Here is a 114,956-nt window from a genome sequence, read left to right as displayed (position 1 = left end):
CCGGTAAAACCCGAGTGCTGGTGCACCGTATCGCCTGGTTGATCCAGGTCGAGAACGCGTCCCCGCATTCCATCCTGTCGGTGACCTTCACCAACAAGGCGGCTGCCGAGATGCGTCATCGCATCGAGCAGTTGATGGGCATCAGCCCGGCCGGCATGTGGGTGGGCACGTTCCACGGCCTGGCGCACCGCCTGTTGCGGGCGCATTGGCAGGAAGCGGGGCTGAGCCAGACCTTCCAGATTCTCGACAGCGACGACCAGCAACGCCTGGTCAAGCGCGTGATCCGCGAGCTGGGCCTGGACGAACAACGCTGGCCGGCGCGCCAGGCGCAGTGGTTTATCAACGGCCAGAAAGACGAAGGCCTGCGCCCGCAACATATCCAGGCCAGCGGCGACCTGTTCCTAGCCACCATGCGCAGCATTTATGAAGCCTACGAGGCTGCTTGCGTGCGCGCCGGCGTCATCGACTTCTCCGAACTGCTGTTGCGTGCCCTCGACCTGTGGCGCGACAACCCCGGTTTGCTGGCCCATTACCAGAAACGCTTCCGCCACATTTTGGTGGACGAGTTCCAGGACACCAACGCCGTGCAGTACGCCTGGTTGCGCCTGCTGGCCAAAGGCGGCGACAGCCTGATGGTGGTGGGCGATGACGACCAGTCGATCTACGGCTGGCGCGGTGCGAAAATCGAGAACATCTACCAGTATTCCGAAGACTTCCCGGACGCGGTGACCATCCGCCTGGAGCAGAATTACCGCTCCACCGCCGGGATCCTCAAGGCGGCCAACGCCTTGATCGCCAACAACACCGGGCGCCTGGGCAAAGAGCTGTGGACCGACGGCGGCGAAGGCGAAGCGATCAACCTGTACGCGGCGTTCAATGAGCACGATGAAGCGCGCTACGTGGTGGAAACCATCGAAAGCGCACTGAAGACTGGCCTGGCCCGCAGCGATATCGCGATTCTGTACCGTTCCAACGCCCAATCGCGGGTGCTGGAAGAAGCCTTGCTGCGCGAGCGCATCCCGTACCGCATCTACGGCGGCCAGCGCTTCTTTGAACGTGCCGAAATCAAGAACGCCATGGCCTACCTGCGCTTGCTGGAAGGCCGTGGTAACGATGCGGCGCTGGAGCGGGTGATCAATATCCCGGCGCGCGGCATTGGCGAGAAAACCGTCGAAGCGATCCGCGACCATGCGCGCCATGCCGATGTGTCGATGTGGGAAGCCATGCGCTTGCTGATCGCCAACAAAGGCCTGACTGGCCGTGCTGCCGGGGCGTTGGGGGTGTTCGTCGAGCTGATCGAGAACCTGGCGGCCAAGTGCGCAGAGATGCCGCTACACCTGATGACTCAGACTGTTATCGAGCAGTCCGGGCTGATCGCCTATCACGAAGCGGAAAAAGGCGAGAAAGGCCAGGCTCGGGTAGAAAACCTTGAGGAGCTGGTCAGCGCCGCACGTGCGTTCGAAAACACCGATGACGACGAAGAGCTGACGCCGCTCGCCGCCTTCCTGGGCCACGCCTCGCTGGAAGCCGGCGATACCCAGGCCGATGAGCATGAAGACAGCATCCAGCTGATGACCTTGCACAGCGCCAAGGGCCTGGAATTCCCTTACGTGTTCCTGGTGGGCATGGAAGAAGGCCTGTTCCCTCACAAGATGAGCCTGGAAGAACCTGGCCGTCTTGAAGAAGAACGCCGCCTGGCCTACGTGGGCATTACCCGGGCGATGCAAAACCTGGTGATGACCTACGCCGAGACCCGACGCCTGTACGGCAGCGAAACCTACAATAAGGTGTCGCGCTTCGTACGTGAGGTGCCAAAGGGACTGATCCAGGAAGTGCGCTTGTCCAACAGCGTCAGCCGCCCGTTCGGCGGTGGCCAGCAACAGAACTCCAGCAGCATGTTTGCCGGCTCCGAAATACCGGAAACCCCGTTCAGCCTGGGCCAGCAGGTCAAACATGCGATCTTCGGCGAAGGCGTCATCCTCAACTTCGAAGGCGCCGGCGCACAGGCCCGGGTACAGGTGAACTTCGCCGAGGGCAGCAAGTGGCTGATGATGGGTTACGCCAAGCTCGAAGCGGTCTGAACCCCATTCCTGTAGGAGCGAGCTTGCTCGCGAAGAACGCCCAGACAACGCGTTCATCCAGAATGCCCGCGTAATCGTTGACGATTTTCGCGAGCAAGCTCGCTCCTACAGGAAGATACGGCTGCGCCCTTGTATTTCACGCGTGCGGGCCAATATCTGTAATTAGTCCTACAGACCCTTCGGATTTGATCTTACGCAAAAGCCCGAAACATTATGCCGCTAGCCACTGCCACGACACCTGTGCAACATGGCGCGCGTGCAATCCACAAATGGGAATTCCCTATATGAAACGTTTTCTTAGCATCGCCATGGCGTTGTGCATCGGCCTGACGATGAGCCTCGACGCCAACGCCAAACGCTTCGGTGGCGGCAAAAGCTCGGGCGCGGCACCGACTCACCAGACCAGCCAAATGGCTCCATCCGCCGGTGCGGGCGGTGCTGCGGCGACTGCAGGCGCAGCCGGTGCCGCTGGCGCTGCTGCCAAGGCCGGCGGTGCTTCGCGCTGGCTGGGCCCACTGGCTGGCATCGCCGCCGGTGGCCTGCTGGCGTCCATGTTCATGGGCGACGGCTTCCAGGGCATGCAGATCTTCGACATCCTGATCATGGGCGTCATCGCCTTTTTGGTCTTCCGCTTTATCGCCGCCCGTCGCCGCAAGCAGCAGGAGCACCTGGCTCCAGCCGGCGCGCCGATGCAGCGTGAAGCGTTCGAACAAAAGCCTGCAATGGGTTCGATCTTCGGTGGTTCGGCAGCCCCTGCCGCCCGTCCGGTGATCAACGCACCGGCCTGGTTCAACGAAGAGCGTTTCGTCGAAGCGGCCCGCAGCCACTTCCAGTCCCTGCAACAGCACTGGGACGCCAACGAAATGGACAAGATCTCCGAGTTCGTGACCCCGCAACTGCTGGAGTTCCTCAAGCGCGAACGTGCCGAGATCGGTGACGCCTTCCAGTCGACCTACATCGACGACCTGCGCGTACAGCTCGACGGCGTGGATGATCGCGCCGACAAGACCATCGCCACCCTGACCTTCAGCGGTGTGTCGAAGTCCTCGCGTTTCGACCAGGGCGAAGTGTTCAGCGAAAGCTGGAACATGGAACGCGCCCAGGGCGACGACCAGCCATGGCTGGTCGCCGGTATCCGCCAGAACGGCTAATACCTGCGCGGTTGAGCAAGCGGTAACAAAAACCCCGGACATGTCCGGGGTTTTCTATTTCACGGTTGCACTTATAGCGAGCTACTGTATAAAACGCCCCTATAAACCGCGCCATCTAGCAAGAGGATCCCGGCCGTGGAAGAAATCATCGAACAACTGCGTGAAGCCAACGAACCGGTCCCGGTTCCTTTGGAGCTACCTGACGAAGACCAACTGGTGGAAATCGAAGAACAACTGTTCATCGACATCCCCTTTGTCTTCCGCGAATTCCTGCTGACCGTCAGTGACGTGGTCTATGGCAGCCTGGAGCCAGTGACCGTCACCGACCCGCAGTCCCACACCTACCTGCCGGACGTTGCCGCCAACGCCTGGGATGCCGGTGTGGATCGCAGCCTGATCCCAATCTGCCAGGACGGCGATGACTACTACTGCGTCGAAGAAGACGGCACCGTGGTGTTGTGGTCTGCCGAAGAAGAACTCGTCCAGGAAGAAACCTGGGAATCGGTGTGGCACTGGGCGCGGGACGTCTGGCTGGAAAGCTGAGTCCCTTGTAGGAGCCGAGCTTGCTCGCGAGAAATCTGAGGGCGCCGCTGGGTGTCAGGTTTCCCGCGTTATCGTTAACGATCTTCGCGAGCAAGCTCGCTCCTACGGTGTGTCCTTGTGGTTATCCAGCGTCTCCAGCAACGCAACCTGCATCCGCGTATGCACACGGATAAACCAGCGCCAGAGCACTGCAGCCACCGCCGCCGTGACCACGGCAATCAGCACCAGCAACTTGTTGGTCGGCAGAATACTGGCCGACAAGGCTGCCAATAGCAAAAAGATCACCAGCAGCGACAAGATGGGGATCAGCTCGGCAATCACCCGTCGCACACGCTGGGTATGCCGCCCGGCCATTTCCGGCTTCACGCTCATCTCCGCCAGCAGCATCGACAACGCCTTGAGCTTGCGATACGCCGCAATCAGGAACGGCAACGACACCAGCAGCGCCCCGCCCCAGATCAACGCCTTCTGCCAACTCTGATCGCTGACCCAGCCCTGCAGATACCCACCGATGCGCTCCGCGAAAAAGCTGCCGGCAAAGAAGATCGCGATCACCAACGCCAGGTTTACCCCGACCTGCAGGATGATCTTGCGGATCATCGCGGCCAACATTGCCCCCTCGCCCTGAGGCTGAATGCTGCGCAGCCATTCGCCATACATGCCGAACACCCGGCTCATACGCTTGGGCATCACCGCCGCGATCTTCAACGACAGTGGGTCCGCGCCACGGATCAGGTAGGGCGTGAGCAGCGTGGTGATCGCCGAAACGGCCACCGCCACGGGGTACAGAAAGTCGCTGGTGACCTGTAGCGTCATCCCCAACGCCGCGATGATGAAAGAAAACTCGCCAATTTGTGACAGCCCCATACCGACCCGCAGCGAGGTGCGGCCATCGTTGCCGGCGATAAACGCGCCCAGCCCGCAAGACAGCATCTTGCCCACCACCACGGCCACAGTGATCACTGCAATGGGCCAGGCGTATTGCAGCAGGATCTGCGGGTCGATCATCAAGCCAATCGCCACGAAGAAAATTGCGCTGAACATGTCGCGAACGGGTTCGATCAGGCGCTCGATCTTAATCAACTGGCGGGATTCAGCCATGATTGCGCCGATCAGAAAGGCCCCGAGTACCATGCTGTACTCCAACTTCACCACCAGCAGGCAGAAGCCGAAACACAGGCCCAACACGGTGATCAGCAGCATCTCGTTGCTTTCGAACCTGGCCACATAGGCCAGCAGGCGCGGCACCAGCAAAATACCAATCACCAGGGCGACGATCATGAACAGCGAGAGCTTGCCGACCGTGGCGAACACCTCGCCGGAGCTGACCGTGCCACTCACGGCAATGCTCGACAGCAAGGCAATGATGCCGATACCCAGGATGTCCTCGACAATCAGCACACCGAAAATCAGCTGGGCGAACCGCTGGTCTTTCATCTTCAAGTCGTTGAGGGCCTTGACGATAATGGTGGTCGAGGAGATTGCCAGGATCGCGCCGAGGAACAGCGAGTCCATGGTGCTCCAGTCGAACCAGCGACCGATCTCGTAGCCGATCCAGATCATCAGCACGATTTCCAGGAACGCCGCGATAAACGCCGTGGCCCCGACTTTGAATAGCTTGCGCAGGCTGAATTCCAGGCCCAGGCAGAACATCAGGAAGATCACCCCCAGCTCCGCCAGGGTCTTGATCGTGTCTTCATCGTGGATCAGGCCAAACGGCGGGGTGTGGGGGCCGATAATGAAGCCGGCGACGATGTAGCCCAACACCACCGGCTGCTTGAAGCGGTGAAACAGGATGGTGACCACCCCTGCCACCAGCATGATCACGGCCAAGTCCTGGATAAAGCTGATGGCGTGCATGGCGAGGGGCTCCTTGAGGGTGCCGGCACTTTTCCCACTTCCGGCCGCGCCTTTGTAGGGTCGGAAAAGTCTGCCTTGATCGTAAGAAAAGCCCTGAGAAGGGCTTTTGAAGGGTAACACCGCGACTTCTGCTGGAAAGCCGGTGCAATATATGGAAACAGATCGCTGCGCGCGTGACGGCAAGCCGCCTGACGGCGTCCCGTTAGGGATGGCGCTGCAAAGACCTTGAGTACCCGCAGAGGTGCCTTCCCCCCAACCAATGCCTACAACCCGTGAGTGTGCTATGGAACCCGGAAACGCCCAGCTGTCGATGACGGTACTGATGACCCCTGACATGGCCAACTTCTCTGGCAATGTGCACGGCGGCACGCTGCTCAAGTACCTCGACGAAGTGGCCTACGCCTGCGCCAGCCGTTATGCCGGTCGTTATGTGGTCACGTTGTCGGTAGACCAGGTGATCTTTCGCGAGCCGATCCATGTCGGTGAACTGGTGACCTTCCTGGCGTCAGTCAACTACACCGGCAATACGTCGATGGAAGTGGGCATCAAGGTGGTGACCGAGAACATCCGTGAACGCTCGGTGCGCCATACCAACAGCTGCTTCTTCACCATGGTGGCCGTGGACGACCAGCGCAAACCTGCCGCTGTACCACCGTTGCAGCCGCAGAACAGCGAAGACAAGCGCCGCTTTGTGCAGGCCCAGCAGCGTCGGCAGATTCGCCAGGAATTGGAAAAGCGCTACCGGGAAATCAAAGCCGACGCGCCGTAAACTCCAAGCGGCGAATCAACTCAAAAAAATGTGGGAGCGGGCTTGCCCGCGATAGCAGTGGTTCAGTCGACATCGCTTTGACTGAGATACCGCCATCGCGGGCAAGCCCGCTCCCACATTGGGTTCTGGGCGCTTACAGACTGATCGGTGTGGCTTCGAAGCGCACACGCGGATGGGCAATACGGTCCTGGGCCCGCACCAGTTCCAGTTCATAACTGGCGCAGGCCTGGGTTTCCAGCAGCACTTCATGCACGGCCGCGGCGGTGAATTCAAAGGCAGCCACCAGGCTATCACCCAACAGTACCCGCGCCAGGAACAGCCCGGACGTCAGGTCGCCGACGCCCACTGGCTGACGCGGAAACGCCAGCAGTGGCCGGCGTAAGTGCCAGCTGCCATCAGCCGTCACCAACAGCATTTCAAAGCCTTCTGGCAGTTTGCCTGGGTAATCCAGGTGCTTGACCAGCACCGCTTTGGGCCCGCGCGCCAGCAAGGCCTTGGCCATCGCCAGGCAATCGAACAGCGATTGCGGCTTGCGCCCGGCAAAACTGTCCAGCTCCAGTTGGTTGGGGCACAGGAAATCCGCCATGGCGGCGGCTTCATCCAAGAGGAAATCGCTGACCTCCTGCGGCACGATGCAACCCTTTTCCGGGTGGCCCATCACCGGGTCGCACAGGTACAGCGCCTTGGGGTTGATCGCCTTGATGCGCGCCACACCGCTGAGGATGGCGCGGCCCTGGTCTGCACTGCCCAGGTATCCGGACAGCACCGCATCACAGTTGCCCAGCTCGCCGATCGCGGCAATGCCCTCCACCAATGCAGGAATTTGCTGCGGCGCCAACACTTCGCCCGCCCACTGTCCATACTGTGTGTGGTTGGAGAACTGCACCGTGTTGAGCGGCCAGACGTTCACCCCGACCCGCTGCATGGGGAACACGGCGGCGCTGTTTCCGGCGTGGCCGAAGACCACATGAGACTGGATCGCAAGCAGGTGAGGTGTACGTTTCATGCGGGAGATTTCCGTAAAACCGTTGAATTTCTGGCCGAGCAGTATGCGACTAAACGCAGCCTGTACGACAGACCGGCGACACAGTTAAGCTGCGCTCACTTTGTTGGAGTTCATGGAATGCTGACCCTGGGAAACATCTTCGTCTTGATGCTGCTGGCAACCGGCGCCGCCTGGGTTTGGCACAACCACGGCCTGCGTGAACGGGCGCTGGCGCGGGTCAAGCAGCATTGCGCCAAGCTTGATATCGAGCTGCTCGACGGTGCCGTGGCACTTAAACGCATCGGCTTCGTGAAGGATGCCAATGGCCGCCGACGCTTGGCGCGTATCTATAATTTCGAGTTCACCGTGACCGGCGAAACCCGGCACGCCGGGGTCATCACCCAATTTGGCGCCCACAGTGCGCAGATCGAACTGGCGCCCTACCCGTTCGAAACCAAGGAGCCGCTGCCCAGCGCCGAGATCATCGAATTGAGCCAGTGGCGCCAGGACCACGCCAGCAAGAAACATCAGTAACGGCAGGCTGCCAGGGCGCTCTGCATGGCGGCCACGTCCTGTGGTTTGCTGAAGATCAATTCAACACGTGAATCGCGCCGCCATGCGCTGAGTTGCCAGTGCAGTGGAGTGTTATCCACAGCGTTGGCGGACACCCAACCCTCAACGCCGTGGATAACCAATTTGGCACGGCGCCAGTCGAGACTCGATAGCCAGCGCTGCAAACGGCTGACATCGAATCGCTGGCTTGGGTGCCAACGCCAGCCAATGCTCCAGCCGCCCTCCTGGCTCTGGCTCAGACAAATCGGCAGCCCAGGGTCGCTCCAGATCGCCGGCATTTGCCCCACCGCATCAGGCACCGCAAAGTTATCCACAGCGCTTTGGGCCTGCGCTTTCAAACCGGGCAACAGGTTGAGTGGCAATTGCGCCTGGCGTGTCCAATGGAGCGGGCAATCGGGTAATTGCGCTTCAATCGTCTGACGTTGCGTAGCAGTCAGCGTCTCGTCCTTGTTCAGCACCAGCAGGCCGGCACTGGCCAACGCCTCCTGCTGTGCCTGGGGCAACGGCCTGCCCGCCGCCAACGCCTGGGCATCGAGTACCAGCACACAAGGCTGCACGGCCAGCACGTTTTGCCATGGCGCCTGCCGCAGTTGCTTGAGCAGTTGCGCCGGATGGCCCAGGCCTGAGGGCTCGATAAACAGCCGATCCGGCTTGGCCTTACGCAACAGGCGGCCCAACCCTACCTGGAAGGGTGCACCGTTCACACAGCACAAACAGCCGCCCGCCACCTCGCCCAAGGCGATACCGTCATCGTCTTGTGTGAGTAGGGCTGCGTCCAGGCCGATCTGGCCGAACTCGTTGATCAGCACCGCCCAGCGCTCGTTGGCCGGGCGCTGGGCAAGCAGGTGCTTGATCAAGCTGGTCTTGCCGGCGCCCAAGGGCCCAGCGATCACATGGGTAGGAATGTTCTGCAGCATAAGAGGCATGGTTCAGGCCGTTTAGAGCGTTTGATCCTACGCGGTTATGCCAGCCAATCCAGCGTCAGGATCAACCGTCGCTCATCGGCCTTGAGCGCCGGCGAGCGGTGGATCAAGCCATGCCCTTCGTTGCCGTGCCATTTGGTGCCTTTGAGCAGCGCCACTTCACCGCAGTGGATCTGCTCGATACGCTCAGTGGGCTCGGCATCCGCCTGGCTCAATGTGCGCCGGTCCATGAGGCCTTCGCGCAACCATTGGCTGCCGATACCGGCGTAGGTGGTGATCAGCCGAACCGGCACGTGATCGACGTGAAAGCGCGGGCACATGGCTTTGTCCAACAGCCGTAAACGCACGCCGATGCGCTTGGCACCGAGCAGGCAAGCGAAGGCACTGACCAGCCACGACACATCGGCGACAAACCCGTCGTAACCTTCAAGATCACAACAACTGGAGGCCAAACCCTGCAAGTTCGGCACCGCGTCTTCGTTGCTCAACTCGATCACCAAGGATTCGGCCAGTGGCTCATCGAGCGCCACCAGCAAAGCGCCAAACTCGGCGATATGCAGGGGCAGTTGGCGCTGCCAGATCGCCAGGTTGACGCCATCATTGAGGATGTCGGACAGCGCCAGCGGCGTTTCTCCGAAGCTTTGGCGGATGACTGGGCGCAGGGGAATCACCGGGGCCAGCATCAGGCTACCTGCTCATACCAAGGGCCAAAGGGGTCGGGCATCTGGCGCCAACCTTCGACACCCAGGGCCATTTCTTCATCGTTGAGCAAGCAGGCGTCCAGCTCGGCACGCATCTGGGCAAAGTCGATGTTTTGCCCGATAAACACCAGCTCCTGACGGCAGTCGCCGGTGCTCAACTGCCAGTTAGCCATGATTGCCGCCACGCTTTCCTCGTCCTGCGGCCACTGGCTTTTCGGCACAAAGCGCCACCAACGCCCGGCAAACCCATGACGCATCAAGCCACCCGCCTGGGACCAACTGCCCGCATCCTGATGTTTGCTCGCCAACCAGAAGAAACCCTTGGAGCGCAACAGCTTGCCGTTGACCCAGGGGCGGTCGATAAAGTCGAAAAACCGCTGTGGATGGAAGGGCCGGCGCGCACGGTAAGCGGTGGACGCAATGCCGTATTCTTCGGTTTCCGGCACATGCTCACCGCGCAATTCCTGCAACCAGCCCGGTGCCTGGGCGGCGCGTTCGAAGTCGAAACGGCCAGTGTTGAGGATCTTGTTCAGCGGCACTTCGCCCATGACCATCGGGATGATTTCCGCCTGGGCGTTGAGGCGTTCGAGAATGGCCATCAGTTCTTCGCGCTCGCGGCTGCTGATCAGGTCGATCTTGCTGATGAGGATGACGTCGGCGAATTCGATCTGTTCGATCAACAGGTCGGTGATGGAGCGTTCATCCTCTTCACCGAGGGTTTCGCCCCGTGAAGCCAGGCTTTCGGCAGCCTGGTAGTCGAGCAGGAAATTCATACCGTCGACCACCGTGACCATGGTGTCCAGGCGTGCAATGTCGGCCAGGCTTTGCTCGTTTTCATCGCGAAAAGTGAAGGTTTCGGCCACGGGCAAAGGTTCGGAAATACCGGTGGATTCGATCAGCAGGTAATCGAAACGACCTTCCTTGGCGAGTTTTCCCACTTCTTCAAGCAAGTCTTCACGCAAGGTGCAGCAGATGCAGCCGTTGCTCATTTCCACCAGTTTTTCTTCCGAACGATTGAGCGTGACATCACGCTGCACCTCGCTGCCGTCGATGTTGATTTCGCTCATGTCGTTGACGATCACCGCCACCCGCAGGTTGTCGCGGTTGCGTAGGACATAGTTGAGCAGCGTACTTTTACCGGCGCCGAGAAAGCCGGACAACACGGTCACAGGGAGACGATTGGGCATCAGGTATTCCTCATCAAGGTTGGCCGGTCAAACTGCCCGTTTATGGCGTTCGCGCAGCTCTTCACGTTCTTTGGCTTCGATACACAAGGTGGCGGTGGGACGCAGCAGCAGGCGTGGCAGGCCGATGGGTTCGCCGGTTTCACGGCACCAGCCGTATTCGCCACGGGCCAGCAGCTCCAGGGCGTCGTCGATCTTGTCCAACAGCTTCTTTTCACGCTCCAGCAGGCGCAGTTGCCATTGGCGTTGCTCTTCGGCACTGCCGATGTCCGCCAGGTCGCTGTTGGTTTCCTGCTCGCGCAGTGCCTGGAACTGCGCGTCGATACGGGCTTGCAGGTCATCGCGCTGAGCCAGCAACAGCTCGCGGAAGAAGCGTTGTTGGGCCTCATTCATATAGTCGGCCGCTGGTTGGGCCAACAAATCTTGTTCGGTCATGGGAAACGGTTCGCGGGTCGGGCTGTGCTTTTATGTTATAGTATAACAATACAAATAAGCCAATCCCTCTTGCTCGCCGCGACGAAGGGCGCAATGCTGGGTCACCTTCTTATGCTGAGAAACCCGATGAGATATCTGCTGTGCGCCCTGCTATTGGCAGCGGCCGGGCCTGCCTGCGCCCAGGCCCCCAGCCTGGTTGCCAAGTGCACACGCAGCGCCACCCTGCTGGCCTGTGTAGACCCGTTGGGCAATGCCTATAGCGTGGCAACCGTCGGCAGCACTACGTATCTGCGCGGTTTCGAAGTGATCGGCAAACGCTATTGGGCGCAGACCAACAGCCGGTATGGGCAACTGACGTTCTTTACCGGGTTGGCATCGGATGGCGAGGCGTGGGTCGGCTACACGCGGCGCGTGGGCTGGACCACCATCAACCGCTTTTCCAGCTCAGGAGGCGCCAGCGCCAAGTTCACCTGCAGCCGAATGACCGGCTGTTAGGCCTGGCTGTTTTTCTGCGCCTGCACCCAGGCCATGTAGCTGTTCATGGGTGGGTTCTTCTGGAAGTAACGGTTGAGGCCTTCGAAAAGGCCATCCGCCACCGCCTGTTGATGGCGCGCCGTCACCAGCCGCTGGGCGTCGCGAGCGTTGGAGATGAAGCCCGTCTCCACCAAAATCGAGGGTACGTCCGGTGACTTGAGCACGGCGAACCCGGCCTGCTCCACACGTTTCTGATGCAGGCTGGTGATGTTTTGCAGGCTGCCCAATACCGAGTTGCCCAGTTGCAGGCTGGAGGCGATGGTCGCGTTCATCGACATGTCGAGAATCACCCCGGCCAACATCGGGTCCTTGTCCTTCAGATTGAGCAAGGTGGTAGCGCCCAGCAAGTCGGCGCCATTTTCGCGCTGGGCCATGAAACGCGCTGTGGCCGAGGTGGCGCCGCCTTCAGACAACGCATACACCGAGGCGCCCGACGCAGTCAGCCGTGGCGCGGCGTCGGCATGTACCGAGATAAACATATCGGCCTTGTGCTGGCGGGCGATATCCACGCGCTTGCGCAGCGGCACGAAGAAGTCGTCGTTGCGCACCAGTTTTACGTCAAAACCCTTTTCGCGTTTCAGGCGTTTAGCCAGCAACTGGGCAATCGACAGCACCACATCTTTTTCGCGCTGGCCCTTGGAGCCGATGGCGCCGGGGTCTTTGCCGCCATGGCCGGGGTCGACCACCACGATGATGTCGCGCTTGGGATGCGCCTTGTCTACCGGCGCCACCAAGGGTGCCGGCTCAGCGGCGATTTGCCTGGGCGCACGGGTCGCGTTGGTCAAGTCCAGCACCAGGCGATGGCCTTGGCCATCCTGGGGCGGCAGCACGAAACTGTTGAGCTGCATGGGCTCGACCAGGTCCAGCACGATGCGCGTATCGCTCTTGCCGAAATGCCCGGAACGGATCGAGGTAATCCCACTGTTCTTCAACGCCAATTGGGAAAAGTCGCCGCTGAGCCCGGCGCCACTCAAGTCGATGATCAATCGGTCTGGTGAGGTCAGGGAAAAGGTCTTGTATTGCACCGGGCCGCTGAGGTCGAACACCAGGCGCAGCTTATCGTCCGAGCGCCACAGGCGTGCATTGCGAATCTGCGTGGCGTAAGCCCCCAAAGGCAAGGTGAACAGGGGGCTGACCAGCAGCAGGTTGAGGAGCTGACGTCTGTGCATGACATATACCGCAGATAAAGGAGCGTCCCTACTCGATATGACTGAACAAAGGCTGGAGCAGAAAATTCATCGTAGCTCGTATTGTTATACTATAACATGTCGAATTATTTCCAACGATGGACCTGCTTATGAATGCGCTGACTCTGCCGGACATTGCCGCGCAGGCTTCACGCCAAGCCTTGCCACTCGACTGGGTGGGGATGTGCGGCATCGCCTTGCCGATCCTGATTGACGGTCAACACATGGCCGCCACCGCTGACGCGGGCGTAAGCCTGGACGACGGCACGGCCCGTGGCATTCATATGTCACGCCTGTATCTGGCCCTGGAAATGCTTGATCAACAGCCGCTGACACCTGCACTGCTGCGTAATGTACTGCAGCGTTTTCTCGACACACATGAAGGTTTATCTAAGAACGCTTACCTGCGCATCCATACCCAGTTGCTGCTTAAACGCCCTGCACTGGTCAGCCCATTAGCTGGCTGGAAGACCTACCCGGTGAGCATCGAAGCACGTCTAGAAAACCAGATGTTCCACGTGGAACTAAAAATTGACGTTACTTACTCCTCAACCTGCCCTTGCTCCGCCGCCCTCGCCAGACAGTTGATTCAGCAGCAATTTGTCGATGATTTCGCCAACACACCGTTACAGCACGAAGCGGTGCTGGCCTGGCTCGGCAGCGCTAACGGCATCGTCGCCACACCCCATAGCCAACGCAGCAGCGCGCAGTTGCACGTTCATCTGCAAGGTACTGACCTGCCGATAGTCGACTTGATCAACGCTGCCGAAGCCGCGCTCGGCACCGCCGTACAAACCGCGGTGAAACGCGCAGACGAACAAGCCTTCGCCTTGGCCAACGGGCAGAACCTGATGTTCTGCGAAGACGCCGCTCGCCGCCTGAACCTCGCCTTGAAACGCTCGGATGCCATCAACGCCTTCCACCTCAAAGTGATCCACGCCGAAAGCCTGCACGCGCACGATGCCGTGGCTGAAAGCCGCTGGACGAGAGCTTCTGCATGATCACCTGCAACGTGTTGCGCTGGGGTGCCCCTGGGCAACCGCTCACCCCGGCATTGGATTTGACCCTGAAAAAAGGCAGCCTCACCGGCATCATCGGCGCCAACGGCACGGGCAAGAGCAGCCTGCTCAAAGTCATCGCCGGCCTGCAAAAGCCTTTGACGGGAAAGGTCATCGTGGATGTTCCACGCCGTGGCGGCCTGGCCTTCCTGCCCCAGCAGCAACACTTGGACCGCCAGTTTCCTATCAGCCTGCAAGAACTGGTGGCTGCAGGTTTTTGGGGCACCCAACACACCGCTCAACAACGCAGCCAACGCCTGCAAGCGGTACTGGAAGACTGGTGTCTGATTGGCCTGGAACACCGCCCCTTGATGGCACTGTCCGGCGGCGAATTGCAGCGCGCCCTGCTGGCACGCATGAGCCTGGCCGATGCACCTGTCCTGCTGCTCGATGAACCTCATGCAGCCCTCGACGAGGATGGCCAGGCGCTGTGCTGGAAACACATCCATGCCTGGCACAGCGAAGGCCGCACCCTGGTGATCGTCTGCCATGACCTGGCCTCCGTGCGCCACCACACCCAGCACGTACTGCAGATCAAAAACACCGGCTGCGTATTCGGCCCCAGCAAAGAGCTGATCCGCCCGCAACCGCAGATGCAGGTGGCCTGAATGCACTTCACTGCGCACTTGTGGCTGCCGTTTCATGAATTTGTTTTTATGCGCCGCGCACTCATCGGCGGTTTGGTACTGGCCTGCAGCACGGCGCCGCTGGGGGTGTTTCTGATCCTGCGGCGCATGAGCCTGATCGGTGATGCGGTAGCCCACGGCATCCTGCCCGGCGCCGCCCTGGGCTTCTGGTTCGCCGGGCTAAGCCTGCCCGCGCTGACCCTCGGCGGCCTGGGTGCGGGCCTGAGCATGGCCGGCCTGGCCGCGTGGATCACCCGCCGCACCGGGCTGCGTGAAGACGCCAGCCTCGCGGCCATCTACCCCATCTCTCTTGCCGCCGGCGTACTGATCCTGGGCCTTGCCGGCAAGCGCCTGGACCTGCTGCACCTGCTGTTCGGCTCCGCCCTGGCCGTGGATCACACCACCCTGACCGGCATGCTCTGGGTCTCGGGTTTCAGCCTGATCGCCATGGCGCTGATCTACAAACCGCTACTGCTGGACACCCTCGACCCGCTGTTCCTGCAAACGGTCAGCCGCCTCGGCCCCCTCGCCCATGGCGTGTTCCTGACCCTGGTGGTGCTGAACCTGGTGATTGGCTTCCAGGCCATCGGCGCGCTGATGGTGGTCGGCTTGATGATGTTGCCGGCCATCGCCTCACGCTTCTGGAGCCGACGCTTGCCGGTGTTGATCGCAGTATCGGCGCTGCTGGGCTGCCTGTCGGTGTGGTTGGGTTTGCTGCTGTCGTTCTACTACTCACTGCCCAGCGGCCCGGCCATCGTGCTGGTGGCGGGCGCTGGGTATTTGTTGTCCGTGGTATTCGGTCCGGTGCACGGTTTGTTGCGCCGCCCGCCTTTGCTCACATCCCAATGAGGTGTTTTCCCATGCGCGCTCTACTCGTGCTGTTCAGTCTGCTGCTGCCGCTGTCGATGGCTCACGCGGCAGACAAACTCCAAGTGGTCACCAGCTTCAGTATTCTCGATGACATCACCCACCAGATCGGTGGCGAGCATATCCAGATCAGTAACATGGTCGGCCCGGACGCCGATGCCCATACCTATGAACCCACGCCGGATGACGCCAAGGCACTGCTCAAGGCCAAGGTCATCATCAAGAACGGCCTGGGTTTCGAGCCGTGGCTGGACCGCCTGGTCACCAGCACCGAAACCAAAGCAACGGTGGTCACCGCCAGCAAAGGCGTGATTTCCCACACCATGGACGAGGATGGCGAAACCATTCCCGACCCGCACGCCTGGCACAACCTGGCCAATGCCGAGATCTATGTGAGCAACATCACCAAGGCCCTGGTGGCCGCCGACCCGGCCAACAAGACCGCCTACCTGCGCAACAGCCAGGCCTACCTCAAGCAAATCCATAGCCTGCTGGACGAGGCCAAGGCCAAGTTCGGCGCACTGCCACCGGGTAACCGCCGCATCGTCACCTCCCATGACGCTTTCGGTTACCTGGGCCAGGCCTATGGCATCCAGTTCCTCGCGCCCCAGGGCTTGTCCACCGAACGTGACCCTTCGGCCGCTGAAGTTGCCGCGCTGATCACCCAGATTCGCAAGGACAAGGTCAAAGCCGTGTTCATGGAAAACATCAAGGACTCGCGCCTGCTCAAGCAGATCGCTGACGAAAGCGGCGCACAGATCGGCGGCACGCTGTATTCCGACGCTCTCGCCACAGAAGGCCCGGCCAGCACCTTTATCGGGCTGTTCGAATACAACCTCAACACCCTGTGCGCCGCACTGAGCCAGCCATGATCCGCAAAAATCCTTCCGGCGACCTGCCGGTGATTGCAGAGTCGGCCTACGTCGATAAAACCGCGATCATCTGCGGCAAAGTCATCATCGGCGAGAACGTGTTCGTGGGCCCTTACGCCGTGATCCGCGCCGACGAAGTCGATGCCAGCGGCGCCATGGACCCGATCACCATCGGCGCCAATTCCAACATTCAGGACGGCGTGGTCATCCACTCCAAGTCCGGCGCAGCGGTGACCATCGGTGAATTCACCTCCATCGCCCACCGTTCCATCGTCCACGGCCCCTGCACGGTGGGCGACCGTGTGTTTATTGGCTTCAACAGCGTGCTGTTCAATTGCGCCGTGGGCGATGGATGCGTGGTGCGCCACAACTCAGTGGTGGACGGCCGCGACCTGCCCGCCGCCTTCTACGTGCCCTCCACCACGCGTATCGGCCCCAACACCGATTTATCGCAGTTCCCGCCGGTGAGTGTCAGCGCCTCGGAGTTTTCCGAAGACGTGGCACGCACCAACGTCGACCTGGTACGCGGCTACAAAGCCCTGCAAAACGAGTTCTGAACCATGAGCCGCCTGCTGATCCGCAACGCCCGCCTGGTCAACGAAGGCCAGGTATTCGACGCCGACGTACTGATCGCCAATGGCCGTATCGAGAAGATTGCCGCCAGCATTCAAGGCACTAACGAACCAGTGGAAATCGATGCCAACGGCCAGTGGCTACTGCCAGGGATGATCGACGACCAAGTGCATTTTCGCGAACCCGGCGCGCCGGAAAAAGGCAGCTTCTACAGCGAATCCCGCGCGGCGGTGGCCGGTGGCATCACCAGCTTCATGGACATGCCCAACACCAGCCCGGCCACCCTGAACCTGGAAGCCCTGGCCGATAAAAAGCGCCGTGCCGCACTGCACTCAGTGGCCAACTACGGCTTTCACTTTGGCGTGAGCAACGACAACCTCGACACCGTCGCGGCCCTTGACCCCCGTGAAGTGGCTGGGGTCAAAGTGTTCATGGGCGCCTCCACCGGCAATATGCTGGTGGACGACCCACGCATTCTGGAGCGCCTGTTTGCCGAGGTGCCAACCATCCTGCTCGCTCACTGCGAACACACGCCCAGCATCCTGGCAAACGAGCAGCGCCTGCGCGAACGCTTCGGCGAGCATATTCCCGCCGTGGCTCATCCGCTGATCCGCGATGCCGAGGCCTGTTATCGCTCGTCATCGTTCGCCGTGGAATTGGCCAAACGCCATGGCACGCGCCTGCATGTGTTGCACCTGACCAGCGCTCGCGAACTCGCGCTGTTCGAAGACAAGCCTCTGGCCGACAAGCACATCACCGCCGAAGTCTGCGTGCACCACCTGCTGTTCGATGACCGCGATTACCACCGCCTTGGCCATCAGATCAAATGCAACCCGGCGATCAAGACCCGCGCCGACCGCGACGCTTTGCGCGTGGCGTTATTGAGTCACCGTCTGGATGTGATTGGCACCGACCATGCGCCACATACCTGGGCGCAAAAACAGTTGGCCTATCGGCAAGCACCCTCAGGCTTGCCCCTGGTGCAGCATGCCCTGCCGGCGTTGCTGGAGTTGGTGGCCGACGGGCATTTGCCCCTCACCACATTGGTCGCCAAGACCAGCCACCGCGTGGCCGACCTGTTCGCCATTGCTGATCGCGGCTACGTGCGTGAAGGCTATTGGGCCGACCTGGTACTGATCAAACCGGAGCCTGCCGGCAAGCCGGTCAGCAGCCAACCCATCCTCGCCCGCTGCGGCTGGACACCCTTTGCAGAACGCAGCTTTCGTCACAGCGTAAGTACAACATTGGTCAGCGGCCACCTGGCCTGGCACAACGGCCAGGTGGTCAACAGTTGCCAGGGCTTGCCCCTGCAGTTTGGGCGTTAAGCGCGAGGTTTGACCGAACCGCAATCGTTGCCCAGCCACTGGGCGTGGCTGTCGAGGCTACCCTTCTGCTGGATGCCGGTGGCATTGAAGGTACCGTTGACGCTGGTGGTGAATTCTTTCTGGCTCTGGAACGTTGCCACACCAGTGCCCTGGGCTTTCGGACAACTGAAGCGGAACTTCCACTGGTTGCCGCTCTTGTCGGTGACTTCCTGTTTGCAGCCCGATTGGGGGTCGGTCAGCGGGATCGAGTCGGAGGCCACCTGAGCCGGGGTCAGGCACACCTGCACGCCCTTACCGGCCATGTTGATGCCTTGCTTTTCGAGCATGGCGCGCTGTTCCGGGGTCATCTGTTGCTTGAGCTGACCGAGGATCAGCGACAAGTCCGGCAGGTCCTGGTTATCGACTTTCATATTGCTGGTGGTCAATTCCCACAAGCCCGGCGCCAGCATCTGCGCCTGCGCCGCCACAGGCAGCGACAAACCAACAACCATGGCCAAACCAAACAGACGAGCATTCATCGGGTAACTCCTGGGTAATTGTGGGCGTTAGACGTCGCAAAGCAGCCAGTGTTGCATGGCAAATAAAATAGCGACATTCACAGCCGTTCATGGTCTGTTACGCACTGGACTGCCCGGAGTTACGACGTTCATGGATTTCTTTGGCCCGCACCTGCTCGCCTACGTCATTGCCACGCTGCACTTTCTGGGAACGCTCGCCGCGATCCACGCAGTACTGACCGTGCGCACCGCGCAAGGCTCGATCGCCTGGGCGCTGTCACTGATGTTCATGCCCTACCTGACGCTGATCCCCTACCTGATTTTTGGCCGCAGCACCTTCGACGCGTACATCCAGGCCCGTCGCCAGGCTAACCAGGAAATGCACACGGCCATCACCGAGTTGAACTGGCGCCCGTGGGTGGAGGAAGCGCTCGCAGCACGCAACTCCAGCGCCTATGCCTCTTTGCGGGCCATGCCCAAGCTGGGCCGTATGCCGTGCCTGGCCAATAATGAAGTGCGCCTGTTGATCAATGGTGACGCCACTTTCGGCGCGATCTTCGAGGCTATCCGTCACGCAAAGACCGCCGTGCTGTTCCAGTTTTTCATCATTCACGATGACGAACTGGGTCGCCAGTTGCAGGCCCTGTTGAAGGAAAAAGCCGCCCAAGGCGTGGCCATTTACGTGCTGTACGACCGCATCGGCAGCCACGCCCTGCCCCATCGTTACGTGCAGGCTCTGCGTGACGTTGGCGTGCAGGTCAAGGCGTTCGCCACCCGCAGTGGCTGGCTCAATCGTTTCCAGGTCAACTTCCGTAACCATCGCAAGATCGTGGTGGTGGACGGCATCACCGGGTTTGTCGGTGGGCACAACGTAGGCGATGAATACCTGGGTAAAAAACCGCCGCTGGCGCCATGGCGCGATACCCATGTGCAAGTCACCGGGCCAGTGGTGGCGTGCCTGCAGGAGTCGTTTGCCGAGGACTGGTTCTGGGCGGCACGGGAACTCCCGCCGCTGATCCTGCCGGATGCCTACCCCGAGGACGGCGTGCTCTGCCAGTTACTCGCCAGCGGCCCGGCGGACCCTTATGAAACCTGCTCGCTGTTTTTCGTCGAGGCCATCCATGCCGCGACCGAGCGCGTGTGGATCACCAGCCCGTACTTCATCCCCGACGAGGCAGTATTTGCCGCCCTGCGCTTGGCGGTGTTACGCGGGGTCGATGTGCGCCTGCTGCTGCCGTCACGGCCCGACCATCGCATCGTGTATGCCGCATCCAGCCTGTACGCCAACGAAGCGGTGCGAGCGGGCGTGCGGGTGTTTCGCTACACCCCGGGCTTTTTGCATCAGAAGGTGGTGTTGGTGGACAGCGAAATCAGCGCCATTGGCAGCGCCAACATGGACAACCGTTCGTTCCGGCTGAATTTTGAAGTGATGCTGCTGACGGTGGATGAAGCCTTCGCCAGCCAGGTTGAACAGATGCTGCTGGACGACTTTGCCCTGGCCCATGAAGTCAGCCAGGAAGAAAGCCGCGAGACCCGTCGCCTGCAGCAACTGGGCATGCGCGTGGCGCGCTTGATCTCACCCATCCTCTAACCGCCAACACAAAACCAATAATGTAGGAGCGAGCTTGCTCGCGAAAAACTCCCAGGCGCCGCGTTCATTCAGCAAGCACGCGTTATCGTTGACGTTTTTCGCGAGCAAGCTCGCTCCTACAGTTTTGAGCGTGATCAGCGGTAAAGGTCTTCCCGCGTCCACGGCAGTTCATGCCCGCCATCGGCATGGGGTTTGACTGCCAGTATCTGGTGCAGGTTGATCCAGCCACGGGCAAACGCGTAAGCGCAACCGGCCAGGTACAGCCGCCAGATGCGTAGCGCCTGCTCAGGCACCATCTTCGCCGCCGCTTCCAGGTTGTCTTCCAGGCGCTCGCTCCAATGGTCCAACGTGCGGGCGTAATGCATACGCAGGCTTTCGACATCGACCACTTCCAGCCCTGCTTCACTGATCTGGGCGGTCATCATCGCCAGGTGCGGAAGTTCACCGTTGGGGAACACGTAGCGCTCGATAAACTCGCCGGCGCCACGGCCCACGGGGCGGCCGTCGGTGTGCTTGGCGGTGATGCCATGGTTCATCACCAGGCCACCTTCACGCACCGCGCCGAACAAGGTCTGGCAGTATTGCGCCAGGTTGGCGTGGCCGACGTGTTCGAACATGCCCACGCTCACCACTTTGTCAAAACGGCCGTCCTGGGGCAGGTCGCGGTAGTCGAGTAATTGCAGGTCGACCTGGTCTTCCAGCCCTTCGGCTTTCACCCGCTCCTTGGCCAGCGCCAGTTGTTCTTTGCTCAAGGTGATGCCGAACACCTTGACCCCGAACTCCCGCGCCGCATAGCGCGCCAGCCCGCCCCAGCCACAGCCCACATCCAGCAGATACTCACCCGGCTGCAGCCGCAACTTGCGGCACAGGTGGCGGAATTTGTCTTGTTGGGCCTGGTCGATCGACTCGCTGCCGGTTTCGAAATAACCGCAGGAATACGCCATGTCCTGGTCCAGCCATAGCTGGTAGAACTCGTTGGACAGGTCGTAATGGTAGGAAATGGAAGCGGCGTCGGTGGCCTTGTCGTGAATCGAGCGCACCGGACGACTCTCCTCGTCGTCCTCGACCAAAGCGTGACTCAACTCGTCACATACCCTGATCACTTCGGTGATGGAGCCTTCCAGCTCCAGTTTTCCCTCAACGAAGGCTTCGCCCAGCGAGTCGAGCGTTGGATGGGTCAGCCTGGATACAACCGTGGGGTCCTTGACCACGATGGTGACGCTGGGCTCAGGGCCCAAGTTGAATTCATGGCCGTCCCAGAGTCGAAGACGCAGCGGTAGCTGAAGATTCTGTAAGGCCGGTGGAAGTTGCGCGAGCATGAGTAATCCCCCCTTGCTTCAGACGTCTGCTGTGAGGGTAGACCATGCCAAACAAAGTAGGAAGCTATCGAATCAATAGCCCCCCTTCTATGGCGCTCGGCGCTCGAGCAAACCCTCCTGGACCCACTGTTTCAGCCAAGTGGCCGCTTGCAGCGACGCCCCCTCTGAATAAGTGACCGCCAGCTCAGTACACAGTTCTGAAAAATTCCACCCCAGGGTCACCATGCCCGACAGCGCACAGGCTTCAGCGGCTTCCAGGCTGCGGTAGTGGCAGCGGTTCTGGTTGCGCCACACCAGGCAGATTTGCGCCGGGTCCAGCGCCTGGCTGCCTGGGAAGTCTGATTCATCCTTACTGGCTCGCCAGATTGCCACTGTGTTGAAACGGCAAAGCAGCTGCTGTACCGAAGGCGCCAGCGCAACCTGCAAGGTGGGCCAATCTTCAGGCGCCAGGTGCGCCATGTCATTCAAGGTCAGCGGCTCCCCTTCGGGTGCGTCAAACGCCAAGGTGAACGCCCACTCCAGGCGTGCCAACTCAGCCAAAGGCGCACTTTGCGCAGCCATCAGATGCTCCACGATAAACATCGCAAAGCGCTCGCCCAACCAGCGCACGCTGTAATGGGCCGAGGGATAACGGCGGATGTAGGCCTCGGTCAGTGAGCAAAACGCCTCATCTCCCAGCCAATACCAGATGGCACCGAAGTCATGGCGCAGCACCTCCTGCAGGCGTGACAGGTAAGCGTTGTGGTAAATCGCAAGGCCAGTGTCCACATCCAACGTCGGCCCTCCCAGCAAGGTGGCGGCAAAGCCGCTGTTGGCCGCGGGGGCTTCGGATAATAGATGCTGTTCAAACGCCAACTGCCAGTCGATCAGGCGCATAACGCTCTCCGGGCCAAGGCGCTGGCCCCCAGTTCACGGGCTTTGTTCAACTCGGTGAGCAACTCTTCAAAAGGCGGAAAATGGTCATCGCGTTCCAGCAAGGTCGACACTGGGCCCAGATGTTCGAGGGTTTGCTGGTAAAGCGCCCACACCGGGTCGCACACGGGATGGTCATGGGTATCGACCACATAGTCGCCATAGTCCATATGCCCCGCCAAATGCAGCTGGCGAATGCTTTCGGGTGGCAGGTTGCGAATGAAGGTCCAGGCATCAAAACCATGGTTACGTGCGCTGACGTAGACATTGTTGACGTCCAGCAGCAACTGGCAGCCGCTCAGGTGGGCCAAGGCGTTGAGGAACTCCCACTCGGTGAACTCATCCGCCTTGGAACGCACATAGCTGGAGACGTTTTCCAGCACCAGGGGGCGCTGCAACACGTCCTGCACCTGACGTACACGGCCGGCCACGTGATAAAGGCTTTCTTCGGTGTAAGGCAGGGGCAGCAAATCGTGTAGCTGATGCGCACTACCGCGGCTCCAGCACAGGTGATCGGAAATCCACGCCGGCTGAATGCGCTCTGCGAGCTGTTTGATGTGGTTCAGGTAATCGGTATCTAGGGCATGCGGCCCGCCGATGGACAACGACACACCGTGCATCACCAAGGGGTAACGCTCGGCTATCGCATCCAGGTAGTACAAGGCCTTGCCGCCCTGTACCAAGTAATTTTCGGAGATCACTTCGAACCAATCCACGGCCGGCGACTGTTCAAGGATCTGCTGGTAGTACTCACTGCGCAAACCCAGGCCGTAACCCAGACTTGGAAGGGACGCGGACATGTCTCACTCCTGGGCAAAGTGTCCGCAGCGGTGGCAGGCAGCCGCCGCGGTTGCACTCGTGTGCCGGTTACTCGCCGACTTTACCGCCAGCGGCGTCGCAGGCCGACTTGGTCATGGCCTTGAAGCCCTGGCCTTTGCACGCGCCCTGGCCCTTGCACGCGTGGTCCTTGGTTTTGCAGTCGTTCATGCCTTTGCAGGAGGTCACGCCGTAGCAGTGCACGGTGGCGTCTGCGGCTTGTACCTGAGTGGCCACACCAGCAAACAGAGAAGCGGCGGCCATTGCGAGGGCGGCACCAGCAGCAGCGGATTTAATGCTCATTGTTGTATTCCTCATGATCAGTAGTGGAGCCGGTCTGAACGGATTGTTCAGTCTCGACACAGCACTAGAGTGAGGTCCCCTATCGGCGTTACAGCCGTAAGCAAATATTTTTGAAATTATTCATCGAGCTTCAACAGCGGCTCCTGGAAGCGCAGCAAACGCCCGGCATTACCCAATACCAGCAAGGTACTGAGGTTGTGCAGCACCGCCGCGATCATCGCGCCCGCCGCCCCCAACCAGCCGAATGCGGCGAACACCACAATGGCCAGCGTCCACCCCAAGCCAATGATCACGTTGACCTGCAACGTCTGCCGGCACTGGCGACTCAAGCGCACGCAGGTACCCAGGCGGCGCAAATCGCTGCCGATCAACACCACGTCCGCCGAGGCCAGGGCGATGTCCGCACCGCCCGCGCCCATGGCCACGCCGACCACGCCGGCCTTGAGCGCCAGAGAGTCGTTGATGCCATCGCCCACCACCATTGGCCTGAAGCCACTGCTGATTTCCCCCAGCACGCGGTTGAGCTTGTCTTCCGGCAGCGCTTGGGCTTCGACATCACTGATGCCCACGTCCAGCGCCAGGCTGTCGGCCACGCTTTGGCGGTCGCCGGTCAGCAGCAGTTGGCGGCCCAGGCCCAAGTCACGCAATTCTTGCAGGGCCTGGCGTGCCTCGGGCTTGACGCTATCAGCCAACAGCATCCAGGCGAGGAACTTGCCGTTCAACGCTAACCCGGCAATCGGGCCATCGTGGGTGGGCACGTCGGTGGTGACGATGCCCAACTGTTCAAACAACTCCGGCCGTCCCAGCGCCGCTTCGCCCTGCTCGGTCTGGGCGACCACGCCCAGGCCCTGACGCTCGCGGATGTCGCTAAGCACCAGCATCTGCTCCTGGCTCGCCAACTCCGCCAACGCTCGGCTGACCGGGTGACTGCTTGCCGAACCGAGGCTGGCCGCCAGGTTCAGCAGCTTTTGGCGATCCGGGGCGGTGGTCTCGATGGACTGCAAGCGCAGGGTGCCAAAGGTCAGCGTGCCGGTCTTGTCGACCACCAGTGAAGTCAGGTCGGCCAGCTCTTCCAGGAACGCCGAGCTGCGAATCAGGATGCCATGGCGCGCCGCCACGGCGATCCCGGCAATCGCCGTGGCCGGTGCCGACAACACCAAGGCACAGGGGCACGCCGCTACCAGCACCGCGAGCATCGCCTGGGCGTCATTGGTGACAAACCAGGTGACGGCCGCCAGCAGCAACACCAGCACCATGTAGCTGCCGGCATAGCGCTCCAGCAGCCGGGTGATCGGCGGCTTGGAGCGCTCGGCGTTCTGCATCAGCGCAATGACTTTGCCCAACGTCGATTCGTTACCGGTGCGCGTGACCTCAAGGCGCAGCAGGCCATCGAGGTTGATCGCTCCACCAAACACCTGCACCCCCACGCTGGCTTCCAACGGCACCGACTCGCCGGTGATCGGCGCCGTGTCCAGGCTCGCCTGGCCGGACAACACCACGCCATCGGCCGGCACGCGGTCGCCGGCCCGCACTTCGACGATATCGCCGGTGTTCAAGGTGCCGTTATCCACTTCGGTGATGCTGCCGTCTGCCTGCACCAGGCGGGCATGGCTGCGGGTGAGTTTGCCCAAGGCATGGATCGCTTCCTGGGAACCAATCACGCTGCGTTCTTCCAGCACATGGCCGAAGATCATGATGATCGGTAGCAACGCGGCGGTGAGCAGATCGCCCGTGGCCCAAGCGCCGAGCATGGCCAGGGCGATCAATTGGTCGGTGATGCCGTGCAGGCTCGGAAAGCGCAGGCTGTACCAGGCTGAACGCATCACCGGCACCGCCACCAACAGCGAAGCCACGCCCAGCAGCAGCTGGCTGACGCCGCTCTGGTCCGGCGCGAGCCAGCGCCACACCAGGCCCAGCACGAGCAAGCCCAGGGCGAGCATCGCCAAGGTCAATTGCCGGGCAGCGCTGCGCTGTTCGGCGGAGGTCAGCATGGGTGCGCTCATTGTTCGGCTCCCTGGATGATCAAGCGGGAGTCGTCTTTGGGATCGACGGTGGTCACGGAACCGGCCTGGCCGAGAATCTTCGGCAGGCGTTCGCGGTACAGGCGCAACAGCAAACCGGGGTCTTTGACCTGGGCCAGGCTGGCAACGGTAGCGGTTTGCGCCTGGGCATTGGCCAAGCGCTCGCTGGCCTGGGCATGGGCGACTTGCACTTGGCGGTCAGCCTCCTGGTTGGCGGTCTGGGTGAGTTTTTCCGCTTCAGTGCGGGCGTTGGCCACGGCTTTATCGGCTTGCTGGCTGGCGGTCAGTACGGCGTTGAAGGCATTCACCGCAGGCCCAGGCAGGCTCGATTGCACATCGACGCGGGTGGCTTCGATACCCAGCCCCAAGCCGCTGGCCGCCAACTCCGCCAGGCGTTTGTTAATGCCTTGCACCAGGTCGCCGCGCAGCCGCTCACGGCGTTCGGCGGCGCCATTGTCGCTGCCGATCAGTTCCGGACGCGCTACCAGGATGGTGTCCAGATCCCGCGCAGCGGTAAGAGCCACTGCGCTGCGTGTCACCAGACGATCCAGCGCCGGCAGTACGTGGTCGCCTTGCAACACAAAGGCGTAGGGCTCGGTCACCTTGTAGAACACCCGCACGTCCAGTTGAACCACCCCGGCATCACCGGTCAGCAGGTAGCCGGAACCGGCCAGGGCATCGCTCAACGGCGTGGCGAAACTGGCCACACGATCGGCCTGCAACGCCGCATCGGAACGCAGCAGGCTTTCCACCCGGCGTTCGATCACTCGGTCGGCCGCTGGCAGCAGGACGACTTGTTCGATGGGTTGCGGCCAAGCCAGCAACAATCCGGCGTTCTGAATGCGATCGAGGGCGCCGAAATGCAGGACCACGGCGCGATTCTGCGGGTCGATCTGGCGCACATTGGAAAAGGCCCAGGCCAACGCTGCCAACACGGTGACCGCGTAGAGTGCCAGGAACGTCAGGCGCCCGGCCTGGATCCAAGGGCTGTCCGGGCTGTCAGGCTCGCTCATGGCTGCAGGTCCTTGGGCCCGTCCACCAGGGCGCGGAACGGCGCGGCGTCGGTGCGCAGGATGATCTTGGTCCCCGGCGTGACCACCGTGCCCAAGGTATCCAGCGAGCGCAGCAAGTTGTACAGCTGCGGATTGCCTGCGTAGGCACGGCCATAAATCTGCGCGGCTTCAACCCGCGACTGCGCTTCGATGTCAGCGGCTTTCACGGTGGCATCGGCCTGCATGATGCGCGCATCACGCTCGGCAGCGGAGCGGATCTGCGCCGCTTCGCGCTTGCCCACGGCAGTGCGTTCGGTGGCGATGGTTTCACGCTCGGCGCGCATGCGGTCAACCGTGGCGGTGAGGGTCACCGACGGCAACGTCAAGCGCTCGATGCCGACCTGCGCCACGCGCACGCCATAAGTGGTGAGCAATTGTTGATCAATCTGCTGGCGCAACTGCGCTTCAAAATCGGCGATGCGCACTTGGTTGGCGTCGGTATTGATCAAGCTGGACAGGTCAAAGCTGGCTGCTGTGGTTTCCAACGCCGAGCCGACGAAGGTACGAATCTGCCGCGCCGCCTCATCGGGCTGGTTCTGCACCGCGCGCATAAAGCGCTGCACGTTGTCGGCATCGCCCTGCACCTGCCACGCCACGTAGGCCTGCACGATAATCCGCAGGCCATCGCGGGTGCCCACATCCTGTAAACCGCTGGACGTGGTGCGCAGGCGCAGGTCCACCGGGATCGCCGCTTCGAACGGTGCCGGCCAGCGCCAACCCAGGCCCGGTTCCAGCAACACACGCGCAGGGTTGCCGAAGCGGGTAATCACCGTGGCCTCGCCGGAACGCACTTGCACCAGGCTCGCCGCTGCCACGGCAAACAGCACCAGCAACACCGCCCACGCCATGCGGCGCCAGGGAAAAGGCCCGGCCGCCTGCTCATCGCCGTGATGGTGGTGATGGTGGCCGTGATGGTGGTGATGACCGTGATCATGATCGTGGGAATGAGCGCTCAACAGACAGACTCCTTATTGAACGGCTTTGCGCGGCGCCGACGGGTCGGCGGGCAAGGTGAAAGAACGCAGATCGATCGTCGGCGCGCTGTCGCCGCCCAAACGATGATCCAGAATAAGCAGCTTGGCCTGGGCCAGGCCCTGGCTCAGTTGGCCCAGGTACTGTTCCAGCACGAAGGCTTGGCCCGCAGCGGCGTAGGCCTTTTGTTCGGCGGCAAAGCGCAGGTTTGCTGCTTGGGCGCCAGCGTTCACTTCGCGGGCGCTGGCCTGGGCCTGATCGCGGGCAGTGCTGGCTTGAAGCAGCGCCTGGTTGGTCTGTTCGCTGGCGGCACCGCGTTCACGGGCGATCAGCGCCTGGGCGCCGATCTGCGCGGCTTGCACACCGTGGTAAGCGTTAGCGGCACCGGCCGGCGGATGGATCGCCTCGACCACCGTGGCAAGGATTTCCACACCGCTGTCGAGGGTTTGCAGGTCGGCTTGCACGCTGCGGCCAATCTCGTCGGCGAGGCTGGTGCGCTCTTCCCCGAGCAATTCATCCAGGGTGCGCGAGGCAAAATCGTGCACCAGGATGCGGCTGGCGGTGCTGCGGATCAGGGTCGGGATATCCGCGCTGTTGTAGGTGGCAGCAAGCGCAGCCTGATCGGTGAGGCCGATGCGGTAGACAAAGCGCACGTCCATATTGACGATCTGGAAGCCCTGCTTGTCGCCGCTGCTGCTGGCAATGACCTGGGATTTGTCATTCACATGGCTGGCGTCCCACAGGCGGTTGGCGATCAACGGCGCCGGGCCTTCCGCGGCAGCCATCTGCGGTGTGGCGGCGTCACTGACGCTGGTCGCCAGCTCATGCACCACGCCGTTTTCAACATTCAGTACGCGGCCCAAAGGCCAGGGCAAACCCGCATGCAGGCCTGGGCCGAACACCTCGACCGGTTTACCAAAGCGCTCATAAATCCCACGGCCTTGCAGGGGCACTTCATGCACACCGGTCAGCGCCCAACCTACCGCCAGCACCACCAGCAGCACCGGGAAAAACGCCCGGCGCATGTAGGTAAAGGCCCAGATCTGACGCAGGTCGATGCCAAAACGGTTGTGCAGTTCATGCTGCAACGCCAGCAAGGGCTGCGGCGGCCAACGCAGCAGGCCGGCGATAAAACTCTGCGCCATCAGGCGCGGTTCGAGGCGCGGCTGGCGCGGGCTGAACAGCGAGAGCACGCCCCTGAGCAGGAACTCCAACGCCACCAACGCCGGCAACAGCCCCATGAGAGTGGCCAGGCGCAACGGCCAGACCGACTCTGCACTGGCAAACAGCAGGCAGATCGCGCTGAGCACCAGGCAGATAATTGCCATCCGGCTCAACTGCGCCAACTGTGAGGCTTCCGGCCATTGGGCGGCAGTTTCCTGGGCCAGGCGGCGTTCGAATACCAGCAGGCCAAACGCCAGGGCCAATGCGAGCGCTGCGCCAATACTTGCCGATTGCCCGATGGCGGCAGCGGGCAAGCCCAGGTTCCAGAACTGCAGGATGCTGACCAGCGCCAACAGCGACCAGCCGCCCAACCACAGCACCGGCGCGCCAATCTGCGCCAACAGGCCATTGCCGAATCGGTTGATCAGGCCCTTGTGCCAAGAAATGGCCTCGCTGTCAGGTTCGATCAACTCGCCGCTTGGCGCCTCCAGCGCCTGGGCGCGCCAATCTGCCACCCACCAGGCCGACTGCAACCCGGCCACCAGCAGCAGCAAGGCCGAGGCGCAGTTGATCAATACCACCGGCCAGATCGACAGGGGTGCAAACAACGCTACGAACAGCGCCAATATCCAACCACTGAGGGCCAGGGTCGTCAGGCCGATACCGGCTTGGCGCAATCGACGGGCGTGGAACAGCCCCTGCTGAAAACGCGCGAGGCCTTCAACCGAAGCCCCGTCAGCCTCTAGATCCACTTGCATCTGCTCAACGCCCACTTGTACACAATTCGTTACGATATAACACGAAGCGTGAAATTTTTGTTCGAACCCCCGGTGAAAACAGGCGTGCCTTCCGTAGGAGCGAGCTTGCTCGCGAAAAACGTCAACGATAACGCGGGCTTCCTGAATAAACGCGGCGCCTGTGAGTTTTTCGCGAGCAAGCTCGCTCCTACATTGGCCCCTCGTTGTGCTGAGAATGTGACTAACCCCCTATAAACACGAGCCATCACTGGTGTCGGCTGCGATTAGTCGGCACACTTCAGAACAGTTTTTCGCGGGTTCACGGACAAGGAAGCGCCACCCCCCATGATTTCCATCTACCAACTCAAACCGCGTTTTCAAAACCTGCTGCGCCCTCTCGTGCAGCGCCTCTATGACAACGGCACCACCGCCAACCAGATCACCGTGCTGGCCGGGGTTGTTTCCGTGCTGGTGGGGCTGTTGATCGCGGGCTTTGCCCAACACCTCTGGCTGTTTGCGCTGATCCCGCTGTGGATGATTGTGCGCATGGCCCTCAATGCCATCGACGGCATGCTCGCCCGGGAATTCGGCCAGCAGTCGCGCCTCGGTGCTTATCTCAATGAACTGTGCGATGTGATCGCCGACAGTGCGCTGATCCTGCCCTTTGCCTTGATCCCCGAGGTGAGCCTGGCGCCGGTGTTGCTGGTGACGCTGCTGGCGGTATTCAGCGAATACGCCGGGGTGCTGGGGCCGATGGTGGGCGCGTCGCGTCGTTATGACGGGCCCATGGGCAAGAGTGATCGGGCGTTCGTACTCGGGGTGCTGGCCACTGGCGTGGCGCTGGGCTGGCTCGGCGCCGGTTGGGTTGAGGCAGTGATGTGGCTGGTGGCCGCCCTGCTCGCCTACACCTTGGTCAACCGGGTGCGTCAGGGCCTCAAAGAACAACAATCTCTCCCTTCTGCATAAGGATTTTGCGATGCGCGAACAGCAACAGCACACCTTCAGTACCCATGATGGCGTCGAGCTTTTCTACCGGCACTGGCCGGCCCCGGCAGGCGCCGGGCCGCGCAAGGCGATCCTGTTGTTCCATCGCGGCCATGAGCACTCGGGGCGTATTGCCCACCTGGTGGATGAACTGGGCCTGCCTGAATTCGACTTCTTCGCCTGGGACGCCCGTGGCCACGGCCAGTCCCCCGGCGAGCGCGGCGACAGCCCCAGCTTTGCCACCAGCGCCCGCGACGTGCAGACGTTCTGTGACCACATCAATGCCACTTACGGCATCGAAGAGGAAGACATCGCCGTCATCGCCCAAAGCGTCGGCGCGGTGATCGCGGCCACCTGGGTTCATGACTACGCACCGAAAATCCGCGCCCTGGTGCTCGCCTCGCCTGCCTTCAAGGTCAAGCTGTACGTGCCCTTCGCCCGCCCCGGCCTGGCACTGATGCGCAAGTTTCGTGGCAACTTTTTCGTCAACAGCTACGTCAAGGCCAAGTTCCTCAGCCATGACCCGGAACGCGTGGCGTCCTACGACAACGATCCACTGATCACCAAGGCCATTTCGGTGAATGTGCTGCTGGGCCTGTACGAAGCAGCCGACCGGGTTGTCGCCGACGCCCAGGCGATCCAGGTGCCGACCCAACTGCTTATCTCCGGCTCCGACTTTGTGGTGCACCGTAAACCCCAGCAGCAGTTTTTCGACCGCCTCGGCAGCCTGAAAAAAGAGCTGCATATCCTCCCCGGCTTTTTCCACGACACCCTCGGCGAACGTGATCGCGCCGTGGCCGTGAACAGCGCCAAACGCTTTATCCTGCAGAACTTTACCCACCCGCTGGACCGCGCCAGCCTGCTGGACGCCGACAAACTCGGCGCCACCTGCGCCGAGTCCGAATCCCTGGCCGCGCCGCTGCCGCGCAATTCCCTGCGCGACCTGTACTGGCGCATGACCCGCGCCAGCATGGGCTTGGGTAAGAACCTGTCGGACGGGGTGAAGCTGGGCTTCGATACCGGTTTCGACTCCGGCAGCACGCTCGACTACGTGTATCGCAATAAGCCTACCGGTAAGGGCGGGCTGGGGCGGATGATCGACACCAATTACCTCAACTCCATTGGCTGGCGCGGTATTCGCCAGCGCAAGCTGAACGTCGAGGAATTGCTGCGCCTGGCCATGGCCAAGCTGCGTGATGACCAACGCGAAGTGCGCATTGTCGACATCGCCGCCGGCCACGGCCGCTACATCCTGGAAGCCTTGCAAGGCGTATCGCCGCTGCCGGAATCGATCCTGCTGCGCGACTACAGCGACATCAACGTGCGCGACGGTGGCGCGCTGATTCGCGAGAAGGGCCTGGGGGACATCGCCCAGTTCGTCAAAGGCGATGCGTTCGACCGCGCTGACCTGGCTGCCCTGAACCCCAAGCCGACACTGGCCGTGGTGTCCGGCCTGTACGAATTGTTTGCCGACAACGCCATGGTCGGCGGCTCGCTGGCGGGCCTGGCCGAAGCTGTGGAGCCAGGTGGTTACCTGGTCTACACCGGCCAACCGTGGCACCCGCAGTTGGAGCTGATTGCCCGCGCGCTCACCAGCCACCGCCAGGGCCAGGCCTGGGTGATGCGCCGGCGCAGCCAGGCGGAAATGGACCAACTCGTCGAAGCGGCGGGCTTTCGCAAGGTCACCCAGCGCGTGGATGAGTGGGGCATTTTCACCGTGTCCCTGGCACAGAAGATCTGAACATGCGCGAACCCGGTTTATTGAAACCTGCGGTGCTCTGGCTGCTGCTCTTGGCACCGCTGTTTTTCAGCACCTACGGCTTTGCCACCTGGGTCACCAGCCAGCGCAGTGACGTCGGCACGCTGGTGTTCGGCTGGGAAAGCCACATGCCGTTCTGGGCCTGGACCATCGTGCCCTACTGGTCCATCGACCTGCTTTACGGCTTCTCGTTGCTGCTGCCCAACACGCGCCATGAGCTCAAGCAGCATGCGCTGCGCCTGCTGAGTGCGCAGGTGATTGCCGTGAGTTGCTTTCTGATCTGGCCCCTGCGCTTCACGTTTGAGCGGCCGGAACTGGACGGCGTGTTCGGTTGGTTGTTCGCGGTGCTGGCCGGTTTTGACAAGCCTTTCAACCAGGCGCCTTCGCTGCATATCGCCCTGCTGGTGATTCTGTGGGTGATGTACCAGCAGCACACTCAAGGATTCTGGCGCTGGGTGGTGCATGGCTGGTTCGCGCTGATCGGCGTTTCGGTGCTGACCACTTATCAACATCACTTTATCGACTTACCCACAGGCGCCCTCGCGGGATGGCTGTGCGTGTGGTTATGGCCTGTAGCGCATCCCAGCCCATTATTGAACGCGCGATTGACGCGGAACTCCCAGCGTCGGCGGCTGGGAATGCGCTATGGGTTGGGTGCCTTGGTCCTGGCGGCGCTGGCCTGGGTACTCGGCGGCGTGTGGCTATGGCTACTATGGCCAGCGGTTTCCTTGGGGTTGATTACGGCCAATTACCTTGTATTGGGCGCACCAGGCTTTCAAAAACGCGGGGATGGCAAACTTACGCCTGCCGCACGCTGGTTGTATGCACCTTATCGGGCGGGCGCCTGGATCAATTCGCGGCTGTGGACACGCAAACATCCACAGCCGGACCTGATTGTGGATAACGTCTGGCTTGGGCGCATTCCTACAACCGGTGAACAGCGCTCATTCGCGAGCATCGTCGACTTATGCGCCGAACTGCCGATGGATCCACAAGGCCGTGCTTACGTCTGCGTGCCCGTGCTGGACCTGATCGCCCCAACCCCCGATGAATGCCTGAACGCCGCCCACGCCATTGAACGCCTGCAAGCGAGCGGCCCGCTGTTGGTGTGCTGTGCCCTCGGTTACTCACGCAGCGCCACCGCCGTCGCCGCCTGGCTGTTGAACACGGGGCGCGCCGCCACGGTTGAGCAAGCGCTGGCTATTATTCGTACAGCGCGGGCCGATGTGGTCCTGCACCCCGCACACCGTCAAGCGTTGGAGGGTTTGCCAAATGCCTGCTGATATGGAACTTCAGGTCGTCGCCAGCCTGTTGCGCCGTGGCCGATCACTGGATCAGTTATCCACAGGGCTGACGCTGCTCGGTGTGCTGTTCGGCCTCGCCCAATTGTTGCTGGCCAGTATTTCCACCATTTGCTTGCTGTTGGCCCTGTGGATGATTGTGCTGGGGCTGTTGCAAAAGTATTGGGCGCTGCGGGTGGCCTTCGACGCCGACTTGTTCGCCCTGCTGGCTCGCGACGTTACCCGCACGCCAGACCTGGACCAGGCCCTGCAGACGCTTGGCCTGCAATCGCCCAAACGAGCCGGTCGCCCCTGGACTGAACGCCGCCGTGGCGCCCTCAAACTGTTGCGTAAACAAGCCTGGCTGCTGGGCGCGCAAGCGCTGCTGACCCTGGGCGTCATCCTCGCCAGCCCTTGGCTACCTTTCGCCGGATAAGGAATTCCCATGTTCGAACCCGTGGTCGCCACGCTGATTACCTCCATGGCCCGCACCGTCACCGGCGCCCGCAGCCTGTGGCTGGGGTGCGCGCCGGTACCGGTGCAGCGTATCTACTTTGCCAACCACAGCAGCCACGGCGACTTCGTGCTGGTATGGGCATCGCTGCCGCAGAACCTGCGCAAATTCACGCGCCCAGTGGCCGGCAGTGATTACTGGAACAAGAGTGCGCTGCGCCGCTACATCATCAATCGAGTGTTCAATGGCGTGCTGATCGACCGTGAGCGCAAGGACCCTGTGGATAACCCTCTGCAGCCCATGCTTGCGGCGTTGGAGGGCGGCGATTCGCTGATCATTTTCCCCGAAGGCACGCGCAATCTGGAGGATGGCTTGCTGCCGTTCAAAAGCGGCTTGTATCACTTGGCAAAGAGTTACCCACAGGCCGAGCTGGTCCCCGTGTGGATAGCCAACCTGAACCGGGTCATGCCCAAGGGTCGCGTATTGCCACTGCCCTTGTTATGCACCACCAGCTTCGGTGCGCCCCTGCAACTGGAAGAAGGCGAAGACAAAGCCGCCTTCCTTGCCCGCAGCCGCGACGCCCTGCTCGCCCTTGCCCCGGAGCATTCCTGAGATGGATAGCCAAACCCTGATGTTATTTGGCGGCATCGGCGCGATCCTGGTGATCGCCTCGCTGATCGGCCTGATCCTCAAGCTGCGCACCCGCGGCAACCCGAATGCCGTGATCGACAACCTCAACGCCCGCATAAACGCCTGGTGGGTAATGGTGGTAGTCATCGGCATCGCCTTCTGGCTCGGCACCGGCGCGGTGATCCTGTTGTTCTACGCGGTGTCGTTCTACGCCCTGCGCGAGTTTCTTACCCTCACGCCCACTCGACGCAGCGACTACCCGGCCCTGGTGGCCGCGTTTTACCTGGCCCTGCCGTTGCAATACCTGCTGATCTACGCCGACTGGTATGGGCTGTTCTCGATCTTCATCCCGGTGTACGTGTTCCTGCTGCTACCGATCCTCGCCTCTCTGGGCGGCGACAGTACGCACTTCCTGGAGCGTGCATCGAAGGTGCAATGGGGTTTGATGATCGCCGTGTTCTGCGTGTCCTTCGTCCCGGCGCTGCTGACATTGGACATACCGGGTTACGAAGGCCGTAACCTGCTGCTGATCGCCTATCTGGTGATCGTGGTGCAACTGTCGGACGTGCTGCAGTACGTGTGCGGCAAGCTGTTCGGCAAACACAAGATCGCGCCCAACCTGTCGCCGTCGAAAACCGTGGAAGGGTTTGTGGGCGGGATCCTGTTGTCGTCGCTGATCGGCGCAGCGCTGTGGTGGACCACACCGTTCAATCCCTGGCAGTCATTCTTGATCGCGCTGCTGATCAACTTGCTGGGGTTTGCCGGCGGGATCGTGATGTCGGCGATCAAGCGCGACCGCGGCGTGAAAGACTGGGGGCACATGATCGAAGGGCATGGCGGGATGCTGGATCGGCTGGACTCGGTGTGCTTCGCGGCACCGATCTTCTTTCACCTCGTACGCTACTGGTGGACCTGAGCCACCCCTTTCACAAACCCGATGGAGATCAAAATGTGGGAGCTGGCTTGCCTGCGAAAGCGGTGGGGCAGTAACAGATGCAGCGACTGACACGCCGCCTTCGCGGGCAAGCCCGCTCCCACAGGGGATCTGCGCTTACCTGAAATAGGCATCCTTGAATTGAGCGAATCCAAAACGAAAAAAGGGGCTGTTGAAAACAGCCCCTTTTGGGTACGTCAGTAAGGCTTACTCCACCGTCACCGACTTCGCCAGGTTACGCGGCTGGTCCACGTCGGTGCCCTTGAGCACGGCGACGTAGTACGACAGCAATTGCAGCGGGATGGTGTAAAGGATCGGCGACAGGGTGTCGTGGATGTGCGGCATGTTGATGACGTGGGTGCCTTCACCGTTGGTCATGCCAGCCTTTTCATCGGCGAAGACGATCAGTTGGCCGCCACGGGCGCGCACTTCCTGCAGGTTGGATTTGAGCTTCTCCAGCAGTTCGTTGTTCGGCGCCACGGTGACCACTGGCATGTCGTCATCCACCAGGGCCAACGGGCCGTGCTTCAGCTCACCGGCCGGGTAGGCTTCGGCGTGGATGTACGAGATTTCCTTGAGTTTCAGCGAGCCTTCCATCGCCACCGGGTACTGCGCACCACGGCCGAGGAACAGGGTGTGGTTTTTGTCGGCGAACAGTTCGGCGACTTTTTCCACCGTGCTGTCCATGGCCAAGGCTTCGCCCAGGCGGGTCGGCAGGCGGCGCAGTTCTTCCACCAGGGTGGCTTCGACACCTTCGGCGAGGGTGCCGCGCACTTGGCCCAGGGACAGGGTCAGCAGCAACAGGCCCACCAGTTGGGTGGTGAAGGCTTTGGTGGAGGCTACGCCGATTTCACGACCGGCCTGGGTCAGCAGGGTCAGGTCGGATTCACGCACCAGGGAGCTGATGCTGACGTTGCAGATGGCCAGGCTGCCGAGGAAGCCCAGTTCCTTGGCATTGCGCAGGGCGGCCAGGGTGTCGGCGGTTTCGCCGGATTGGGAGATGGTCACGAACAGGGTGTCGGGTTGCACCACCACTTTGCGGTAGCGGAACTCGCTGGCGACTTCGACCTGGCACGGGATGCCGGCCAGTTCTTCCAACCAGTAACGCGCCACCATACCAGCGTGGTAGCTGGTGCCACAGGCGACGATCTGCACATTGCGCACTTTGGCGAACAGTTCGGCGGCTTGCGGGCCGAAAGCGTTCACCAATACTTGGTTCTGGCTCAGGCGACCTTCCAGGGTGCGCTGTACCACGGACGGCTGCTCGTGGATTTCCTTGAGCATGAAGTGGCGGAACTCGCCTTTGTCGGCGGCTTCGGCACCGTCGCGGTACTGTACGGCTTCGCGCTCGACGGACTGACCATTCACGTCCCAGATCTGCACGCTTTCACGGCGGATGTCGGCGATATCGCCTTCTTCCAGGTACATGAAGCGGTCGGTCACCTGGCGCAGGGCCAGTTGATCGGAGGCGAGGAAGTTCTCACCCAGGCCCAGGCCGATCACCAGCGGGCTGCCGCTGCGGGCTGCCACGACGCGGTCAGGCTGGCTGGCGCTGATCACGGCCAAGCCGTAGGCACCGTGCAGCTCTTTGACCGTGGCCTTGAGGGCGGTGGTCAGGTCGCTGTGGTCCTTGAGCTTGTGGTTGAGCAGGTGGGCGATCACTTCGGTGTCGGTGTCCGAGGTGAAGACGTAGCCCAGGCCCTTGAGCTGTTCGCGCAGCACTTCGTGGTTTTCGATGATGCCGTTGTGCACCACCGCCAGGTCGCCGGAGAAGTGCGGGTGAGCGTTACGCTCGCACGGTGCACCGTGGGTGGCCCAACGGGTGTGGGCGATCCCTAAGCGCCCTACCAGCGGCTCACCGGCCAGGGCCTGGTCCAACTCGCTGACCTTGCCCGGGCGGCGCATGCGCTCCAGCTTGCCGGCGTTGGTGAAGACGGCCACACCGGCGCTGTCGTAGCCGCGGTATTCAAGGCGCTTAAGGCCTTCGATCAGGATGGCAGTAACGTTACGTTCGGCGACTGCGCCAACAATTCCACACATGGTGCTTCTCCTAGATGATTGCCGCGCATATCAGCGTAATGCCGCGGGCTTGGATCTGGTCGCGGGCCTCAAGCGGCAGGCGATCATCGGTAATAAGGGTATGGACGCTGCTCCAGGGCAGCTCCAGGTTGGGAATCTTGCGGCCGATCTTGTCGGATTCGACCATCACCACCACTTCACGGGCGACCTCGGCCATCACACGGCTCAAACCCAGCAGCTCGTTGAAGGTGGTGGTGCCGCGCTGCAGATCAATGCCGTCGGCACCGATGAACAATTGATCAAAGTCGTAGGAACGCAGCACCTGCTCGGCGACCTGGCCCTGGAACGAGTCCGAATGCGGGTCCCAGGTACCACCGGTCATCAACAGCACCGGTTCATGTTCCAGTTCGCTCAAGGCGCGGGCTACGTTCAGGGAGTTGGTCATCACCACCAGGCCCGGTTGATGGCCCAGTTCGGGAATCATCGCGGCGGTGGTGCTGCCGCTGTCGATGATGATGCGCGCATGTTCACGCAAACGCTGCACGGCCGCACGGGCGATGGCGCGCTTGTAGGCCGAGATCGGCTGGGCAGCGTCGCCCACCAGTTCTTGGGGCATGGTGATTGCGCCACCGTAGCGACGCAGGAGCAGGCCGTTACTTTCGAGGGCGGCAAGGTCCTTGCGGATGGTCACTTCCGAAGTTTCGAAATGTTTGGCCAATTCGTCCACGCTGACTTCGCCCTGTTCGTTGAGCAAGGTCAGGATGTTGTGGCGTCGTTGGGGGGTGTTTCGTTTCGACATGGTAGTGATAAGTTTCGTTTCGAAAGATAACGAAGGCAATCAAAACCTATTAGCGAAAGATCGTCAAGCGGGGCATGGAATATTTTTAAGTCACCACAAATCAATTGTGGGAGCAGGCAAGCCAGCTCCCACAGGAGTGCGCCCCAATCTATCGAATTGTGGCTAACTCAGCTCTTTTTGATTTTGACCGGGCGTTTCCAGCCGTCGATGTTGCGTTGGCGAGCGCGGGCAACGGCCAGTTGGGACTTATCCACATCCTGGTTGATGGTTGAGCCCGCTGCGGTGTTGGAACCATCGCCGATGGTCACCGGAGCAACCAGCGAGTTATTGGAGCCGATGAACACGTCTTCACCAATGGTGGTCTGGTACTTGTTGGCACCGTCATAGTTGCAGGTGATGGTGCCGGCACCGATGTTGGTGCGGGCGCCGATGACGGCATCGCCCAGGTAAGTCAGGTGGCCGACTTTGGCGCCTTCGCCGAGCTGAGCGTTCTTCAGTTCGACAAAGTTACCCACATGGGCCTTGGCCCCCAGCTCACTACCCGGACGCAAGCGCGCAAACGGCCCGGCATCGCTGCCCTCGCCCATCACCGCACCGTCGATATGGCTGTTGGCCTTGACCACCACGCCTTTGCGCAAGGTGCTGTCCTTGATCACGCAGTTCGGGCCGATGACTACGCCGTCTTCAATGATCACGCGGCCTTCGAGGATCACATTGATATCGATCAGGATGTCGCGGCCCACCGTGACTTCACCACGTACATCGAAACGCGCGGGGTCTCGCAGGGTCACGCCCTGGGCCATCAGGCGCAGGCCTTCGCGCAGTTGATAATGGCGCTCCAGCTCTGCCAGTTGCTTGCGGTCGTTGGCGCCCTGCACTTCCATCGGGTGGTGGGGCTGCTCGGTGGCGACCAACAGGCCATCGCTGACGGCCATCTCGATGACGTCGGTGAGGTAGTACTCACCCTGGGCGTTGTTGTTGGACAGGCGGCTCATCCAGTCGGCGAGCTTGTTGGCAGGCACTGCGAGAATGCCGGTGTTGCCTTCAGTAATCGCGCGCTGGGCTTCGCTGGCATCTTTGTGCTCGACGATCGCGGCGACCTTGCCATCGGCGTTGCGCACAATGCGGCCGTAGCCCGTAGGGTCATCCAGCTCAACGGTGAGCAGGCCCATCTGGCCAGGCACCACGTGCTTGAGCAGGCGTTGCAGGGTTTCCACTTCAATCAGCGGGACATCGCCGTAGAGGATCAATACCGTGTCCGCGGTGATGAAAGGCACAGCCTGCGCGGTCGCGTGGCCGGTGCCCAGTTGCTTGTCTTGTAATACGAAATTCAGATCGTCCGCGGCGAGGCGCTCGCGAACCAGGTCTGCACCATGGCCGATCACCACATGAATACGCTGTGGGTCCAACTGCCGGGCGCTGTGGATAACATGACCCAGCATGGAGTTGCCCGCAACCGGGTGCAGTACCTTGGGCAGGGCAGAACGCATGCGGGTGCCCTGGCCTGCGGCGAGAATGACGATTTCAAGAGACATGAATGGCTACCAATCCTGGGCGGTCCGGGTTCAGACCAAAGAAGTGTTTTGCAAAAAAAGAAAAAGGGTAGCCGAGGCTACCCTTTTTAATCAATCACGCATCAAGCAAAACGGCGTGGCCGCTTACTTCTTGCGGATCTGCTGGAGAGTACGCAGCTGGGCTGCGGCCTCGGCCAGACGGACTGCAGCAGCGCTGTAGTCGAAGTCTGCGCCTTTTTCGTTCAGCGCCTTCTCGGCAGCCTTGACGGCTTCCTGAGCGGAGGCTTCATCCAGGTCGCCAGCACGTTGCACGGTGTCGGCAAGTACCTTGACCATGTTCGGCTGAACCTCGAGGAAACCACCGGAGATGTAAAACACCTCACGTTCCCCGCCTTGCTTGGTCAGAGTGATCGGACCTGGCTTCAAGCTTGTGATCAGCGGGGCGTGCCCCATGGCGATACCAAGATCACCCAGGTCACCGTGCGCTGTTACAAACTCGACCAGACCGGAGAAAATTTCCCCTTCCGCGCTGACGATATCGCAATGGACTGTCATAGCCATCTGATTGCCTCAACCTGATGAGCGCCCGTTTCCGGGCGCCAGGATTACAGTTTCTTGGCTTTCTCGATCGCTTCTTCGATGCCGCCGACCATGTAGAACGCTTGTTCTGGCAGGTGGTCGTAGTCACCGTTGAGGATGCCTTTGAAGCCAGCAATGGTGTCTTTCAGGGAAACGTATTTACCCGAGGCACCGGTGAAGACTTCAGCCACGAAGAACGGCTGCGACAAGAAACGCTGGATCTTACGAGCACGGTTTACCAACTGCTTGTCGGCTTCCGACAGCTCGTCCATACCCAGGATCGCAATGATGTCCTTCAGTTCTTTGTAACGCTGCAGCACGTACTGAACGCCGCGAGCGGTGTCGTAGTGCTCCTGGCCGATCACGTTCGGGTCCAGCTGGCGCGAAGTCGAGTCCAGTGGATCGACCGCTGGGTAGATACCCAGGGAAGCGATGTCACGGGACAGAACGACGGTGGCGTCCAAGTGGGCGAAGGTGGTGGCTGGCGACGGGTCGGTCAAGTCATCCGCAGGTACGTATACCGCTTGGATCGAGGTGATCGAACCTTCCTTGGTCGAAGTGATACGTTCTTGCAGAACGCCCATCTCTTCAGCCAGGGTCGGCTGGTAACCTACTGCCGAAGGCATACGGCCCAGCAGTGCGGATACTTCAGTACCGGCCAGGGTGTAACGGTAGATGTTGTCGACGAACAGCAGAACGTCGTTACCTTCGTCACGGAACTTCTCGGCCATGGTCAGGCCAGTCAGGGCTACGCGCAGACGGTTTCCCGGCGGCTCGTTCATCTGACCGTAAACCAGTGCCACTTTGTCCAGAACGTTGGAGTCCTTCATCTCGTGGTAGAAGTCGTTACCCTCACGAGTACGCTCACCCACACCTGCGAACACGGAATAACCGCTGTGCTCGATGGCGATGTTACGGATCAGTTCCATCATGTTTACGGTCTTGCCTACACCGGCACCACCGAACAGACCGACTTTACCGCCCTTGGCGAACGGGCAAACCAGGTCGATAACCTTGATGCCGGTTTCCAGCAGGTCGTTGCCGCCCGCTTGTTCTGCGAACGAAGGTGCTGCGCGGTGAATGCCCCAGCGCTCTTCGGTGGCAATCGGGCCAGCTTCGTCGATCGGGTTGCCCAGTACGTCCATGATCCGGCCCAGGGTCGCTTTACCGACCGGTACGGAGATGGCAGCGCCAGTGTCGACAACGTCCAGACCGCGCTTCAAGCCTTCGGTGGAACCCATCGCAATGGTACGAACTACGCCGTCGCCCAGCTGCTGCTGGACTTCCAGGGTAGTTTCCGCGCCTTGTACTTTCAGCGCGTTGTAGATGCTCGGTACGCTGTCGCGTGGAAATTCCACGTCGATAACGGCGCCGATGATTTGAACGATACGTCCGCTACTCATAGCTGGATCCTCTGAATATTTGAACCGTTAAACCGCGGCAGCGCCGCCGACGATTTCCGAGATCTCTTGGGTGATCGCAGCCTGACGCGCCTTGTTGTAGATCAGCTGCAAATCGCTGATCAGATCACCGGCGTTATCGGTAGCGTTTTTCATCGCGATCATCCGCGCCGCTTGTTCAGCTGCGTTGTTCTCGACCACCGCCTGGTACACCTGCGACTCCACGTAGCGCACCATCAAGCCGTCAAGCAGCTCTTTGGCGTCTGGTTCGTAGAGGTAGTCCCAGTGGTGCTTGAGTTCCTGATCCGGAGTCGCCACTAGTGGAATCAATTGCTCCACGGTTGGCTGCTGGGTCATGGTGTTGATGAACTTGTTGGATACCACGGACAGGCGGTCAATCCGGCCCTCCAGGTACGCATCCAGCATCACCTTCACACTGCCGATCAAGTCATTGATCGACGGCTCTTCACCCAGGTGGCTGATAGCTGCAACGACGTTACCGCCGAAGTTGCGGAAAAAGGCCGCACCCTTGCTACCAACAACACACAGATCAATCTCGACGCCGTTTTCGCGGTTTACCGCCATGTCCTTGACCAGGGCCTTGAACAGGTTGGTATTCAGACCACCGCACAAACCACGGTCACTGCTCACTACCACATAACCCACACGCTTTACTGCGCGGTCGATCATGAACGGGTGGCGGTATTCCGGGTTGGCGTTGGCCAGATGCCCAATTACCTGGCGGATACGCTCCGCATAAGGACGGCTAGCAGCCATGCGCATTTGTGCCTTGCGCATTTTGCTGACCGCCACTTTTTCCATGGCGCTGGTAATTTTTTGCGTGCTTTTGATGCTCGCAATCTTACTGCGAATCTCTTTTGCGCCTGCCATGTAACACCTATCAGGTTAGCAAGCGGGAGCCTTGCGGCTCCCGCTGCGGCTTACCAGGTTTGGGTGGCCTTGAACTTCTCGATACCGGCTTTCATGCCAGCGTCGATATCGTCATTGAAGTCACCCTTCACGTTGATCTTCGCCATCAATTCGGCGTGATCGCGGTTGAAGTAAGCAATCAGCGCTTGTTCAAAGCTGCCGACCTTGGCGATTTCAACGTCGGTCAGGAACCCACGCTCAGCGGCATACAGCGACAACGCCATGTCAGCGATCGACATTGGGGCGTATTGCTTCTGCTTCATCAGCTCGGTAACGCGCTGACCATGCTCAAGTTGCTTACGGGTCGCTTCGTCCAGGTCAGAAGCGAACTGGGCGAATGCCGCCAGTTCACGGTACTGAGCCAGAGCGGTACGGATACCACCGGAGAGCTTCTTGATGATCTTGGTCTGAGCGGCACCACCCACACGGGATACCGAAACACCGGCGTTCACTGCAGGGCGGATGCCCGAGTTGAACATGGCCGATTCCAGGAAGATCTGACCGTCGGTGATGGAAATCACGTTGGTCGGAACGAACGCGGAAACGTCGCCAGCCTGGGTTTCGATGATCGGCAGTGCGGTCAGGGAACCGGTTTTGCCGGTCACTGCGCCGTTGGTGAACTTCTCTACGTACTCTTCCGAAACGCGGGATGCGCGCTCCAGCAGACGGGAGTGGAGATAGAACACGTCGCCTGGGTAAGCTTCACGGCCTGGTGGACGGCGCAGCAGCAGGGAAATCTGGCGGTAAGCCACTGCTTGCTTGGACAGATCGTCATAAACGATCAGCGCGTCTTCACCGCGGTCGCGGAAGAATTCACCCATGGTGCAACCGGAGTACGGTGCCAGGAATTGCAGCGCAGGAGATTCCGAAGCACTGGCAGCCACGATGATCGTGTTGGCCAGGGCGCCGTTTTCTTCCAGCTTGCGAACCACGTTGGCGATGGTCGATTGCTTCTGACCGATGGCTACGTAGACGCAGAAAATGCCGCTGTCTTTCTGGTTGATGATCGCGTCGATCGCCAGAGCGGTCTTACCGATCTGACGGTCACCGATGATCAGCTCACGCTGGCCACGGCCGACTGGGATCATGGCATCGACAGCCTTGTAGCCAGTCTGTACAGGCTGGTCTACCGACTTACGCCAGATCACGCCTGGAGCAACTTTCTCGACCGCGTCGGTCTCGGTGTTGCCCAGTGGACCTTTACCGTCAACAGGGTTACCCAGTGCGTCGACAACGCGACCCAGCAGTTCCTTACCAACCGGAACTTCCAGGATGCGGCCTGTGCACTTGGCGCTCATGCCTTCAGCCAGACTGGTGTACGCGCCCAATACAACGGCACCTACGGAGTCTTGCTCCAGGTTGAGGGCCATACCGTAGACGCCGCCCGGAAACTCGATCATCTCGCCGTACATTACGTCGGCCAGACCGTGAATCCGCACGATGCCGTCAGATACGCTGACGACAGTGCCTTCGTTACGGGCTTGGGAGGTCACATCGAGCTTGTCGATGCGGCCCTTGATAATTTCACTTATTTCGGAAGGATTGAGTTGCTGCATTGCTCTGCTGCCCCTTCAAACTCAAGATTTCAATGCTTCGGCAAGTTTCGCGATTTTGCCGCGAATCGAGCCATCGATAACCAGGTCGCCGGCACGGATAACAACACCACCAATAAGCGATGCGTCCTCCGAAGCTTGCAGGCGCACTTCCCGATTGAGTCGTGCACTGAGAACCTTGGCGAGTTTGTCTTGCTGTTCTTGGTTCAATGCGAAAGCACTGGTCACTTCAACGTCTACCGATTTCTCTGCTTCGGCCTTGTACAGGTCGAACAGAGCGGCGATCTCCGGCAATAGCGGGAGACGGTCGTTTTCGGCAATGACGTGGATGAAGTTCTGCACCTTCACATCAAACTTGTCGCCGCACACTTCAATAAAAGTGGCGGCCTTGTCTGCGCTCGTCAGGCGCGGGGCCTTGAGCACGCGCTGCATGGTGTCGTCTTGCGACACTGCTGCAGCCAGGCCGAGCATGGCTGACCAAGAGGCCAGCTGCTGGTGGGCCTGGGCGTGCTCGAAGGCTGCCTTAGCGTAAGGTCGGGCCAACGTGGTCAGTTCTGCCATGATCGCCCTCGCTTAAATTTCAGCAGCCAGTTTGTTAACCAGCTCCGCGTGCGCGTTTTGATCGATTGTGGCACCGAGGATCTTCTCAGCACCGCCAACGGCCAGAGCACCCAGTTGGGCACGCAGCGCGTCTTTGACACCGTTCAGTTCCTGTTCGATCTCGGCATGAGCCGAAGCCTTCACACGGTCAGCTTCGACGCGGGCTTTTTCAACAGCCTCTTCGACGATCTGGTTACCGCGTTTCTTGGCTTGCTCAATGATCTCGGCTGCCTGTGCTTTAGCTTCGCGCAGTTGCTGACCCACTTTCTCGTGGGCCAACTCCAGGTCGCGAGCTGCACGGCTGGCAGCGTCCAAACCATCCGCGATCTTCTTCTGACGTTCGTGCAAAGCCGCGATGACCGGAGGCCACACGAACTTCATGCAAAACACTACAAAAATGAAGAACGCAACGGATTGGCCAATCAGGGTTGCATTAATGTTCACGCCAACACCTCGCTCATTCGTTGTCCATCACCCCAATCACTCGAAAAGTCGAGTGATTAGCCAGCGAGTTGACCAACGAAGGGGTTCGCGAAGGTGAAGAACAGTGCGATACCAACGCCGATCATGGTCACGGCGTCGAGCAGGCCGGCGACGATGAACATTTTAACTTGCAGCATTGGGACCATTTCTGGCTGACGCGCTGCGCCTTCCAGGAATTTGCCGCCCAGCAGGCCGAAACCAATGGCAGTACCCAGGGCGCCCAGGCCGATCAACAGTGCAACAGCGATAGCGGTTAGACCAACTACAGTTTCCATCTTTCCTCCCGACTTTTACGTCGTATGGTTTAGGTTTTTTAGATTTTAAAGCGGTAAAACAAATCGTTTCATAGCCCTGTTGGGCCACCTTCCCGTTTGACCGGGAAGGACATCAGACTAGTCGAGACTGGTCTTAATGGTTCTCTTCGTGCGCCATCGACAGGTAGACGATGGTCAGCATCATGAAGATGAAGGCCTGCAGGGTAATGATCAGGATGTGGAACACAGCCCACGCCCACTGCAGAACTACGCCCAGGCCGCTAAGCCAGAGCAGGCCGCTGCCGAACATCACAGCGATCAGAATGAACACCAGCTCGCCGGCATACATGTTGCCGAACAGTCGCAGAGCCAGGGAAATCGGCTTGGCGATCAGGGTGACGAATTCCAGCAGGAAGTTCACCGGGATCAGCAGGGCTTGAACGAAGATGTTCTTGCTGCCGAACGGGTGCAGGGTCAGTTCGCCGATGAAACCGCCGATGCCCTTGACCTTGATGCTGTAGAAAATGATCAGCGCGAATACCGACAGAGCCATGCCCAGTGTAGCGTTCGGGTCAGTGGTGGATACGGCGCGGAATGGAATGTGCGGGTCGCCGGAGATCGCCATGGCCAACTGAGGAATCCAGTCCACCGGAATCAGGTCGACGGCGTTCATCAGGAACACCCAGACGAAGATGGTCAGTGCCAGCGGTGCAATCACCGGGCTACGGCCATGGAAGCTGTCTTTCACGCTGCCATCGACGAATTCGACCAATACTTCAACGAAGTTCTGCAAAGCACCTGGCTGACCGGAAGTCGCCTTCTTCGCCGCCATGCGGAAAATCAGAACGAAGATCAGGCCCAATGCGACCGACCAACCCAGAGTGTCCAGGTGGAAAGCCCAGAAACCCATTTCTTTGGCTTCTGCTGCGGTGTGGGCAAAGCCCCAGCCGCCATTAGGAAGCTGACCGAAGGTCAGGTTCTGCAAGTGGTGCTGGATATAGCCCGAAGCGGTTGTTTCTGCCATGGTTGCCTCAAACGCCCTAAGGTTTCGAAAGTCTTGTTTTCATTAGCAGGGGAGCGAACCAGCTGACCAGTTGGGTCAACACGAAGACGCCGAATACAGCCAGCGGCGCCAATGGCTTCACACCTGCAAAGGTCAGTGCAAACAGCACTGCCGTCAAAATCAGTTTCCCCGCCTCGCCGGCATAAAAAGACCGGACGATAGCCTGGGCTGCTCGGGCGCCGGAAAACCGAAAGGCCCTGTGAGCAAAATACATATTGGGCAGCAAGGCTATCAGGCCTCCGCAGAGTCCTGAATACCCGGCTACGACTCCATGCCAATACCAAAGCGCCAATGCGGCGATCAGCAAAATGACAAATTGAGCCAGTAGAACCGGAAAAACAGCCAAGCGATGGAACGGCAACGTGTTTGGCGTGCGGGTTTCCATCACTCTTGCTCCTCAATGGTCGGCTGCCGGAAATCAATAACTTGGCATAATTTGTGCCGACAAAATGCGCGCAGAGTATAGGGGCGGTTCAGCCCCTATTCAACTGTCGGGTAGTGATTTCCGATCACGCGCTACATAAGCAAATGTTTCAGCGGATGTGGGCAAGGACGCCTTGAAGCTCGTCAAGGGAGTTATATCCGATGACCAATTGCCCTTTGCCCTTCTTGCCGTGACGAATTTGCACCGCAGAGCCCAGGCGCTCGGCCAGGCGCTGCTCGAGTCGCGCGATATCCGGATCAGGTTTGGCGGTTTCGACCGGTGCAGGTTTGCCGCTGAGCCATTGGCGCACCAGCGCTTCAGTCTGACGTACGGTCAGGCCTCGTGCGACAACGTGTCGCGCCCCTTCAACCTGTTGATTTTCGGGCAAACCGAGCAACGCACGGGCATGGCCCATTTCCAGGTCGCCGTGGGACAACATGGTCTTGATCACTTCCGGCAGCGCGATCAAACGCAACAAGTTGGACACGGTGACGCGGGACTTGCCCACTGCCTCGGCCACTTGTTGCTGGGTGAGCTGGAATTCCTGCTGCAAACGCTGCAACGCAATCGCCTCTTCGATCGGGTTGAGGTCTTCACGCTGGATATTTTCGATCAATGCCATGGCGATCGCGGTTTCATCCGGCACATCGCGCACCATCGCCGGGATAGTTTCCTTGCCGGCCTGCTGGCTGGCGCGCCAGCGGCGCTCACCGGCGATGATCTCAAAGCGGCCACCGCCAATGGGGCGCACCACGATGGGCTGCATCACGCCCTGGGCCTTGATCGAGTTGGACAGTTCTTCCAGGGCCTGGGGGTCCATGTCCCGACGTGGCTGGTATTTGCCGCGCTGGATCAGGTCCAGCGGCAAGTGCTGCAGCTCGCGCTCGTCGGCCTGCACCGCTTGTTCTTCAAGCGATGTGACGGTCGGACCACTCAACAGTGCATCCAGTCCACGTCCGAGACCTCGTTTCTTGACGGCCATGGGGGTTCCTTAAGTTGGCTGGGCTGCAGCGGTGCGTGAATTACGGCGTTGGCGGCGAACCATCTCGCCAGCCAATGCCAGGTAGGCAATGGCACCACGCGAGGATTTGTCGTACGCCAGCGCGGGCATGCCATAGCTTGGCGCTTCGGCCAGGCGGATGTTGCGTGGAATCACGGTGTCGTACAGCTGGTCACCGAAGTGTTCCTTGAGCTGCGCCGACACATCGTTCATCAGGCTCAGGCGCGGGTCGAACATGGTCCGCAACAAGCCTTCGATCTGCAGTTTCGGGTTGAGCAACTCGGCAATGCGCTTGATGTTATCCACAAGGTCGCTCAGGCCTTCCAACGCGTAGTACTCGCACTGCATGGGGATAATCACCCCATCGGCGGCTACCAGGGCGTTAAGCGTGAGCATCGACAGCGACGGTGGGCAGTCGATCAAGATGTAATCGTAGTTGTCGCGAATGGGCGCCAGGGCGCTGCGCAGACGGCTTTCTTTCATCTGCATTTCCAGCAGCACCACTTCCGCCGCGGTCAGATCGCGGTTGGCCGGCAGCAGTTGGTAACCGCCGTGCTCGGAATAGTGCATGGCCTGGGCCAGGTCGCATTCGCCAATCAGCAAATCGTAGACCGAGTTTTCCAGGCCGTGTTTATCCACACCGCTACCCATGGTGGCGTTGCCCTGTGGATCGAGATCGATCAGCAGCACCCGACGCTTGGTCGCGACCAGGGATGCTGCGAGGTTGATACAGGTGGTGGTTTTACCCACACCACCTTTCTGGTTCGCTATCGCGAATACCTTAGCCATTCTTGCTTGTGTTCCCAATCATGCCGTGCGGCGCAGTATCAGCAGATGGCGTTGGCCTTGGCAACCAGGTACGGCCAAGGCGTGTTCGCTATCGAGGTGGAAGTCTGCCGGCAATGCTAACAGCTCGTCGCTTGGATGAACGCCCTTCATTGCCAGCCAGCGGGTGTCACGGTCGCCCAGGTGGCGCGTCCAGTTGCTGAAGTTCTCCATGCTGCTGAATGCCCGGGACACGATCCCGTTGAATGGCAGTTCAGGCGTGAACGCTTCGACACGACTGTGGATAACTTGCAGGTTATCCAGCTTGAGCTCGAGTTTGACCTGGGTCAGGAAGCGGGTTTTCTTGCCGTTGCTATCCAGGCAAGTCACGTGGGCCTGCGGAAACAGGATCGCCAACGGAATGCCAGGCATGCCGCCGCCACTGCCGACGTCGAGCCAGCGGCCGTCTTCGATAAACGGCATCACGCTGAGGCTGTCGAGCAAATGCCGCGACACCATCTCGTCGGGGTCACGCACGGCGGTCAGGTTGTAAGCCTTGTTCCATTTGATCAACAGGGCCAGGTAGCCCAGCAGTAACTCATGCTGGGCTTCGGTCAGGGCCACGCCCAACTGGCGCGCTCCTGTGGATAACTCTTCGGCGTGTTGCGAGGTGACCAACGAACTCAAGCGCTTTGCTCCAACTGACGGCCCGCGCCGCGTTTTTTCAAATGAATCATCAACAACGAGATGGCTGCCGGCGTGACGCCAGGGATACGTGAAGCCTGGCCGAGAGTTTCGGGCCGAGTTATCCCCAGCTTGCTTTGGATTTCTTTCGACAACCCGGAAATCCCGGTGTAGTCGATATCCACAGGCAGCTTGGTGTCTTCACTGGCGCGCAGCCGGGCGATCTCGTCCTGCTGGCGATCAATGTAGCCTGCGTATTTGGTCTTGATCTCAACCTGTTCGGCAACCTGTGGATCTTCTGCGCCCTGGCCAGTCACTTCGACCAAACCAGCGTAGTCGATTTCCGGACGGGAAAGCAGGTTGAGCAAGTTGTACTCATGGGTCAACGGCGTGCCGAATTTTTCTGCAATGGCGTCGCCCTGCTCCGTGCCCGGGCGAACCCAGGTGCTTTTCAGACGCTGTTCTTCGAGCGCAATGCTTTCGCGTTTTTTGCAGAAGGCCGCCCAGCGGGCGTCATCGACCAGGCCCAACTCGCGACCTTTTTCGGTCAAGCGCAGGTCGGCGTTGTCTTCGCGCAGGATCAGACGGTATTCCGCCCGAGAAGTGAACATCCGGTACGGTTCCTGGGTACCCAGGGTAATCAGGTCATCGACCAATACGCCGATGTAGGCTTCATCGCGACGCGGGCACCAGCTGTCTTTGCCCTGTGCACGCAATGCTGCGTTGGTCCCGGCCAGCAAACCTTGGGCGCCGGCTTCTTCATAACCGGTGGTGCCGTTGATTTGGCCGGCGAAGAACAGGCCGCCAATCACTTTGGTTTCCAGGCTGTATTTCAGGTCACGCGGGTCGAAGTAGTCGTACTCGATGGCGTAGCCCGGACGCACGATGTGTGCGTTTTCCATACCGCGAATCGATTGCACGATCTGGATTTGCACGTCGAACGGCAACGACGTCGAAATTCCGTTCGGATACAGCTCGTGGGTGGTCAGCCCTTCCGGCTCGATAAAGACCTGATGGCTTTCCTTGTCGGCAAAGCGGTGGATTTTGTCTTCGATCGAGGGGCAATAACGCGGGCCAATGCCTTCGATCACCCCGGAATACATCGGCGAACGATCAAGGTTCGCGGCAATGATTTCGTGGGTACGCGCATTGGTGTGGGTGATCCAGCAACTGACCTGTTTTGGATGCTGTTCCTTAGAGCCCATGAACGACATGACCGGAATCGGCGTATCGCCGGCTTGTTCGGTCATCACCGAAAAATCCACGGAACGCCCGTCAATACGTGGCGGAGTCCCGGTTTTCAGGCGACCGACACGCAACGGCAATTCCCGCAGGCGTTTTGCCAGAGCAATCGACGGCGGGTCACCAGCGCGACCACCGGAATAGTTTTGCATGCCGATGTGGATAAGCCCACCCAGGAAAGTGCCGGTGGTCAGTACGACGGATTCTGCGAAGAAACGCAGGCCCATTTGAGTGACGACACCACGTACCTGGTCCTGTTCGACGATCAGGTCATCGGCTGCCTGCTGAAATATCCACAGGTTCGGCTGGTTTTCCAGGGTTTCACGTACCGCTGCCTTGTACAGGATACGGTCGGCCTGGGCACGGGTTGCACGCACGGCCGGGCCTTTGCGGCTGTTGAGCACACGAAACTGAATGCCACCTTTGTCGGTGGCCATGGCCATCACGCCGCCAAGGGCATCGATTTCCTTGACCAGATGGCTTTTGCCAATCCCGCCAATCGCGGGGTTGCAACTCATGGCACCGAGCGTTTCCACGTTGTGCGTCAGCAACAGGGTTTTTACGCCCATGCGTGCTGACGCCAGTGCTGCCTCGGTACCGGCATGACCGCCGCCGATGACGATCACTTCAAAACGGGAAGGGAAATCCACCACGCACCTCGTGCCTGCTTATGTAGGTAATCAGGAATTGTTTGTTGAAAGGGTTTTAGAGCTTTGCGGGCAAGTATAGGGACTTAGCCCTTCCTAAAGAACCCTTTGCACAAAATTTAACCAGCTGTGGATGAATCACAGACAATAGAAATTAAAAGAGAGAAATTTATTAAATCTTTGTTTTTATGTTTATTTATACTGAGCGAACTTTCTGTGGATAGATCTCTACAGCCCTTTATTTTCAATGTGTACAGCGATTCAAAACACTGTGATCATCTGCCAATGAGGCCCTTGGATAAGTACTTTAAGCCTGTGGATTAAACGGGTGGTTATCCACAGACGGGTTTTTACTCAGGTTTCAGGCCTTGTTATCAACTGGGCTCAGGAGCGGTTATTCACAGGGCTTAATCCACATAAACGCCACATTTCGTCCACGACAATGCTAGGAATTAATCCTGGGTAGGACAAAAAGAGATCTATTGTGGGAAAACACTGGGCCAGTTAATAATAGCGATTATCATTAACCTACCTTGTCGCGCCTATGCCTCCCTCTTCACATACCGCAGCGGTCCAGCACATCTATGAGCAACATCATTCGTGGCTTCGCGGGTGGCTCAAGGGGAAATTGCATAACGCCAGCGATGCAGCCGATGTGGCCCACGATACGTTCGTGCGCATGCTCGGTGGACGTCACGCAGCGCAGATTCTTGAACCACGGGACTATCTGGCGACCATCGCCAGAGGCCTGGTGATCGACCGCTATCGCCGGCATGCCGTCGAACAGGCCTACAGGCAGGTCTTGGCAGAGCGTCCTGAAGCCACTGCTATCAGTGAGGAAGACAAGGCAATCATCATCGAAACCCTGGTGGCTGTGGATAAAGCGCTGTCTGGGCTGGGTGAGCGGGCACGGCGAATTTTCATGCTGGCACAGATTGAAGGGCTGACTTATCAACAGATCGCCGATCAACTGCAGGTATCGCTGACCACCGTGAAGAAACACATGATCCGCGCCCTCACCGAGTGCTCCCTGCTCATGGCCAGCCGGTGATGGCCAGCCCCGACCGCAAGACATTCGAGGCCGCTGCCAGTTGGTATGTGCAATTCCAGTCGCAACCACCGACGCCCGAACAACATCAAGCCTGGCAGCAGTGGCTTAATCGTGACCCGTCCCATCAGGCGGCCTGGAACCAGATGGAGCAGTTGCAGCGCAGCCTCGGTGCCCTGCCCCCTGACCTCACGCGCCGCGCGTTATCCACCACGCAACAGCGGCGCCAGGTACTCAAGTGGATGCTGGTGCTCGGCGGCAGTGGCTATCTGGGTTGGAACGTTCAGCAACATACGTCGCTGCGTAACGTATGGGCTGATTACCGGACGTCGGTGGGCCAGAGGCGACGCATCGAGCTGGCCGATGGCACGCAGATCAATCTCAATACTCATACCGCTATCGATGTGGCATTTGACGGGCGCCAACGTTTGATTCGTTTGCGCGAGGGTGAAGTACTTATCCACACCGGCAAACGGGGTGGGCACTTACCGTTTTATGTAGAGACTCGCCAAGGCCGGGTACAGGCGCTGGGTACTCGGTTTACTGTGCGCCAACTGCCGGACGCCACGCGGGTTGGCGTCTTGGAAGAGCGGGTTGAAGTGTCCCCAGGCGACCAACCCGAACGTCACCGAATCCTTGGCGCGGGTGAGAGCGCAGAGTTTGATCGGGGCGATGTGCGCCCTACCCAGGGGTATGGCGGTATACAAGCAGCCTGGGTCGATGGGCAACTGATTGTGCTCGATGCTCGGCTGGGAGACGTTATCGATGAGTTGGCGCGCTATCGGCCGGGCGTCTTGCACTGCGACCAAGCGTCTGCGGGCCTGCGTGTTTCCGGTACCTTCCGTCTGGACTCAACCGATGCCGTCCTCGCTAACCTGCAAGCGAGCCTGCCGATTCAAGTGAAATACTTTACGCGCTATTGGGTGTCGGTCACCCGAATAGGCTGACCGAAAAAATAATCCACAGAGGGGTTATCTTTTTTTGACCTGGCGCGGCCCTACAGGTAATCACGACGCTACCTTCAGGGCTTACTCACCTATGCGCCTTCCCACCCCGCTCCGCAAACGGCTTTCCTGCCATGGTATGACCTACGGTCTGCAGCTCATCACCGCGACGACCGGTGTGTTGTTATCCACCGCCGTCATGGCCGCCAGCGCAACGCAACACTTTGCAATTGCCGCTGGGCCTCTGGACAAGGCCTTGAGCCAGTTTGCCGCCAGGGCCAATGTGATTCTGTCCTTCTCCCCCCAGCAAACCGCGCGTTTGAATTCGCCAGGGCTGCAAGGTGATTACTCGGTGGACCAGGGCTTTGCGCTGCTGCTGCAGAACTCGGGCCTGCAGGCGGTCGCACAGGCTCCCGGCAGCTATGTATTACAGGCGGCACCTGCTGGCCAACTGACTTTGGCACCTACCACCGTGAGCGCTTATCAACAGGGCGGTTTCAATCAAGAGATCGGCGGGGATGTAGGCTACAAGGCTCAGAACAGCCGCATCGGCACCAAGACCAGCACACCGCTGTCCGAGACTCCGCGTTCGGTGTCCGTTGTCACTGGCCAGCGTATCAAGGATCAGAAATCCCAGACCCTGACAGAAGTGTTGGGCTACGTACCGGGGATCTTCGCCCCACCGTTCGCGGCCGGCGACGGCTTGGCAGGCGATCTGTTTTTCATTCGCGGTTTCAACGCCACCGATTACGGCTACGGCCTGCTGCGAGATGGCCTGCGAGTTCAAGGCAATCGATACGACACCACCAGCGAACCCTACGGCCTGGAACGTGTCGAGATTTTCCGCGGCCCTTCTTCCTTGCTCTATGGCGAAAACGCACCCGGCGGCCTGGTTAACCTGGTGAGTAAACACCCGACTGCAACCCCGCAGGGCGAGGTGCAGGTGAGTTATGGTTCGAACAATCGACGCCAGTTGGGTGTGGATATCTCGGGCCCGCTCAACAACAGTGACAATATCCTGGGCCGAGTGGTGATGCTGGGGCGTAAATCCGACACACAGACCGATCACGTCCCGGACGATCGTCTGTATATCGCGCCATCCCTGACCCTGAACTTCGACGACTACAACACCCTGACGCTGCTGGCCAACTACCAGAAAGACCATACCAACCTGGAACTCGGCCTACCCGCAGCCGGCACTCTGCTTACAAATCCCAACGGCAAGCTGTCCAAACACACCCTGCTGGGCAACCCGGACTGGAACACCTTTGAACGCGAAGCGTGGAGCACCGGCTATGAGTTCAGCCACAGCTTCAATGACGATTGGCAGTTCCGTCAGAACTCGCGCTATATGCAGTCACGCATCAACCGGCATGAAACCTGGCCAGGCACACTCAATAACGGCGGCTTCGGCACCCGGCTGAACATGAACGCCTACGACCGCTACAACAAATCGATGGTCTATTCCCTGGATAACCAGCTCGAAGGCAAGTTCCAGGTGGGCGGCCTCGAAAACACGGTGCTATTGGGAGCCAGCTATGACCGAACCTCGTTCAATCAAGACTGGGATGCGGGTTTCGCCGGCACCATCGATGTGTATAACCCGGTGTACCTGCGTGACCCGCTCACTCCACTGGCGGTGCAAAACACCTTGCTTGAACAGCAGATGAAAGGCGTTTATGCGCAGGTCCAGAGCCAATACGACCATTGGCTCTTTCTGCTCGGCGGCCGCCAGGACTGGGTCGACAGCGACTACCGCGACAAGGTCCAGCCATCAAGCAATATCAACTCACAGGATCGTAAATTCACCTACCAGGGCGGGGTGATGTACCAGTTCGACAACGGCCTTACGCCGTATGTCAGCTATTCCACCGCATTTGTCCCCGTGCAGCAGATCTCCAATGCCGGCTCGCCGTTGAAACCGATCACCAGCAGCCAATACGAAGTGGGCGTTAAGTACGAACCGATCGGCTGGGATACGGCGATGACCGTGTCGGTGTATGACCTGCGCAAGCAGGACGATACCTACCTGGATGCCACCACCAACAGCTATCGCCAAGTCGGTGAAAGTCGTGCCAAGGGCGTGGAAGTCGAGGTCAACAGCAACATCAGCGCCAACTTCAACGTGACGGCGGCCTATACCTACACCGACGCCCGGATAACCAAGGATTCGGCCACCTCGCTGGTGGAAGGCCGTCAAATGACGGGCGTGCCGCGTAATCAGGCTTCGGTGTGGGGTAAATATCGCTTCCTGGATGGCCAACTCAAGGGTTTCTCCCTGGGCGGCGGTGTACGTTATTTCGACAGTACCTTTGCCTACACGGCGCCGACGCTCTACGGCAAGCTGGATGCAGGAAGCGTCACCTTGGTGGATGCGGCACTGGGTTATCAGATCAACCCACACTGGTCGGTGGACCTGAACGCCAAGAACCTGTTCGACAAGGAATATGTATCTGGTTGCAACGATGCAGGGCGTTGCTATTGGGGCGACAGCCGTACCTTGCTCGGTACGGTGTCCTATAACTGGTAGTCGTTGTGGATAACTCGACTATTTGCCGATGCAGAAGCTGGAGAAAATCCGCCCCAGCAAGTCATCCGAACTGAAAGCCCCGGTGATTTCACCCAACAGCTGCTGCGCTTGGCGCAGATCTTCAGCCAGCAGCTCCCCAGCCCCCGCCAAGGTCAGTTGGGCGCGCCCGTGCTCCAAGGCCGCGCTGGCATGACGCAGCGCTTCCAGGTGCCTGCGGCGCGCACTGAAGCTGCTTTCCGAGGTCTGTTCGTAGCCCATGCAGGCTTTAAGGTGTTCGCGCAGCAACTCCAGACCGTCACCGGCTGATTTCGCGCTCAAGCTGATGGTAACGTGGCCATCTTCACTGGTTTCCAGGGCGATGGCTTCCCCCGTAAGGTCGGCCTTGTTACGGATCAAGGTGACTTTGGCTGGGTCTGGCCGTTGTTCAAGGAATTCGGGCCACAAGGCAAAAGGATCCACAGCTTCCGGCGCAGTGGCATCCACCACCAGCAACACACGATCGGCTTCGCTGATCGCCTTGAGCGCACGTTCCACGCCGATCTTTTCCACCTGGTCGTCGGTATCGCGCAGACCAGCGGTGTCCACCACGTGCAGCGGCATACCGTCGATGTGGATATGTTCACGCAAGATATCCCGGGTAGTGCCGGCGATCTCGGTGACGATGGCTGCTTCGCGCCCTGCCAGGGCATTGAGCAGGCTGGACTTGCCGGCATTGGGCCGGCCGGCAATCACCACCGTCATACCATCGCGTAGCAAGGCGCCCTGCCCGGCCTCGCGCAGCACTGTGGATAACTCGTCGCGGACTTTATCCAACATCGCCAATACGTGGCCATCGGCCAGGAAGTCGATTTCTTCTTCCGGAAAATCAATGGCGGCTTCGACGTAGATGCGCAGACTGATCAACTGCTCGGTCAAGTTATGCACACGCAGGGAAAAAGCCCCCTGCAATGAACGCAATGCGTTACGTGCAGCCTGTGCAGAACTGGCTTCGATCAAATCGGCGATGGCTTCGGCCTGGGCCAGGTCGAGCTTATCGTTCAAGAATGCGCGTTCGCTGAATTCCCCTGGTCTGGCCAGGCGGCAACCCAATTGCAAGCAGCGCTGCAGCAGCATGTCCAACACCACAGGACCACCGTGCCCTTGTAACTCAAGGACATCTTCACCGGTGAACGAGTTTGGCCCAGGAAAATAGATGGCCAGACCCTCGTCCAATACGCTTTGGTCGGCATCCAGGAACTGGCCGTAATGGGCATAACGGGGTTTCAGCTCCCGGCCGCTGATAGCCTTGGCTGCCACGCCCGCCAACGGCCCGGAAATTCGAACGATACCGACGCCGCCTCGACCTTGAGCGGTGGCGACAGCAGCGATGGTTTCACGAGGAGCGCTCATCAGCAGGTTCCAGAACAAAAGTGACGGAAAGCAAAACGCCCCACTAGGGGGCGTCTTGAGTGGCTATCCACAGAGTAAATTACGCCTCGGCTTTTTGGGTAGCCGCTTCGATTTTACGTGTGATGTACCACTGTTGAGAGATCGACAACACGTTGTTGACCACCCAGTACAGTACCAAGCCAGCAGGGAACCACAGGAAGAAGAAGGTGAAGATGATTGGCATCATTTTCATTACCTTGGCCTGCATCGGATCCGGCGGGGTTGGGTTCAGACGCTGCTGGATGAACATGGTCGCGCCCATGATGATCGGCAGGATAAAGAACGGGTCTTTGATCGACAGGTCAGTTATCCACAGCATGAACGGCGCCTGGCGCATTTCCACGCTTTCCAGGAGTACCCAGTACAGCGACAGGAACACCGGCATCTGCACCAGAATCGGCAAGCATCCACCCAGCGGGTTGATCTTCTCTTTCTTGTACAGCTCCATCATGGCCTGCGACATTTTCTGCCGGTCATCGCCATGTTGTTCTTTCAGCGCGGCCAGTTTCGGGGCCACGGCACGCATACGCGCCATCGACTTGTAGCTGGCTGCCGACAGAGGGAAGAAAAGCCCTTTGATCAGCATGGTCAGGAAGATGATCGACCAGCCCCAGTTACCGACGATGCTGTGGATATGTTGCAACAGCCAGAAGATCGGCTGGGCAATGAACCACAGGAAGCCGTAATCCACAGTCAGTTCCAGACCTGGGGACAACTCTTTCAGTACGGCCTGGCTTTTAGGGCCGGCGTACAGGGTAGCGCTGGTTTCAGCCTTGGCACCTGGAGCGACGGTCAACGCCGGGCCAGTGAAGCCAATGATGTAGTTGCCCTGGCTGTCCTTGCGGGTTTGAACCAGGTTCGCGTCACCCTTGTTCGGGATCCAGGCGGTCACGAAATAGTGCTGCAGCCACGCTACCCAACCACCTTGGACGGTTTCTTTCAGCGTGCCCTTGTCGATATCTTTCATCGACACTTTTTTGTACGGCTCGTTACTTGTCCACAGGGCGGCGCCCAGGTAAGTCGCGGTGCCGGTGGCGGTGCTGGAAGACGGATCGGAGCTGGCGTCACGCTTGAGCTGGGCAAACAGGTTGCCGCTCCAGGCTTTGTCGCTGGTGTTGTCGATCAGGTAAGTGACCTTCAAATCGTACAAACCGCGGGTAAAGCTGAAACGCTTGATGTAGTTGACGCCGTCGAGGCTGAATTTCAGGTCGACGTTCAACTGGTTCTGGCCGTCTGCCAGTTGATAAGTCTTCTGTTCGGTCGAATAAACCGGACGACCGGTAGCACGTGCATCCGGACCATTGGTGCCGGTCAGGCCGCTTTGCGCCAGATAAGTACGTTCACCGCCGTTATCGAACAGTTGGAACGGCACATCCGGATGGTCTTGGCGACGAGGATAAAGCGGCAGCTTCAGCTGTGCGATATCACCACCCTGTGGGTCGATAGCCAGGTCGAGCACATCCGTTTTTACGTGGATGAGGTCTTTGTTGGTGACCACTGGCGTTTCTAACGGGGCACTTGTCTCGCCATTCGCGCTGGGAACATCGGCACTCGCGGACGCATTGTTACCCAGCGGGGTGTCCGGAATAGCCGGCGCAGCCTGATTGGTAGCAACATTCTGAGTCGGCAGGGCAGCCTGACCGTAGTCCTGGTTCCATTTAAGGACCATGACATAGGACACGATTGCCAGGGCGACGATCAGGATTGTGCGTTTAATATCCATGATTACTCGGCCATCGAAGAAGAACGGGAGGTAGGGATAGGTGGAACCGGGTCATAACCACCGGGATTCCACGGATGACAGCGACCTAAACGACGAAAGGTCAGCCAGCCACCGCGCAGAAGACCATGATTTTCTATGGCCTCTAACGCGTAGCAGGAACAACTGGGGTAGAAACGACAGTGGCTGGCCATCAGAGGACTAATGGCATAGCGATAAAACTGGATCGGAACGATTGCCAGTTTACGCATCAAGGCTGTCTACCCCTACAGTTTCGGTGCTGACTGCTGGTGCTGGCTTGTGGGTACGCGCCAAACGTTTCCAGAGCTTGCCGAAATGCTGAATCAATTCGGGGTTTTCTACATCACCCAAGCCTTTGCGCGCGACGATAACAATATCCCAACCAACCAGAGTGTCCTGGTGGAGGCGAAACGATTCGCGCATCAGACGCTTGAGGCGATTGCGCTCAACGGAGAGCTTTACGCTCTTCTTGCCGATCACCAACCCGAGACGGGGGTGATCAAGATCGTTGTTACGCGCAAGGAGCAGGAGATTTTTCCCCGGAACCTTGCCGGTGGGGGAGTCAAAGACTGCCTTGAAATGCCGGGGGGTTAGCAGACGCTTTTCCCGACTGAAGTCCTGACTCACCACCAGTACCGGATTATCAAACTGCCAGACGCGCACGACCTTTGGCGCGACGACGCGACAGGACAGCACGGCCGTTCTTGGTAGCCATGCGAGCACGGAAGCCGTGAGTACGGGCGCGTTTGATGGTGCTTGGTTGGAAAGTACGTTTCATGGCGTTGTTACCTGGTTCGTCCACAACGGGCCGGAATGGCCCCCGTTTTAAGAGACCGGCGATTCTAGAGAAAGCAAGCCTCTAGGTCAATTTCCAACCAGCTTTTCCTTTAATTAGATGTCGACGGGGTCCTGACGCCCTTCTCTCCGTTTGGCTTCCATCCGACATGCCATAGATATAAAAATAAAGAAGGAAGTTATTTAAAGCTTTTCTGTAAAGCTTATAAAAGCTAGAGGCGTGATCATCTGTGGATAACTACCTTCAGCCCTTGTTTTACGTGTTGTACAGAGAATGACAACACGGGGGAGAAGCGGTGCTCTGCCTGTGCTGCGCTATCGGATAAGCTGTGTGTGGAACAGGCAGTTATCCACAAGCCGGTTACCCACAGACTTTCGACCCCACTTGTACAACGAGCTTAGGTGGGTTTATCCACAGAGCTTATGCACAGACCACTGGTCGCATTTTTTGCGGTTAAGGCATTGATTTTGGGTGGCCTGTGAGCAACCTACATGTGGATAAGTGGACGGCTGGCCGCTACAATGGCGGCTGTTTTTGCCTCACCGGCTTTCAACTTAGGGGATATCCGTGTCAGTGGAACTTTGGCAGCAGTGCGTGGAGCTTTTGCGCGATGAGCTGCCTGCCCAGCAATTCAACACCTGGATCCGTCCGCTACAGGTCGAAGCCGAAGGCGACGAGTTGCGTGTCTATGCGCCCAATCGTTTTGTCCTCGACTGGGTCAACGAGAAGTACCTGGGCCGCGTTCTCGAATTGCTCGACGAACATGGCAACGGTCTGGCGCCTGCTCTTTCCTTATTAATAGGCAGCAAGCGCAGCTCAGCTCCCCGCGCCGCGCCGAATGCGCCATTGGCCGCCGCCGCGTCGCAAGCCCAAGCTGCAGTGGCGCCTGTCGCCGCAGCACCTGCACCGACAGCTGCGCCGTCCAAACCTTCGTCGCGCAAAAATGCGCCGGAGAATGAGGAGCCGTCCCGCGACAGCTTCGACCCGATGGCCGGTGCCAGCTCCCAGCAGGCGCCTGTGCGCTCCGAGCAACGCACTGTGCAGGTAGAAGGCGCGCTCAAGCACACCAGTTACCTGAACCGCACGTTTACCTTCGAAAACTTCGTCGAAGGTAAATCCAACCAGCTGGCCCGAGCGGCCGCCTGGCAGGTCGCCGATAACCCCAAGCATGGTTACAACCCGCTCTTCCTTTATGGCGGCGTAGGTTTGGGTAAGACGCACTTGATGCACGCCGTCGGTAACCACCTATTAAAGAAGAACCCGAATGCCAAGGTGGTTTACCTGCATTCGGAGCGCTTCGTGGCCGACATGGTCAAGGCCTTGCAGCTCAACGCCATCAACGAGTTCAAGCGTTTCTACCGCTCCGTTGATGCCTTGCTGATCGATGACATTCAGTTCTTCGCCCGCAAGGAACGTTCCCAGGAAGAGTTCTTCCACACCTTCAACGCCCTGCTCGAAGGTGGCCAGCAGGTCATCTTGACCAGTGACCGTTACCCGAAGGAAATCGAAGGCCTGGAAGAGCGTCTGAAGTCGCGTTTCGGCTGGGGCCTGACCGTTGCAGTCGAGCCTCCGGAGTTGGAAACCCGTGTAGCGATCCTGATGAAGAAGGCCGACCAGGCTAAAGTCGATCTGCCGCACGATGCTGCATTCTTCATCGCCCAACGCATCCGTTCCAACGTGCGTGAGCTGGAAGGCGCGCTCAAGCGGGTCATCGCTCACTCGCACTTCATGGGCCGCGATATCACCATCGAGCTGATTCGCGAGTCCTTGAAAGACTTGTTGGCCTTGCAGGACAAGCTGGTGAGTGTGGATAACATCCAGCGCACCGTGGCCGAGTACTACAAGATCAAGATTTCCGATTTGCTGTCCAAGCGCCGTTCGCGCTCGGTCGCACGTCCACGCCAGGTTGCCATGGCCCTCTCCAAGGAGTTGACCAACCACAGCCTGCCGGAAATCGGTGATGTGTTTGGCGGGCGCGACCACACCACGGTCTTGCACGCATGCCGCAAGATCAATGAACTTAAGGAATCCGACGCGGATATTCGCGAGGACTACAAGAACCTGCTGCGTACACTGACTACGTGATGACACCAGCGCAGCTTATTAAGGCAAGGGACTAGACCATGCATTTCACCATTCAACGCGAAGCCCTGTTGAAACCCCTGCAACTGGTCGCAGGCGTTGTTGAGCGCCGACAGACCTTGCCGGTGCTTTCCAACGTATTACTGGTGGTCGAGGGCCAACAGTTGTCCTTGACCGGTACCGACCTGGAAGTCGAACTGGTGGGTCGCGTCCAGCTCGAAGAGCCCGCCGAACCTGGCGAGATCACCGTGCCGGCGCGCAAGCTGATGGATATCTGCAAAAGCCTGCCTAACGATGCGCTGATCGACATCAAGGTGGATGAGCAGAAGTTGGTGGTCAAGGCTGGCCGCAGTCGTTTCACCCTGTCGACCTTGCCGGCCAATGATTTCCCTACCGTGGAAGAAGGTCCGGGCTCGCTGACGTGCAGTCTGGAGCAAAGCAAGCTGCGTCGCCTGATCGAGCGCACCAGTTTCGCCATGGCCCAGCAGGACGTGCGTTACTACCTCAACGGTATGCTGCTGGAAGTCTCTGAAGGCATCATCCGTGCGGTAGCCACCGACGGTCACCGCCTGGCGATGTGCTCGATGCGTGCCGATATCGGTCAGCCGGATCGTCACCAGGTGATCGTTCCGCGCAAAGGTATCCTTGAACTGGCGCGCTTGCTCACCGAGCCGGACGGCAATGTCAGCATCGTGTTGGGCCAGCACCACATTCGCGCGACCACCGGCGAGTTCACCTTCACCTCCAAGCTGGTAGACGGCAAGTTCCCGGACTACGAGCGTGTGTTGCCTAAAGGCGGCGACAAGTTGGTGGTGGGTGATCGTCAGGCTCTGCGTGAAGCCTTCAGCCGTACTGCGATTCTGTCCAACGAAAAGTACCGTGGTATTCGCCTGCAGCTGGCCAACGGCCAACTGAAAATCCAGGCCAACAACCCGGAACAGGAAGAGGCGGAAGAAGAAGTGGGTGTCGACTACAACGGCGCATCGCTGGAAATCGGCTTTAACGTGAGCTACCTGTTGGACGTGCTGGGTGTGATGACCACCGAACAGGTTCGTCTGATCCTGTCGGACTCCAACAGCAGCGCCCTGGTGCAAGAATCCGACAACGACGACTCGGCTTACGTTGTCATGCCGATGCGCCTGTAATCATGCTCAGCAGAAGCTAGATGTCCCTCAGTCGCGTCTCAGTCACCGCGGTGCGCAATCTGCACCCGGTGACCTTCTCCCCTTCCCCCCGCATCAATATCCTCCATGGCGCCAACGGCAGTGGTAAAACCAGCGTGCTGGAAGCCATCCACCTGCTGGGGCTTGCGCGTTCTTTCCGCAGTGCCCGCCTGTTACCCGTGATCCAGTACGAACAATTGGCCTGCACCGTATTTGGCCAAGTGGAACTGGCTGAGGGCGGTCATAGCAGCCTGGGGATATCGCGTGATCGCGGTGGGGAATTTCAGATCAGAATCGACGGGCAAAATGCGCGCAGCGCAGCGCAGTTGGCAGAGATCCTGCCGTTGCAGTTGATCAACCCCGACAGCTTTCGATTGCTGGAGGGTGCCCCGAAAATCCGCCGGCAATTCCTCGACTGGGGCGTGTTCCACGTGGAACCACGCTTTATGGCCACTTGGCAGCGCCTGCAGAAGGCCCTGCGGCAGCGGAACTCATGGCTGCGGCATGGTACACTTGACGCCGCTTCGCAAGCAGCCTGGGACCGTGAACTGTGCCTGGCCAGCGACGAAATAGATGAATACCGCCGCGCCTATATCAAAGCCTTGAAACCAGTCTTTGAGCAGACCTTGAGCGAGTTGTTGGACCTCGAGGGGCTGACGCTGAGTTATTACCGGGGTTGGGATAAAGAACGTGAGCTGAGTGCAGTGCTCGCAACGTCCTTGCAACGGGATCAGCAAATCGGCCACACCCAGGCCGGACCCCAACGCGCTGATTTGCGCCTTAGATTAGGTGCACACAATGCTGCGGATATCTTGTCCCGCGGCCAGCAGAAGTTGGTGGTCTGTGCGTTGCGTATCGCGCAGGGCCATTTGGTTAGCCAAGCTCGACGCGGTCAGTGTATTTATTTGGTGGATGACTTGCCGTCGGAGCTCGACGAGCAGCACCGCCGCTCGCTATGCCGCTTGTTGGAAGACTTACGCTGCCAGGTGTTTATCACCTGTGTAGACCACGAATTATTGAGGGAAGGCTGGCAGACGGAAACGCCAGTCGCTTTGTTCCACGTGGAACAAGGCCGTATCACCCAGACCCACGACCATCGGGAGTGAAGGCATGAGCGAAGAAAACACGTACGACTCGACCAGCATTAAAGTGCTGAAAGGTTTGGATGCCGTACGCAAACGTCCCGGTATGTACATTGGCGACACCGATGATGGTAGCGGTCTGCACCACATGGTGTTCGAGGTGGTCGATAACTCCATCGACGAAGCTCTGGCCGGTCACTGCGACGACATCAGCATTATCATCCACCCGGATGAATCCATCACCGTGCGTGACAACGGTCGTGGCATCCCGGTAGACGTGCACAAAGAAGAAGGCGTTTCGGCGGCAGAGGTCATCATGACCGTGCTCCACGCTGGCGGTAAGTTCGACGACAACTCCTATAAAGTATCCGGCGGTTTGCACGGTGTAGGTGTGTCGGTAGTGAACGCCCTGTCCGAAGAGCTGATCCTGACTGTCCGCCGTAGCGGCAAGATTTGGGAGCAGACCTACGTCCACGGCGTGCCACAGGAGCCGATGAAAATCGTCGGTGACAGTGAAACCACCGGTACCCAGATCCACTTCAAACCCTCGGAAGAAACCTTCAAGAACATCCACTTCAGCTGGGATATCCTGGCCAAGCGGATTCGCGAACTGTCTTTCCTTAACTCCGGTGTCGGCATCGTCCTCAAGGATGAACGCAGCGGCAAGGAAGAGCTGTTCAAGTACGAAGGTGGCCTGCGTGCGTTCGTTGAATACCTGAACACCAACAAGACTGCGGTCAACCAGGTGTTCCACTTCAACATCCAGCGTGAAGACGGCATCGGCGTGGAAATCGCCCTGCAGTGGAACGACAGCTTCAACGAGAACCTGTTGTGCTTCACCAACAACATTCCACAACGCGATGGCGGTACTCACCTGGTGGGTTTCCGTTCCGCGCTGACGCGTAACCTGAACACCTACATCGAAGCGGAAGGCTTGGCGAAGAAACATAAAGTCGCCACCACCGGTGACGATGCCCGTGAAGGCCTGACGGCGATCATCTCGGTCAAGGTGCCGGATCCGAAGTTCAGCTCCCAGACCAAAGACAAGCTGGTGTCTTCCGAAGTGAAGACCGCAGTTGAACAGGAAATGGGTAAGTACTTCTCCGACTTCCTGTTGGAAAACCCGAACGAAGCCAAGCTGGTCGTCGGCAAGATGATCGATGCTGCCCGCGCCCGTGAAGCCGCGCGTAAGGCCCGTGAAATGACCCGCCGTAAAGGCGCGCTGGATATCGCCGGCCTGCCAGGCAAACTCGCTGACTGCCAAGAGAAGGACCCTGCCCTCTCCGAACTGTACCTGGTGGAAGGTGACTCTGCTGGCGGTTCCGCCAAGCAGGGTCGCAACCGTCGCACCCAGGCCATCCTGCCGTTGAAGGGTAAGATCCTTAACGTTGAGAAGGCCCGCTTCGACAAGATGATTTCCTCCCAGGAAGTCGGCACCTTGATCACAGCGTTGGGCTGCGGTATCGGCCGCGACGAGTACAACATCGACAAGCTGCGCTACCACAACATCATCATCATGACCGATGCTGACGTCGACGGTTCGCACATCCGTACCCTGCTGCTGACCTTCTTCTTCCGTCAGTTGCCGGAGCTGATCGAGCGTGGCTATATCTACATCGCTCAGCCGCCGTTGTACAAAGTGAAAAAGGGCAAGCAAGAGCAATACATCAAAGACGACGACGCCATGGAAGAGTACATGACGCAGTCGGCTCTGGAAGATGCCAGCCTACACTTGAATGACGAAGCGCCGGGTATCTCCGGTGAGTCGCTGGAGCGACTGGTCAACGACTTCCGCATGGTCATGAAGACGCTCAAGCGTTTGTCGCGCCTGTACCCACAGGAGCTGACCGAGCACTTCATCTACCTGCCGGCCGTAAGCCTGGAGCAGTTGGGCGATCACGCCGCCATGCAGGATTGGCTGGCCCAATACGAAGTGCGCCTGCGTACTGTGGAGAAGTCTGGCCTGGTGTACAAAGCCAGCCTGCGTGAAGACCGCGAACGTAACGTATGGCTGCCAGAGGTCGAACTGATCTCCCATGGCCTGTCCAACTACGTCACCTTCAACCGCGACTTCTTCGGCAGCAACGACTACAAGACCGTCGTCACCCTCGGCGCGCAACTGAGCACCCTGCTGGACGACGGTGCCTACATTCAGCGTGGCGAACGCAAGAAGCAGGTCAAGGAGTTCAAGGAAGCCTTGGACTGGTTGATGGCGGAAAGCACCAAGCGTCATACCATCCAGCGCTATAAAGGTCTGGGCGAGATGAACCCGGATCAGCTCTGGGAAACCACCATGGACCCTGCTCAGCGTCGCATGCTGCGCGTGACCATCGAAGACGCCATTGGCGCAGACCAGATCTTCAACACCCTGATGGGTGATGCGGTCGAGCCTCGTCGTGACTTCATCGAGAGCAATGCTTTGGCGGTGTCTAACCTGGACTTCTGATTATTAGTGTAGGTTCACAGAAAAGCTGCACGCTTTCACAAATAGATGACCGGCCGGGCTTCAACCATGGCCCCTGTCGGTCACCATCAAGCCCGCCTTCGCGGGCTTTTTTTTGCCTGGAATTCCTGCCGGGGCGCCCTACTCCGCTCATTGGAAAATGATGCAGATGGGGGGATTTGAGGAAGTGATTTGATGGGGCGCTGGAAGTGCTGAGAGGGTCGGCGGGCGGATCTGAGCAGCAGAGAGATTGAGAGGACTTTAAAACTAATATTTGAACACCTTAATAGTTAATTAAGCGTACGTGTTAAGTATTAATTTGAACAATTTAGTATGGAAGTGGAATTTGGTGGAAGTTGCCATTTTGGATTTTTTGTAGATTTCGAAGGGATGTTGGAATAAGATCTATGACCAACTTTTCCGCTTTGCACTGAAGATTTTCAGCCAAATCAGCTGTTTGAAGCGAGAGCTTCAGACCTGATCCAAATTGCTCCAGCGATCACGAAGTGGCCGTTTAGAAATAAAGAGAGCAAGCCGATTGCTTTAGATTCTGATCAGTCATGAGAGTCATGACCAATGAGAGAAAAGGAGACCTGAAAATGTAGAAAAACGCGATCAATCCCGAGAGGACTGACCGCGCTTAGCGAAGCAGACTTGCGTCCTCAGAACCCGCAATGTCTGCTTTTTCGAAGCGACTGTCAATCCTCTCCCATTTTTTCGACCTTAGCGAGGTTACTCGACGGCACAGTGTTGCCTGTCGAAAGGCCTCACTTCGCCCGCCCTGCGCCTTGATTTTTTGGCGCAGCGTCGGCGCTCGTTTCGAGATTTTCGGAGGTGTTTCATGACAGTACGAAAGGTGGTCACGCGGCGGTCCAACCATTACCGCGGCTACTTCCCATCGCTCAAAAATAAAAAGCCTGTGCCCTGGGAGTCCCAGCTCGAAGGCGCTCTTTTTCGGCTTCTTGAGCTGTCTCCTGCGGTCATCGGCTACGTCCCGCAGCCCAGTGAGGAACGTGTTCCATCGCTCCAGGGCTACTTCAAATATTACCCAGACGTACAGGTTTTCCTCGCGGATGGGCGCGAGTGGTGGTTTGAAGTGAAGCCTCACGACCGACTGAAGATTGCCAGCGTCAGGCAGCGACTGGATGCCGCTGAGCGCTACTTCAACGCCACTGCCCGTAACTTTTCGGTGATCACTGAAAAGTTAATTGAAGCTGAACCCCTGGCTACCAATCTTAGAAGGCTGATGTATCACCGGCGCGGTCCAGAGCTTTCGCATCAGGCGTTGGAGGAGGTAATGGCGACCTTCAACGAATGGCCGCCTATGACCGTTGCAGATCTGCTCTACGTGGTTGGTGAGGGGAAAGCCTGGCGCTTGTTAGGCCTTGGGGTGGTGGGCATTGACCTTGATAGGTCAATTGACACTGACTCCCCGGTCTTCCTGCAAGGGGGGCACCGTCATGCAAACCTTTTCCCTTAGGGTGAAATTGGTCGTCATCGTTCGTGGCGTACTGATGGTGCTTGAGAAGAGGCTTATTGACCGGAAGCTGCTCTTTTTCGATGAGCTTGGTGAGCCCACGAAGCTATCCGAGAAGGAGTTCTATGAGGCCTACGAGAAGCGCGAGATCGAGATCTCCGCTGATCAGCCATACCTTGGGAAGGTTCCGTATGTGCGGAACGTCCCTCCAGATATTTCATGCTTCCCCAAAAAACATGGAGATGAGGCATTGCGTCGACGCAAGTATCTGGACGACCTAACTAAGCGCGGTAAATACAAGCTACCGGGTGACGAAGACATGATCAAGAAACTTAGAGATATCGCCAAAAAGATTGGGGATGCGTGCGCACCCTCGGTTTCCACTATTCGACGTTGGGCAGCCAAATACATTGGCCAGAACGTAGTAAAGCTTATCCCTCAGCATGCCAAAAAGGGTCGGGCTGCCGCGATACAGGGAGAGCTCGAAGTTATTCTTGAAGGGGTGATTAATAAAACCTACCTGCAGGATACGATTCCAGCGGTCAGCGTGGTCGTTTCAGAATTCGAAGATCAGATAAAAGAGAGGAACAAAAGTCGTTTGCCTTCGGATCAGCTCAAGATCCCAAGCGGAATGACTGTCCGAAGGTACATCGCCAAGCTGGATCCGTACCTTGTGGATAAGGAGAGGCTCGGAAAACACGCAGCAGACAAGAAGCACCGTGTTGCGGCGGGTGTCCTACGTGTCCATGAGATTTTGGAACGTTGGGAAATTGATCACACCTTGTTGGACGTCCAGCTTGTGGATGAAACCTCGGGGCTGTGCATTGGGCGCCCCTATCTGACGATCGTCCTCGACCGCTTCTCTCGAATGGTGATGGGATATTTGCTCCACCTGTCGGCGCCAAATACGGAAACCGTGCTTCGTGTGATCGAACGCTCAATCCGTCCAAAAGCCGAATTGCTGAAGCGCTTTCCGAAAGTGAGAAATGAATGGTGGGCACGTGGGCTGCCGGCTCGAATAGTCCCAGACAACGCAGCGGAATTTCACGCGGGCGATCTCATCATGGGATTCAACGAGTTGGGTATCGAGATCATGTATCCCGCTTCAAGGGCCCCTCAAAGGAAAGGTGCCGTCGAACGCTTTTTCAGCACACAGAACCTGGGGCTTATCCACAACCTCCCGGGTACCACCTTCTCGAATATCCAGCAGCGTGGCGATTACGACTCGGAGAAGAATGCATGTTTCACGCTCCCTCAATTGGAGGCGGTGGTAGTGAAATGGATCGTCGATGGTTACCACCAGACTCCTCATCGGGGGCTGGACAACAGAACACCGGCTCAAGTCTGGGGGACTAGCGAGGCGAACCATGTCATCAGCCTTCCCGTCGACCTGGACTCGTTGGAGTGCATTCTGGCCAAGCGGGCCTCGGTGAAGGTTCACCATTACGGCATCGAGGTTGCCAAAGTGGGCTACCACTCTACGGAACTTGCTGAGCTCCGTATGCGTTTGGCAGACGGAGAAAAGGTAAACGTCCGCTATCGAGACGAAGCCGGGCACGTTTGGGTTCACGACCGCTTCAGAAACTTGTTCTTCAAAGTGCCCGCCAAAGATGAGCGAATGGCCGGTAAGAGCAGGGAGGTGTGGAAGGCTGCCGAGAAAGCGCTGCGAGAAAAATATAATGAGCAGCCTAGCTTCGAGGCTACGCACAGGTGCTACCAGGAAATTATGGAAGATGCAGACGAGGCCCGCCGTTCGCAGACGCTCAGAAAACGACGCGCAGCTGCCATAGCGAAAATCGACAAGGAGGGTCGAGTGACCGAAAGCACGCCTCCACCCAAGGTACTCGCTGAAGTGGAATGGACCGGTGACTCTATTCCTAACATTCCGCCAGCAGCCTTCAAGGTCTCGGTTCGTCGCCCTGCTGGGAGTTCTAAGCCATGAACGCCATCAATCTGTACGAATGCTACGAGCATGGTGAATACAGCTTTACGCTCCGCGATCGTTTTATTCACAGCCCTCAAGTCGAGCGAGCGTTGACGCGACTAGGCGATATCCACGGCGATAGTCGGCGTACCAGAGCAAGTAAAGGGTTGCTGATCCAAGGTCCAAGCGGAGTGGGCAAGAGCACATTGGTCAAGGAGTACATTCGGTCATTGGAGGAATTGGAGAGCCATGACCCACAGAAGCGGACAGTTCTGTTCGTCGAGATGCCTTCGTCTCCAACCAAAAAGAACCTGGCAGCAGCCATTTTGGCAGAGCTGAAGGATCCCTTCGCAGAGGCACGAGGACATTCGGCAGAGGTTAAATTTGCGCGAGTAGTCCTGCTGCTGAAGAACCTTGGCGTGGAGATGTTGGTCCTCGATGAGGCGCAGCACCTGGTCGATTATCGTCGTAATGGTGCGTATGAGGCAGCAGACTGGATCAAGAGTCTGATGAATGAAACCAGTATCGCGTTTGTTCTGATTGGGCTGAAGCGCACCGAAAATCTCCTGCTAGCAAACGAGCAACTGCGACGCAGGTTTTCGGCCACGGTGGCATACGATCGCTTCACCTTCTCCGCTAATACGTCTCTTCATTTCGTGATGTTGTTGCAGGCAATCGAGGGCGAACTGCCTGTTCAAACCATAAGTTTTGTAGAGCCAGCGATGATTAAACGCTTCTACCTGGCTTCCTATGGATTGATCGACTACCTCATCAAGATTGTGGACAGGGCTGTTTGGCTGGTTCAAGTCCAGGACCTTGTCGGGATTGAACTTCCTGTGCTGGCCCAGGCTTTTGAAGACGAGGTTTGGAGCTACGCCACCGAGGATCGAAACCCCTTCAGTGCGAGCTTCAATTTCCAGCCTCTGTTCGGGAAGCGGGAGCCGTTTGAGACGTTCGAAGAGAGCAGTACCTGACGGCCAAGGGCCGGGCTTATCGGCCCGGCTCTACTCCCCTGATTTTTATGTCTTCGATTTCATGGATGTGTAGGAATGTTTGGTCTTTTAATCAACCCACGACCACACCAAGACGAAAGTCTTTTGGGGTACCTGCAGCGCCTGGCGAAAGCCAACGGATTACCCAGAAAGGAACTGCTCACCGCCTTTGCACGAGCCGACGAGACCGATGTTGCGGACTGGCTGCAGATGATGGAAGGACCACTGAGCTGGCCTGCGGTATCTGCTGAGTTTCGTGATCCAAGGCCCAAGGGGGTCAAGTTATGGACGACTCATCACGCTCGTTACTGTCCGATCTGTTTGGGCGAAGCCGGTTATTGGAGAGAAAGCTGGGGCTTGACCCTGGTTACGACGTGTTCTGTCCACGGCACTGAACTCCACGGGCGGTGCCCCAACTGTCTGAAGGAAACCGATCCAAGCGCAATGAGTGCGAATAGTTGCCAAGCGTGTGGCACCTCATTGAGTGGGACCAATTTTGAGATCGCGCCGGCGAGTGATACGGCCGCCTGGCTCACCTCTGGCTTTGAAGATAGGTTTTACGCCGACTCGTTGCCAGCTGACGCGGGATTGGCGGCCCTCACCTACGAACAGTTTCACGAGTTGTCATCGCGTCTCGCTGTCAGAAGTTTGCCTACGGAAAGAACCCAGCCGCTGAAGGTTGCTGATTCGGGTTCGCTAGAGATATCGCGGCTTATGGCAAACGCGGCGGGCGTGGTTCTCATGAACTGGCCTCTCGCATTCAGAGAACTGCTGAGTGGCCTCAAGGCAGTCCATTCCGATAACGAACATTGGACGCTCAGCAGATCGTTCGGCCCGATATACCACGACATCCACCGTGATCTGGATGACTCTTGTTTTGACTTTCTTCGTCGAGAGTTCGAATCATTTCTGCAGCATGCGTGGGAAGCACCGTTAGCGAAGCGAAATCGCAATTTGAGTGAGGAGACGATTGAGAGACATCGTTGGGTGTCGTTCGATTCTGCTGCTGAAGCTTGTGGTCTCGGGGTATCAGTCATAAAACGCCTTCATCAGGAGGGACAAATCGCCTATCGGGAGAAGGTCCATGAAGATCGAGTCTTTACGGTCGTGGACCTGGATCATTTGAAGGCAATCTCGCAGCATCTCCAGGGCGTGGCTGATATGAAAGAAACCTCGACTTTGCTAAGCCTCTGTCGCAATCGGGTTAGGCAGCTGCTAGCTGGTGGTACCCTCCAGTTCTTTGGTGGAGAACCGCGCCCAGGCGAAAGGTGGCTGATTGACTGCCGCTCGATCAACGAATTGATTGATGAGAAGCTGCCTACCAGCTCTGACCAGAGCCTGGTGTCGATCAACTACTTGGCCAAGCATTCTCTGCCCAAGGGGGGTGGGTTGGTCGAGTTGGTTCAGGCAATACGTGCAGGTGAACTTCGCGCTTACGGCCCAGCTGAGAATGGCTCGGTTGCGGTAGGGGCGTGGTTACTCAAGCCGCAAGATTTTGCAGCGTGGCAACAAGCCCGAGCTGAGAACAAGAGTCCGGTCTTTCCCGGCCTGTCGGTAGTCAAGGCTGCTGCGCTGTTAGGCGTCAAAGAACAATGCGCATACGCGTTCGTTCGACTGGGTCTGCTATGGAGCACTGCTGTCGAACGAGGCCGGCGTACGCAATTGATGGTTAAGCCTCAAGCCATCGACAGATTCAGGCGTGGCTATATCTTGGGACCGGAGATTGCGGTGTATTTGGGGAAGTCGACCAGGGAGGCGTTCAAGCACCTTTGGGAGGCCAGGTTTCGCCCCGTTGCGGGGCCATCCATTCCAAACGCGGCTTGCCGGCAGTACGTTTGGGTAAGAAGCAAAAAGCTGATCGATTACCTCGCAAGTGAAGCCGCCCAGATCGACGATCCTGAAGCCATCACGTTTTTATCCACACCGATCGCTCAGCCTCGTGATTGCCGATTCAGGCATGTGGGATCAAGATAGTTAGCACGCTTTCTTTCTTGATTGCTAAAATCATCGAACCCATTTTGGAGAATCTTATGTCCCGTCTCGCTGAATTCCGCCTGCTCGAACAACAGCTCGCAGCCCAACTGGCGGAGCTGGAAGCGCTGAAAAATGACTCTGCCCTGAAGCAGGAAATGGAATTTGAAACGAAGCTGCGCAGTTTGCTCAACGAGTATGGCTACGGCCTGCGCCAAGTGGTGCTGATCCTCGATCCGCAAGCGGTGGCTTCCACTGATATGGCCCCAAAAACCTCTCGGAAACCACGCGAAGTAAAGGTCTACAAGAATCCACACAGCGGAGAGGTTGTTGAGACCAAGGGTGGTAATCAGCGTACGCTTAAGGCCTGGAAAAACGAGTATGGCGCTGAGGTAGTCGAGTCTTGGCTCGCCAATTGATTGCACTGCAGGCGGCTTCTGGCACGAGATGAATCGTGGTGCGCCCCGAATGCAAATTCCCATTCTGGGGCGTGACGAAATTTTCTGCGGGTGGTGGTGACACACAGTTTATGCGCATTAAATAGAGGTCCACTTCAAAAAATGGACTCTCCAAAATGCGGAATGCTCTCGTCTCAATCTCAGTGAACACCATCGCAAGCCTCCTGACTGCGCTTGTGCTTCACTGGATCACCCGTCCTCTTTCCGACCTCTCCATTCAGCCAATCACGGCCTCAAACTCTGGATCCAAGAGCTCTTCGTGCTCTTCGTAGATGAGAAATCTGGACCAGACAGCACGTTTCTGAACCACCCCATCAGAGCAAGCGTTCCCCTGGATTGAGCTATCTGGTGACGATTCGTTGAGTTTCTTCTCACTGCTAGGAAGAGCTCTGATTAAAAATTCGTGCTTCCTCAGAGGCTTAGCGATGGTGTCTGTAGAGGCTTTTCTGGAATGACGAGTAAGCTCCTGATGGAGGCGTTTTCTGCACTCCATCCCTCACGGGGACCGCTTGTCAAATCGAAAGGCCCTGCTATACAGTTCTTGTCAAAGGATTTGTCAAATGATGTAGAATCCGGTCCCTCGTTGGGCGCGGTGGAGGAGTTAACATGTCAGAACGCGAAGGGGTCTTAGCAAGGGCGCCGCTTATCTATGCGTTGAGCGTAATCAGATTTGCCCCGATTCTTAAGCTGCCAAAGCTGATCCCAGACATTCAGCACACGATCCGTCAGAGCCTCCCGGGCTTCTTCCAGATGGTCAAGGGCGTGCCGCCTGGAGTGATGCACAGCGGAGAACCGAATTCTTGGGCGTTCCTTAATCGGGATGCTGACTACGCGTGTGTGCTGGCCATGGATCACATGATCCTGCAAAGCACAAATTATCTTCATTTTGATAACCACTTAGCGCTTTTCCGTGAGTGCATTGAGGCGCTGGTAGGGCAAGCAGGTGCATTGGATATCACCGCTATCGGGATGCGGTACGTCGATAAAATTGAACCAGCTGAAGGTGAGACCCTAGCCGACTACCTTCCGGAAGCCATGCTCCCACTTAAATGCGATGAGCTAGCGGCGCATGGGAAAGTCCCCAAGGAGCAGCTTGGAATCTCTACTACCACCTACCATCTAGATCCGGAGTATCTGCACATCAGATGCTGGCGGCAGACTGGTATGTGGATACCGGAAGATTTGGTCGAGCCGGCCATGGTTTTCGAAATTGCTAAGCAATCGAGGAATTCATCCAAGCATGGTGCTCCTCTGCAAGGTGCATTTGTGCCTGTTAGCGAAAATGGTGCTCTTCTCGATACGGATGCGCATTGGCCGCTGCAGTTAGCCGAACGACTGGGAACCGAGGAGATCTGCACGAGACTCGACGGTTTGCATAAGACTGCTAACTTTGCTTTTAGGACAGTCGCGAAAGATCATGCCTTTGAGGTTTGGGGGAAGGCGAAATGACTACAGCAATGAATGGGCAATGGATTGATCCTACCGGGGCTGCTGTAAGCAGATCTTCTACTTGGGAAAACCCTGAAATTGCTCCGCGTGTAGGTAGCACGACAGCAAACCCTGTATTGGCGATTGCTTTCACAGCGATGCTGGCCGTTTCGGTAGTAGTCGCTCCTGGGACTGCCTCCCTGCCCTATCCACAACTTATCGGCTCAGCAGGCATGAGCTTTCATGGCGTGCATGCTGGTGCCTGGACCGAGGTGGACACCAGCCAGGATGCCAATGTTACCGAAGACGTAGCGCCGGCCTTAATCGAGGAGCTTAGGAGCGACTTCAAGTTGTCAGATAGCTCCATCGCGCAGATCTTCAACGTGTCTCGTCAGACCGTGTACAATTGGCGGACTGGAAAAACCGCCACTGGTTTTCCCGAGAGGCTTGCGGCTTTAACTGAGGCGTTGCGCCAAGTTAACGCCGAAGAAGCGCAGTATCTGCATCGGGTGCTTTTCTATCCAACCGCCGATGGCCGCCTGATTCAGGATGCGCTTTCGGATGAAGCGTGGAATCGAAATGGCGCTAAAGGTGTGTACGGAATGGTTGCGGAGTTGGCTGGCAAGGCGCAGCAGCTACGTGATAGGGACCTCAAAACCATCGCCAGGTTAGAAAAATCGGGCGGTTCGAATTTGGTTTGATTATGGCTGATACACCTGAGCAAGAGATCGTAAGTGCCATTAGCGCTGCTGGTTGGCTGCAAGGAGATACCGTCTCAGGTGACGCCTTGATTGAACACATATCCGAGGAGGTCCTGAAAGGCCAATTCGAGGGGGTGGCTCCAGCTTATTGGATGTTGGCCTCCCATTCCTGCACGGTGCATGCACGCAACCTTTGTGATGCGCCGTGGATAGAGTGGATTGCCGTTAAGGTAAAGAAAAAGGCCTTTGATAAGCAGCTGCACGCCCTCAATCCACGTACGCTGCACCTGCAGCACGCGGAAAAGCAGGTTTTGGAGCTCAAGATTCACAAGCGTGTGTGGACCAAGAGAGCCGTGCTTCCGACGCTCCACCGAAATCCGGTAATCACGCTGAGCGAAGAAAACGGTCAGTATTTCTCATACTGGATGTCCCACTGTTGCCGCTGACCGAAAACTGACCCAGTAGAGGCTCTTCTGCCGACTGAAAACTGACCCAGGTGTTCAACTGCTTCTGCTCACTTTTCGAGCAGGAGAACACAGGGTGATCAGCATGGAAATGTTGGGAAAAATCCGGCGGATGTACTTCCGCGACAAGCTCTCGCTGCATCAGATAGCCAAGCGTACCGGGCTGTCGAGAAACACCATCCGAAAATGGGTCAGAGCGCCCGAAGCCATTCAGCCAGCGTACCAACGGTGCGCAACCTTCAATAAGCTCAGCCCTTTTCACGAGACCCTGGAGCAGGCGCTCAAGGCCGATTCGTTCCGGCCAAAACACAACCGCAGGAGCGCCAAAGCACTTTTTGAGCAGATCAAAGCCGAGGGTTATGACGGCGGTTACAGCCAGCTCACGGCGTTTGTGCGCTCTTGGCGAGGCGAGCAAGGCAAGTCTTTACGCGCTTTTGTACCGCTGACGTTTGCGCTCGGTGAGGCCTTTCAATTTGACTGGAGCGAAGAAGGTCTGCTGATCGGTGGTCTTTTTCGACGTATCCAGGTCTCCCACATGAAGCTGTGTGCCAGCCGCGCATTCTGGTTAGTTGCGTACCCCAGCCAAGGCCACGAGATGCTGTTTGATGCCCACACCCGTTCGTTTGGAGCGTTGGGTGGTGTGCCGCGTCGCGGCATCTACGACAACATGAAAACGGCTGTCGACAAGGTCAACAAAGGCAAAGGGCGCACGGTCAACGCCCGGTTTTCCGTGATGTGCGCGCACTATCTGTTCGATCCGGACTTCTGCAACGTGGCCTCTGGCTGGGAAAAAGGCATCGTCGAAAAGAACGTTCAGGACAGCCGGAGGCGAATCTGGCTCGATGCTCAAAACTGTATGTTTCACACCTTCGAGGAACTGAATGTCTGGCTCGGCCAACGTTGTCGGTCGCTCTGGAGCGAACTGGTGCATCCGCAGTACAACGGGCTGACGGTGGCCGAGGTCTTAGAGCTGGAGCAGGTCGAAATGATGCCAATGCCGACGGCATTTGATGGCTACGTCGAGCGTACCGTGCGGGTCTCCAGCACCTGCCTGATCAGCGTGGCGCGAAATCGCTATTCAGTGCCATGTGAGCGCGTCGGCCAGTGGGTCAGTAGCCGTTTGTACCCTTCGCGGATCGTGGTCATTGCTGACGAAACGGTGATCGCCAGTCACGAGCGCCTCTTTGATCGAGATCAGGTCAGTTTTGACTGGCAGCACTACATCCCACTCATCGAACGCAAGCCTGGTGCATTGCGCAACGGTGCGCCATTTGCTGATCTGCCAAAACCGTTACGGCTTCTCAAACGAGGACTGAGGCGTCACACCAACGGTGATCGAATCATGATGCAGGTACTGGCTGCTGTGCCAATTGCGGGGCTCGAACCTGTGCTGGTGGCGGTGGAGCTGGTACTTGAATCGGGAAGTCTGAGCGCCGATCACATCCTCAATGTCCTTGCCCGCCTGACCTCCACCGCACTACCTCCCAGTGTAGAAACCAGCCTGCAACTCAAGGTCGCGCCTGTTGCCAATACAGCACGCTACGACCGGCTCCGTGCGACCGATGAGGAGAATCGCAATGCGTGACCTAATGACTGAACTCAAAGAACTTCGCCTGCACGGCATGGCCAGTGCTTGGGAAGAACTGGTCTCTCAAGGAACAGCGTCGACGGCTTCATCGAAATGGCTGCTGGAACATCTGCTTCAGCAGGAACATGCGGATCGCGCGGTGCGCTCGGTGAATCATCAGATGAACATGGCAAAACTCCCCATGCACCGTGACTTAGCTGGCTTTGACTTCAGCGCTTCCAGCGCTGATGCCCGGCTGGTCAGCGATCTATCCAGCTTAGCGTTCACTGAAACGGCGCAGAATGTCGTGTTCATTGGCGGCCCTGGAACCGGGAAAACACACCTGGCCAGTGCCTTGGCTGTATCCGGAATCACGGCCCACAACAAACGCGTGCGCTTCTTTTCCACGGTGGATCTGGTGAATCTGCTGGAGCGTGAGAAGTACGATGGCAAGGCAGGGCGAATCGCCCAGGGACTGCTTCGCACAGACCTGGTGATACTGGATGAGCTGGGATATTTGCCCTTTAGCCAAAGCGGCGGTGCCCTGTTATTTCACCTGCTGTCCAAACTGTACGAACACACCAGCGTGGTCATCACCACCAACCTCAGCTTCTCGGAATGGTCGAGTGTGTTTGGCGACGCCAAGATGACCACCGCGTTGTTGGATCGGCTGACACATCACTGCCACATCGTCGAAACGGGCAACGAGTCCTACCGCCTACAACACAGCACCTTGGCCGCCCAGACAAAGATCAAGTCACGGGAACGAAAGCGCAAGGACGGAGATGATGTCGAGGACGATGAGCCATTTTGATCCGCACCATAAATACCCTGCTGCATGCCTACATGCGGTGGGGGTTGATGCGTCTTGAATCGGCCCACTGCTGCTAAGCTTATCCACAATTGCTGGGACAGAAATCAGCAATCCGTCCTGGGTCAATTTTCAATCGGCAGGGTGGGTCAGTTTTCAATCAGCGCCAACAGTCCCACCATTACAACCGTATTGCGATGCCGGACGAGTTGGTCAACCGCCTGAAGGCAGACCAAGGTGACGACGGCATGAAGGGCATCGCCGTGCTTGTCGACGATTTCCTCCATCAGAACAACCAATTTTTCGCTAGTGCTTGGGTTTCCTTCAACCCCAAGGGCGAGATTCGCGACCCGGCTGAGCCCTACGAGGTGGTGTTCCGGTTTTTGACCAAACGAGAGCACGCCAGGCGCGCAAATGAGCTGCACGACCAGCTGAATGAATTGCTCGGGGTGGCCAGAAATCTCAACGATGGGCTGTACTTCGGTGGAGCAGACGTCACGGTGCTCCAAGACTTTACCATGCTCGATGCGGAAGACTTCGTGCGGTACAACCTTCACGACTGGCTCAGTGTTGGGGATACCGATGAAGATGAAGAAGGTGCCGATGATGCTGACTGAGCTGCTATCGGCCTCCCCTTTAGGATCTGGGTTTGACCTTAGCTGACCGGCTGCTCTACAAACCAATTGATTTTCTCCGGAGCCGGTGTCACTGTCGCTCCAAGAATAGCCCCCACGCCTCGGGCAGGTCCCAGACCTGTACTGCGCACCAGGGGGTTAGTTGTTTCTAGGGCCCGCCCAGGTCGATCAGGCATGCTTTGGGCGGGCCTCAAACCAGTGGGTGACCACCAAAAGGGTCAGTTAGGCCTACTGCTGCCTATCCTCGCTCGTTACCATCCAGAGACCCTCTATTGATACGGTTTCAGCAAAGATGGATGTCTATAAGGTCCGCATCGAAGACACAGAAAGCAAGATCATCGACAAGGAAGGTTTCGAGGCCGAGACCTTCCGCAGAGATCCATGGTACCAGCCTGGAAGTGCCGGCAAGCTAGCTCAGTTTGCTGTATGCCCGGCATGCGACAACCCTGTCCAGCTGGTTGGGCTGTATGAGCTACCGCCTAACGTGAAGAACCCATTCGGGAAACATGCTACTAAGAGCATTCGCGGCATCGCTCCATTTGATAGTGAGGCCCGTAACGATTGCCCGTACTTCCAGCCTCGCCAGCACAAGAAAACAGAACGAAAAACCAGGTTTGACGGCGTCCCACGGAAGATTCTCAAGCTATTGATCGAACAGTTCGATCGCGTGGTTTACATCCTGGAGAAAGAGACCCAACTGGTCCTTTCCGAGAACGCGTTGAGAGGCATGCTGCAGCGTTACAAGGGAGAGCGTGGCTACCTCTATACCGGCGCGACGCTTCGCAATGTGCCATGGATCTTTGCTTACATGTCGGACGCCACCCGCCTGTTTGGCCAGAAGGTCATTGGAAATGCTGAGCTGGTGAAAGCTATTGCCGCTGAGGTGCCAGGGGCGGAAATCAGCAGCACTGGTCGGCTGGAATCGAAGAAGGTGCCTGGTTCGAAGGCGGCATATTTTGATCTCAAAATGAGTTTCATCCGCCATCGAATCGTCAAAGACAGTGAAGCGTCCGGCTTGGTTGAAAGCATGGAGTTTGTAGTGTCACAGCCTCGCGGAGGTGAGCTTGAGCACATTCACAAGGAAGTCATCAAATTCGATTCGGCTTGGTTCGAATCCCTTATCCGGATGCCGGTTGATCATCCTTATCGCAGAATGGATAGAGTGAAGATGGCCCGGGAGGAACTGGGCGATCTGCTGGAGCTGACTCAGGCCTGAGGAGGCCTGTTGTAAACCACTTTTTTTCACTGTAACCACAGTGGTTTACAGTGAAAAAAAGTGGTTTACAACGTAGCTACGACACGCGCCCTGGCCACTCCCCAGGCCAGCGCGCTCCTCATTGATTCGTTCAGTCGGGCGTCGAACACCTATGCTGCTCGGGGCCTTGCCACGCCGCGGTGTCCTATAATTCATCTTCAGCTGAATGGAGCAAAATGTTGTGAAGCGCACATTCATTGGAATGGTCGAGGCTGGTGAGCCACTGATGAGGCAAGCGCTTGAAGCTATCCGACAGGCCCACGAAGCGGAGGCTGCTGGATTGCCAGACCTTGAGGTACAGCGTCTTCACCCATTGGCAGATTCGCTCTATCAGGCGGTCATTGATTTTCAGCTCCTCAAAGCAGGTAAACCACCGTCGACTATCCAGTGAGGACCTGCCGCTACATGACGAAAAAGATGCCAGCTCTTCTCCCCGACCACCCCATGTATACCGACGCAGTGGATGCGATGAAGCAATACCACGAGGCGCAGGCTTCTGGCTCATCTGCCGAAGAGGTTGAGCGCCTGCGTCAAATCGCAGAATCACAATTTCGGGCTGTCAGCGAGTATCAGCTCAACGCTCTGGGATATCAGTCTCGTCGTCCGCACTGAAGGGATAACCGATCCGGAGGTAGCTTCAGAATCCATCAAGCCAAGCGGAAGACTCACGACGCGGTCCGATTGATCAGCGAGACGGTCGGGAGGGTTTGCACACAGCCCCAAAAAAAAAGCAGCTCCCGAGAGCTGCTTTTTTCTTACTCCCCCTTTTTGTGCTTGTGGGGTTTCAGGTCCGGATGGTCCTTCTGCTTTTCAGGGGTGACTCGCTGCCTTTTGTCCGGAGTGCCATCTTCATTGGTGCGCTTTGGGCCTGGCTTGATGCTCATGCAAAACTTCCTTTTCCGCTTGGGTTGTTGAATGCAGCTATGTAATTAGTCCAGCTTCTCTCAGCTGTCAAAGCAGGCTGGTGCAGAACCGCCTGGCCGATGATCCGGTCCACATCGAACATTCAGAGGCCAGAATAAGAGCCTCCGACAAAGGGCTTACAAGGGGCAGTGAAATCCAGCGCTGAGCGATACGAAGACGTCTGGACGTTCATCATGCCGAGCACGGTGTGGAACAGGTTGTCGTGGCTCAGCGGTGACGTGGTTTGAGCTTTCAAACAACCCACGTTGACCTTTTCGCTCTTCGCGAGCGAGTCAGACATCCAAAGTACCAACGGCACCTTTGTTTGCTCGTCAGGAGCCATCGCGTAAGGCAGCCCGTGTAGATAGAGCCCACCCTCCCCCAGCGATTCGCCGTGGTCCGAAACGTACATCAGCGCAGTGTCGAACTTGGTGTTGGCCGCCAGGATATCGATGAGATTTGCAGTCACATAATCGGTGTAGAGGATTGAGTTGTCGTAGGCATTGACCACCTCCTCCTGCTTACATTTGTCGAGCTCGTTGGTCTCGCACACCGGTGCGAATTTCTTGAATTGCGAGGGGTAGCGCTTGTAGTAGGCCGGGCCGTGACTGCCTTTGTAGTGGAGCACCAGGACAGCATCGCCTTCCTGGCGCTTGATGAAGTCTTGCATCTCCGTGAGCAGCACCCCGTCCTTACACTCCTCGCTGGTGCACAGTTGGGAATCCGCGTGAGAGGCAGCCTTGTGGTTGGGAACCCTGTCGCAGACCCCTTTGCACCCCGAGTTGTTGTCAGTCCACATGACACTGATGCCAGCGCGTTGAAGCACGTCGAGCAGCCCTTCTCGGCTCTTGGCCAAGCCATCTTTGTACTGGGCCTTACCCACGTCCAGGAACATGCATGGCAGCGAGACCGCGGTAGCGGTACCGCAGGAGCTCACGTTCGTGAAGCTAATGACATTTCGCTTTTCTAGTTCCGGATTCGTTTCACGGGAGTAGCCGTTGAGGGAGAAGTTGGCGGAGCGAGCGGTCTCTCCTACTGCCAGTACCAGCAGCCTGGGTTTACGAGCCGCACCCTGTCGATTAACTACCGCATCAGTACCAATGGCCGTCAGCGTTTTAGGTGAGGCCAGCTGACGCTTCAGGTACCCATGGCCAGCCGCAAACAAGTTGGTAGGTACCAGAATCAGCCGGATCTCCCGATTGTTGCGCAGCAAGGAGGCATACGACTGGTACTGACTCAACGCGATGCCAGATAAGGTCAACAGAGCGAGCGACAGAGCAATGAACCTGCTGACCAAAGCTTTGGCCCAAGGCTTGCGCCGGAGGGGAACCCGGGCAATCAGGTAGACGGGCAACACCCCAACCATTGCGACCCAAAGACCGAGCTTCCAATTCAGCAGCTCGGTTGCCTCAGCGACGTCGGTCTCCACAACGTTGGTGAACATTGTGTAATCGATCACGATGCCGTAGGCATTCATGAAGTAACTCGCAAAAGACGCGCTGATCAGTACCAGGCACAGTATGGGTTTGGCCAGCCGCCCCCATGACAGCAAGCTCAGAACGGTAAACACCCATGCGAATACTATGACTGGGAGGCTAGCCGCTAGCTGCCAGTTCACTTCATCGGTTTTGAATACCAGCTTCCAGAGCACGTTCCAGAGCTCAGCGTTCGCGAATAGCAGTAACCAAAAAGTCACCAGGCCGATTAGCAAATTAGTACTGATGCCTTTCTGCCGCGCATTGCGAATAGCAAAGATCCATTTGCTTAACAGGGTGTGAACAATGGATTTGGAAGGTGTCATTATCAAACTCTGGAAGCTGCTTATCCATGGCGGTAGCTATGGAGTTAGCGGGAGCTACAAGGCAAACCGTCGACAGATGCTGAGCGATTGCGCAATGTGCGGAGCGTCAGAGGCCTTAGGCCCCTAGGCGTTGGGGACGCTTAGTATGTGTGAGGCATAGGGATAAAAAGAGAAATGAATCTCGCTGAGCGCATTATTTCCGGGACCTGATAACGACACGATGACCTCGGGATTACAATGCTGACAGAAATCCAATTACTGCTGTTTTGATTGTCATTGATCACGCTATGATCAAAATTAGGGGAATACTACCCACCAAAAGCAATGCTCCGCTCAGCTAGATAAATTTAATTTCACAAACAAAACGGTTTCGTTTTGTCGTAGGCTAATTTTGAACTTTCAATTCAACTTACAAGTCTTTCTCGCGAGCAGAACATAATTTTCAACTTTTGCTCGTTAATATGTCGCCCATCAATGAGGGGCGAATACCATGAGCTTTTTCAAAAACATCCTGGGCGGGCACCATGGCCGTGGAAACCACGGTGGAGGCAAGCACCACAGCGGGGGACATGGGGCCGAGCAATATGATCGCCATGGCCGGCAGCAGGGCTGCGACGGCGGTAATCAGGTGTATGACGGCGGGCGCCCTCCCACTCCTGCCCCCATCAAAGATCTGCAGGGCTGCAGGCAGTGCCGGACGGCCAACGATCCGTCAGCACGCTTTTGTCTAAACTGCGGAACACCGCTATCGAGTGGTTGCACCGCCTGCGGCTCGCTGCTGAGTGCAGGAGCAAGATTTTGCAGTCAGTGTGGCCAAGCGACGCTCTAAGGCTAGGTAGACAGGAAGGCCAACGAGACCACAACCCTGCGCAAGGAGAAATACGTGGGTTCAAATCATGACCATGGCAGCGCTGCAGTACGCGAGGGGCATCAGAAGAAGCTAATCATGGCGCTCGGCTTGACTGGCAGCTTCATGATTGCAGAAGTGATCGGTGCGTGGATTACCGGCAGCCTGGCGCTGCTGTCGGACGCATCTCACATGTTCACAGATACTGCCGCCTTGGCGATCTCACTGATTGCACTTCAGATAGCCAAGCGGCCGGCGGATCAGAAAAGAACCTTCGGCTATGCGCGCCTGGAAATTCTGGCTTCGACGTTCAACGCCGTGCTGCTCTTCCTGGTGGCGATGTACATCTTGTATGAGGCCTACCAGCGCTTCTTCATGCCGGCGGAGATCGCTACCGGAGCGATGATGTGGATCGCAATCGCCGGCCTGATCATCAACCTAATTTCGATGCGCCTTCTGGCATCTGCGAGCAACGAAAGCCTCAACGTCAAAGGAGCCTACCTCGAAGTTTGGAGCGACATGCTCGGCTCGCTTGGCGTAATCATCGCGGCACTTATCATCCGCTTCACCGGCTGGACCTGGGTCGACACGATTGTCGCTGTGGCGATCGGCCTTTGGGTTCTGCCGCGGACGTGGCAGTTGCTTCGCGAAAGCCTGGGGATCCTCATGGAGGGTGTCCCGAGGGGGCTCGACGTTACGGCAATCGAGGCCACCATCCTCGGAGTAGATGGCGTGACGGACGTTCATGACTTGCACGTGTGGGCTGTCAGCAGTGGCAGTAACGTGATGACGTCGCACGTAGTGGTTCGGGATTCTGCAGATGGGGATGCTGTGTTGGCGGCCGTCGTGGATGCTGTCAGCGATGCATTCGAAATCCATCACTGCACCATCCAGATCGAGCGGGCAGCTTTCCACGAGAGCGTTCCCTCACCCTCGCACTGACCGATCGGTAAACACCATGCAAACACATCACCCTCCTGGCTGAGGGTGATGTTGCAAAAAAAATGCGGTGAGGGATGCCGTAAACGGCAGGAGCGCTTCAAGGGGGTTGGTGAATGGCTTCGCCTGCCCTCGTCAACAACCTCCAGAAGGCTCAGCGATGGCCTGGATCATCACGAAGTACCTACTCACTGCCGGTATAGTGATTCTCGTGTCAGAGCTGGCGAAACGCAGCGACAAGCTGGGCGGCTTGGTCGCCGCCCTACCCTTGGTCACGGTCGTGACGTTGGTCTGGCTCTATTTAGAGAACCAGAGCATGGAGAAGATCTCCAACCATGCTTGGTACACGTTCTGGTACGTGCTTCCGACCCTGCCGATGTTTATTGCTTTTCCATTGCTGCTACCTAAGCTCGGCTTTTGGCCGACACTGATCAGCAGCATCCTCATCACAATGGCCAGCTTCGGAGGCTTCGCCATACTGCTGCGCCGGTTCGGCATTGAGCTTCTATGATCCGGTGGCCGCAGGGATCATCTTGATGAGTCTTAACGGCTATTAACACACTCGCCCTTCACCAGGTAGCGAACCATGTGCAGTTCGCCTTTCGAGTCTTCGTAGGTCATCATGCTTCTTACATTACCGCAGTACCGCACATTGGGTGATACATACACCAACTTACCAACGTCCAGGTCCATGCCATAGGCGTAGTCTTCTAGTTGAGGCATGGGCTTTTTTACGCGTTGAGCATAATCCGCTGTAGCCTCTCTAGCAGTACGCTCGATGTGTTTATTGATCTCCATACCGCTTTGGGCATTGGCTGTTAGTGATGTAAAGAGCATAAACACGGCGATCGCTGATACAGTAGTGTTCATAAGAAGTCCCTTAATAAAAAAGCGCCCGTAGGGGGGCGCTAAAATTCACCTACCAAAGGAGCGTATGGTTTACAGGTGAATGCACTGGCGCGAACAACTGCTCGGTGCTCTTGCCAAGCTGCTTTGAAATGAGACAATTTCCAAAGCAGCGATGCCTCTTCCGCTGCCCTTAAACTAGCAAAGGAGGCTAACACCAAGATGATCGTGCAATTACAATTTGGACATGTAATAGATTGTAAGATAATTATTCGAGAGAATATCGAGCCGCCACGTGAACTAATTTGCAGAAAGGCGCTGCGGTTTGCGGCCGTGCATGGGGTCTGCCTGCGTGGCGCCCTCGATCCAAGGCCAGTACCAGTCCTTGCAAGCTAACGACCGAAATGCTGCCTGTCCTGGCCGATTCCACCTGCCAGGCGAATCTGTCATACACCGCCGCAGGCCCCAGAATCCGCTATGCTTAGGGGTGGAGCCTGCATGACTGTCAGAAATCTTGCGGCTACATTACAAATTTGTAGGATTTCGCCGCGGCCAGCTTCTTCGCGTTAAGATTCAAGCGTCCTCAGGTGACCCGGCGTATGGACAGAGGTAGCGACTACCACATGCCATACCCTCAGCCAAACTTTCGAACAGCCTGCAACCATAATCTTGGCGGATTAGGCCAACTCCTTCCTCACACCTTGAGATAAGTTATGCGCGTTCTAGTTGTGGAAGACGAAATTAAAACTGCCGAATATCTTCAGCAGGGCCTATCCGAAAGCGGGTATGTCGTAGATATCGTGCACAACGGTGTAGATGCTCTGCACTTGTTCAACACTAATGTCTATTCGTTGGTCCTCCTGGACGTGAACCTCCCGGGTATCGACGGCTGGGACCTGCTGGAAACCATCCGTAAGACCAGCCGGGTCCGCATCATCATGCTGACCGCCCGCGGACGCATCAATGACAAGCTCAAGGGCTTGGACGGCGGCGCGGATGACTACCTTGTGAAGCCATTCGAATTCCCTGAGCTGCTTGCTCGCATCCGTTCGCTGCAACGCCGTGGTGATGAGTTAGTCGAGAAGAGCTCGCTGAAAATTGCCGATCTGGAACTCGACTCCGTCCGCCATCGCGTCTTCCGCGGTGGCACACGCATCGATCTCACCACCAAGGAATTTGCGCTTCTGCACCTGCTCATGAGCCGAACGGGCGAAGCGCTGACTCGCTCTCAGATCATCTCGTTGGTCTGGGATATGAATTTCGATTGCGACACCAATGTCATCGATGTAGCCATCCGGCGCTTGCGCTCGAAGATCGATGACCCGTTTGAAACCAAGCTCATTCACACGCTTCGTGGCGTTGGGTACGTTTTTGAGGAACGCGCATGAGGCCATTCAGCCTGGCTGCAAAGCTGGGGTTAAAAGTTGGGTTGATGAGCGCAGCGTTGCTGCTTCTGTTCGCCACCTTTGGCTATCTGATGGTAGGCAAGGCTCTGGAAAGAAATGCCAGAGCAGACCTGGAAGTAAAGATGGCGGGGATGGCTCACAACCTGTCCACCATCCCGGACATCTCCGGCGTCAACGCGGATGCGCATCAGCTTGTCGATTTGGTCATGGGCCACAACAACCTGTATGTGAGCATATTCGATACCTCACAGAATCAGACTCCCCTGCTCTCGATTGGCTCGAAACAGGTCAATCTGGAGGTGCACAAGTTTCAGCCGGCGGCCCAGCCCAAAGAGCACGAATGGCGTGATACGCAGGACCGTCCTCTGCTGAGTGCTTCTCGAATCATGCGTTTGGGCGATGGAACAGAGGTCAGCGTCTATATGACCATGGACCAGTCATCCAGTGAGGCGCTGCTCGATGCGTTGCTGACCTGGGCCTTGATGATGTCCCCCGTCATCCTCGCACTGATCTTGGCCATTGGCTGGTGGACTGTGCGCAGAGGCCTGCTACCACTGACCAAGTTCCTCAAGATCGCCTCGAAAATCTCAACCGAGAGCCTCGACCATCGCCTTCCAACTGATGGGATGCCGGCAGAACTCAAAATGCTCGCCGACGGCATCAACATCATGCTGGCTCGCCTGGATGATGGGGTTCAGCAGCTCTCGCAGTTTTCTGACGACCTTGCTCACGAACTTCGAGCACCGCTTTCCAACCTGATGGGCAAGGCCCAGGTTGCCTTGACCAGAGAACGATCGCTTTCCGAGTACCGGGAGGTTCTGGAGTCGTGCACAGAAGAGCTGGACCGCATGAGCCGCATGGTTTCCGACATGCTGTTCTTGGCCCAGGTCAGTCATCCAGCATCAATGGTGGAGTTCGAATCCGTCTCCTTGGTCGACGAGGTTCAGCGAGTGTGCGATCTCTTCAGCATTTCAGCAGAAGAAGGCGAGATTCAGCTGCAGATCTCCGGCAGTGATGACGTGGTGCGCGGGAATCGCCTGATGGTTCAACGTGCCGTCTCGAATCTGGTCTCGAACGCGATCCGTTACTGCCCTCGCGGCCGCACGGTCTACGTTAAGGTGCAGCATAGTGCGAGCGGTACGACGTTGAGTGTCGGCAACCCCGGCCGTGGTATTGCCAAGGAACACCACGCGCACTTGTTTGAGCGGTTCTACCGTGTGGACAAGAGCCGAGCACGGAGCGAAGGCGGTACCGGTCTTGGCTTGGCCATTGTGCAGTCGATCATGAGTCTGCACCAGGGATCGGCGAGCGTGGAGGTGACCGAAGAAAACTTCACCTGGTTCCACCTTCACTTTCCGGAAGCCCAGCAAATGCAGCCGGCAATGACCGCCGCTTAAATTGCGCAGACACGATTAGGCCCGTCAATCGACGGGCCTTTTGTTTGCCTCAATGCATCAGTGCCGAAGGACCACAGGGTCCATGGGCGACCGCAGAATCACCGACTTAATAATCTTCTGTTCGTCAGGATTGGCGTTTTTCCACAGGTGTGAGAAGTACTGAGCATTCACTTTCTCTTGAGCACTTACGCTGCCGGCGGCATCGATCAGGCGCATGGTCGAGTAGACACAGATCAGCGCCAGAATGAAGAACGCCGTGGCGACCACCATCACATAACGCTTGGCCAGCACCGGTGCCCGCTTGAGCTCCTGGATAGAGGCGTCCGCCGCCTTTGTCGCTGCTGTAAGCTCCGAGATCAGTGGCTGGATGGCGGTGTCGACTCCGCGGCATGCAGCTGAATACGCTGATGCAGCGGCGCGCAAGGCAACCTCCTCCGCGTTCGACCAAGCCTTCTCCGCCTTTCGCACCTCCTCCTGAATCTGCCGGCCGACAGCGTCCACCTGCTCCACCAGTTCGTTCGACCTCTCCAGAACAGCGCTGGAGGTGCGCGTCTGCGAGGTCAGCTCATCGAGCTGGACAGTGAGTTTTTCAGTGCAGCGGCGAAAGTCACCGATAGCAACTGCCCAGGGCTCTATGTCATTCATGGCTATCTCCTAGGGCGGCCAACAACGCCGCGCTGAATTAACGCGCTAGATATCAAAATTGTAATTTAAGAGAAAATTCGAAGTCGCCCTCGACAGTGCCGAGATAGACATGATCCTTCCAGATTTGAAGATTTAACGCATCCTATCTGCAGCCAAAATTACGGAATTGTAATTATTGACTCACCTTGTCGTTAGCTTCGCGTTCCTAAACTACAAACCAACAAAGGCCGCTAATCAGGTTGGCCTAGTATGAACCGAGGTTCACAATGAAATTTGTCAAATCTATCGCTATTGGCAGCCTGCTGCTGGGTCTCATGGGTACCGCTTACGCTGAAGGCGGCTTCGAGCGAACGAAACAGTTCAACGAGAACTTCCGAACCGAACAGGCTCGCCTATGGAGCGATGACTCTTCGGACCAGAACAAACAACAAGTCGCTCAAGAGCAAAAGAAAGAAAGCAAGGATGGTAAGGAACAAGCCGACAATTAATCGGCGGTTAAATAGGACTTCAAATGACGAAAGAAATCGACAAAAAAGCCAGGGTAAAACCTGGCTTTTTTGTGCTTGGAATTTAGCCTTCGTTCTTGCGAGGCGTTTCCGCATTGCTTTCTCCGGCCAGACCCTCGGCACCTTGTGCGGGGCGTTTCCAATGGCACAGCAGGAGCTGGCTGGCGTTCGCTTCGGTGATCGATGTGCAAGCTAGATCAGCGGGCAGACCATCCTTGCTGTCTCGCAAGCGCCTGGACAGATAGAACGAGCCATCCCGCGGCCACTTGGCAGGATCCTTGATGTTCTCGGACTTCCCGCTGCTGTAAAACTCCGACGAGTATGAGCGGCGGCCAGGATAGATCAGGGGAGCGGAATGAGCAGACTGCACATTGAGCCAGGCTTGAACCACATCCCGCTGATTCTGAGGGCGCTCCTCTAGTACCCCGGCGTAGATGATGCCCGCACCGATGATTGGCAACACCAATGCGCTCGCAGCGGCAGCCCAGGTGGTCTTCGGGCCAACTTCGCTGACCCGTGCAGACAGCAGCAATGCCCACGCTGGCAGCGCGGGTAGCAGGTAGGTCCACAGAATGTTGCCTGCAAATGTGAAGAAGACCGGTGTCGCCAAGGCCCACAGCCAGAGGTAGGCTTTGAAGCGCTGCATCGATCCACGCTTGCGGATCAACAGTGGTAGAAACAAGGCCCATGGCAGTAGCGACAATCCGAGCTGGATCCAGATGCTGCCGTACGGCTTGGCATGAGCACTACCATAGAGGTCCCCTGCCCAGTTACTGACGACGTAGCGGCTCCAGTGCTCACCAACGAAGAAGTACTCCATGAAGCCGGGCGTTTTCATCTCGGCCGCGACATACCATGGCACGGATATACCGAACATGAGTACAAGGCCGCTAATCCAGGGAAGCCTCAGTACCCGTCCCCATTCCTTGTAGATAACGAACCAGGCGAATGCCGGCGCCCCCATAAGCACCAGGGTCAGCGGCCCTTTGGCAAGCAAGCCCAGCCCGAGACCTGCGAACATCAGGTAGGCATCCGCCTTGCTGGCGCACTTCATCCAACGCCAGAAACCGTAGCTGGCCAGCAGAATCGAGAACGACAAAACAGGGTCAGTCAGCACAACACCGCTGGAGACCAGGCCAAGTGTGGTGCTGGAAAAAATAATGGCAGCCCAGATGCCGGCGTTACGAGAAATCTGCTGCGTGCCGAGTTTGATGATGATGAAACAGCTTGCCAGGTGGAGTAGCCACGCTGGGAAGCGCGCAGCGAACTCGTTAACGCCGAAGACCGTCATGCTCGCGGCCTGGGTCCAGAAGGACAACGGAGGCTTGCCCCAGAACGGTACCCCGTAGTCGAACATGGGCGTGATCCAGTCATTCAACTCGACCATCTTGCGAGCCATTTCAGCGTAACGGGCCTCAGATGTGTCCATCAGCGGGTAGATGCCCAGCCCCACCAAACGCAATAGCAAAATCGAACCCAGGACCCACCACAGCGTCCTCTCGTTCTTCAGGTTCAGCATTTCTTACCCTCGATCGAAGCCATCGAAGGGTGGAGTGACACGGGATCTGCCTTGTTGCTGTGCTTCAGGAAATAGAGAGGCCGGCGCTTCACTTCCGCGAGTGTCACGCCCAGGTACTCCCCCACCATGGCGACACCGACGCACATGAATGAAGCCATTCCGACGATCAGGTGATGGATGTCGAAACTGCCTGCCACAAGCGACGCAAGCATGTAGCAGATGCTGGAGACGAAAAGACCGAAACTGATGAGGCTGAAAATGCGCAGTGGTTTGCGAGAGAAGCTGACGATGCTCTCGATGGCCAGATTGAACAGGCCAGCTGCATTCCATTTGGTGCTCCCGGCATGGCGAACAGTGCGATTGTAGGGCAGTTCGATGGTACGAAAGCCTACCCAGCCGATCATGCCTTTGAGAATCCTGGAGCGTTCATCCAGGGCCCGCAGGGCTGCCAGCGGCGCAGGCCCAATCAATCGGAAATCGCTGACATCGGCCGGCATGTCCACCTTCTCCACCAGGCGCTGCATGACCCAGTAGTAAGCCCGGGCACTCATGCGCTTGAACCACGAATCACCGATTCTCAGGTTGCGCTGCATGTTCACCACGTCGTAGCCGCGTTGCCAGTAGTCCACCATGGCCGCGATGAGCTCTGGTGGATCCTGCAGGTCGACATCAATGAAGATCAGCGCACTGCCACGGGCATGGTCTATCCCGGCGCTCAGTGCAGCCTCTTTGCCGAAGTTGCGACTCAGGGACAGGCAACGTACAGATGACCCATCCTGATAGTGGCGAAGAATGTCGGCCGTCCGGTCATTACTGCCGTCGTCGACATAGAGGATTTCGCAGGAGACGGGTAAGCGCTTCACCACGCGGGTGATTCGCTGGTGGAACTCGGGGATGGTTTCCTCTTCCTGGAAGCAAGGGACCACGATGGTTAACAAGGGATCAGGGCGCTCGGGAAAGCGATGTAATGTCTGCATGATTGAATGTCCAAAAACGATGTGCAATGAATCCAAGTGCAGTGAGGCTTAAGGTCACTACGACTTGGGAGATGAGCGGTGACAGATTCGACTTGATGAGGAACCACATACCCACGCCATTGCCGAAGTTTGTGGTTAACGCGACCAGTGCAAACCTGACAGGCTGAAACTTACGAGAGCCATCTGCCACAAAACAGAGCGCCCTATTTCCAATGAAGCTCGCGATTGCGCCAACCATGCCGCCACAGATACTGGCCAGTAACGGAGTAACGAATTCTGTCGTAACCAGCAATAGGAACACCGCATAATGGACTCCCGTTGCTATGAAGCCGATCCCCAGATAACGAATCAGTAAGGTAGTAAGAGGTGGGGTTTGATTTTCCATGCCCAAAGCCTATGGAGGCAAAGGTGAAAAAATAGTGAACTAAATGTAAATGCGTAATTAGCCGAATCTATATATGGTAAGTAACAAGTCGGCGCACTAGGCTAGCACGCTACAATATCAGAGGGATTGCCTGAAAATTACGCTTTCGAAATAAAAGCCTTCCGATAACGCATGCATGACCCGTGGATTACAATGTTGACAAGATAAGGAAACACCGGGTGGCATTGAGATAGATTCCCCGAATTAAGGGGGACCTAATGGTTACACAAAATGAAACATATACAAGCACCGTTGTTCCTTACAGCCCTGACATATTGGATGATTTGCCAATTGATGATCAGCTGGCCGTAGAGTTTTTCGCAACAGCACGTTGTGCCAGTTTCAAACAGGCTGCCCGAGGGCTCAATGTGCGCCTGCGGAAACGCTTGGAGAAACTGGAAGAGCACATTGGTGCTCCCGTGTTTGTCTACAAACACAACAAGCTTGCCCTGACCCGCACAGGCGAGAGGGTCAGCCATTACCTGTGCCAGCTCTTCGGCCCAGACGGCCTTGGCAAGTCCGGTGAAAAGGAAGTCCCCAGGCTTACCATCGCGATCACAGAGCCAGTGCTGAACGACATCGTAAACCGCGATCTAGTCGCCTACGTGCGTGATCATGCCGAAATGCAGCTGGAAATCCATTCAGAATGCACAACGCAGATGCTTTCTGAGTGTGAAGTCGATGTGGGTATCGCTTTGGTGAGCCCAGATGATAAAGGCGCGCTTGATCGCCATCCTACGTATAGGTTTGAACGGCTTGGCCGGATTGGGCACGCCCTGTTCATTTCCAGCCGCTATTCAAGAAGCGTCACCCTTCCAGTGGAGAGCTTGGATTTGCACAACTTCATGCTCGTTGTCCCTTGGGATGAAGAGATCTTGGCGGGCTCACGAAAGTGGGCATCGATAATGGCTGAGCATCAGGGCGGTACCACTCGGGTCAAGAGCTACAACCTATCACGAGGCCTTGTCGTTGGCGGTGCGTGTATTGGAGTGCTGCCCGACTACAGCCGAAAACTGGAGAGAAATATCCTACCCGTGCCGGGTTTCCTGGACGACCTGGAGGAGAAAGATGTCTATCTTGTTATCAAAACGAAGCTTGTCCGCAATCCGCAGGTTTTGGAAATTCGAAGATTGATCAAGAAGAGCTTCTTTGATAAGAAGGACTGGCTTGTTCGGTAACAGTTTTGTTAGGTTTGAAACTCCTCCGTTAACACTACAGAAACACAACTGTCATATTCGCTTGCAACCTAGTCAGAGTGCTTAGAACAAAGGCATCTTGTTACAGCAGGTGACAACCGTGGCCTGCTCCCATCTGCAAGATAAATTTAGGCCGGCGCAGGGCGAAATATAACGTCGGTAGCTAAGCACTTAACATACGAGAGGCAAGCAATGATCCGTTCTTCGAACATGCGGGAAAAGCTGTTGGCTGCCGCAATAATAGGCACATTTTCCTCGCAAGCATTCTCCGGAACAGTAACCACTGACGGAGCTGACATCGTTCTGAAGACCAAGGGCGGTCTTGAAGTATCGACTTCTGACAAGGAATTCAGTTTCAAACTGGGCGGCCGAGTTCAGGCCGACTACGGCCGTTTCGATGGTGTCTTCACCAAGAATGGCGATACCGCTGACGCAGGCTACTTCCGTCGCGCCTACCTTGAGCTCGGTGGCGTGCTGTACCGCGACTGGAAGTATTAGCTCAACTACGACCTTTCCCGCAACACGGGCAACGACTCCGACGGCTACTTCGACGAAGCTAGCCTGACCTACACGGGTTTCAAGCCGGTGCAACTGCGCTTTGGCCGTTTCTACACCGACTTCGGTCTTGAGAAAGCCACCAGTTCGAAGTGGACCACCGCCATGGAGCGGAACCTCTCGTACGACCTGGCGGACTGGATCAACGACAACGCCGGCATGGGTGTTCAAGCCACCAGCACCATCGCTGACATGGCTTATGTTTCCGGTAGCGTTTTCAGCGAAACCAATAACAACTCGGATGGCGACAGCACCAAGCGCTACAACGTACGTGGCGTGTTCGCACCGCTGCACAGTGATGGCAACGTCCTGCACGTCGGTGCTCAGTACGCTTACCGCGACCTCAAAAACAGTGCGGTCGATACCCGGATTCGTTCGCGTCTGGGCGTCCGCGGTGTAGATACCAATGGCGGCGGCGATGCCGGCACCAACGGCAACCGCATGCTGTTTGGCGGTGCTGCTGCACAAGATGGCCTGTGGAAGGACGACTCGGTCTGGGGTCTCGAAGGTGCCTGGGCCACCGGCCCGTTCTCGGTTCAAGCGGAATACCTTCGCCGCAAGCTGAAAGCTGACCAGGCCAACAACGACATGAAGGCCTCCGGTTACTACGCCCAGATGGCTTACACCCTGACCGGCGAGCCGCGTATCTACAAGCTCGATGGTGCCAAGTTCGACACTATCAAACCAGAGAACAAGGAACTGGGGGCCTGGGAAGTCTTCTACCGCTTTGACGATATCAAGGTCGAAGACGGCAACCTGGTCACCGCGGCGGACCAATCGAACGAGCGCAAGGCCAAGAGCCACACGGTGGGTGTGAACTGGTACGTCAACGAGGCGGTGAAAGTCAGTGCCAACTACATCAACGTGCGCACCGACAACAACGAGAACACCGTGGGCGACGACAGCGGCAATGCCATCGTGACCCGCCTGCAATACGTCTTCTGATCCCTCTCATCAGTCTGACGTGAGAAAGCCGGAAGCGCTCAACGTGCTTCCGGCTTTCCTGTTTCTGGAGGTGATCAAGCATGGAGCGCCCTCCTCCTACCTGCTTTCGCTTACCGATGACCGCTCTTGCCAAAGCTCGGCGAATCTGATGTGATTGCCGCGTCGGGCTTTGCATGGTGGCCGTGCAAGCAAATCAAACCTGACTCCTATTCATGATTGAACCTGATTCGACGTCCAGCTTCGCGTCTAACGGCCCTACAAGCGCAGCTACCCCAACGTCGCTCATTAGGGGATAGTCATGTCTGCAAAAAAGCTGCTTCAACCTCTCGCTGCTCAGCTGCACGCCTCGTTCTCGGCTTCTGGCCGCCCGTACTCTCATCTGCACCTCCACCAGCTGTTCCACGCGGCCATCGGCTCCGTTGCACCGCAAGTTGCCATCCAAGACAAGCTGCCAATTCAGGTCTGTCGTGACAACGAGACACGGCAGTACAACCTCTACGCGGCGGTCGAGCGGGCGAAAACGTGCTTAGGATTGACCGATCTTCAAGCAGTCGGTGTGGCTGAAGAAGTCATTGAGGTGCTACGAACTGCGGGAATCGGCGTGAACCAGGTTCGCCTGCTCCTTGACCCCTCCTTCAGCTCGAAGACTCGCAAAAAGGCCTTCAAGGCTCTCTGCAAGAACCTGGATCTGAACGAGCTAGGCGATCGCTTCGTCCCCAAGACTGCCACGTTGGCCATCGCTGCTGGTATTGCGCCGCCTCCCAAAATGTCGTGGAAGGATCGCTTCGCCCTGGCTGCAAATTCCCCCATGCGGGGGCCAAGCGAGCTCATCAGCATGGTCAACCGGGATGAGTGTTATCTGTGGGTATTCCCACCGACTGACCATCATGCGACGGCTCCAGCGACGCATGACCGTTTCTTTGGTGAAAAGACCCACCCGAGCGCAGAAATGGGCATGGGGTTCAGCATCATCGATTCCGGCTGGACCCGCCCCAAGTACCCGCTATCCAGGCAGTCACAAGAGACCTTCATCCAGTATTCGCTTTCTGCGCCGATGTGGTCCTGGCGCGCACAAAGTGACACCTGGCGCCTGGGAAACATCCTGCGTTCAAGAATCCTTGACGGGGCTCCTTGGCATAACGAGCACTCTGAGTGACGTGCTTCCGAGCGGCCTTAAATCCCTGCCCCGGATCTATGGGTGCGAAACCTGCCGAACGCTGTTCATTGAGAATCACAGCGACTACCCGGATGTACCCACTCAGTGCCAATGCGGTGAGGCGAGCAGCACGGGTGACCAAAACGAGTCATCTGCTCTCAATAGCTGATTTTCCTTACGGTGGCGGGCTGAGCCCCCCGTTAGGGATTGGCTATGGGAGCGGGATTCGCTCACCCCAAACCTGAAGGCGCCGCCACCTAACCGAGCGATATGAGCTGAATGCTCGCGGAGTAGATATGCAAAAGAGTAAAAACAAACAGGACACCCTGGCGGCGATCAATGCGCTTGTCGAGATTGCGTATGATCAGGGATTTGCGGACGGACACGGAGTCGGCAATCAAGTCGGTTTCGTAGCCGGTGTCATGAGCCTCAAAGCTGCATTGGCCTGCGGCTTACGGCATGGCTCACCTGAGTGCGGAAAGGCCCTTGAAAGCCTCAAGCGCATCGGGATCGACGAGTGAGAGAAAAGTACGGGTCGTGCGCTGATCGCGCACGACCCGTACTTCTACTTCAGGTCATTTCCCTGCTTAGCTTCATGATTGAAGCTCAGGGATCAGGTGCTTCTGCGGTAGGCCAACAGGCGCAAGGCGTTGAAGACGACCAACAGTGTGGAGCCCTCATGGATCGCAACAGCGGCACCAATGCTCAAGCCCATGATGGTGGACGGAACCAGGATGGCCACAATCCCCAAGCTGACGAACAGATTCTGGTGGATGATCGATCGCGTGTGACGGCTCAGCCCCACCGCAAATGGGAGTTGCCTGATGTCGTCAGCCATAAGCGCGATATCAGCCGTTTCCAGGGCAACATCAGATCCAGCAGCCCCCATTGCGATACCAACGCTCGAACTGGCCATGGCAGGGGCATCATTGACGCCGTCACCCACCATGGCCACCTTGGCGCTAAGGCGCAGGTTTTTGATGGCCTTGACCTTGTCTTCCGGCATCAGGTCTCCCCACGCTTCATCTAAGCCAACTTGTTTGGCTACAGCCTCTGCAACGCGGTTGTGGTCTCCAGAAATCATGACCATGCGTTCGATGCCCATCTCTCTAAGCTTCTGGAGTGCCTCTTTGGCCCCCTCCCGGGGTGTGTCCAATAGCCCGATAGCGCCCAGATCCTTGTCAGCACGCCGTACCACCATGGTGGTACGGCCTGACTGACGTAGACGCTCCGCAGCCTCCAGGGCTGCCTTGCTGAGTGCGGGAATACCATTGGTACCGAACATCTCGACCTTGCCAATCCAGACGAACTGCCCATCAAGCTCAGCACGCACGCCGCGGCCAATCATGTTGCTCATGTTCTTGGCTTGGAATCGGCGCCGTGTGCCAATCATCTCTTCACCGTCACGCACAATTGCCGCAGCCAGCGGATGGTCGCTCATCGACTCCACAGCGATGGCGACGTTTAGCAGATCCTCGATCTGCGTGCCGCCTATGGGTATTACATCGGTGATACGTGGGCGCCCTTCGGTCAGGGTACCGGTCTTGTCGAATGCCATGGCATTCAATGATCCAAGCTCTTCAAGTGGCGCACCGCCCTTGATCAGCACGCCACCTCGGGCTGCCCTGGCGATGCCAGAGAGAATGGCGCTTGGTGTAGCGATCGCGAGCGCGCAGGGGCTGGCTGCAACCAGTACGGCCATCGCCCGGTAGAACGAGTCACGGAACGGCTCGTCAAGGAAAATGCCGGCAAATAGCAGCCCGACTACCAGCAGTAAAACCAACGGGACGAATATGCGTTGGAAGCGGTCCGTGAATCGCTGGGTCGGTGACTTCCTGACTTCGGCTTCACTGACCATCTTGATGACCCGCGCCAAGGTACTCTCCGTAGAGCGCCGGGTTACCTCAACCTCGATGAGCGTTTCGCCATTGATGGTACCGGCGAAGACTTTCGAGGCTGCATCCACTGCATCTGGCTTGCTGCGTGCGAGTTCGGCATCAGGAACAGGTTGCTTGTCCACGGGGACGCTCTCACCGGTTACTGGCGCCTGGTTGATACTTGAGGAGCCTACGACTACAAAACCATCGGCCGGCAGGCGGTCATTGGGGCGCACGATGACAACGTCACCGGGAACCAGCAGCTCCACGGGCATCTCCACCGTGCCATTTGCTCTGCGTACGATCGCGGTGGCTGGTGCGAGCTTGGACAGTGCCTCAATCGCTTTCTTGGCCCGCCCCATCGCGTAGCTTTCAAGGGAATGCCCCAGACTGAACAGGAACAGCAGCAGAGCCCCCTCCGCCCAGGCGCCGATGCTCGCGGCACCGACTGCGGCGAGAAGCATCAGCGAGTCGATCTCGAAGCGTTTCTGACGGATGTTGGTAACCGCTTCCTTAGTGGTGAACCATCCACCGAACACGTAGGCCGACACGTACAGAATCAGAGGCAGACGATCAATCAGGCCAAGTTTTCCTGCGAGAGCTCCGGCACCCAGGAGAGCACCACAGATCAGCGCGAAAATCAGCTCTGTGTTCATTCCAAAAATGCCGCCATGCTCATGGCTATGACCTTCATGCCCGGCTTGGTCATCAGGGCGTTCAAGCAAACTCTTCATAACTCGTCCCTTCTGGGGTCAAGGCTTCCAATTGCCCTCTGCAGTTGGGGAGCCGTCTCTGTTGGTTGGCTAAGATCTATTGCACGGTTTGCCCGAGCCCAGGCGTTAACATTTCGAAGCTATGGGGTATCGGGCGTAATAAAAAATGCCAGGCACTGCCTGGCATTTATGAATTCTCTAATTGTTCTGTTCAAATCGTTTACTACTTGTTGTTGATGCATTGCGAATACATCGAGTAACGAACAGTCTTGAGCGTGCCCTGGGAGTCCTCGAAGGTCATCAACCGTGGATAGACCTGGCAGGTACGGGGGTCCTGCGACTGACGTACGAATTTCGCAACGTCTATCTTCATGCCATATTTGTAATCCTGAATCTCTGGCATTGGCTTGCCATTTTTCTCCGCGTACTTGGCCACTGCGGTCTGGTGTTCCTTGGTGTATTGAAGCTGCTTGCTCTCGGAGAAAGTGTTGGCCTGCGAAGCCACCGAGAAAACAACAAGTGCAGCAGCGATAATTAGCTTTTTCATAAAACCCTCTCAATTTCAAAACTTCTCGGGCGTAACCTTAGCAATGCATAGGCATCACCGGCATGACGAGAAACTTACAATTTTGAAAGGTAAGTGCATCTACTTCACTTTAAACAAAAAAGCCCACAACACGTGTTGTGGGCTTCTCTTTAGCGGAGGCTGTTAGCTAACCACTTCGGCCTCGTCGCCGTCTTCATCCTTGCGGTGTGCCCAGTGATACAGGGCAGGCAGTACCAGCAAGGTCAGTGCGGTGGAGGACAGGATCCCGCCAATCACCACCGTCGCCAATGGCCGCTGAACTTCGGCACCGGTGCCGGTGGCCAAAGCCATCGGGATGAAGCCCAGGGACGCTACCAAGGCTGTCATCAGAACAGGTCGCAGACGGGTCAATGCACCTTCATCGACTGCCTGTCTGAGCGTTCGTCCCTCCTCCCTTAGCCCGCGGATGAAGGCAATCATCACCAGGCCGTTCAGTACTGCAACGCCGGACAGTGCAATGAAGCCGACACCTGCCGAGATCGACAGTGGGATGTCCCGCAGCCACAACGCCACAACACCACCGGTGAGTGCGAATGGAATACCGGTGAAGACCAGCATGCCGTCCTTCAGGTTGTTGAACATCAGGAACAACAAGGTCATGACCAGCAGCAAGGCGACTGGAACAACGATCTGCAGGCGTTTGGCAGCCGACTGCAGCTGCTCGAACTGGCCCCCCCAAGTCGTCCAGTAGCCCGCAGGGATTTGCACCTTCTTGTCCAGCGATGCGGTCGCCTCCTCAACGAAGGACCCCAGATCGCGGCCTCGAACGTTGGCGCTGACGATAACCAGACGTTTGCCGTTCTCGCGGCTGATTTGGTTCGGGCCCAGTTGCAGGTCCAGATTGGCGACCTGGGACAGCGGGATGAAGCCGATCTGATTGGCACCCTGTGCCGCATTGGCAGGTACCGGGATCAGCAAGCTGGACATACCCGCTACGTCGGTGCGAACGGTCTCTGGTAGGCGTACTACCATGTCGAACCGACGGTCGCCCTCATACAGCGTGCCGGCCTGACGGCCACCCACGGCGATAGCGATCGAGTTCTGAACATCCGCGATGTTCAGGCCGTAGCGTGCTGCTTTTTCGCGGTCAATGTTGATGGTCAGCACCGGCAGGCCGGATGTCTGCTCAACTTTCACTTCCGATGAGCCCGGGACCGCTTTGAGCGCTGCCGCGATCTTGTTGGCGGTGTTGTTGAGCACGTCCATGTCATCGCCGAAGACTTTCACAGCGACGTCACTACGCACGCCCGAAATCAGCTCGTTGAAACGCAGTTGGATTGGCTGCGACAACTCGTAGTTGCTTCCTGGAACACCCGCTGCGGCCTTCTGCACTTCAGCAATCAGCTCATCACGAGGCTTCTTCGGGTTAGGCCACTGATCCTGAGGCTTGAGCATGATGTAGGCGTCAGAGGCGTTCGGCGGCATCGGGTCAGATGCAATTTCTGCGGTACCCGAGCGTGCGAACATCCGCTCAACTTCAGGCACCTGCGCAATCACCGCTTTCTCCAGACGCTGCTGCATCTCGACAGATTGAGTGAGGCTCGTTCCAGGCACACGCATGGCCTGCATCGCAAAGTCACCCTCACTGAGGCTTGGGATGAACTCGCTACCCATACGACTTGCCAGCAAACCACTGAGCACGACCAAGGCTACTGCGGCCGAGAAAGCGATGTTCCGATGTCCCAGCACCCATTGCAGAACCGGTTCATAGCGCAGTCGAGCTGTGCGCATGACCACGCCTTCCTCTTCCTTCACCTTGCCAGTGACGAACATGGCAATAGCTGCAGGAACAAAGGTAACGGACAGGACCATTGCACCCAGCAGCGCCATCACAACGGTGAAGGCCATCGGGTGGAACATTTTGCCTTCGACGCCGGTGAGGGCGAAGATCGGCAGGTACACCACCATGATGATCAGCTGACCGAAGATCAGCGGCCGGCGAGCTTCTCGCGCCGCGGCAAAGACCTCGTGGAAGCGTTCGGTTTTGGTGAGCATGCGGCCATGCTTATGTTGCGCATGAGCCAGTCGACGGATCGCGTTTTCTACAATAACCACGGCACCGTCGACGATGATGCCGAAGTCGAGTGCCCCCAAACTCATTAAGTTGGCACTGACCTTGTTGTTGAACATGCCTGTGAAGGTGAACAGCATGGACAGCGGAATCACCATCGCGGTGATCAGAGCCGCACGGATGTTGCCGAGGAACAGGAACAGAATGGCGATAACCAGGATCGCGCCTTCCACCAGGTTCTTCTTCACCGTCGCGATGGCTTTTTCAACCAGGTTGGTACGGTCGTAAACAGTCACAGCCACCACGCCCTTTGGCAGGGTGCGGTTGATGTCCGCCAATTTGGCGGCGACAGCTTGAGATACGGTGCGGCTGTTTTCACCAATCAGCATGAACACGGTACCGAGCACGACTTCGCGGCCGTTCTCAGTAGCAGCACCTGTACGGAGCTCTTTACCGATGCTGACGTCAGCAACGCTGCTGATGCGAATCGGTGCACCATCCACACTGGTGATCACGATGTTGGCGATGTCTTCGATATTGCCTACCTGACCCGGTGCACGGATGAGCAACTGTTCACCATTACGCTCGATGTAGCCGGCACCGACGTTGGCGTTGTTACTTTCCAACGCTGCGACCAGGTCATTGAGTGTCAGCTTGTAGGTAGCCAGGCGCTTTGGATCCGGCGCAACCAGGAACTGCTTGGCATAACCGCCGATGGTATTGATCTCGGCCACACCCGGGACGTTACGCAGCTGAGGCTTGATGATCCAGTCCTGGATCACGCGCAGGTCGGTCGGGGTGTACGGCGTACCGTCCTCTTTGACCGCGCCATCTTCGGCTTCAACAGTCCACAGGAAGATCTCGCCGAGGCCGGTAGATACCGGACCCATGACGGCCTCTACACCTTCTGGCAGCTGTTCCTTCGCAACCTGCAGCCGCTCGTTGATCAACTGGCGGGCAAAGAAGATGTCAGTGCCATCCTTGAAGATCACGGTGACCTGAGACAGGCCAGAGCGAGACAGGGAACGGGTCTGCTGAAGGCCCGGGAGACCGGCCATGGCCGTTTCAACTGGAAACGTGATCCGTTGTTCGGTTTCCAAGGGCGAGTAACCAGGCGCTGCAGTGTTGATCTGCACCTGGACGTTGGTGATATCGGGTACCGCATCGATGGGCAGCTTTTGATAGCTGTAGATACCGATACCCGCCATGATCAGAACGGCGATCATTACTACGATGCGCTGCTCGATGGCGAGTCTGATGATACGTTCAAACATGAGAAATCATCCTGTCAGTTCGCATCAGTGACCGTGTTCGGCAGAAGCTTTGCCGAGCTCGGACTTGAGTGTGAAGCTGCCACTGGTTGCTACCTGGGCGCCGGCTTCAATACCGTCGATGATTTCCACGTACCCATTGTCGCGGCGACCCAGTTTTACCGGGCGGGTGTCAAAGCCATCTGGGGTGCGTACGAATACCGAAGGTTTGTCTTCAACGGTCTGCACAGCGTGCTCAGGGACCGCTACGGCAACTCGATCGGTCTGGGAGGTGACCGCAATGTTTACGAACAGGCCTGGACGCCAGGCGCCGTTGGGGTTGGTCAAGGTGACGCGGACAGTAGCTGCACGGTTTTGCTCGCCCAGCAGGCTGCCGACATAACCCACCTTCCCTTCGACCTCGACGTTCATGTCAGGCGAAGAGACTTTCACTGCACGGCCAGTCGTGACCTTGCCCAGATCTGTCGGCGGAACTGCGAAGGTCGCCCAGACCTGATTCAGGTCGGAAAGGATGAAGGCGTTGGTCGCCTCGCTGACGACTTCGCCGACGGTCAGGTGTTTCTCCACTACCACGGCGTCGAAGGGAGCGCGGAGCTCGTAACGATTACCGCCAACGGAGTTAACCGAGGCACCGATTGCGCCGACCTTCTGCTTGGCGTTGGCCAAGGAGATCTCCGCTTCTTGCAGCGCTTGGCGTGCTTGGAGGTAGTCTTGCTCTGCAGAGATCTTGTCCTGCCACAGTTGCTTCTCACGTTCGAAGGTCACACGCGCCAGTTCGACGCGACGCTGTGCGGCCTGTTGTTCGCTGCGCAGGTCAGAGATCTGCTGGCTGGCGATTACCGCGAGGACTTGCCCTTTCTTGACCGTCTCGCCCAGGTTGGCCTGGACAGCCTCAACAACGCCAGGAACACGAGGAACCACGTGGGCAGTACGATCTTCGTCGAAGCGAATTTCGCCAGGGAAGCTCACGACGGTACCGAGGTCACGAGGCGCTGCAGCTTCCAGGGCAACACCAGCGGCCTTGATCTGTTCAGCGCTGAGCGTCAGCTTGCCCTCTTCTTCACCGCCCTCTTCGCTGTGGCCTTCTTCACCATGGCCCTCATCACCTTCCTCTTTGGCGGCAGATGCGGCTTTCTTTTCGTCGCCATGGCCATCGTTAGCGCCATGCTCGGCAGTACTGGCGGCCTGCTGTCCGGAACTGTTGTTCCAGGCAAGGCTGCCAAATCCGAGGGCTGCCACAGCGGCTACCGCGAGGGCGATCTTGCGTTTGTTATCCATTGCTACTCCTGCTGATCGTAGGCACCGGCTTGTTCAAGGCTGTGTGCCGAAGAAAATGTTTGGCCCGTTCAGCGAGTGCCGGCGGTTGAGCCGACTTCGCCATAAACCCTTTCCACCTGCGCACGCGCATTGGTCGCCGCTGCCAACGATTCGAGGTATTGGCCACGAGCGACGATCAAGGTGCGCTGGGCATCCAGCACTTCGATGAAACCGAATTTGCCCATCTCGAAGCCGCGGGTTGCGGTCTCTACGGCTTGTTGGGCTGAAGGCAGAATGGTCTTGTCGTAGGACTCGACCTCCTGCATGGCGGTGGACCATTGGTTCAACGCGGTTTGGGTTTCGGTGCGCAGGCGCAGCTCAACAGCATTGCGCTGGTCCCGGGCCTGATCTGCACGACGAGAAGCGGAAAGAATGTTGCCCTGGTTACGATCGAACAGCGGCAAAGGCATAGACAGGCCCACAGTGTTGACCCGCTCGCGCACAGAGCGGTCGTACTGGCTACCTACACTGACAGTAAGGTTCGGGATACGCTGAGCTTTCTCTGAGCCGAGCGAGGCATCGCTCTTGTCTATCTGCACCACGGCCTGACGCATTTCTGCTGTTTGGTCGAGCTTAGCCAGCAGATCTTCAGTGCGAGGTGGCAAGCCCGGGGAGAGGGTTGGCGATTCGAGTCGATCAAACACGGTGACTGAGCTCCCGGTAATTTGAGCGAGCTGTTGGTAAGCGGTCGCTTTTTCCGTTTCTGCACGTCGAACTTGCAGCTGGGCTTCGGCCAGTTGCACTTGAGCGCGGGTCGCCTCCACTGGGGACGACTTACCTGCGCGAACACGGCCATCGACGATGCGAAGACCGCGCTCAGTCAGTTCGAGAGATTGCTTGGCCAGGTCGAGACCTGTCTGGGCCCGCAACGCGGCGTAAAAGGCTTGGACGACATCTGCACGCAGGCCGTTAACGCGACGGTCTAACTCAAGCTGTGCGGCGGTCTGCCCGTATGTGGCGACGTCAACACGAGCCCCCCGCTTACCGCCCAGCTCAAGGGTCTGGCTGAGAGAGACAGTCGTCTGGCTGGTGTTACGACGGGTGTCTTCCACGTCATACGAGATTGTGGGGTTGGGGATAAGCCCGGCCTGCTTGCGAGCACCATCAGCGATCCCAATTTCTTGCCTGGCCGCGGCCAGGTCTGGGTTGGCATCCATGGCCGTCGAAAGCGCCTGGGGCAAGCTGATGCTTTGGGCAAGGGCTGCAGGCGCCATCAACCCAGAGATGACTGCACAGAGTGCAGCGATCTTCCAGGGCGAGACGGGGGTCTTGGGTAAGACATTGCGGTTATACCGGGGCACTTTGATGGTCCTCGTGCACAAACTTCGATAAAGCTTGGCGAGAACGCCGAAACAGCTGCCAAGCCCCACTTGATTAGGTGATGGCACTCTAATGAGCGGTAGCTATCAGAGGGGTGGCTAGAAAATTACAATTTCGTAAGAAAGCTTTGTAATGCCCGTAAATACTGGGAAACCCAACCCGACACGATGATTTCGATACAAGCAACAGAGATGGCAAACACGCGGTGCGAAGGTGCCGAATAACAGGTAGATGACGAAATTGTAATTGTCCTATCACCCTCCCGTTATCTTCGGCCTGCAAATATGAGCTCGCGCTACGCTAGGCGCGCCGCCGGGTCAGAACAACTAACGACACCCGCGCCGGTAAACATAATAAAAACTGCCGTGAATCAAAGGAGCATCGGATGAAAATCAAAGTACCACTGTATTTGGCGGCAGTTTCTGCGCTGTCTGGAAGCTATGCTATTCGGCACAAGCTGAAGACAAGCCAGAAGGCTTCATTGAAGGCAGCAGCCTTACAGTGTTGAACCGTAACTTCTACTTCAACCGTGATAACCGCGACAGCACCGTCCCCACTTACAACAGTGGCAAGGGCAATACGAACGGCTACTCCGAAGCCTGGGCGCACGCGATCATCAGCAAATTCAACTCCGGGTTTACCCAAGGTACCGTTGGCTTTGGCGTTGATGCCTTTGCCATGATCGGCCTCAAGCTCGACACCGGTGATGGGCGCAACGGCGGCCGTAGCTCCTTCGACGTGCTGCCCGTTGATAACAAGGGTGAAGCTCGCGACGAATACACCAAGGTCGGCGGCGCAGCCAAAGTCCGCTTGTTCGATACCATCGTGAAAGTGGGTGATGTCTTCCCATCGACCCCGGTCGTCGCATCGGGTGACTCTCGCCTGCTGCCAGAGAGTTTCCGCGGTGTGACCGTTGAGAACACCAGCATCCAGGGCCTTACCCTCCAGGGTGGTCGTCTGCATGCGATGAGCCAGCCGGTCTCAAGCAACCTGAACGACAACTTCGTGACGTTCTACGGCGGCCCGGTCAACTCGCCATGGATCGGTTACGGTGGCGGTGACTACTCGATCAACGACAACTGGACTGTGAGCGTCTACGCCAGCCAGCTGAAAGACGTCTGGAATCAGTACTACGCCGGCACAAGCGTGGTTTACCCGCTGAGCGACGATCTGGCGCTGATCGGTGGCTTCAACTACTACAAAGCCGTAGATGAAGGTAAGAAGCGCCTGGGTGAATTCGACAACAACATCTGGAGTGCCAAGGTCGGTGTGCGTTACGGTGCCCACACCCTGGCCCTGTCGCATCAGCGCAACAACGGCGACGACGATTTCGACTACCTGCGTCAGTCGGACTCGATTTTCGTCGACAACTCCATCCAGTACAGCGACTTCAACTCGCCGAAAGAGCGTTCCTGGATGCTGCGCTATGACCTGAACTTCACCAGCTACGGCATTCCAGGCCTGACGTTCATGACGCGCTACGCCAGAGGCTCGGGTGCGGATTACTCGAACGCTAACCAGTTCTACATGCGCACCGACGACAACGGCAACCCGCTCGACAATCAGAAGCGTTGGGAGCGTGACGTCGAAGTCAAATACGTTGTCCAAACCGGTCCGGCAAAAGATCTGTCCTTCCGGTTGCGCCAGGCAACCACGCGTGCCACTGCTTTCGAATCGGATCTGGATGAAACTCGTGTAATCATCGAGTACCCGCTTTCGATTCTGTAATTCGCTAACTGGGCCAGTTATCCATTGGCGGGTCCTGTTAGTAAAACGAGCATTACGCATTCACCTTGAGTGGCTTAAGTGCTCCTTTGGTAAAAGGTGGATATTTGGCGCCCATTGGGCGCCTTTTTTTTGCCTAAAATTCAAGTAGGCGTTCGATTGTACGCATCGCATGCCGGTGAAGTTCATGACTACACCAATGACCAGTCTCTTCAATGTGAGCGACCTCGCCGTCATCTGAGCGGAACGAAGCCAGCACAAAGAAGAAAATAACCCAATACTTCATAAGGTCAAATCACCTGCTGGAGAGAGGGCCCGCAACTGTCAAACCCAAACCGCGACAAGATATACCGCCAGACTATCAACTGTATTACCTAGAAATTACAAATCCGTCATTTGAGCCCCGGCACGCTCATTTTGATTTACCATCCCTTTCAATAATGCCGGCGCGCGTGCGCGGTTAATTGCTCAGTGATATCGAGACAAAATCCCATGCGAATTCTGGTAATTGAGGATGAAGTAAAAACTGCGGAGTATGTGCGTCAAGGTCTGACGGAATGTGGCTATGTCGTAGATTGCGTCCACACCGGGTCAGATGGATTATTCTTGGCTAAGCAGCACGAATATGAGCTGATTATCCTGGATATAAATCTGCCAGAGATGGACGGTTGGCAGGTCCTTGAGTTGTTGCGTCGTAAAAACTGCCCTTCCCGTATCATGATGCTGACGGCGAGAAGCCGGCTGGCGGATAAGGTCCGGGGGCTGGAGAACGGAGCAGATGACTACCTGATCAAGCCATTTGAGTTCCCTGAGCTGCTGGCCCGGGTTCGCGCCTTGATGCGCAGGTCAGATCACCCTGCATCCGTAGAGGTCATTCGCGTCGCTGACCTGGAGCTTGATCAGAGCCGGCACAGGGCATTCAGGGACGGTCAGCGCATTGACCTGACCACGAAAGAATTCGCGTTACTGCATTACCTGATGCGTAATACCGGTGTGGTGCTGAGCCGCACCCAAATTATTTCGCAGGTTTGGGATATGAATTTTGACTGCGACACAAACGTTGTAGAGGTGTCGATTCGAAGACTCAGAGCCAAGATAGATGACCCTTTCGAGACCAAACTGATACATACGCTTCGGGGCGTAGGGTATGTGCTTGAAAAACGATAGTTGCCAAGCTCTCTAGTACCGAAAATCCGCTACATGCTCCCGTCGCTTGCGAACTTGAGGTTTCTGTTTACGATCCGCGGCGCTGATTCCTCACTCAACAAATGAGGTAGGCTGTACATGAGGTATAGCATTGATTATCAGCAGGTTTCGCAAGGACAATCCGATGCCAGCATTGATGCCTGTCCAGCTGACATTGTCTTCAACAGCGACCATGGCCTAGCTCTTATCCCGTGCGTTGGCGATGTTATCAACCTCCCCTCTACGGCGGTCAAAGAAGGGGTTTGCGGCATCGTTAGATCAAGGATTTTCAATTATCTCAGAGGTCCTGAAGAGCTGTACTGTCACGTCAATATTCTCGTTGAGGAGGCGGACATCAATTTCGAAAGTCTCATCTCGGAATACATGCGCAATCAGTCACGTGCTCGCTCGCCTTCTTCATAAAGTCGAAGGCGGGCCAGTCCATTAATGGTTGTGTATGGGTGAGGGTTCAGCAGAGCGAGCGCCTACTGAGCACCAGAGATGAATAGTCACAGCCTAGTGGTTTAACGCGGTACTGCTGGTGTACGCAGGGCCGGACTCATTGTTTTTTGAATGGCGCATTGCAGCACATAGAAATATAAAACCCCGGAAGCAAATACGATTGCGGACAGATAAGCAAACTCAGAGTCTAAAACCCCGGAAACCATATACAATTTAATCGTGATAGAACCCATAATAATTCCGGTACAGTACATGACGCCTGTGAACTGATTGCCCAAAAAACTCAGTATGCCGCTGAAGGCATTGTTCGCACTCAACAGCATTGCTTTCAGTATCGTCCAGCCGAGAACTGGCAGAAAAGCCTTGATCATGAAGGCGAATAACATCGACGATGCAAACAGTTTTATCGGGGTTTCTGCCCACGGCTTGATGGTGCCGTCTACTTCAACGCCGGTATACAAGATGATATTCAGAATAATCGCCATAAGGGTGCATATGCCGAGGCGTATCATTTCCCGCTTAAGCGGGGCCATCATTATCACTGCGTGAATCTTGTTTCCAAAGTATCGTTTTAGTCCTTGGATCGACATTTTTCTTCCTATGCTCTCGGGTATGACGCTGTTGTAGCGTTGTATGACGGTCATGCTTTTACCCGAAGAGAGGTGGCGCTTCAACGGTCCTGAATTGCGCAGGGGATCTCATGTCCTTCCCCTGGCTGGGTAGCTTGCTGAGAAATTCTCATCTACCTGCGTGGCAACGATGCGGCCACCCCGCCGCCGTCAGAGCTCTGGAGGACTGGCTGCTGTCAGCAACTCATCGAGTGACGGAACCTTAGCGTTTGCACTGAGGACGAGTGTTCTGGATCGGAGTATGGATACATCAAAGAAAGATTCGCACTCGACTCTTCCGTTTACTTCTCTCCAGTGGGTGACTTCTGGTATCAACTCATTAGGCACCGGGTATAGTGCCATAGGGTTATGGAATACCTCCACTTCAGCAGACCACGGCTCGTAGCCATATTGCGGCCAGAGCTGACCGTAGTCGCTGGACGCTACATCCAACAGAAATGGGATACCTCGTGATGCTCCCGGAGAACGGTCGAAAAACTCACCAAACCGCAAGTATCGGTACCCGTCTAGATGAGCTCCACCTGAGATCGGCACTCGGCTGAGCTTTGGCACTGTGCAGGCATTGGTGAAAATGACCGCTGAAAGATGGGCATTTTCCATTAGCGTAAATAGGCCGTTGGGGCGCCCTGATAGCAGAGATGTCTCTTCCTCCACAGTTATCAGGTGCGTACCACGATGCGCAGATGAGTGAACTGCAAAGCCATAGAGATAGCTGATGAGCGACTCCCTGCTCCACAGCATTGAACTGGGCGCATGGAAATCGGCTAAGGCCAGAATGAGCGGCTTACCCTCCACGTGCGGTAGGGATTCGTAACGCTTGTCCAATTTGTTTTGGATGGTCCTCGCAAACCTTTCTGCAGCCGCTCCTAAGAAACGCTCATGTCGGTCAGCGGGTGGGGGGACCGGCGAGGCGCCAAAATGCTCATACCGCTCTTCCGGGTTGGCTGTCACTGCTTCAACCCAGGCCTCATCTCCCAGCCTATTCTCGATGTGAAAATCGGGTGATTCTTTAGGCTGGGTGACCAAGAGTCCCTGTTCACGAAAAATCGCTAATAGGTGGGCTTCCCAGAGGCGGGTGTGAAAATTCTCAGTCTGGCAATCGGGAACCCAATTTCTGTCTGGGGATGGCAGTGCGAGATACAGTTGATTCAGCGCCCACGCCCCAATACGGCGGCTTGGATCAAATAGTGATTTGAACACCACGCTTGGTGTGCGCTTACCCATTCTGCTTAGAGGAGCACGTCGTCGTTCACCTGAAGGGAGTGGAAGCGGATGGGCTTGGGTATAGAGAAAATGGCTGATTGAGGCGCGGGCTTCGGACTCGCCAGTGGTGCACTCACCATGGCTGAGGAGCACCCACACGCTATCGACACGACGCCGCAAGGTGACAATTCCGAAGCTGCCGGAATTGATATTTCGGGTTAGAGCGGCACAAGAAATTCCGTCCTCACTAAGCCATGCCCCTACTGGCGGGCTGTCCCCAAACCCCAACCCTCGTGGAAGCGACAAAGCGATTAGATCGAACATCGGCGCAGCAATTTCTTTCATTCGCTGATCTCGGCAGTCGTCAAAATGCATTCCATCAATGCCTCGGAGCGTGCCCGCCGGCGATGGCATCGGTGGAGGTACCTATTGAAGAAGGGGGCTTTGCTCCACCAGGACGTCTCGGTTGGTGAAGATGGTCTCAATGGTTGCAGCCTCGGCAGCCACATGAGTCTTTCGCGTGATCTCTTCAAGGGCCAGTTCGAGCCGGTAGTCTTGGAAATACTCGTACAGCTTTTCAGAGCTCTCGGATATCTCCTCCCCACCATTTTTTGCGAACAAGATGTGGATGATCGCTGCGAGTGGGAGGGAGATGTCGAGATCCTTCTCTTCTGCATCTGACTCCGAGTTCAAACCGTCGAAATACCTCTCCAGATGATTCTGGAGCTCCTCAAGCCAGAACTGAGATAGGTTGCTAGGTAGGGAGCTTTCAGGCCCGGTCAGAAGGACTTCATCTCTGAATAGAGCCAGCAGATTGGGGTTTGCCATGGAGGACCTCACGATTAGATTTGAGAGCAACTGGTCAGCATAGTCCACCTCAAGATGACCACCTCCTTGACGCCCATCCTGGTGCTCCTGAGCATCAGACGAGTGAATCGCCCCGAAACCTGTAGATACAAAATGACCGCTTCTCGCCGTTAGCTGCCTTTCTTGAAGGACAGCTTTGGGTCGATAGCGGCCTTCGTGGAGGTTGGTGTCTACGGGGTCGGTTTAGTCATTCTGAATCTCCGGTTTCACCTCCGTGAGGCCGGCCATCGTCATGCATCAGATCTTGATTGACACGCGTGCCGCTTTGGATAGCCTTGCAATTGAGGGCTGCAACTGCGCATTTGTCGGGCCTGGGTACCAGCATGAGCCCCCGCAATTTTGGCAGCAGAGGAAGCTGGTTCCTCTGAAGTAGTGACAGCGGGCATTGCCAGTCGGATTCTGAACCCAAGGTCGCCAGACTAGGCTCTGTACGTAAACCCAAGAAATACGATTTTCTGTAAAATACACCGCCATTAAAGCCAGGAGGCCAAGATGGCAAAGCGGTATGAACTCCCCGACGCAGCCTGGGATCTGGTTGCAGATATCTTCACCAAAAATCAGCGCACCGGGCGCCCTCGGGCCGATGATCGCCTGATGCTAAACGGTATTCTCTGGGTGCTTTGCTCTGGCGCAGCCTGGCGAGACATGCCCGAACGATTCGGCCCTTGGTCAACGATCTATCAACGGTTCCGGGGATGGCGTGATTGCGGAGCTTTTGATCAGATGCTCAAGCGTCTTCATATCCGATTGAATGAGCAGGGTTTGATTGACTTGGAAACATGGATGATCGACTCCACTGCCGTACGAGCAACCCGGGCCTCATCAGGTGCCGGGAAAAAAGGGGATTTGAAGAACCGCAAGACCACGCGCTCGGGCGCAGCCGGGGTGGCCTGACGACCAAGATTCACATGCTGTGCGACGCCAATGGTGTGCCTCTGCGTTTCCTGTTGTCAGGCGGACAAGCCAGCGATATAGCCTATGCCCAACCGCTAATCGATCAGGCTTGCATACCCAGCCTGCGCGGTCGCCCACGCAAGCGTTGCCGCTGGTTGCTGGCTGACAAGGGTTACGACGCTGAAGCGCTGCGCCAGTATTGTGATCGTTATCGCATGCAGCCAGTCATTCCGTTGCGAAGCATGAAGCGCAAAACCAAGCCAGGATTGCCTCGACTTTTTGATCGCCCCAAATATCGGCAGCGCAACATCATCGAACGCATGTTTGGCTGGCTGAAGGAGAACCGTCGCATCGTGACGCGCTTCGACAAGCTCGCAACAAGTTTTGCGGCGATGGTCTCATTGGCCTGCGCTATGCGGTGCTTGCGACAATACTTTACGTACAGAGCCTAGGAGCTAAAGGATCGCTGCGACTACTCCTCATCCCTTACCGAAAAGTCACGCGTCGGTCGTAAACGGCCCTTTCCAGGCCAATCAACTTTTGTGATTGGTGAGTAGGGATTTCTCGGCTTTTCTGTGAAAAGCACCCCTTCATTTCACAAAAAAAATGGCGAAGATTCCAATTTCACGGGGTCTGGCCTATCACCTATTTTGTGAACCTACATCAGGTGTAGGTTCACACTTTAAATGCGTTTTTCACAAATAGATGGTTCGGCTAATCCTCATCGGTTAGTCGATCATCTAAAGAGAGCCCGCTGAAAGCGGGCTTTTTTTGCCTCAATAAAAGTGGTTTCCCCTTGTCGTGAGGTGGTAGCGGGACACAGCTGGCAGGCGTACTGTGAATACTGGACTCAAACGATGCCGGTGATCCTATGAGCACTCAAGAACGCACAACATTTCGTAAAGAATTTATGAAGGCTGCTAAAGATAGCTGGAGAATTTACTGGCGGCCGCTGTGTTGGCTGAAAAGGAAGGCGGTTGAGCTGATTAAAACCTTAAGAGGTAAAAAAACGTATCGATCTTAAAAGCTTTAGTTTCTGTTTTTATAGATTGATAACTAAGTGCCTGAGTATTGTTGTTATCTGTCCTGTATTTAATTAAAGCTTATCAAGTATGTAAGCGTGTTGCGCGGCGCATTTCTGTGGAAAATAAATTTTCCAATTTATATGTAAATTATGGATTTTCTAAATCTCTTGGAATATTATTTGCGACCAACAATTGTCGCAGGGATTTACTCATCCAAATATAATCAAGGAGTTATGCGATAATTTTAACTAAACGTCTAGCCGTAGGTATTAGTGCTTAGATAACGATTTAGATCCATATTTTATAACAGGGTTTTTGTTAGACACTGCTGGTTATCGATTCAACGGAGAAAATCATGCAAAACGGGAGGTGTGAAATGTAGAACGCGACCAAAACTTGAGGGTTTTGACCGCGCCCATTTGAAACAGTACTGCGGAGGTGAGAGCCCGCAATTTCTGCTTTTTTTTGGCGCTTGTCAATCCTCACCCATCATTTTGACTTTAGCGAGGGCCCTCGACGGGACAGTGTTGCCTGTCGATTGGCCCCCTGGGTATCGCTCTGTGCCTTTCTGTCGGGCGCAGCGACGGTGCTCGTCTATGGAGGTGTGCGATGGCTGTTCGTAAAGTCGTTACTCGTAGTTCATGTCATTTCAGGGGGTACTTCCCTTCCCTGAAAAATGGCCATTCTGTTGGCTGGGAGTCCCAGTTAGAGGGCGGTTTTTTCCGTCTGCTTGAGCTGTCCCCTTGCGTTCGTAGCTATGAGGCTCAGCCCACCTGGGAGAAATTCAACGTAGATGGCTCACTCGTAAAATATGCCCCGGATATCCGCGCCTTCCTGATGGATGGGAGTGAGTGGTGGTTTGAGGTGAAGCCTAAAACGGAGCTCTTGATCAGACGCGTAAAGCAAAAGCTAGACGCTGCCAAAATCCATTTTTCAGCCTCAGGCAGGAGCTTCTCGGTCGTTACTGATGCCTTGATCTGGAGCGAGCCATCGGCGAGAAATCTTCAAAGAATCCTGTATCACAGGCGCGGCCCTTTGTTGTCCCCGACCTTACACGCCGAAGTTAGGAATGACCTGGATAAATACAGCCCCAAGGATTTTGGTGAGCTAATCAAGGTATTTGGCGAGATGGACGCATGGCGATTGCTAGGGCTTTGCATTGTTGGCATTGACGTCCAAAAGCCCTTAACAGAAAGCTCAGAGGTCTTTCTAAACGGAGGACATCGCCATGCAAACCTTTT

104 protein-coding genes and 4 pseudogenes (3 of these 108 only partly in view) are annotated in these 114,956 nt (G+C 57.5%); 56 read left to right on the top strand and 52 right to left on the bottom strand.

The window, feature by feature from the left end; genetic code table 11:
- The 3 genes from uvrD to CRN80_RS09090 all read left to right on the top strand — a co-directional run.
- Positions 1-2,081, top strand: partial view of a DNA helicase II gene (uvrD, locus tag CRN80_RS09100; protein WP_044270067.1) — the 3' portion only. It extends 103 nt beyond the left edge of the window; 2,081 of the gene's 2,184 nt are visible here — the last part of the coding sequence; its start codon lies off the left edge, out of view; the stop codon is at positions 2,079-2,081.
- Positions 2,082-2,365: 284 nt separating this feature from the next.
- On the top strand, positions 2,366-3,232 hold the full coding sequence (locus CRN80_RS09095; protein ID WP_003195740.1) for a Tim44 domain-containing protein: 867 nt from the start codon (positions 2,366-2,368) through the stop codon (positions 3,230-3,232).
- 135 nt (positions 3,233-3,367) lie between these two features.
- Entirely contained in the window at positions 3,368-3,775 is a 408-nt protein-coding gene (locus tag CRN80_RS09090; protein WP_003195742.1) for an SMI1/KNR4 family protein, read from the top strand.
- A gap of 102 nt (positions 3,776-3,877) precedes the next feature.
- Here CRN80_RS09090 and CRN80_RS09085 read toward each other — a convergent pair whose 3' ends face one another.
- A complete protein-coding gene (locus CRN80_RS09085) occupies positions 3,878-5,635 on the bottom strand; it encodes a cation:proton antiporter (RefSeq protein ID WP_098949998.1) in 1,758 nt (585 codons plus the stop codon).
- A 283-nt stretch (positions 5,636-5,918) separates the two neighbouring features.
- Here CRN80_RS09085 and CRN80_RS09080 point away from each other — a divergent pair, with 283 nt between their 5' ends.
- A complete protein-coding gene (locus CRN80_RS09080) occupies positions 5,919-6,404 on the top strand; it encodes an acyl-CoA thioesterase (RefSeq protein WP_003195747.1) in 486 nt (161 codons plus the stop codon).
- 133 nt (positions 6,405-6,537) lie between these two features.
- Here the strand turns inward: CRN80_RS09080 and pdxY are convergent, their stop codons facing one another.
- The gene (pdxY, locus tag CRN80_RS09075; protein ID WP_003195749.1) at positions 6,538-7,410 is read right to left on the bottom strand and encodes a pyridoxal kinase PdxY; all 873 of its coding nucleotides are present in this window, start codon (positions 7,408-7,410) and stop codon (positions 6,538-6,540) included.
- Positions 7,411-7,527: 117 nt separating this feature from the next.
- Between pdxY and CRN80_RS09070 the strand changes: the two genes are divergently transcribed.
- Positions 7,528-7,923 (top strand): DUF3301 domain-containing protein, encoded by a 396-nt coding sequence (locus CRN80_RS09070; RefSeq protein ID WP_003195752.1) that lies wholly within the window; start codon positions 7,528-7,530, stop codon positions 7,921-7,923.
- Here the strand turns inward: CRN80_RS09070 and CRN80_RS09065 are convergent.
- From CRN80_RS09065 to dksA, 4 genes are read right to left on the bottom strand one after another with little or no spacing between them, the layout of a single operon-like run.
- Positions 7,917-8,879, bottom strand: a complete 963-nt coding sequence (locus CRN80_RS09065) for a GTP-binding protein (RefSeq protein ID WP_098949997.1) — start codon at positions 8,877-8,879, stop codon at positions 7,917-7,919. The genes CRN80_RS09070 and CRN80_RS09065 overlap by 7 nt on opposite strands.
- Before the next feature lie 44 nt (positions 8,880-8,923).
- Positions 8,924-9,568 carry a DUF1826 domain-containing protein gene (locus CRN80_RS09060; RefSeq protein WP_098949996.1) on the bottom strand — a complete coding sequence of 215 codons (645 nt, stop codon included), beginning with the start codon at positions 9,566-9,568 and terminating at the stop codon, positions 8,924-8,926.
- Entirely contained in the window at positions 9,568-10,773 is a 1,206-nt protein-coding gene (zigA, locus tag CRN80_RS09055; RefSeq protein WP_032894420.1) for a zinc metallochaperone GTPase ZigA, read from the bottom strand. The genes CRN80_RS09060 and zigA overlap by 1 nt, the downstream gene beginning before the upstream one ends.
- 27 nt (positions 10,774-10,800) lie before the next feature.
- Entirely contained in the window at positions 10,801-11,205 is a 405-nt protein-coding gene (gene dksA / locus CRN80_RS09050; RefSeq protein ID WP_032894419.1) for an RNA polymerase-binding protein DksA, read from the bottom strand.
- 126 nt (positions 11,206-11,331) lie between these two features.
- Here dksA and CRN80_RS09045 point away from each other — a divergent pair, with 126 nt between their 5' ends.
- Complete coding sequence (locus CRN80_RS09045) at positions 11,332-11,700, top strand: glutamine synthetase (RefSeq protein WP_098949995.1); 369 nt, start codon at positions 11,332-11,334, stop codon at positions 11,698-11,700.
- Here CRN80_RS09045 and CRN80_RS09040 read toward each other — a convergent pair.
- Entirely contained in the window at positions 11,697-12,908 is a 1,212-nt protein-coding gene (locus CRN80_RS09040) for an N-acetylmuramoyl-L-alanine amidase (RefSeq protein WP_098949994.1), read from the bottom strand. The genes CRN80_RS09045 and CRN80_RS09040 overlap by 4 nt on opposite strands.
- A 128-nt stretch (positions 12,909-13,036) precedes the next feature.
- Between CRN80_RS09040 and folE2 the strand changes: the two genes are divergently transcribed.
- From folE2 to CRN80_RS09010, 6 genes are read left to right on the top strand one after another with little or no spacing between them, the layout of a single operon-like run.
- Positions 13,037-13,927, top strand: a complete 891-nt coding sequence (gene folE2 / locus CRN80_RS09035; RefSeq protein WP_098949993.1) for a GTP cyclohydrolase FolE2 — start codon at positions 13,037-13,039, stop codon at positions 13,925-13,927.
- On the top strand, positions 13,924-14,592 hold the full coding sequence (locus CRN80_RS09030; protein WP_098949992.1) for a metal ABC transporter ATP-binding protein: 669 nt from the start codon (positions 13,924-13,926) through the stop codon (positions 14,590-14,592). Before folE2 ends, CRN80_RS09030 begins: the two co-directional genes overlap by 4 nt.
- Positions 14,593-15,459 (top strand): metal ABC transporter permease, encoded by an 867-nt coding sequence (locus tag CRN80_RS09025; protein ID WP_098949991.1) that lies wholly within the window; start codon positions 14,593-14,595, stop codon positions 15,457-15,459.
- A gap of 11 nt (positions 15,460-15,470) precedes the next feature.
- The gene (locus CRN80_RS09020; protein WP_098949990.1) at positions 15,471-16,349 is read left to right on the top strand and encodes a metal ABC transporter substrate-binding protein; all 879 of its coding nucleotides are present in this window, start codon (positions 15,471-15,473) and stop codon (positions 16,347-16,349) included.
- Positions 16,346-16,906: a DapH/DapD/GlmU-related protein gene (locus CRN80_RS09015; protein WP_005792581.1), complete on the top strand. Its 561-nt coding sequence runs from the start codon at positions 16,346-16,348 to the stop codon at positions 16,904-16,906. The genes CRN80_RS09020 and CRN80_RS09015 overlap by 4 nt, the downstream gene beginning before the upstream one ends.
- Before the next feature lie 3 nt (positions 16,907-16,909).
- Positions 16,910-18,247, top strand: coding sequence for a dihydroorotase (locus CRN80_RS09010; RefSeq protein WP_098949989.1), 1,338 nt, complete (start codon positions 16,910-16,912; stop codon positions 18,245-18,247).
- On the opposite strand, the gene CRN80_RS09005 is transcribed toward CRN80_RS09010, so the two are convergent.
- On the bottom strand, positions 18,244-18,765 hold the full coding sequence (locus CRN80_RS09005; protein WP_098949988.1) for a DUF3617 domain-containing protein: 522 nt from the start codon (positions 18,763-18,765) through the stop codon (positions 18,244-18,246). The two genes, CRN80_RS09010 and CRN80_RS09005, sit on opposite strands and share 4 nt — an antisense overlap.
- Before the next feature lie 130 nt (positions 18,766-18,895).
- Here CRN80_RS09005 and cls point away from each other — a divergent pair, with 130 nt between their 5' ends.
- Positions 18,896-20,335: a cardiolipin synthase gene (gene cls / locus CRN80_RS09000; protein WP_098949987.1), complete on the top strand. Its 1,440-nt coding sequence runs from the start codon at positions 18,896-18,898 to the stop codon at positions 20,333-20,335.
- Between the two features lie 134 nt (positions 20,336-20,469).
- Here cls and cfaB read toward each other — a convergent pair whose 3' ends face one another.
- From cfaB to hflK (CRN80_RS08960), 8 genes are all read right to left on the bottom strand, one after another.
- Positions 20,470-21,654, bottom strand: coding sequence for a C17 cyclopropane fatty acid synthase CfaB (cfaB, locus tag CRN80_RS08995; RefSeq protein WP_098949986.1), 1,185 nt, complete (start codon positions 21,652-21,654; stop codon positions 20,470-20,472).
- Positions 21,655-21,741: 87 nt separating this feature from the next.
- The gene (locus tag CRN80_RS08990) at positions 21,742-22,530 is read right to left on the bottom strand and encodes a DNA-binding domain-containing protein (RefSeq protein WP_098949985.1); all 789 of its coding nucleotides are present in this window, start codon (positions 22,528-22,530) and stop codon (positions 21,742-21,744) included.
- Positions 22,521-23,366 (bottom strand): DUF692 domain-containing protein, encoded by an 846-nt coding sequence (locus CRN80_RS08985; RefSeq protein ID WP_098949984.1) that lies wholly within the window; start codon positions 23,364-23,366, stop codon positions 22,521-22,523. The genes CRN80_RS08990 and CRN80_RS08985 overlap by 10 nt, the downstream gene beginning before the upstream one ends.
- Positions 23,367-23,433: 67 nt before the next feature.
- Positions 23,434-23,685, bottom strand: coding sequence for a hypothetical protein (locus CRN80_RS08980; RefSeq protein ID WP_098949983.1), 252 nt, complete (start codon positions 23,683-23,685; stop codon positions 23,434-23,436).
- 116 nt (positions 23,686-23,801) lie between these two features.
- Positions 23,802-25,688, bottom strand: coding sequence for a cation-translocating P-type ATPase (locus CRN80_RS08975; RefSeq protein ID WP_032894399.1), 1,887 nt, complete (start codon positions 25,686-25,688; stop codon positions 23,802-23,804).
- On the bottom strand, positions 25,685-26,719 hold the full coding sequence (gene hflK, locus CRN80_RS08970; protein ID WP_098949982.1) for a protease modulator HflK: 1,035 nt from the start codon (positions 26,717-26,719) through the stop codon (positions 25,685-25,687). The genes CRN80_RS08975 and hflK (CRN80_RS08970) overlap by 4 nt, the downstream gene beginning before the upstream one ends.
- A complete protein-coding gene (hflC, locus tag CRN80_RS08965; RefSeq protein WP_161794309.1) occupies positions 26,716-27,717 on the bottom strand; it encodes a protease modulator HflC in 1,002 nt (333 codons plus the stop codon). Before hflC ends, hflK (CRN80_RS08970) begins: the two co-directional genes overlap by 4 nt.
- 9 nt (positions 27,718-27,726) lie before the next feature.
- Positions 27,727-29,652, bottom strand: a complete 1,926-nt coding sequence (hflK, locus tag CRN80_RS08960; protein WP_098952585.1) for a protease modulator HflK — start codon at positions 29,650-29,652, stop codon at positions 27,727-27,729.
- Between the two features lie 324 nt (positions 29,653-29,976).
- Between hflK (CRN80_RS08960) and CRN80_RS08955 the strand changes: the two genes are divergently transcribed.
- From CRN80_RS08955 to CRN80_RS08930, 6 genes are read left to right on the top strand one after another with little or no spacing between them, the layout of a single operon-like run.
- Positions 29,977-30,597: a CDP-alcohol phosphatidyltransferase family protein gene (locus CRN80_RS08955; protein WP_098949981.1), complete on the top strand. Its 621-nt coding sequence runs from the start codon at positions 29,977-29,979 to the stop codon at positions 30,595-30,597.
- Between the two features lie 10 nt (positions 30,598-30,607).
- Positions 30,608-32,356, top strand: a complete 1,749-nt coding sequence (locus CRN80_RS08950; protein WP_098949980.1) for a bifunctional alpha/beta hydrolase/class I SAM-dependent methyltransferase — start codon at positions 30,608-30,610, stop codon at positions 32,354-32,356.
- Between the two features lie 2 nt (positions 32,357-32,358).
- The gene (locus CRN80_RS08945; protein ID WP_098949979.1) at positions 32,359-33,657 is read left to right on the top strand and encodes a phosphatase PAP2/dual specificity phosphatase family protein; all 1,299 of its coding nucleotides are present in this window, start codon (positions 32,359-32,361) and stop codon (positions 33,655-33,657) included.
- Positions 33,647-34,090, top strand: coding sequence for a hypothetical protein (locus CRN80_RS08940; RefSeq protein WP_098949978.1), 444 nt, complete (start codon positions 33,647-33,649; stop codon positions 34,088-34,090). The genes CRN80_RS08945 and CRN80_RS08940 overlap by 11 nt, the downstream gene beginning before the upstream one ends.
- Positions 34,091-34,099: 9 nt before the next feature.
- Positions 34,100-34,720 carry a 1-acyl-sn-glycerol-3-phosphate acyltransferase gene (locus CRN80_RS08935; RefSeq protein ID WP_003195812.1) on the top strand — a complete coding sequence of 207 codons (621 nt, stop codon included), beginning with the start codon at positions 34,100-34,102 and terminating at the stop codon, positions 34,718-34,720.
- Position 34,721: 1 nt separating this feature from the next.
- Positions 34,722-35,654, top strand: coding sequence for a phosphatidate cytidylyltransferase (locus tag CRN80_RS08930; protein ID WP_057710628.1), 933 nt, complete (start codon positions 34,722-34,724; stop codon positions 35,652-35,654).
- Between the two features lie 225 nt (positions 35,655-35,879).
- On the opposite strand, the gene glmS is transcribed toward CRN80_RS08930, so the two are convergent.
- The 16 genes from glmS to mnmG all read right to left on the bottom strand — a co-directional run bounded on the left by glmS (position 35,880) and on the right by mnmG (position 51,631).
- A complete protein-coding gene (gene glmS, locus CRN80_RS08925) occupies positions 35,880-37,712 on the bottom strand; it encodes a glutamine--fructose-6-phosphate transaminase (isomerizing) (protein ID WP_032894388.1) in 1,833 nt (610 codons plus the stop codon).
- A 10-nt stretch (positions 37,713-37,722) separates the two neighbouring features.
- Entirely contained in the window at positions 37,723-38,490 is a 768-nt protein-coding gene (locus CRN80_RS08920) for a DeoR/GlpR family DNA-binding transcription regulator (protein WP_032894387.1), read from the bottom strand.
- Positions 38,491-38,657: 167 nt separating this feature from the next.
- Positions 38,658-40,025, bottom strand: coding sequence for a bifunctional UDP-N-acetylglucosamine diphosphorylase/glucosamine-1-phosphate N-acetyltransferase GlmU (gene glmU / locus CRN80_RS08915; RefSeq protein WP_032894386.1), 1,368 nt, complete (start codon positions 40,023-40,025; stop codon positions 38,658-38,660).
- 123 nt (positions 40,026-40,148) lie between these two features.
- Entirely contained in the window at positions 40,149-40,565 is a 417-nt protein-coding gene (locus tag CRN80_RS08910; RefSeq protein WP_003195825.1) for a F0F1 ATP synthase subunit epsilon, read from the bottom strand.
- Between the two features lie 44 nt (positions 40,566-40,609).
- A complete protein-coding gene (gene atpD, locus CRN80_RS08905; RefSeq protein ID WP_003195827.1) occupies positions 40,610-41,986 on the bottom strand; it encodes a F0F1 ATP synthase subunit beta in 1,377 nt (458 codons plus the stop codon).
- A 27-nt stretch (positions 41,987-42,013) separates the two neighbouring features.
- Positions 42,014-42,874, bottom strand: a complete 861-nt coding sequence (atpG, locus tag CRN80_RS08900) for a F0F1 ATP synthase subunit gamma (protein WP_003233565.1) — start codon at positions 42,872-42,874, stop codon at positions 42,014-42,016.
- A gap of 50 nt (positions 42,875-42,924) precedes the next feature.
- Entirely contained in the window at positions 42,925-44,469 is a 1,545-nt protein-coding gene (atpA, locus tag CRN80_RS08895; protein WP_003195831.1) for a F0F1 ATP synthase subunit alpha, read from the bottom strand.
- 21 nt (positions 44,470-44,490) lie between these two features.
- On the bottom strand, positions 44,491-45,027 hold the full coding sequence (locus CRN80_RS08890) for a F0F1 ATP synthase subunit delta (RefSeq protein WP_003195833.1): 537 nt from the start codon (positions 45,025-45,027) through the stop codon (positions 44,491-44,493).
- Between the two features lie 12 nt (positions 45,028-45,039).
- Positions 45,040-45,510 carry a F0F1 ATP synthase subunit B gene (locus CRN80_RS08885; RefSeq protein ID WP_003195835.1) on the bottom strand — a complete coding sequence of 157 codons (471 nt, stop codon included), beginning with the start codon at positions 45,508-45,510 and terminating at the stop codon, positions 45,040-45,042.
- A gap of 56 nt (positions 45,511-45,566) precedes the next feature.
- Positions 45,567-45,824: a F0F1 ATP synthase subunit C gene (gene atpE, locus CRN80_RS08880; protein WP_002555987.1), complete on the bottom strand. Its 258-nt coding sequence runs from the start codon at positions 45,822-45,824 to the stop codon at positions 45,567-45,569.
- Positions 45,825-45,957: 133 nt separating this feature from the next.
- Positions 45,958-46,827, bottom strand: coding sequence for a F0F1 ATP synthase subunit A (gene atpB, locus CRN80_RS08875; RefSeq protein ID WP_003195886.1), 870 nt, complete (start codon positions 46,825-46,827; stop codon positions 45,958-45,960).
- Between the two features lie 16 nt (positions 46,828-46,843).
- Entirely contained in the window at positions 46,844-47,251 is a 408-nt protein-coding gene (locus CRN80_RS08870) for a F0F1 ATP synthase subunit I (protein WP_010565865.1), read from the bottom strand.
- A 148-nt stretch (positions 47,252-47,399) separates the two neighbouring features.
- Entirely contained in the window at positions 47,400-48,272 is an 873-nt protein-coding gene (locus CRN80_RS08865; RefSeq protein WP_003195890.1) for a ParB/RepB/Spo0J family partition protein, read from the bottom strand.
- A 9-nt stretch (positions 48,273-48,281) separates the two neighbouring features.
- Positions 48,282-49,079, bottom strand: coding sequence for a ParA family protein (locus CRN80_RS08860; protein WP_003195891.1), 798 nt, complete (start codon positions 49,077-49,079; stop codon positions 48,282-48,284).
- Between the two features lie 18 nt (positions 49,080-49,097).
- Positions 49,098-49,742, bottom strand: a complete 645-nt coding sequence (rsmG, locus tag CRN80_RS08855) for a 16S rRNA (guanine(527)-N(7))-methyltransferase RsmG (protein WP_098949977.1) — start codon at positions 49,740-49,742, stop codon at positions 49,098-49,100.
- Complete coding sequence (gene mnmG, locus CRN80_RS08850) at positions 49,739-51,631, bottom strand: tRNA uridine-5-carboxymethylaminomethyl(34) synthesis enzyme MnmG (RefSeq protein ID WP_025854394.1); 1,893 nt, start codon at positions 51,629-51,631, stop codon at positions 49,739-49,741. Before mnmG ends, rsmG begins: the two co-directional genes overlap by 4 nt.
- A gap of 541 nt (positions 51,632-52,172) precedes the next feature.
- Between mnmG and CRN80_RS08845 the strand changes: the two genes are divergently transcribed.
- The 3 genes from CRN80_RS08845 (at position 52,173) to CRN80_RS08835 (ending at position 56,150) form a co-directional block, all read left to right on the top strand.
- A complete protein-coding gene (locus CRN80_RS08845) occupies positions 52,173-52,679 on the top strand; it encodes a sigma-70 family RNA polymerase sigma factor (protein WP_098949976.1) in 507 nt (168 codons plus the stop codon).
- Positions 52,679-53,623, top strand: coding sequence for a FecR domain-containing protein (locus CRN80_RS08840; protein WP_098949975.1), 945 nt, complete (start codon positions 52,679-52,681; stop codon positions 53,621-53,623). The genes CRN80_RS08845 and CRN80_RS08840 overlap by 1 nt, the downstream gene beginning before the upstream one ends.
- Positions 53,624-53,759: 136 nt before the next feature.
- A complete protein-coding gene (locus tag CRN80_RS08835) occupies positions 53,760-56,150 on the top strand; it encodes a TonB-dependent siderophore receptor (protein ID WP_169918573.1) in 2,391 nt (796 codons plus the stop codon).
- 18 nt (positions 56,151-56,168) lie between these two features.
- On the opposite strand, the gene mnmE is transcribed toward CRN80_RS08835, so the two are convergent.
- From mnmE to rpmH, 5 genes are all read right to left on the bottom strand, one after another.
- A complete protein-coding gene (mnmE, locus tag CRN80_RS08830; RefSeq protein ID WP_056790746.1) occupies positions 56,169-57,539 on the bottom strand; it encodes a tRNA uridine-5-carboxymethylaminomethyl(34) synthesis GTPase MnmE in 1,371 nt (456 codons plus the stop codon).
- A gap of 79 nt (positions 57,540-57,618) precedes the next feature.
- Entirely contained in the window at positions 57,619-59,301 is a 1,683-nt protein-coding gene (gene yidC, locus CRN80_RS08825; protein ID WP_003195904.1) for a membrane protein insertase YidC, read from the bottom strand.
- 2 nt (positions 59,302-59,303) lie between these two features.
- Positions 59,304-59,549, bottom strand: coding sequence for a membrane protein insertion efficiency factor YidD (gene yidD / locus CRN80_RS08820; RefSeq protein ID WP_019816912.1), 246 nt, complete (start codon positions 59,547-59,549; stop codon positions 59,304-59,306).
- On the bottom strand, positions 59,542-59,949 hold the full coding sequence (gene rnpA, locus CRN80_RS08815) for a ribonuclease P protein component (protein WP_020302575.1): 408 nt from the start codon (positions 59,947-59,949) through the stop codon (positions 59,542-59,544). Before rnpA ends, yidD begins: the two co-directional genes overlap by 8 nt.
- A 13-nt stretch (positions 59,950-59,962) precedes the next feature.
- On the bottom strand, positions 59,963-60,097 hold the full coding sequence (gene rpmH / locus CRN80_RS08810) for a 50S ribosomal protein L34 (protein WP_003213577.1): 135 nt from the start codon (positions 60,095-60,097) through the stop codon (positions 59,963-59,965).
- Between the two features lie 585 nt (positions 60,098-60,682).
- On the opposite strand from rpmH, the gene dnaA reads away from it, so the two are divergent.
- The 18 genes from dnaA to CRN80_RS08720 all read left to right on the top strand — a co-directional run bounded on the left by dnaA (position 60,683) and on the right by CRN80_RS08720 (position 81,180).
- Positions 60,683-62,200: a chromosomal replication initiator protein DnaA gene (dnaA, locus tag CRN80_RS08805; RefSeq protein WP_032894380.1), complete on the top strand. Its 1,518-nt coding sequence runs from the start codon at positions 60,683-60,685 to the stop codon at positions 62,198-62,200.
- Between the two features lie 38 nt (positions 62,201-62,238).
- Entirely contained in the window at positions 62,239-63,342 is a 1,104-nt protein-coding gene (gene dnaN / locus CRN80_RS08800; protein ID WP_003187250.1) for a DNA polymerase III subunit beta, read from the top strand.
- Between the two features lie 20 nt (positions 63,343-63,362).
- Positions 63,363-64,466, top strand: coding sequence for a DNA replication/repair protein RecF (gene recF / locus CRN80_RS08795; protein ID WP_003187251.1), 1,104 nt, complete (start codon positions 63,363-63,365; stop codon positions 64,464-64,466).
- A 4-nt stretch (positions 64,467-64,470) separates the two neighbouring features.
- The gene (gene gyrB, locus CRN80_RS08790; RefSeq protein WP_003187253.1) at positions 64,471-66,888 is read left to right on the top strand and encodes a DNA topoisomerase (ATP-hydrolyzing) subunit B; all 2,418 of its coding nucleotides are present in this window, start codon (positions 64,471-64,473) and stop codon (positions 66,886-66,888) included.
- 838 nt (positions 66,889-67,726) lie between these two features.
- Positions 67,727-68,365 carry a TnsA endonuclease N-terminal domain-containing protein gene (locus CRN80_RS08785; protein ID WP_011953077.1) on the top strand — a complete coding sequence of 213 codons (639 nt, stop codon included), beginning with the start codon at positions 67,727-67,729 and terminating at the stop codon, positions 68,363-68,365.
- On the top strand, positions 68,346-70,304 hold the full coding sequence (locus CRN80_RS08780) for a DDE-type integrase/transposase/recombinase (protein ID WP_016497347.1): 1,959 nt from the start codon (positions 68,346-68,348) through the stop codon (positions 70,302-70,304). Before CRN80_RS08785 ends, CRN80_RS08780 begins: the two co-directional genes overlap by 20 nt.
- Positions 70,301-71,260 carry a TniB family NTP-binding protein gene (locus tag CRN80_RS08775; RefSeq protein WP_010951429.1) on the top strand — a complete coding sequence of 320 codons (960 nt, stop codon included), beginning with the start codon at positions 70,301-70,303 and terminating at the stop codon, positions 71,258-71,260. The genes CRN80_RS08780 and CRN80_RS08775 overlap by 4 nt, the downstream gene beginning before the upstream one ends.
- A 75-nt stretch (positions 71,261-71,335) precedes the next feature.
- Complete coding sequence (locus CRN80_RS08770; RefSeq protein WP_010951430.1) at positions 71,336-73,252, top strand: TniQ family protein; 1,917 nt, start codon at positions 71,336-71,338, stop codon at positions 73,250-73,252.
- Positions 73,253-73,308: 56 nt separating this feature from the next.
- Positions 73,309-73,668: a histone-like nucleoid-structuring protein, MvaT/MvaU family gene (locus CRN80_RS08765; RefSeq protein ID WP_010951431.1), complete on the top strand. Its 360-nt coding sequence runs from the start codon at positions 73,309-73,311 to the stop codon at positions 73,666-73,668.
- A gap of 645 nt (positions 73,669-74,313) precedes the next feature.
- Complete coding sequence (locus tag CRN80_RS08760; RefSeq protein ID WP_010951432.1) at positions 74,314-75,156, top strand: TIGR04255 family protein; 843 nt, start codon at positions 74,314-74,316, stop codon at positions 75,154-75,156.
- On the top strand, positions 75,153-75,836 hold the full coding sequence (locus tag CRN80_RS08755) for a transcriptional regulator (RefSeq protein ID WP_126404318.1): 684 nt from the start codon (positions 75,153-75,155) through the stop codon (positions 75,834-75,836). Before CRN80_RS08760 ends, CRN80_RS08755 begins: the two co-directional genes overlap by 4 nt.
- 2 nt (positions 75,837-75,838) lie before the next feature.
- On the top strand, positions 75,839-76,282 hold the full coding sequence (locus tag CRN80_RS08750) for a hypothetical protein (protein ID WP_244175871.1): 444 nt from the start codon (positions 75,839-75,841) through the stop codon (positions 76,280-76,282).
- A 103-nt stretch (positions 76,283-76,385) separates the two neighbouring features.
- Positions 76,386-77,885 (top strand): IS21 family transposase, encoded by a 1,500-nt coding sequence (istA, locus tag CRN80_RS08745; protein WP_102619021.1) that lies wholly within the window; start codon positions 76,386-76,388, stop codon positions 77,883-77,885.
- Positions 77,878-78,681, top strand: coding sequence for an IS21-like element ISPsy20 family helper ATPase IstB (istB, locus tag CRN80_RS08740; protein WP_029241171.1), 804 nt, complete (start codon positions 77,878-77,880; stop codon positions 78,679-78,681). The genes istA and istB overlap by 8 nt, the downstream gene beginning before the upstream one ends.
- 245 nt (positions 78,682-78,926) lie before the next feature.
- Entirely contained in the window at positions 78,927-79,295 is a 369-nt protein-coding gene (locus CRN80_RS08735; RefSeq protein WP_178081004.1) for a hypothetical protein, read from the top strand.
- A 310-nt stretch (positions 79,296-79,605) separates the two neighbouring features.
- Complete coding sequence (locus tag CRN80_RS08730; RefSeq protein WP_010951435.1) at positions 79,606-80,529, top strand: hypothetical protein; 924 nt, start codon at positions 79,606-79,608, stop codon at positions 80,527-80,529.
- Between the two features lie 220 nt (positions 80,530-80,749).
- On the top strand, positions 80,750-80,959 hold the full coding sequence (locus tag CRN80_RS08725; RefSeq protein WP_003298409.1) for a hypothetical protein: 210 nt from the start codon (positions 80,750-80,752) through the stop codon (positions 80,957-80,959).
- A gap of 14 nt (positions 80,960-80,973) precedes the next feature.
- Complete coding sequence (locus tag CRN80_RS08720; RefSeq protein ID WP_003298411.1) at positions 80,974-81,180, top strand: hypothetical protein; 207 nt, start codon at positions 80,974-80,976, stop codon at positions 81,178-81,180.
- Between the two features lie 143 nt (positions 81,181-81,323).
- Here CRN80_RS08720 and CRN80_RS31560 read toward each other — a convergent pair whose 3' ends face one another.
- Together CRN80_RS31560 and CRN80_RS08715 are read right to left on the bottom strand one after the other, a co-directional pair.
- Complete coding sequence (locus CRN80_RS31560) at positions 81,324-81,452, bottom strand: hypothetical protein (protein WP_003253468.1); 129 nt, start codon at positions 81,450-81,452, stop codon at positions 81,324-81,326.
- Between the two features lie 122 nt (positions 81,453-81,574).
- Positions 81,575-83,272, bottom strand: a complete 1,698-nt coding sequence (locus tag CRN80_RS08715) for a phosphoethanolamine transferase (protein WP_003298414.1) — start codon at positions 83,270-83,272, stop codon at positions 81,575-81,577.
- A gap of 490 nt (positions 83,273-83,762) precedes the next feature.
- On the opposite strand from CRN80_RS08715, the gene CRN80_RS08710 reads away from it, so the two are divergent.
- The 3 genes from CRN80_RS08710 to CRN80_RS08700 all read left to right on the top strand — a co-directional run bounded on the left by CRN80_RS08710 (position 83,763) and on the right by CRN80_RS08700 (position 85,569).
- Positions 83,763-84,101, top strand: coding sequence for a zinc ribbon domain-containing protein (locus tag CRN80_RS08710; RefSeq protein ID WP_079732563.1), 339 nt, complete (start codon positions 83,763-83,765; stop codon positions 84,099-84,101).
- Between the two features lie 54 nt (positions 84,102-84,155).
- Positions 84,156-85,061, top strand: a complete 906-nt coding sequence (locus CRN80_RS08705; RefSeq protein WP_010951438.1) for a cation diffusion facilitator family transporter — start codon at positions 84,156-84,158, stop codon at positions 85,059-85,061.
- Positions 85,062-85,218: 157 nt separating this feature from the next.
- Entirely contained in the window at positions 85,219-85,569 is a 351-nt protein-coding gene (locus CRN80_RS08700) for a DUF3147 family protein (protein ID WP_011953105.1), read from the top strand.
- Between the two features lie 32 nt (positions 85,570-85,601).
- On the opposite strand, the gene CRN80_RS08695 is transcribed toward CRN80_RS08700, so the two are convergent.
- Positions 85,602-85,928, bottom strand: a complete 327-nt coding sequence (locus CRN80_RS08695) for a DUF2790 domain-containing protein (protein ID WP_010951440.1) — start codon at positions 85,926-85,928, stop codon at positions 85,602-85,604.
- Between the two features lie 689 nt (positions 85,929-86,617).
- On the opposite strand from CRN80_RS08695, the gene CRN80_RS08690 reads away from it, so the two are divergent.
- On the top strand, positions 86,618-87,292 hold the full coding sequence (locus CRN80_RS08690) for a heavy metal response regulator transcription factor (protein WP_003253457.1): 675 nt from the start codon (positions 86,618-86,620) through the stop codon (positions 87,290-87,292).
- On the top strand, positions 87,289-88,707 hold the full coding sequence (locus CRN80_RS08685) for a heavy metal sensor histidine kinase (RefSeq protein ID WP_010951441.1): 1,419 nt from the start codon (positions 87,289-87,291) through the stop codon (positions 88,705-88,707). Before CRN80_RS08690 ends, CRN80_RS08685 begins: the two co-directional genes overlap by 4 nt.
- 57 nt (positions 88,708-88,764) lie before the next feature.
- Here the strand turns inward: CRN80_RS08685 and CRN80_RS08680 are convergent, their stop codons facing one another.
- Complete coding sequence (locus tag CRN80_RS08680; protein ID WP_010951442.1) at positions 88,765-89,352, bottom strand: hypothetical protein; 588 nt, start codon at positions 89,350-89,352, stop codon at positions 88,765-88,767.
- A gap of 266 nt (positions 89,353-89,618) precedes the next feature.
- On the opposite strand from CRN80_RS08680, the gene CRN80_RS08675 reads away from it, so the two are divergent.
- Positions 89,619-89,840, top strand: coding sequence for a hypothetical protein (locus CRN80_RS08675; protein ID WP_010951443.1), 222 nt, complete (start codon positions 89,619-89,621; stop codon positions 89,838-89,840).
- An 82-nt stretch (positions 89,841-89,922) separates the two neighbouring features.
- Here CRN80_RS08675 and CRN80_RS08670 read toward each other — a convergent pair whose 3' ends face one another.
- Genes CRN80_RS08670 through CRN80_RS08660 form a run of 3 tightly spaced genes read right to left on the bottom strand, consistent with a single transcriptional unit; the run spans position 89,923 to position 92,739 of the window.
- Positions 89,923-91,377, bottom strand: a complete 1,455-nt coding sequence (locus tag CRN80_RS08670) for a phospholipid carrier-dependent glycosyltransferase (RefSeq protein ID WP_010951444.1) — start codon at positions 91,375-91,377, stop codon at positions 89,923-89,925.
- Positions 91,371-92,354, bottom strand: a complete 984-nt coding sequence (locus tag CRN80_RS08665) for a glycosyltransferase family 2 protein (protein ID WP_010951445.1) — start codon at positions 92,352-92,354, stop codon at positions 91,371-91,373. Before CRN80_RS08665 ends, CRN80_RS08670 begins: the two co-directional genes overlap by 7 nt.
- Complete coding sequence (locus tag CRN80_RS08660) at positions 92,320-92,739, bottom strand: GtrA family protein (protein WP_010951446.1); 420 nt, start codon at positions 92,737-92,739, stop codon at positions 92,320-92,322. The genes CRN80_RS08665 and CRN80_RS08660 overlap by 35 nt, the downstream gene beginning before the upstream one ends.
- A gap of 257 nt (positions 92,740-92,996) precedes the next feature.
- On the opposite strand from CRN80_RS08660, the gene CRN80_RS08655 reads away from it, so the two are divergent.
- The 4 genes and pseudogenes from CRN80_RS08655 to CRN80_RS08640 all read left to right on the top strand — a co-directional run bounded on the left by CRN80_RS08655 (position 92,997) and on the right by CRN80_RS08640 (position 97,151).
- Positions 92,997-93,956: a LysR family transcriptional regulator gene (locus CRN80_RS08655; protein ID WP_098949973.1), complete on the top strand. Its 960-nt coding sequence runs from the start codon at positions 92,997-92,999 to the stop codon at positions 93,954-93,956.
- A gap of 210 nt (positions 93,957-94,166) precedes the next feature.
- Positions 94,167-95,474 (top strand): annotated as a pseudogene (locus tag CRN80_RS08650) (OprO/OprP family phosphate-selective porin).
- Positions 95,475-95,772: 298 nt separating this feature from the next.
- A pseudogene (locus tag CRN80_RS08645) lies at positions 95,773-96,799 on the top strand (hypothetical protein).
- 127 nt (positions 96,800-96,926) lie between these two features.
- On the top strand, positions 96,927-97,151 hold the full coding sequence (locus tag CRN80_RS08640; RefSeq protein ID WP_010951451.1) for a hypothetical protein: 225 nt from the start codon (positions 96,927-96,929) through the stop codon (positions 97,149-97,151).
- 92 nt (positions 97,152-97,243) lie between these two features.
- On the opposite strand, the gene CRN80_RS08635 is transcribed toward CRN80_RS08640, so the two are convergent.
- From CRN80_RS08635 to CRN80_RS08615, 5 genes are all read right to left on the bottom strand, one after another.
- The gene (locus CRN80_RS08635; protein ID WP_010951452.1) at positions 97,244-99,241 is read right to left on the bottom strand and encodes a heavy metal translocating P-type ATPase; all 1,998 of its coding nucleotides are present in this window, start codon (positions 99,239-99,241) and stop codon (positions 97,244-97,246) included.
- 202 nt (positions 99,242-99,443) lie between these two features.
- Complete coding sequence (locus CRN80_RS08630) at positions 99,444-99,767, bottom strand: DUF2790 domain-containing protein (protein ID WP_003253432.1); 324 nt, start codon at positions 99,765-99,767, stop codon at positions 99,444-99,446.
- Between the two features lie 162 nt (positions 99,768-99,929).
- Positions 99,930-103,091 carry a CusA/CzcA family heavy metal efflux RND transporter gene (locus tag CRN80_RS08625; protein ID WP_057710637.1) on the bottom strand — a complete coding sequence of 1,054 codons (3,162 nt, stop codon included), beginning with the start codon at positions 103,089-103,091 and terminating at the stop codon, positions 99,930-99,932.
- A 24-nt stretch (positions 103,092-103,115) separates the two neighbouring features.
- A complete protein-coding gene (locus CRN80_RS08620) occupies positions 103,116-104,366 on the bottom strand; it encodes an efflux RND transporter periplasmic adaptor subunit (protein WP_010951455.1) in 1,251 nt (416 codons plus the stop codon).
- A 68-nt stretch (positions 104,367-104,434) separates the two neighbouring features.
- A complete protein-coding gene (locus tag CRN80_RS08615) occupies positions 104,435-105,706 on the bottom strand; it encodes a TolC family protein (RefSeq protein WP_010951456.1) in 1,272 nt (423 codons plus the stop codon).
- A 404-nt stretch (positions 105,707-106,110) separates the two neighbouring features.
- On the opposite strand from CRN80_RS08615, the pseudogene CRN80_RS08610 reads away from it, so the two are divergent.
- The 3 genes and pseudogenes from CRN80_RS08610 (at position 106,111) to CRN80_RS08600 (ending at position 109,058) form a co-directional block, all read left to right on the top strand.
- Positions 106,111-107,453 (top strand): annotated as a pseudogene (locus CRN80_RS08610) (OprD family porin).
- A gap of 489 nt (positions 107,454-107,942) precedes the next feature.
- A complete protein-coding gene (locus CRN80_RS08605; RefSeq protein WP_003253420.1) occupies positions 107,943-108,617 on the top strand; it encodes a heavy metal response regulator transcription factor in 675 nt (224 codons plus the stop codon).
- Between the two features lie 117 nt (positions 108,618-108,734).
- Positions 108,735-109,058: a hypothetical protein gene (locus tag CRN80_RS08600; RefSeq protein WP_010951457.1), complete on the top strand. Its 324-nt coding sequence runs from the start codon at positions 108,735-108,737 to the stop codon at positions 109,056-109,058.
- A 101-nt stretch (positions 109,059-109,159) separates the two neighbouring features.
- Here CRN80_RS08600 and CRN80_RS08595 read toward each other — a convergent pair whose 3' ends face one another.
- The 3 genes from CRN80_RS08595 to CRN80_RS08585 all read right to left on the bottom strand — a co-directional run bounded on the left by CRN80_RS08595 (position 109,160) and on the right by CRN80_RS08585 (position 111,757).
- On the bottom strand, positions 109,160-109,687 hold the full coding sequence (locus CRN80_RS08595; protein WP_012269855.1) for a hypothetical protein: 528 nt from the start codon (positions 109,685-109,687) through the stop codon (positions 109,160-109,162).
- A gap of 189 nt (positions 109,688-109,876) precedes the next feature.
- A complete protein-coding gene (locus tag CRN80_RS08590) occupies positions 109,877-111,274 on the bottom strand; it encodes a hypothetical protein (RefSeq protein WP_223296393.1) in 1,398 nt (465 codons plus the stop codon).
- Positions 111,275-111,355: 81 nt separating this feature from the next.
- Positions 111,356-111,757, bottom strand: a complete 402-nt coding sequence (locus CRN80_RS08585) for a hypothetical protein (RefSeq protein ID WP_153428583.1) — start codon at positions 111,755-111,757, stop codon at positions 111,356-111,358.
- A 531-nt stretch (positions 111,758-112,288) separates the two neighbouring features.
- On the opposite strand from CRN80_RS08585, the pseudogene CRN80_RS08580 reads away from it, so the two are divergent.
- Positions 112,289-113,142: pseudogene (locus CRN80_RS08580) on the top strand (IS5 family transposase).
- 1,182 nt (positions 113,143-114,324) lie between these two features.
- On the top strand, positions 114,325-114,956 hold the 5' portion of the coding sequence (locus CRN80_RS08575) for a TnsA endonuclease N-terminal domain-containing protein (protein WP_059396744.1). The gene runs 7 nt beyond the window's last position; the window shows 632 of its 639 coding nt (coding positions 1-632); it begins with the start codon at positions 114,325-114,327; its stop codon lies beyond the right edge, outside the window.
- Positions 114,944-114,956, top strand: partial view of a Mu transposase C-terminal domain-containing protein gene (locus tag CRN80_RS08570; RefSeq protein WP_098949971.1) — the 5' end (the start) only. Its footprint extends 1,934 nt past the window's final position; 13 of the gene's 1,947 nt are visible here — the first part of the coding sequence; it begins with the start codon at positions 114,944-114,946; its stop codon lies beyond the right edge, outside the window. The genes CRN80_RS08575 and CRN80_RS08570 overlap by 20 nt, the downstream gene beginning before the upstream one ends.

Source organism: Pseudomonas sp. FDAARGOS_380, from assembly GCF_002591235.1.
Lineage (GTDB): Bacteria > Pseudomonadota > Gammaproteobacteria > Pseudomonadales > Pseudomonadaceae > Aquipseudomonas > Aquipseudomonas salmasensis.
Note: the sequence above shows the minus strand (reverse complement) of the source record. Positions and strands in the feature narration are given on the sequence as shown.

What these genes read in the sequence shown, in the direction of transcription:
- CRN80_RS08770 (WP_010951430.1), top strand. Translation starts at nt 71,336, where the DNA reads ATGTTTGGTCTTTTAATCAACCCACGACCACACCAAGACGAAAGTCTT.
- CRN80_RS09085 (WP_098949998.1), bottom strand. Translation starts at nt 5,635, where the DNA reads ATGCACGCCATCAGCTTTATCCAGGACTTGGCCGTGATCATGCTGGTG.
- CRN80_RS09025 (WP_098949991.1), top strand. Translation starts at nt 14,593, where the DNA reads ATGCACTTCACTGCGCACTTGTGGCTGCCGTTTCATGAATTTGTTTTT.
- CRN80_RS08955 (WP_098949981.1), top strand. Translation starts at nt 29,977, where the DNA reads ATGATTTCCATCTACCAACTCAAACCGCGTTTTCAAAACCTGCTGCGC.
- CRN80_RS08760 (WP_010951432.1), top strand. Translation starts at nt 74,314, where the DNA reads ATGTCAGAACGCGAAGGGGTCTTAGCAAGGGCGCCGCTTATCTATGCG.
- CRN80_RS09020 (WP_098949990.1), top strand. Translation starts at nt 15,471, where the DNA reads ATGCGCGCTCTACTCGTGCTGTTCAGTCTGCTGCTGCCGCTGTCGATG.
- mnmE (WP_056790746.1), bottom strand. Translation starts at nt 57,539, where the DNA reads ATGAGCGCTCCTCGTGAAACCATCGCTGCTGTCGCCACCGCTCAAGGT.
- CRN80_RS08750 (WP_244175871.1), top strand. Translation starts at nt 75,839, where the DNA reads ATGGCTGATACACCTGAGCAAGAGATCGTAAGTGCCATTAGCGCTGCT.
- cls (WP_098949987.1), top strand. Translation starts at nt 18,896, where the DNA reads ATGGATTTCTTTGGCCCGCACCTGCTCGCCTACGTCATTGCCACGCTG.
- CRN80_RS09005 (WP_098949988.1), bottom strand. Translation starts at nt 18,765, where the DNA reads ATGAATGCTCGTCTGTTTGGTTTGGCCATGGTTGTTGGTTTGTCGCTG.
- CRN80_RS08980 (WP_098949983.1), bottom strand. Translation starts at nt 23,685, where the DNA reads ATGAGCATTAAATCCGCTGCTGCTGGTGCCGCCCTCGCAATGGCCGCC.
- rpmH (WP_003213577.1), bottom strand. Translation starts at nt 60,097, where the DNA reads ATGAAACGTACTTTCCAACCAAGCACCATCAAACGCGCCCGTACTCAC.
- CRN80_RS08930 (WP_057710628.1), top strand. Translation starts at nt 34,722, where the DNA reads ATGGATAGCCAAACCCTGATGTTATTTGGCGGCATCGGCGCGATCCTG.
- atpD (WP_003195827.1), bottom strand. Translation starts at nt 41,986, where the DNA reads ATGAGTAGCGGACGTATCGTTCAAATCATCGGCGCCGTTATCGACGTG.
- CRN80_RS08670 (WP_010951444.1), bottom strand. Translation starts at nt 91,377, where the DNA reads ATGCTGAACCTGAAGAACGAGAGGACGCTGTGGTGGGTCCTGGGTTCG.
- CRN80_RS08935 (WP_003195812.1), top strand. Translation starts at nt 34,100, where the DNA reads ATGTTCGAACCCGTGGTCGCCACGCTGATTACCTCCATGGCCCGCACC.
- CRN80_RS08775 (WP_010951429.1), top strand. Translation starts at nt 70,301, where the DNA reads ATGAACGCCATCAATCTGTACGAATGCTACGAGCATGGTGAATACAGC.
- CRN80_RS08890 (WP_003195833.1), bottom strand. Translation starts at nt 45,027, where the DNA reads ATGGCAGAACTGACCACGTTGGCCCGACCTTACGCTAAGGCAGCCTTC.
- CRN80_RS08690 (WP_003253457.1), top strand. Translation starts at nt 86,618, where the DNA reads ATGCGCGTTCTAGTTGTGGAAGACGAAATTAAAACTGCCGAATATCTT.
- CRN80_RS08975 (WP_032894399.1), bottom strand. Translation starts at nt 25,688, where the DNA reads ATGAGCGCACCCATGCTGACCTCCGCCGAACAGCGCAGCGCTGCCCGG.
- CRN80_RS08675 (WP_010951443.1), top strand. Translation starts at nt 89,619, where the DNA reads ATGAAATTTGTCAAATCTATCGCTATTGGCAGCCTGCTGCTGGGTCTC.
- istB (WP_029241171.1), top strand. Translation starts at nt 77,878, where the DNA reads ATGCGTGACCTAATGACTGAACTCAAAGAACTTCGCCTGCACGGCATG.
- zigA (WP_032894420.1), bottom strand. Translation starts at nt 10,773, where the DNA reads ATGCCCAATCGTCTCCCTGTGACCGTGTTGTCCGGCTTTCTCGGCGCC.
- CRN80_RS08720 (WP_003298411.1), top strand. Translation starts at nt 80,974, where the DNA reads ATGACGAAAAAGATGCCAGCTCTTCTCCCCGACCACCCCATGTATACC.
- CRN80_RS08635 (WP_010951452.1), bottom strand. Translation starts at nt 99,241, where the DNA reads ATGAAGAGTTTGCTTGAACGCCCTGATGACCAAGCCGGGCATGAAGGT.
- CRN80_RS08940 (WP_098949978.1), top strand. Translation starts at nt 33,647, where the DNA reads ATGCCTGCTGATATGGAACTTCAGGTCGTCGCCAGCCTGTTGCGCCGT.
- CRN80_RS08765 (WP_010951431.1), top strand. Translation starts at nt 73,309, where the DNA reads ATGTCCCGTCTCGCTGAATTCCGCCTGCTCGAACAACAGCTCGCAGCC.
- CRN80_RS08860 (WP_003195891.1), bottom strand. Translation starts at nt 49,079, where the DNA reads ATGGCTAAGGTATTCGCGATAGCGAACCAGAAAGGTGGTGTGGGTAAA.
- CRN80_RS08685 (WP_010951441.1), top strand. Translation starts at nt 87,289, where the DNA reads ATGAGGCCATTCAGCCTGGCTGCAAAGCTGGGGTTAAAAGTTGGGTTG.
- gyrB (WP_003187253.1), top strand. Translation starts at nt 64,471, where the DNA reads ATGAGCGAAGAAAACACGTACGACTCGACCAGCATTAAAGTGCTGAAA.
- CRN80_RS08920 (WP_032894387.1), bottom strand. Translation starts at nt 38,490, where the DNA reads ATGTCGAAACGAAACACCCCCCAACGACGCCACAACATCCTGACCTTG.
- CRN80_RS08660 (WP_010951446.1), bottom strand. Translation starts at nt 92,739, where the DNA reads ATGGAAAATCAAACCCCACCTCTTACTACCTTACTGATTCGTTATCTG.
- CRN80_RS09015 (WP_005792581.1), top strand. Translation starts at nt 16,346, where the DNA reads ATGATCCGCAAAAATCCTTCCGGCGACCTGCCGGTGATTGCAGAGTCG.
- CRN80_RS08695 (WP_010951440.1), bottom strand. Translation starts at nt 85,928, where the DNA reads ATGAACACTACTGTATCAGCGATCGCCGTGTTTATGCTCTTTACATCA.
- CRN80_RS09095 (WP_003195740.1), top strand. Translation starts at nt 2,366, where the DNA reads ATGAAACGTTTTCTTAGCATCGCCATGGCGTTGTGCATCGGCCTGACG.
- atpA (WP_003195831.1), bottom strand. Translation starts at nt 44,469, where the DNA reads ATGCAGCAACTCAATCCTTCCGAAATAAGTGAAATTATCAAGGGCCGC.
- CRN80_RS08735 (WP_178081004.1), top strand. Translation starts at nt 78,927, where the DNA reads ATGAAGGGCATCGCCGTGCTTGTCGACGATTTCCTCCATCAGAACAAC.
- CRN80_RS09040 (WP_098949994.1), bottom strand. Translation starts at nt 12,908, where the DNA reads ATGCACAGACGTCAGCTCCTCAACCTGCTGCTGGTCAGCCCCCTGTTC.
- dnaN (WP_003187250.1), top strand. Translation starts at nt 62,239, where the DNA reads ATGCATTTCACCATTCAACGCGAAGCCCTGTTGAAACCCCTGCAACTG.
- glmS (WP_032894388.1), bottom strand. Translation starts at nt 37,712, where the DNA reads ATGTGTGGAATTGTTGGCGCAGTCGCCGAACGTAACGTTACTGCCATC.
- yidD (WP_019816912.1), bottom strand. Translation starts at nt 59,549, where the DNA reads ATGCGTAAACTGGCAATCGTTCCGATCCAGTTTTATCGCTATGCCATT.
- recF (WP_003187251.1), top strand. Translation starts at nt 63,363, where the DNA reads ATGTCCCTCAGTCGCGTCTCAGTCACCGCGGTGCGCAATCTGCACCCG.
- CRN80_RS08865 (WP_003195890.1), bottom strand. Translation starts at nt 48,272, where the DNA reads ATGGCCGTCAAGAAACGAGGTCTCGGACGTGGACTGGATGCACTGTTG.
- CRN80_RS09080 (WP_003195747.1), top strand. Translation starts at nt 5,919, where the DNA reads ATGGAACCCGGAAACGCCCAGCTGTCGATGACGGTACTGATGACCCCT.
- CRN80_RS09030 (WP_098949992.1), top strand. Translation starts at nt 13,924, where the DNA reads ATGATCACCTGCAACGTGTTGCGCTGGGGTGCCCCTGGGCAACCGCTC.
- atpE (WP_002555987.1), bottom strand. Translation starts at nt 45,824, where the DNA reads ATGGAAACTGTAGTTGGTCTAACCGCTATCGCTGTTGCACTGTTGATC.
- CRN80_RS08630 (WP_003253432.1), bottom strand. Translation starts at nt 99,767, where the DNA reads ATGAAAAAGCTAATTATCGCTGCTGCACTTGTTGTTTTCTCGGTGGCT.
- CRN80_RS08835 (WP_169918573.1), top strand. Translation starts at nt 53,760, where the DNA reads ATGACCTACGGTCTGCAGCTCATCACCGCGACGACCGGTGTGTTGTTA.
- CRN80_RS09010 (WP_098949989.1), top strand. Translation starts at nt 16,910, where the DNA reads ATGAGCCGCCTGCTGATCCGCAACGCCCGCCTGGTCAACGAAGGCCAG.
- CRN80_RS08680 (WP_010951442.1), bottom strand. Translation starts at nt 89,352, where the DNA reads ATGAATGACATAGAGCCCTGGGCAGTTGCTATCGGTGACTTTCGCCGC.
- istA (WP_102619021.1), top strand. Translation starts at nt 76,386, where the DNA reads ATGGAAATGTTGGGAAAAATCCGGCGGATGTACTTCCGCGACAAGCTC.
- dksA (WP_032894419.1), bottom strand. Translation starts at nt 11,205, where the DNA reads ATGACCGAACAAGATTTGTTGGCCCAACCAGCGGCCGACTATATGAAT.
- CRN80_RS08870 (WP_010565865.1), bottom strand. Translation starts at nt 47,251, where the DNA reads ATGGAAACCCGCACGCCAAACACGTTGCCGTTCCATCGCTTGGCTGTT.
- CRN80_RS08700 (WP_011953105.1), top strand. Translation starts at nt 85,219, where the DNA reads ATGGCCTGGATCATCACGAAGTACCTACTCACTGCCGGTATAGTGATT.
- CRN80_RS08910 (WP_003195825.1), bottom strand. Translation starts at nt 40,565, where the DNA reads ATGGCTATGACAGTCCATTGCGATATCGTCAGCGCGGAAGGGGAAATT.
- CRN80_RS08640 (WP_010951451.1), top strand. Translation starts at nt 96,927, where the DNA reads ATGCAAAAGAGTAAAAACAAACAGGACACCCTGGCGGCGATCAATGCG.
- CRN80_RS08945 (WP_098949979.1), top strand. Translation starts at nt 32,359, where the DNA reads ATGCGCGAACCCGGTTTATTGAAACCTGCGGTGCTCTGGCTGCTGCTC.
- CRN80_RS08985 (WP_098949984.1), bottom strand. Translation starts at nt 23,366, where the DNA reads ATGTCCGCGTCCCTTCCAAGTCTGGGTTACGGCCTGGGTTTGCGCAGT.
- atpB (WP_003195886.1), bottom strand. Translation starts at nt 46,827, where the DNA reads ATGGCAGAAACAACCGCTTCGGGCTATATCCAGCACCACTTGCAGAAC.
- hflK (WP_098949982.1), bottom strand. Translation starts at nt 26,719, where the DNA reads ATGAGCGAGCCTGACAGCCCGGACAGCCCTTGGATCCAGGCCGGGCGC.
- CRN80_RS08655 (WP_098949973.1), top strand. Translation starts at nt 92,997, where the DNA reads ATGGTTACACAAAATGAAACATATACAAGCACCGTTGTTCCTTACAGC.
- CRN80_RS08595 (WP_012269855.1), bottom strand. Translation starts at nt 109,687, where the DNA reads ATGTCGATCCAAGGACTAAAACGATACTTTGGAAACAAGATTCACGCA.
- CRN80_RS08625 (WP_057710637.1), bottom strand. Translation starts at nt 103,091, where the DNA reads ATGTTTGAACGTATCATCAGACTCGCCATCGAGCAGCGCATCGTAGTA.
- CRN80_RS08840 (WP_098949975.1), top strand. Translation starts at nt 52,679, where the DNA reads ATGGCCAGCCCCGACCGCAAGACATTCGAGGCCGCTGCCAGTTGGTAT.
- folE2 (WP_098949993.1), top strand. Translation starts at nt 13,037, where the DNA reads ATGAATGCGCTGACTCTGCCGGACATTGCCGCGCAGGCTTCACGCCAA.
- CRN80_RS08715 (WP_003298414.1), bottom strand. Translation starts at nt 83,272, where the DNA reads ATGACACCTTCCAAATCCATTGTTCACACCCTGTTAAGCAAATGGATC.
- CRN80_RS08990 (WP_098949985.1), bottom strand. Translation starts at nt 22,530, where the DNA reads ATGCGCCTGATCGACTGGCAGTTGGCGTTTGAACAGCATCTATTATCC.
- CRN80_RS08590 (WP_223296393.1), bottom strand. Translation starts at nt 111,274, where the DNA reads ATGAAAGAAATTGCTGCGCCGATGTTCGATCTAATCGCTTTGTCGCTT.
- CRN80_RS08950 (WP_098949980.1), top strand. Translation starts at nt 30,608, where the DNA reads ATGCGCGAACAGCAACAGCACACCTTCAGTACCCATGATGGCGTCGAG.
- CRN80_RS08755 (WP_126404318.1), top strand. Translation starts at nt 75,153, where the DNA reads ATGACTACAGCAATGAATGGGCAATGGATTGATCCTACCGGGGCTGCT.
- CRN80_RS08845 (WP_098949976.1), top strand. Translation starts at nt 52,173, where the DNA reads ATGCCTCCCTCTTCACATACCGCAGCGGTCCAGCACATCTATGAGCAA.
- yidC (WP_003195904.1), bottom strand. Translation starts at nt 59,301, where the DNA reads ATGGATATTAAACGCACAATCCTGATCGTCGCCCTGGCAATCGTGTCC.
- CRN80_RS08730 (WP_010951435.1), top strand. Translation starts at nt 79,606, where the DNA reads ATGGATGTCTATAAGGTCCGCATCGAAGACACAGAAAGCAAGATCATC.
- CRN80_RS08785 (WP_011953077.1), top strand. Translation starts at nt 67,727, where the DNA reads ATGACAGTACGAAAGGTGGTCACGCGGCGGTCCAACCATTACCGCGGC.
- CRN80_RS09045 (WP_098949995.1), top strand. Translation starts at nt 11,332, where the DNA reads ATGAGATATCTGCTGTGCGCCCTGCTATTGGCAGCGGCCGGGCCTGCC.
- CRN80_RS08620 (WP_010951455.1), bottom strand. Translation starts at nt 104,366, where the DNA reads ATGGATAACAAACGCAAGATCGCCCTCGCGGTAGCCGCTGTGGCAGCC.
- CRN80_RS08665 (WP_010951445.1), bottom strand. Translation starts at nt 92,354, where the DNA reads ATGCAGACATTACATCGCTTTCCCGAGCGCCCTGATCCCTTGTTAACC.
- CRN80_RS09065 (WP_098949997.1), bottom strand. Translation starts at nt 8,879, where the DNA reads ATGCTGCAGAACATTCCTACCCATGTGATCGCTGGGCCCTTGGGCGCC.
- hflK (WP_098952585.1), bottom strand. Translation starts at nt 29,652, where the DNA reads ATGCAAGTGGATCTAGAGGCTGACGGGGCTTCGGTTGAAGGCCTCGCG.
- CRN80_RS31560 (WP_003253468.1), bottom strand. Translation starts at nt 81,452, where the DNA reads ATGAGCATCAAGCCAGGCCCAAAGCGCACCAATGAAGATGGCACTCCG.
- pdxY (WP_003195749.1), bottom strand. Translation starts at nt 7,410, where the DNA reads ATGAAACGTACACCTCACCTGCTTGCGATCCAGTCTCATGTGGTCTTC.
- glmU (WP_032894386.1), bottom strand. Translation starts at nt 40,025, where the DNA reads ATGTCTCTTGAAATCGTCATTCTCGCCGCAGGCCAGGGCACCCGCATG.
- CRN80_RS08600 (WP_010951457.1), top strand. Translation starts at nt 108,735, where the DNA reads ATGAGGTATAGCATTGATTATCAGCAGGTTTCGCAAGGACAATCCGAT.
- CRN80_RS09070 (WP_003195752.1), top strand. Translation starts at nt 7,528, where the DNA reads ATGCTGACCCTGGGAAACATCTTCGTCTTGATGCTGCTGGCAACCGGC.
- atpG (WP_003233565.1), bottom strand. Translation starts at nt 42,874, where the DNA reads ATGGCAGGCGCAAAAGAGATTCGCAGTAAGATTGCGAGCATCAAAAGC.
- CRN80_RS08585 (WP_153428583.1), bottom strand. Translation starts at nt 111,757, where the DNA reads ATGGCAAACCCCAATCTGCTGGCTCTATTCAGAGATGAAGTCCTTCTG.
- CRN80_RS09060 (WP_098949996.1), bottom strand. Translation starts at nt 9,568, where the DNA reads ATGCTGGCCCCGGTGATTCCCCTGCGCCCAGTCATCCGCCAAAGCTTC.
- cfaB (WP_098949986.1), bottom strand. Translation starts at nt 21,654, where the DNA reads ATGCTCGCGCAACTTCCACCGGCCTTACAGAATCTTCAGCTACCGCTG.
- CRN80_RS08605 (WP_003253420.1), top strand. Translation starts at nt 107,943, where the DNA reads ATGCGAATTCTGGTAATTGAGGATGAAGTAAAAACTGCGGAGTATGTG.
- CRN80_RS08710 (WP_079732563.1), top strand. Translation starts at nt 83,763, where the DNA reads ATGAGCTTTTTCAAAAACATCCTGGGCGGGCACCATGGCCGTGGAAAC.
- CRN80_RS08780 (WP_016497347.1), top strand. Translation starts at nt 68,346, where the DNA reads ATGCAAACCTTTTCCCTTAGGGTGAAATTGGTCGTCATCGTTCGTGGC.